Annotated in this window: 100 protein-coding genes (2 of these 100 only partly in view); 38 read left to right on the top strand and 62 right to left on the bottom strand. The window is 67.5% G+C overall.

The window, feature by feature from the left end; all coding sequences use genetic code 11:
- Both ACMGDH_RS00760 and ACMGDH_RS00755 read left to right on the top strand, forming a co-directional pair.
- Positions 1-1,419, top strand: the 3' portion of a protein-coding gene (locus ACMGDH_RS00760; RefSeq protein ID WP_436826012.1) for an alpha-amylase family glycosyl hydrolase. It extends 162 nt beyond the left edge of the window; the window shows 1,419 of its 1,581 coding nt (coding positions 163-1,581); the start codon falls outside the window, past its left edge; the stop codon is at positions 1,417-1,419.
- Complete coding sequence (locus ACMGDH_RS00755; RefSeq protein ID WP_436826011.1) at positions 1,416-2,471, top strand: glycosyltransferase family 4 protein; 1,056 nt, start codon at positions 1,416-1,418, stop codon at positions 2,469-2,471. The genes ACMGDH_RS00760 and ACMGDH_RS00755 overlap by 4 nt, the downstream gene beginning before the upstream one ends.
- On the opposite strand, the gene smc is transcribed toward ACMGDH_RS00755, so the two are convergent.
- Genes smc through ACMGDH_RS00735 form a run of 4 tightly spaced genes read right to left on the bottom strand, consistent with a single transcriptional unit; the run spans position 2,454 to position 7,899 of the window.
- Positions 2,454-5,867 (bottom strand): chromosome segregation protein SMC, encoded by a 3,414-nt coding sequence (gene smc, locus ACMGDH_RS00750; protein ID WP_436826010.1) that lies wholly within the window; start codon positions 5,865-5,867, stop codon positions 2,454-2,456. The two genes, ACMGDH_RS00755 and smc, sit on opposite strands and share 18 nt — an antisense overlap.
- A gap of 26 nt (positions 5,868-5,893) precedes the next feature.
- The gene (locus ACMGDH_RS00745) at positions 5,894-6,634 is read right to left on the bottom strand and encodes a DsbA family protein (protein WP_436826009.1); all 741 of its coding nucleotides are present in this window, start codon (positions 6,632-6,634) and stop codon (positions 5,894-5,896) included.
- A 27-nt stretch (positions 6,635-6,661) separates the two neighbouring features.
- Positions 6,662-7,360: a DsbA family protein gene (locus ACMGDH_RS00740; RefSeq protein ID WP_436826008.1), complete on the bottom strand. Its 699-nt coding sequence runs from the start codon at positions 7,358-7,360 to the stop codon at positions 6,662-6,664.
- Positions 7,360-7,899, bottom strand: coding sequence for a DUF721 domain-containing protein (locus ACMGDH_RS00735; RefSeq protein WP_436826007.1), 540 nt, complete (start codon positions 7,897-7,899; stop codon positions 7,360-7,362). The genes ACMGDH_RS00740 and ACMGDH_RS00735 overlap by 1 nt, the downstream gene beginning before the upstream one ends.
- 27 nt (positions 7,900-7,926) lie before the next feature.
- On the opposite strand from ACMGDH_RS00735, the gene ACMGDH_RS00730 reads away from it, so the two are divergent.
- The 4 genes from ACMGDH_RS00730 (at position 7,927) to ACMGDH_RS00715 (ending at position 14,598) form a co-directional block, all read left to right on the top strand.
- Positions 7,927-8,973 carry an A/G-specific adenine glycosylase gene (locus ACMGDH_RS00730; RefSeq protein WP_436826006.1) on the top strand — a complete coding sequence of 349 codons (1,047 nt, stop codon included), beginning with the start codon at positions 7,927-7,929 and terminating at the stop codon, positions 8,971-8,973.
- Positions 8,966-10,252, top strand: coding sequence for a serine hydrolase domain-containing protein (locus tag ACMGDH_RS00725; protein ID WP_436826005.1), 1,287 nt, complete (start codon positions 8,966-8,968; stop codon positions 10,250-10,252). Before ACMGDH_RS00730 ends, ACMGDH_RS00725 begins: the two co-directional genes overlap by 8 nt.
- A gap of 14 nt (positions 10,253-10,266) precedes the next feature.
- Complete coding sequence (gene nudC, locus ACMGDH_RS00720; RefSeq protein ID WP_436826004.1) at positions 10,267-11,136, top strand: NAD(+) diphosphatase; 870 nt, start codon at positions 10,267-10,269, stop codon at positions 11,134-11,136.
- 243 nt (positions 11,137-11,379) lie between these two features.
- Positions 11,380-14,598, top strand: coding sequence for an autotransporter domain-containing protein (locus tag ACMGDH_RS00715; RefSeq protein WP_436826003.1), 3,219 nt, complete (start codon positions 11,380-11,382; stop codon positions 14,596-14,598).
- Between the two features lie 44 nt (positions 14,599-14,642).
- On the opposite strand, the gene ACMGDH_RS00710 is transcribed toward ACMGDH_RS00715, so the two are convergent.
- The 4 genes from ACMGDH_RS00710 to hflK form a co-directional block, all read right to left on the bottom strand.
- Positions 14,643-16,238 (bottom strand): helicase HerA-like domain-containing protein, encoded by a 1,596-nt coding sequence (locus ACMGDH_RS00710; protein ID WP_436826002.1) that lies wholly within the window; start codon positions 16,236-16,238, stop codon positions 14,643-14,645.
- 71 nt (positions 16,239-16,309) lie between these two features.
- A complete protein-coding gene (locus ACMGDH_RS00705) occupies positions 16,310-17,815 on the bottom strand; it encodes a Do family serine endopeptidase (RefSeq protein WP_436826001.1) in 1,506 nt (501 codons plus the stop codon).
- A gap of 94 nt (positions 17,816-17,909) precedes the next feature.
- Positions 17,910-18,770, bottom strand: coding sequence for a protease modulator HflC (gene hflC, locus ACMGDH_RS00700; protein ID WP_436826000.1), 861 nt, complete (start codon positions 18,768-18,770; stop codon positions 17,910-17,912).
- A complete protein-coding gene (hflK, locus tag ACMGDH_RS00695) occupies positions 18,767-19,885 on the bottom strand; it encodes a protease modulator HflK (RefSeq protein ID WP_436825999.1) in 1,119 nt (372 codons plus the stop codon). Before hflK ends, hflC begins: the two co-directional genes overlap by 4 nt.
- Positions 19,886-19,955: 70 nt before the next feature.
- Here hflK and ACMGDH_RS00690 point away from each other — a divergent pair, with 70 nt between their 5' ends.
- Positions 19,956-20,921, top strand: coding sequence for an Mrp/NBP35 family ATP-binding protein (locus tag ACMGDH_RS00690; protein ID WP_436825998.1), 966 nt, complete (start codon positions 19,956-19,958; stop codon positions 20,919-20,921).
- Between the two features lie 3 nt (positions 20,922-20,924).
- On the top strand, positions 20,925-21,362 hold the full coding sequence (locus tag ACMGDH_RS00685; protein ID WP_436825997.1) for a CoA-binding protein: 438 nt from the start codon (positions 20,925-20,927) through the stop codon (positions 21,360-21,362).
- Positions 21,363-21,482: 120 nt separating this feature from the next.
- On the opposite strand, the gene ACMGDH_RS00680 is transcribed toward ACMGDH_RS00685, so the two are convergent.
- From ACMGDH_RS00680 to ACMGDH_RS00665, 4 genes are read right to left on the bottom strand one after another with little or no spacing between them, the layout of a single operon-like run.
- On the bottom strand, positions 21,483-22,589 hold the full coding sequence (locus tag ACMGDH_RS00680; protein ID WP_436825996.1) for an aminotransferase class V-fold PLP-dependent enzyme: 1,107 nt from the start codon (positions 22,587-22,589) through the stop codon (positions 21,483-21,485).
- A complete protein-coding gene (locus ACMGDH_RS00675; RefSeq protein WP_436825995.1) occupies positions 22,586-23,350 on the bottom strand; it encodes a tryptophan 2,3-dioxygenase in 765 nt (254 codons plus the stop codon). The genes ACMGDH_RS00680 and ACMGDH_RS00675 overlap by 4 nt, the downstream gene beginning before the upstream one ends.
- A 57-nt stretch (positions 23,351-23,407) precedes the next feature.
- Entirely contained in the window at positions 23,408-24,229 is an 822-nt protein-coding gene (gene dapD / locus ACMGDH_RS00670) for a 2,3,4,5-tetrahydropyridine-2,6-dicarboxylate N-succinyltransferase (RefSeq protein WP_436825994.1), read from the bottom strand.
- A 1-nt stretch (position 24,230) separates the two neighbouring features.
- Positions 24,231-24,893, bottom strand: a complete 663-nt coding sequence (locus tag ACMGDH_RS00665; RefSeq protein ID WP_436825993.1) for a pyrimidine 5'-nucleotidase — start codon at positions 24,891-24,893, stop codon at positions 24,231-24,233.
- A gap of 122 nt (positions 24,894-25,015) precedes the next feature.
- Here ACMGDH_RS00665 and ACMGDH_RS00660 point away from each other — a divergent pair, with 122 nt between their 5' ends.
- Positions 25,016-26,017, top strand: coding sequence for an LLM class flavin-dependent oxidoreductase (locus tag ACMGDH_RS00660; RefSeq protein WP_436825992.1), 1,002 nt, complete (start codon positions 25,016-25,018; stop codon positions 26,015-26,017).
- Positions 26,018-26,437: 420 nt separating this feature from the next.
- On the opposite strand, the gene ACMGDH_RS00655 is transcribed toward ACMGDH_RS00660, so the two are convergent.
- From ACMGDH_RS00655 to ACMGDH_RS00640, 4 genes are all read right to left on the bottom strand, one after another.
- Positions 26,438-26,848, bottom strand: coding sequence for a DoxX family protein (locus ACMGDH_RS00655; RefSeq protein WP_436825991.1), 411 nt, complete (start codon positions 26,846-26,848; stop codon positions 26,438-26,440).
- Between the two features lie 66 nt (positions 26,849-26,914).
- Positions 26,915-28,330 carry a sensor histidine kinase gene (locus tag ACMGDH_RS00650; protein WP_436825990.1) on the bottom strand — a complete coding sequence of 472 codons (1,416 nt, stop codon included), beginning with the start codon at positions 28,328-28,330 and terminating at the stop codon, positions 26,915-26,917.
- Between the two features lie 4 nt (positions 28,331-28,334).
- Complete coding sequence (locus tag ACMGDH_RS00645) at positions 28,335-29,006, bottom strand: response regulator transcription factor (protein ID WP_436825989.1); 672 nt, start codon at positions 29,004-29,006, stop codon at positions 28,335-28,337.
- Between the two features lie 34 nt (positions 29,007-29,040).
- Positions 29,041-29,382: a hypothetical protein gene (locus ACMGDH_RS00640; protein WP_436825988.1), complete on the bottom strand. Its 342-nt coding sequence runs from the start codon at positions 29,380-29,382 to the stop codon at positions 29,041-29,043.
- 119 nt (positions 29,383-29,501) lie between these two features.
- Here ACMGDH_RS00640 and ACMGDH_RS00635 point away from each other — a divergent pair, with 119 nt between their 5' ends.
- Positions 29,502-31,283 (top strand): ABC-F family ATP-binding cassette domain-containing protein, encoded by a 1,782-nt coding sequence (locus tag ACMGDH_RS00635; protein ID WP_436825987.1) that lies wholly within the window; start codon positions 29,502-29,504, stop codon positions 31,281-31,283.
- A gap of 36 nt (positions 31,284-31,319) precedes the next feature.
- Here ACMGDH_RS00635 and ACMGDH_RS00630 read toward each other — a convergent pair whose 3' ends face one another.
- Genes ACMGDH_RS00630 through prsK form a run of 3 tightly spaced genes read right to left on the bottom strand, consistent with a single transcriptional unit; the run spans position 31,320 to position 35,582 of the window.
- Positions 31,320-32,132, bottom strand: coding sequence for an ATP-binding protein (locus tag ACMGDH_RS00630; RefSeq protein ID WP_436825986.1), 813 nt, complete (start codon positions 32,130-32,132; stop codon positions 31,320-31,322).
- A gap of 34 nt (positions 32,133-32,166) precedes the next feature.
- Positions 32,167-33,519 (bottom strand): PEP-CTERM-box response regulator transcription factor, encoded by a 1,353-nt coding sequence (prsR, locus tag ACMGDH_RS00625; protein ID WP_436827194.1) that lies wholly within the window; start codon positions 33,517-33,519, stop codon positions 32,167-32,169.
- A gap of 5 nt (positions 33,520-33,524) precedes the next feature.
- On the bottom strand, positions 33,525-35,582 hold the full coding sequence (gene prsK, locus ACMGDH_RS00620) for an XrtA/PEP-CTERM system histidine kinase PrsK (protein WP_436825985.1): 2,058 nt from the start codon (positions 35,580-35,582) through the stop codon (positions 33,525-33,527).
- A 247-nt stretch (positions 35,583-35,829) separates the two neighbouring features.
- Between prsK and ACMGDH_RS00615 the strand changes: the two genes are divergently transcribed.
- Positions 35,830-36,885 (top strand): mannose-1-phosphate guanylyltransferase/mannose-6-phosphate isomerase, encoded by a 1,056-nt coding sequence (locus ACMGDH_RS00615; protein WP_436825984.1) that lies wholly within the window; start codon positions 35,830-35,832, stop codon positions 36,883-36,885.
- Positions 36,886-36,931: 46 nt separating this feature from the next.
- Here the strand turns inward: ACMGDH_RS00615 and pepF are convergent, their stop codons facing one another.
- The 4 genes from pepF to groES form a co-directional block, all read right to left on the bottom strand.
- Positions 36,932-38,794, bottom strand: a complete 1,863-nt coding sequence (gene pepF / locus ACMGDH_RS00610; RefSeq protein ID WP_436825983.1) for an oligoendopeptidase F — start codon at positions 38,792-38,794, stop codon at positions 36,932-36,934.
- 408 nt (positions 38,795-39,202) lie between these two features.
- Positions 39,203-40,678, bottom strand: coding sequence for a glycosyltransferase family protein (locus ACMGDH_RS00605; RefSeq protein ID WP_436827193.1), 1,476 nt, complete (start codon positions 40,676-40,678; stop codon positions 39,203-39,205).
- Between the two features lie 219 nt (positions 40,679-40,897).
- Positions 40,898-42,544 carry a chaperonin GroEL gene (gene groL / locus ACMGDH_RS00600; RefSeq protein ID WP_436825982.1) on the bottom strand — a complete coding sequence of 549 codons (1,647 nt, stop codon included), beginning with the start codon at positions 42,542-42,544 and terminating at the stop codon, positions 40,898-40,900.
- A 119-nt stretch (positions 42,545-42,663) separates the two neighbouring features.
- Complete coding sequence (groES, locus tag ACMGDH_RS00595; RefSeq protein WP_294059390.1) at positions 42,664-42,951, bottom strand: co-chaperone GroES; 288 nt, start codon at positions 42,949-42,951, stop codon at positions 42,664-42,666.
- 229 nt (positions 42,952-43,180) lie between these two features.
- Here groES and sppA point away from each other — a divergent pair, with 229 nt between their 5' ends.
- Positions 43,181-45,073 (top strand): signal peptide peptidase SppA, encoded by a 1,893-nt coding sequence (gene sppA / locus ACMGDH_RS00590; RefSeq protein WP_436825981.1) that lies wholly within the window; start codon positions 43,181-43,183, stop codon positions 45,071-45,073.
- Positions 45,070-45,630, top strand: a complete 561-nt coding sequence (locus ACMGDH_RS00585) for a GNAT family N-acetyltransferase (protein WP_436825980.1) — start codon at positions 45,070-45,072, stop codon at positions 45,628-45,630. Before sppA ends, ACMGDH_RS00585 begins: the two co-directional genes overlap by 4 nt.
- Before the next feature lie 28 nt (positions 45,631-45,658).
- On the opposite strand, the gene ACMGDH_RS00580 is transcribed toward ACMGDH_RS00585, so the two are convergent.
- Complete coding sequence (locus tag ACMGDH_RS00580; RefSeq protein ID WP_436825979.1) at positions 45,659-46,291, bottom strand: trimeric intracellular cation channel family protein; 633 nt, start codon at positions 46,289-46,291, stop codon at positions 45,659-45,661.
- Between the two features lie 78 nt (positions 46,292-46,369).
- Between ACMGDH_RS00580 and ACMGDH_RS00575 the strand changes: the two genes are divergently transcribed.
- Positions 46,370-47,038: a YoaK family protein gene (locus tag ACMGDH_RS00575; RefSeq protein WP_436825978.1), complete on the top strand. Its 669-nt coding sequence runs from the start codon at positions 46,370-46,372 to the stop codon at positions 47,036-47,038.
- Positions 47,039-47,089: 51 nt separating this feature from the next.
- On the opposite strand, the gene lpdA is transcribed toward ACMGDH_RS00575, so the two are convergent.
- The 10 genes from lpdA to ACMGDH_RS00525 form a co-directional block, all read right to left on the bottom strand.
- Positions 47,090-48,484 (bottom strand): dihydrolipoyl dehydrogenase, encoded by a 1,395-nt coding sequence (lpdA, locus tag ACMGDH_RS00570; protein ID WP_436825977.1) that lies wholly within the window; start codon positions 48,482-48,484, stop codon positions 47,090-47,092.
- A gap of 107 nt (positions 48,485-48,591) precedes the next feature.
- Positions 48,592-49,836, bottom strand: coding sequence for a 2-oxoglutarate dehydrogenase complex dihydrolipoyllysine-residue succinyltransferase (gene odhB, locus ACMGDH_RS00565; RefSeq protein WP_436825976.1), 1,245 nt, complete (start codon positions 49,834-49,836; stop codon positions 48,592-48,594).
- A gap of 1 nt (position 49,837) precedes the next feature.
- The gene (locus tag ACMGDH_RS00560) at positions 49,838-52,771 is read right to left on the bottom strand and encodes a 2-oxoglutarate dehydrogenase E1 component (RefSeq protein WP_436825975.1); all 2,934 of its coding nucleotides are present in this window, start codon (positions 52,769-52,771) and stop codon (positions 49,838-49,840) included.
- 60 nt (positions 52,772-52,831) lie between these two features.
- The gene (gene sucD / locus ACMGDH_RS00555; protein WP_436825974.1) at positions 52,832-53,716 is read right to left on the bottom strand and encodes a succinate--CoA ligase subunit alpha; all 885 of its coding nucleotides are present in this window, start codon (positions 53,714-53,716) and stop codon (positions 52,832-52,834) included.
- Positions 53,717-53,759: 43 nt separating this feature from the next.
- A complete protein-coding gene (gene mdh / locus ACMGDH_RS00550; protein ID WP_436825973.1) occupies positions 53,760-54,722 on the bottom strand; it encodes a malate dehydrogenase in 963 nt (320 codons plus the stop codon).
- 169 nt (positions 54,723-54,891) lie between these two features.
- On the bottom strand, positions 54,892-56,736 hold the full coding sequence (locus ACMGDH_RS00545; protein ID WP_436825972.1) for a glycoside hydrolase family 2 protein: 1,845 nt from the start codon (positions 56,734-56,736) through the stop codon (positions 54,892-54,894).
- Between the two features lie 24 nt (positions 56,737-56,760).
- The gene (zapE, locus tag ACMGDH_RS00540) at positions 56,761-57,873 is read right to left on the bottom strand and encodes a cell division protein ZapE (RefSeq protein ID WP_436825971.1); all 1,113 of its coding nucleotides are present in this window, start codon (positions 57,871-57,873) and stop codon (positions 56,761-56,763) included.
- 100 nt (positions 57,874-57,973) lie between these two features.
- Complete coding sequence (locus ACMGDH_RS00535; protein ID WP_436825970.1) at positions 57,974-58,432, bottom strand: PaaI family thioesterase; 459 nt, start codon at positions 58,430-58,432, stop codon at positions 57,974-57,976.
- Positions 58,429-59,211 carry a succinate dehydrogenase iron-sulfur subunit gene (locus ACMGDH_RS00530; protein ID WP_436825969.1) on the bottom strand — a complete coding sequence of 261 codons (783 nt, stop codon included), beginning with the start codon at positions 59,209-59,211 and terminating at the stop codon, positions 58,429-58,431. Before ACMGDH_RS00530 ends, ACMGDH_RS00535 begins: the two co-directional genes overlap by 4 nt.
- Positions 59,212-59,295: 84 nt before the next feature.
- Entirely contained in the window at positions 59,296-59,628 is a 333-nt protein-coding gene (locus tag ACMGDH_RS00525) for an ArsR/SmtB family transcription factor (protein ID WP_436825968.1), read from the bottom strand.
- A 101-nt stretch (positions 59,629-59,729) separates the two neighbouring features.
- On the opposite strand from ACMGDH_RS00525, the gene ACMGDH_RS00520 reads away from it, so the two are divergent.
- Complete coding sequence (locus ACMGDH_RS00520) at positions 59,730-60,473, top strand: SDR family NAD(P)-dependent oxidoreductase (protein WP_436825967.1); 744 nt, start codon at positions 59,730-59,732, stop codon at positions 60,471-60,473.
- Positions 60,474-60,498: 25 nt separating this feature from the next.
- Here the strand turns inward: ACMGDH_RS00520 and ACMGDH_RS00515 are convergent, their stop codons facing one another.
- The 6 genes from ACMGDH_RS00515 to sdhC form a co-directional block, all read right to left on the bottom strand.
- Positions 60,499-61,482 (bottom strand): C13 family peptidase, encoded by a 984-nt coding sequence (locus ACMGDH_RS00515; RefSeq protein ID WP_436825966.1) that lies wholly within the window; start codon positions 61,480-61,482, stop codon positions 60,499-60,501.
- 62 nt (positions 61,483-61,544) lie between these two features.
- Positions 61,545-62,417, bottom strand: coding sequence for a M90 metallopeptidase family protein (locus tag ACMGDH_RS00510; protein WP_436825965.1), 873 nt, complete (start codon positions 62,415-62,417; stop codon positions 61,545-61,547).
- A gap of 63 nt (positions 62,418-62,480) precedes the next feature.
- On the bottom strand, positions 62,481-62,933 hold the full coding sequence (locus ACMGDH_RS00505; protein ID WP_436825964.1) for a hypothetical protein: 453 nt from the start codon (positions 62,931-62,933) through the stop codon (positions 62,481-62,483).
- A 60-nt stretch (positions 62,934-62,993) separates the two neighbouring features.
- Positions 62,994-64,796 carry a succinate dehydrogenase flavoprotein subunit gene (gene sdhA / locus ACMGDH_RS00500; protein ID WP_436825963.1) on the bottom strand — a complete coding sequence of 601 codons (1,803 nt, stop codon included), beginning with the start codon at positions 64,794-64,796 and terminating at the stop codon, positions 62,994-62,996.
- Complete coding sequence (gene sdhD / locus ACMGDH_RS00495; protein ID WP_436825962.1) at positions 64,796-65,185, bottom strand: succinate dehydrogenase, hydrophobic membrane anchor protein; 390 nt, start codon at positions 65,183-65,185, stop codon at positions 64,796-64,798. The genes sdhA and sdhD overlap by 1 nt, the downstream gene beginning before the upstream one ends.
- On the bottom strand, positions 65,178-65,600 hold the full coding sequence (gene sdhC / locus ACMGDH_RS00490; protein WP_436825961.1) for a succinate dehydrogenase, cytochrome b556 subunit: 423 nt from the start codon (positions 65,598-65,600) through the stop codon (positions 65,178-65,180). The genes sdhD and sdhC overlap by 8 nt, the downstream gene beginning before the upstream one ends.
- Before the next feature lie 206 nt (positions 65,601-65,806).
- Between sdhC and ACMGDH_RS00485 the strand changes: the two genes are divergently transcribed.
- From ACMGDH_RS00485 to ACMGDH_RS00470, 4 genes are all read left to right on the top strand, one after another.
- Positions 65,807-67,132, top strand: a complete 1,326-nt coding sequence (locus tag ACMGDH_RS00485) for a methyl-accepting chemotaxis protein (protein ID WP_436827192.1) — start codon at positions 65,807-65,809, stop codon at positions 67,130-67,132.
- Positions 67,133-67,143: 11 nt separating this feature from the next.
- Entirely contained in the window at positions 67,144-68,511 is a 1,368-nt protein-coding gene (locus tag ACMGDH_RS00480; protein WP_436825960.1) for a methyl-accepting chemotaxis protein, read from the top strand.
- A 118-nt stretch (positions 68,512-68,629) separates the two neighbouring features.
- On the top strand, positions 68,630-69,334 hold the full coding sequence (locus ACMGDH_RS00475) for an SDR family NAD(P)-dependent oxidoreductase (protein ID WP_436825959.1): 705 nt from the start codon (positions 68,630-68,632) through the stop codon (positions 69,332-69,334).
- Positions 69,335-69,345: 11 nt separating this feature from the next.
- On the top strand, positions 69,346-70,320 hold the full coding sequence (locus tag ACMGDH_RS00470) for a 50S ribosomal protein L11 methyltransferase (protein ID WP_436825958.1): 975 nt from the start codon (positions 69,346-69,348) through the stop codon (positions 70,318-70,320).
- Between the two features lie 30 nt (positions 70,321-70,350).
- Here the strand turns inward: ACMGDH_RS00470 and phhA are convergent, their stop codons facing one another.
- Positions 70,351-71,217, bottom strand: a complete 867-nt coding sequence (phhA, locus tag ACMGDH_RS00465) for a phenylalanine 4-monooxygenase (RefSeq protein ID WP_436825957.1) — start codon at positions 71,215-71,217, stop codon at positions 70,351-70,353.
- Between the two features lie 47 nt (positions 71,218-71,264).
- Between phhA and ACMGDH_RS00460 the strand changes: the two genes are divergently transcribed.
- Both ACMGDH_RS00460 and ACMGDH_RS00455 read left to right on the top strand, forming a co-directional pair.
- Complete coding sequence (locus ACMGDH_RS00460; protein WP_436825956.1) at positions 71,265-71,912, top strand: TIGR02117 family protein; 648 nt, start codon at positions 71,265-71,267, stop codon at positions 71,910-71,912.
- Entirely contained in the window at positions 71,903-72,655 is a 753-nt protein-coding gene (locus tag ACMGDH_RS00455) for an esterase/lipase family protein (protein ID WP_436825955.1), read from the top strand. Before ACMGDH_RS00460 ends, ACMGDH_RS00455 begins: the two co-directional genes overlap by 10 nt.
- On the opposite strand, the gene ACMGDH_RS00450 is transcribed toward ACMGDH_RS00455, so the two are convergent.
- Together ACMGDH_RS00450 and ACMGDH_RS00445 are read right to left on the bottom strand one after the other, a co-directional pair.
- Positions 72,625-72,915, bottom strand: coding sequence for a hypothetical protein (locus ACMGDH_RS00450; RefSeq protein ID WP_436825954.1), 291 nt, complete (start codon positions 72,913-72,915; stop codon positions 72,625-72,627). The two genes, ACMGDH_RS00455 and ACMGDH_RS00450, sit on opposite strands and share 31 nt — an antisense overlap.
- An 11-nt stretch (positions 72,916-72,926) precedes the next feature.
- Complete coding sequence (locus ACMGDH_RS00445; protein WP_436825953.1) at positions 72,927-73,931, bottom strand: glycerophosphodiester phosphodiesterase; 1,005 nt, start codon at positions 73,929-73,931, stop codon at positions 72,927-72,929.
- A gap of 124 nt (positions 73,932-74,055) precedes the next feature.
- Here ACMGDH_RS00445 and ACMGDH_RS00440 point away from each other — a divergent pair, with 124 nt between their 5' ends.
- Together ACMGDH_RS00440 and ACMGDH_RS00435 are read left to right on the top strand one after the other, a co-directional pair.
- Positions 74,056-74,970, top strand: coding sequence for an XdhC family protein (locus tag ACMGDH_RS00440; protein WP_436825952.1), 915 nt, complete (start codon positions 74,056-74,058; stop codon positions 74,968-74,970).
- Entirely contained in the window at positions 74,957-75,553 is a 597-nt protein-coding gene (locus ACMGDH_RS00435; protein WP_436825951.1) for a nucleotidyltransferase family protein, read from the top strand. Before ACMGDH_RS00440 ends, ACMGDH_RS00435 begins: the two co-directional genes overlap by 14 nt.
- Before the next feature lie 42 nt (positions 75,554-75,595).
- On the opposite strand, the gene ACMGDH_RS00430 is transcribed toward ACMGDH_RS00435, so the two are convergent.
- A complete protein-coding gene (locus tag ACMGDH_RS00430; RefSeq protein WP_436825950.1) occupies positions 75,596-76,549 on the bottom strand; it encodes a hypothetical protein in 954 nt (317 codons plus the stop codon).
- Positions 76,550-76,807: 258 nt separating this feature from the next.
- On the opposite strand from ACMGDH_RS00430, the gene ACMGDH_RS00425 reads away from it, so the two are divergent.
- On the top strand, positions 76,808-77,968 hold the full coding sequence (locus tag ACMGDH_RS00425) for a Fic family protein (RefSeq protein ID WP_436825949.1): 1,161 nt from the start codon (positions 76,808-76,810) through the stop codon (positions 77,966-77,968).
- Between the two features lie 10 nt (positions 77,969-77,978).
- On the top strand, positions 77,979-78,134 hold the full coding sequence (locus tag ACMGDH_RS00420) for a hypothetical protein (RefSeq protein ID WP_436825948.1): 156 nt from the start codon (positions 77,979-77,981) through the stop codon (positions 78,132-78,134).
- A 125-nt stretch (positions 78,135-78,259) separates the two neighbouring features.
- On the opposite strand, the gene ACMGDH_RS00415 is transcribed toward ACMGDH_RS00420, so the two are convergent.
- Positions 78,260-78,853, bottom strand: a complete 594-nt coding sequence (locus tag ACMGDH_RS00415) for a DUF2199 domain-containing protein (RefSeq protein WP_436825947.1) — start codon at positions 78,851-78,853, stop codon at positions 78,260-78,262.
- A gap of 47 nt (positions 78,854-78,900) precedes the next feature.
- Positions 78,901-80,796, bottom strand: coding sequence for a phosphomethylpyrimidine synthase ThiC (thiC, locus tag ACMGDH_RS00410; protein WP_436825946.1), 1,896 nt, complete (start codon positions 80,794-80,796; stop codon positions 78,901-78,903).
- Between the two features lie 247 nt (positions 80,797-81,043).
- Between thiC and ACMGDH_RS00405 the strand changes: the two genes are divergently transcribed.
- Entirely contained in the window at positions 81,044-83,305 is a 2,262-nt protein-coding gene (locus ACMGDH_RS00405; protein ID WP_436825945.1) for a TonB-dependent receptor, read from the top strand.
- Between the two features lie 243 nt (positions 83,306-83,548).
- On the opposite strand, the gene ACMGDH_RS00400 is transcribed toward ACMGDH_RS00405, so the two are convergent.
- A complete protein-coding gene (locus ACMGDH_RS00400; protein WP_436825944.1) occupies positions 83,549-84,154 on the bottom strand; it encodes a TetR/AcrR family transcriptional regulator in 606 nt (201 codons plus the stop codon).
- A gap of 64 nt (positions 84,155-84,218) precedes the next feature.
- Here ACMGDH_RS00400 and ACMGDH_RS00395 point away from each other — a divergent pair, with 64 nt between their 5' ends.
- The 3 genes from ACMGDH_RS00395 (at position 84,219) to ACMGDH_RS00385 (ending at position 87,261) form a co-directional block, all read left to right on the top strand.
- Positions 84,219-84,833, top strand: coding sequence for a glutathione binding-like protein (locus ACMGDH_RS00395; protein WP_436825943.1), 615 nt, complete (start codon positions 84,219-84,221; stop codon positions 84,831-84,833).
- A gap of 371 nt (positions 84,834-85,204) precedes the next feature.
- On the top strand, positions 85,205-86,683 hold the full coding sequence (locus tag ACMGDH_RS00390; RefSeq protein WP_436825942.1) for a phytoene desaturase: 1,479 nt from the start codon (positions 85,205-85,207) through the stop codon (positions 86,681-86,683).
- Positions 86,680-87,261, top strand: a complete 582-nt coding sequence (locus ACMGDH_RS00385; RefSeq protein WP_436825941.1) for an LOG family protein — start codon at positions 86,680-86,682, stop codon at positions 87,259-87,261. Before ACMGDH_RS00390 ends, ACMGDH_RS00385 begins: the two co-directional genes overlap by 4 nt.
- Before the next feature lie 145 nt (positions 87,262-87,406).
- Here the strand turns inward: ACMGDH_RS00385 and ACMGDH_RS00380 are convergent, their stop codons facing one another.
- Complete coding sequence (locus ACMGDH_RS00380) at positions 87,407-87,643, bottom strand: hypothetical protein (RefSeq protein ID WP_436825940.1); 237 nt, start codon at positions 87,641-87,643, stop codon at positions 87,407-87,409.
- Between the two features lie 94 nt (positions 87,644-87,737).
- Here ACMGDH_RS00380 and ACMGDH_RS00375 point away from each other — a divergent pair, with 94 nt between their 5' ends.
- Positions 87,738-89,558: an ABCB family ABC transporter ATP-binding protein/permease gene (locus ACMGDH_RS00375; RefSeq protein ID WP_436825939.1), complete on the top strand. Its 1,821-nt coding sequence runs from the start codon at positions 87,738-87,740 to the stop codon at positions 89,556-89,558.
- A gap of 58 nt (positions 89,559-89,616) precedes the next feature.
- Here the strand turns inward: ACMGDH_RS00375 and ACMGDH_RS00370 are convergent, their stop codons facing one another.
- Entirely contained in the window at positions 89,617-89,856 is a 240-nt protein-coding gene (locus tag ACMGDH_RS00370; protein WP_436825938.1) for a DUF2061 domain-containing protein, read from the bottom strand.
- A gap of 99 nt (positions 89,857-89,955) precedes the next feature.
- Positions 89,956-90,228: a GNAT family N-acetyltransferase gene (locus tag ACMGDH_RS00365; RefSeq protein ID WP_436825937.1), complete on the bottom strand. Its 273-nt coding sequence runs from the start codon at positions 90,226-90,228 to the stop codon at positions 89,956-89,958.
- Between the two features lie 86 nt (positions 90,229-90,314).
- Between ACMGDH_RS00365 and ACMGDH_RS00360 the strand changes: the two genes are divergently transcribed.
- Complete coding sequence (locus ACMGDH_RS00360) at positions 90,315-91,238, top strand: alpha/beta fold hydrolase (RefSeq protein WP_436825936.1); 924 nt, start codon at positions 90,315-90,317, stop codon at positions 91,236-91,238.
- 125 nt (positions 91,239-91,363) lie between these two features.
- On the opposite strand, the gene ACMGDH_RS00355 is transcribed toward ACMGDH_RS00360, so the two are convergent.
- Together ACMGDH_RS00355 and ACMGDH_RS00350 are read right to left on the bottom strand one after the other, a co-directional pair.
- Positions 91,364-93,451, bottom strand: coding sequence for a RelA/SpoT family protein (locus tag ACMGDH_RS00355; RefSeq protein WP_436825935.1), 2,088 nt, complete (start codon positions 93,449-93,451; stop codon positions 91,364-91,366).
- 60 nt (positions 93,452-93,511) lie between these two features.
- Positions 93,512-93,823 carry a CC_3452 family protein gene (locus ACMGDH_RS00350; protein ID WP_436825934.1) on the bottom strand — a complete coding sequence of 104 codons (312 nt, stop codon included), beginning with the start codon at positions 93,821-93,823 and terminating at the stop codon, positions 93,512-93,514.
- 146 nt (positions 93,824-93,969) lie between these two features.
- Between ACMGDH_RS00350 and ACMGDH_RS00345 the strand changes: the two genes are divergently transcribed.
- Complete coding sequence (locus ACMGDH_RS00345; RefSeq protein WP_436825933.1) at positions 93,970-94,461, top strand: winged helix-turn-helix transcriptional regulator; 492 nt, start codon at positions 93,970-93,972, stop codon at positions 94,459-94,461.
- A 481-nt stretch (positions 94,462-94,942) separates the two neighbouring features.
- Here the strand turns inward: ACMGDH_RS00345 and ACMGDH_RS00340 are convergent, their stop codons facing one another.
- Entirely contained in the window at positions 94,943-95,377 is a 435-nt protein-coding gene (locus ACMGDH_RS00340; protein ID WP_436825932.1) for an acyl-CoA thioesterase, read from the bottom strand.
- 382 nt (positions 95,378-95,759) lie between these two features.
- Entirely contained in the window at positions 95,760-96,965 is a 1,206-nt protein-coding gene (locus ACMGDH_RS00335; protein ID WP_436825931.1) for an LL-diaminopimelate aminotransferase, read from the bottom strand.
- Between the two features lie 127 nt (positions 96,966-97,092).
- Between ACMGDH_RS00335 and ACMGDH_RS00330 the strand changes: the two genes are divergently transcribed.
- The 3 genes from ACMGDH_RS00330 (at position 97,093) to clpS (ending at position 100,212) form a co-directional block, all read left to right on the top strand.
- On the top strand, positions 97,093-98,826 hold the full coding sequence (locus tag ACMGDH_RS00330) for a PHA/PHB synthase family protein (protein WP_436825930.1): 1,734 nt from the start codon (positions 97,093-97,095) through the stop codon (positions 98,824-98,826).
- 116 nt (positions 98,827-98,942) lie between these two features.
- Complete coding sequence (locus tag ACMGDH_RS00325) at positions 98,943-99,704, top strand: phasin family protein (protein ID WP_436825929.1); 762 nt, start codon at positions 98,943-98,945, stop codon at positions 99,702-99,704.
- Between the two features lie 175 nt (positions 99,705-99,879).
- On the top strand, positions 99,880-100,212 hold the full coding sequence (clpS, locus tag ACMGDH_RS00320; RefSeq protein WP_436827191.1) for an ATP-dependent Clp protease adapter ClpS: 333 nt from the start codon (positions 99,880-99,882) through the stop codon (positions 100,210-100,212).
- Between the two features lie 169 nt (positions 100,213-100,381).
- Here clpS and ACMGDH_RS00315 read toward each other — a convergent pair whose 3' ends face one another.
- The gene (locus tag ACMGDH_RS00315; protein WP_436825928.1) at positions 100,382-101,092 is read right to left on the bottom strand and encodes a Crp/Fnr family transcriptional regulator; all 711 of its coding nucleotides are present in this window, start codon (positions 101,090-101,092) and stop codon (positions 100,382-100,384) included.
- Between the two features lie 86 nt (positions 101,093-101,178).
- Positions 101,179-101,310, bottom strand: coding sequence for a hypothetical protein (locus tag ACMGDH_RS00310; RefSeq protein WP_436825927.1), 132 nt, complete (start codon positions 101,308-101,310; stop codon positions 101,179-101,181).
- Here ACMGDH_RS00310 and murA point away from each other — a divergent pair.
- Positions 101,309-102,592: a UDP-N-acetylglucosamine 1-carboxyvinyltransferase gene (murA, locus tag ACMGDH_RS00305; protein WP_436825926.1), complete on the top strand. Its 1,284-nt coding sequence runs from the start codon at positions 101,309-101,311 to the stop codon at positions 102,590-102,592. The genes ACMGDH_RS00310 and murA overlap by 2 nt on opposite strands.
- A gap of 20 nt (positions 102,593-102,612) precedes the next feature.
- Here murA and ACMGDH_RS00300 read toward each other — a convergent pair whose 3' ends face one another.
- The gene (locus tag ACMGDH_RS00300; protein WP_436825925.1) at positions 102,613-105,144 is read right to left on the bottom strand and encodes a glycoside hydrolase family 9 protein; all 2,532 of its coding nucleotides are present in this window, start codon (positions 105,142-105,144) and stop codon (positions 102,613-102,615) included.
- Between the two features lie 94 nt (positions 105,145-105,238).
- Here ACMGDH_RS00300 and ACMGDH_RS00295 point away from each other — a divergent pair, with 94 nt between their 5' ends.
- Together ACMGDH_RS00295 and ACMGDH_RS00290 are read left to right on the top strand one after the other, a co-directional pair.
- Positions 105,239-106,816, top strand: a complete 1,578-nt coding sequence (locus ACMGDH_RS00295; protein WP_436825924.1) for an MFS transporter — start codon at positions 105,239-105,241, stop codon at positions 106,814-106,816.
- A gap of 74 nt (positions 106,817-106,890) precedes the next feature.
- Positions 106,891-108,645, top strand: coding sequence for a bifunctional metallophosphatase/5'-nucleotidase (locus ACMGDH_RS00290; protein ID WP_436825923.1), 1,755 nt, complete (start codon positions 106,891-106,893; stop codon positions 108,643-108,645).
- Positions 108,646-108,700: 55 nt separating this feature from the next.
- Here ACMGDH_RS00290 and ACMGDH_RS00285 read toward each other — a convergent pair whose 3' ends face one another.
- From ACMGDH_RS00285 to lgt, 5 genes are all read right to left on the bottom strand, one after another.
- Complete coding sequence (locus ACMGDH_RS00285; RefSeq protein WP_436825922.1) at positions 108,701-110,017, bottom strand: cystathionine gamma-synthase family protein; 1,317 nt, start codon at positions 110,015-110,017, stop codon at positions 108,701-108,703.
- Positions 110,018-110,379: 362 nt separating this feature from the next.
- Positions 110,380-111,141: a peptidoglycan editing factor PgeF gene (pgeF, locus tag ACMGDH_RS00280; RefSeq protein ID WP_436825921.1), complete on the bottom strand. Its 762-nt coding sequence runs from the start codon at positions 111,139-111,141 to the stop codon at positions 110,380-110,382.
- On the bottom strand, positions 111,138-111,752 hold the full coding sequence (locus ACMGDH_RS00275) for a GNAT family N-acetyltransferase (RefSeq protein ID WP_436825920.1): 615 nt from the start codon (positions 111,750-111,752) through the stop codon (positions 111,138-111,140). The genes pgeF and ACMGDH_RS00275 overlap by 4 nt, the downstream gene beginning before the upstream one ends.
- Positions 111,749-112,852, bottom strand: coding sequence for a class I SAM-dependent methyltransferase (locus ACMGDH_RS00270; RefSeq protein WP_436825919.1), 1,104 nt, complete (start codon positions 112,850-112,852; stop codon positions 111,749-111,751). Before ACMGDH_RS00270 ends, ACMGDH_RS00275 begins: the two co-directional genes overlap by 4 nt.
- A gap of 49 nt (positions 112,853-112,901) precedes the next feature.
- Positions 112,902-112,969, bottom strand: partial view of a prolipoprotein diacylglyceryl transferase gene (lgt, locus tag ACMGDH_RS00265; RefSeq protein ID WP_436825918.1) — the 3' end only. Its footprint extends 811 nt past the window's final position; only the last 68 of its 879 coding nucleotides appear in the window; the start codon falls outside the window, past its right edge; the stop codon is at positions 112,902-112,904.

The raw sequence follows: 112,969 nt of genomic DNA, 5'->3' as shown, positions 1-112,969 counted from the left end.
TATCCCTCGCCGATGGCCGATTTCGGCTATGACGTCGCCGATTACTGCAGCATCGATCCGCGCTTCGGGACGCTGGCGGACTTCGATTCGCTGCTCGCGGCTTGCCATGAGCGCGGGCTCAAGCTGCTGCTCGATTTCGTGCCCAACCACAGCTCGAGCGAGCACCTCTGGTTCAAGGAAAGCCGCTCCTCGCGCGACAATCCGAAGCGCGATTGGTACATCTGGCGCGATCCGGTGATCGGGCCGGATGGCGAGCGGCGCCCGCCCAACAACTGGATCAGTGACTTCGGCGGATCGGCCTGGGAGTGGGACGAAGCCACCGGCCAATATTATTACCACGCCTTCCTTAAGGACCAGCCCGACCTCAACTGGCGCAACCTGGAAGTGCGCCAGGCGATGATGGACGTGCTGCGCTTCTGGTTCGATCGCGGCGTCGATGGCTTTCGGATCGACGTGCTGTGGCACATGATCAAGCACGCCGACTTCCCCGACAATCCGCCCAACCCGGCCTACACTCCGGCGATGGGCGAGATGCACCAGCTGCTCCAACTCCATTCCACCGACCAGCCCGAAGTGCACGGCATCGCCACCGACATGCGCCGCGTCGCCGATTCCTATCCCGGCCGCGTGCTCGTGGGGGAGATCTACCTGCCGGTCGAGCGGCTGATGCATTATTACGGGCGGGGCGAGGCGGGGGTGCATTTGCCCTTCAACTTCCAGCTGATCGAAGCGCCGTGGGAAGCACGTGCGCTCGCGCAGCTCATCGCCGACTATGAGGCGGCGCTGCCTGCGGGCGGTTGGCCCAATTGGGTGCTGGGCAACCACGATCGCCCGCGCGCCGCGACGCGTTTCGGCCCCGCCCAGGCGCGTGTCGCGGCGATGCTGCTGCTCACGCTACGCGGCACGCCGACGATCTATTACGGCGACGAGATCGGGATGATGGACGTCGCGGTGCCGGCCGACCAGGTGCAGGACCCGCGCGAACTGAACGAGCCCGGGCTGGGGCTCGGCCGCGATCCGGTGCGCACCCCGATGGCATGGGACGCGAGCCCCGGCGCGGGTTTCACCGGCGGACGGCCGTGGCTGCCGCTCCACCCCGACTGGCAGGAGCGCAACGTCGCCGCGCAGCGCGAAGTACCGGGATCGATGTGGCGGCTCTACCGCGACCTGCTGGCGCTGCGGCGGTCGCGCCCGGCCCTGTCGATCGGCGACTGGCTGCCGGTCGAATGTTCGGACGGGCTGCTCGCCTATGAGCGGCGTCGCGGCAACGAGCGGTTGCTGGTGGTGCTAAACCTGACCGACCGGCCGCAGGCCTTCGCCATCCCCGAATGGGCTGAGGGGCTCTCGGTGCTGCTCGCCGCGCAGGGCGGGCGCGATCCCGCGGTCCTCGGGCCCGACGAAGGCTATATCCTCGGATGAAGATCGCAATGCTGGCGCCGATCGCGTGGCGCACGCCGCCCCGCCACTATGGCCCCTGGGAGCTGGTGACCAGCCTGCTCACCGAAGCGTTGGTCGCTCGCGGGATCGACGTGACCTTGTTCGCGACGCAGGATTCGATCACCGCGAGCAGGCTCGCAGGGGTGGTGCCGCGCGGATATGAGGAAGACGGCGCGATCGACGCCAAGGTGTGGGAATACGCCCATCTCGCGCATGTCTTCGAGCGCGCGGGCGAGTTCGACCTGATCCACAACCAGGCCGATTTTCCGGCGCATGCGTTCGCGAACCTGGTCGACACCCCGATAGTCACGACGATCCACGGCTTCTCGTCCGAGCGGATCCTGCCGATGTACAAGCCGTACGAGGACCGCATCCATTATGTTGCGATCTCGGATGCCGATCGGCATCCGAGCCTGCGTTACGCGGCGACGATCCACCACGGCATCCGGCTGGACGAATTCCCGTTCGATCCGCTGGGCGGCGAGGACCTGCTGTTCTTCGGCCGTATGCACCCCGACAAGGGTGCTGCCGAGGCGATCCAGGTGGCCAAGGCGACCGGCCGCGACTTGGATCTATACGGCATCATCCAGGATCAGGGCTATTTCGACCGCGAAGTGGCGCCGCACGTCGACGGGATGCAGATCCGCTACCACGGTCCGGTGGGCGGCGAGGCGCGGGTGCGTGCGCTGGGCGGCGCCAAGGCGCTGCTCCACCTGATCAACTTCGACGAGCCGTTCGGGCTGTCGGTGATCGAGGCCATGGCATGCGGCACGCCGGTGATCGCGATCAATCGCGGCTCGATGCCCGAGCTGATCGACCACGGACGCACGGGGTTCCTCGTCGGTTCGGTAGGCGAGGCAGTTACCGCACTCGCGCAGATCGAGGCGATCGACCGGGCTGCGTGCCGCGCTGCGGTCGAAGCACGGTTCTCGGTCGAGGCGATGGCGGAGAAGTATGTCGCGCTGTACGAGCGAGTGCTGGCCCTTCCCTCTCCCGGGGGGAGGGGGCGCCTGCGGCTACTCCGCCGCCAATAAGCTCTCTGCCCCGCCAAGATCGACCGACACCAGCCGGCTCACTCCGCGCTCGACCATCGTCACGCCGAACAGCCGGTGCATGCGGCTCATCGTCGCGGCGTTGTGCGTGACGATCAGGTAGCGCGTCGCCGTCTCGCGGGTCATCGCTTCGAGCAGGTCGCAGAAACGCTCGATGTTGGCGTCGTCGAGCGGGGCGTCGACTTCGTCGAGCACGCAGATCGGCGCGGGATTGGTGAGGAACAGCGCAAAGATCAGCGCGACTGCGGTCAGGGCCTGCTCGCCGCCCGAGAGCAGGGTCAGCGACTGGAGCTTCTTGCCGGGCGGCTGCGCCATGATCTCGAGCCCGGCCTCGAGCGGATCGTCCGAATCGATCAGCGCAAGATGCGCCTGTCCGCCGTTGAACAGCGTGGTGAAGAGCCGGCGGAAATGCTGGTCGACGGCTTCGAAGGCGGCGAGCAGCCGCTGGCGCCCCTCGCGATTGAGCGTGCCGATCGAGCCGCGTAGCCGGTTCACCGCCTGGGCGAGCTCGTCGCGCTCCCTGGCGTTGGTAGTGAAGGCGGCCTCCAGCTCGGCGAGCTCGGCTTCGGCGACGAGGTTGACCGGCCCGATCCGCTCGCGTTCGGCGCTGAGCCGCTCGTGCGCCGCGGACTCGTCCTGCGGGGTGCGCACCGTGTCCGAATCGAAGCCCGCTTTTTCGGGAAGCAGCGGCGGCGGGCATTCGAAGCGCTCGCCCGAGAGGTGCCCCATCTCGATCCGGCGCGCTTCCTGGTTCTCGGCGCGCGCAACCGCGCCGGCGCGGGTTTCGCGGGCCACTGCCAGCGCCTCGTTGGCCGTGCGGACATCGGCTTCGGTGGCGCGAAGCGCGCCCTCGGCCTGTTGCTCCGCGGCCATCGCCTCGGACGATTGAGCGCGCGCGCTCTCGGTGGCCGCTTCGGCTTCGGCAACCTGTGCATCGAGCTTCGCCGGACGTTCGGCGAGCGCGGCGCTTTCGTCGGCGAGCTGGACTGCGCGCTTGTCCATCTCGGCAGTGCGGCGCGCCGCCTCACCCGCGCGTGACTTCCAGCTGCGACTCTCGGCCTCGGCGGCGGCGAGCCGCTCGCGCGCGCTCGCGATCTCGCGCTCGAGCCCGCCGCGCTCGGCACGCACCGTGGCGGCGGCGGCGCGGCGGCGCTCGGCATCGCCCGAAAGCGCGGCGACCTTGGCGCGCGTGGCGCTGCCGTCGGGGAGCGCGGCCTTGGCGGCGTCGGCGCGCGCGAGCTCGGCGGCAGCTTCCTCCTGCTCGGCGGCGACGCGGCGGACGCGGCTTTCGAGATCGGCACGCTGCGATTCGAGCCGTTCGAGCTGCGCAGTGGCGCGGTCCTCGGCACGGCCCGCTTCGCGCCCGGCATTCTCGGCATGGTCGAGCAGGCGGCGGCTGTCGGCAGCGGCGCGGCGCGCCTCGGCGATCGCTTCGTCGATCCGCGCGAGCTCGGCGTCGGCGGCGTCGACGGTGCGCACCGCGGCCGGACGTTCCTTCTCGATCGCGGCGAGCCGGTTGACGCGTTCGAGCCGTTCGGCCGCGGCGGCGCCGCCCGAGCGCGCGACATAGCCGTCCCAGCGGCGGAGCACGCCGGCGAGCGTCACCAGCCGCTGGCCGGCCGCAAGCTGCTGGCCCGAATCCTTCTCGGCGACGAGCACCTGCGCGAGCCGGCGGGCGAGTGCGGCGGGTGCCGTGACGTGCTGCGCGAGCGGCGTGGTGCCAGCAGGCGCGGCGGGATCGCCGGGCTGGGGTTCGGCACCCGCCCAGTGGCGCTCGGCGGCCGCGTCGAGTCCGGCTTCGAGGTCGTCGCCCAGCGCCGCGGCAAGCGCGCGTTCGTAGCCGGCGTCGACGCGGAGCTTGTCGAGCAGCCTGTCCTTGTCGGAGGGGCGCGTCGCCTTGGCGAGGGCGGCAGCCTCGCTGTCGAGCTGGGTAAGTTCGGCGTGCGCGGCGGAGCGTGCGGCCTGGGCGCGGTCCCGGCTCTCGATCGCCGTGCGTTCGGCGGCATCGGCACGCGCAAGGCCGGCGCGCGCCGTCTCGGCCTGGCGGAGCGATTCGGCGCGGGCGTCGGCAGCACGCAGCTTCTCGGCCTTGAGTGGTTCGGGATCGGCGAGCGCGTGAAGCTCGGCATCGACGCGCGCCTTGTCGCGCGCGGCACGTTCGGCACGGGTGCGCGCGGCGGCCAGCGCTGCTTCAGCGACGCGCGCCTCCGCGGCTTCGCTTGCCTGGGCGGCGAGTGCCTGCGCCAGCGCCACTTCGGCATCGCGCGCGGCGCGCTCGGCATCGGCGAGCGCGGCGTCGAGCGTCGGCATGCGCGCGGTCGATTCGGCGATGCGCGCCTCGAGCGCCTTGGCCTCTCCGGCCAGCCGCGCGAGCGCGTCGGTGGCGTCGCGCGCGAGTGCACCTTCGCGCGAGCGGTCGTCGGTCAGGCGTGCCTCGGCGTCCTTGAGCTCGTTGATCCGGCGCTCGACCGCGGCGCGCTCGCTGCGCAGCGTCGCGAGCCGGTGCATCGCGTCGGTGGCGCGGTCGCGGACGGTGAGCGCCGCCGCGCGGGCGCCTGCCAGCGTTTCGGCCGCTGCCTGCTGCTTCGCGATCGCGGCCTCGTTCGCTGCGGTGCGCTCGGCGACGACCGCTTCGGCGGCCTGGGCCTCCTTCTTGGCGATGTCCGCAGCCTCGGCAGCCTCGCGCCAGCGCGAAAAGATCATCCGCGCCTCGGCAACGCGGATACGATCGGAGAGCTCGCGGTAGCGTTCGGCCTGGCGCGCCTGACGCTTGAGCTGCGCGGCGCGATTTTCCTGGTCGCCGATAACCTCGTCCAGCCGCGCGAGATTGGCCTCCGTCGCGCGCAGCTTCTGCTCGGCGTCCTTGCGGCGGACGTGGAGCCCGGCGATGCCCGCCGCTTCTTCCAGCATCGCGCGCCGTTCGCCGGGCTTGGCCTGGATGATCGCGCCGATCCGGCCCTGGCTGACCAGCGCAGGCGAGTGTGCACCGGTCGCCGAATCGGCGAAAACCAGCGCGACGTCCTTCGCCCGCACGTCGCGGCCGTTGATCCGGTAGGCGGAGCCAGCCCCGCGCTCGATCCGGCGGACGACTTCGAGCTCGCCGTCGTCGTCGCCCCCCGCCTGCTCGGCGAGGATCGAGACTTCGGCGAAGTCGCGCGCGGGTCGCGTCGCCGTGCCCGCGAAGATCACGTCCTCCATCCCCGCGCCACGCATCGATTTGGCGCTGTTCTCGCCCATCGCCCAGCGCAGCGCTTCGAGCAGGTTGGATTTGCCGCAGCCGTTGGGGCCGACGATGCCGGTGAGTCCCGGCTCGATGCGCAGGTCGGCCGGGTCGACGAAGCTCTTGAAGCCTGTCAGCCGCAGCCGCTTGATCTGCATCGCCGCCCCCCGCGGCCCCTAGGCGGTCATCGCGCGCCGGCCGCCCGAAGCGCCGGTTCGACCTGCGACCACATCGCCGCCTCGAGCTTTTCGCCGTTAATGAGGAACGTCGGGGTGCCGTTCACGCCCATTTCGTTGGTCGCCTTGGCCATGCCGTCGGCCATGCGCTGGATCGCCGCCTGATCGTTCAGGCACTCGCGCGCCTGCGCTTCGGGAAGCCCGCGCTGCTTGACGAAATCGACGATCCCCAGGCCGTCGGCCATCGCCACCGCAGCCTGCGGCGGAGTCATCGTCTGGAGCTGCTGGATCGCCGCCGGCGGAAGCTGTTGCTGCCGCTCGAGGAACTGCTGCTGGTTGGCGAACATCTGCTCGAGCATCGCGAAGAACGACGGCGTCGGCATGCACTGGTTGAGCAGACCCAGCGCGAGATCGGGTGCGCCGTGCAGCGGGAAGTCGCGCCACTCATAGCTCACCCGGCCAGTGGAGATGTATTTCTGCTTGAGCGGTTCCATCGCGTCGGTCGAGAAGCGGCCGCAAGTGGGGCAGGTACGCGAGCCATATTCGACCAGCTTGATCGGCGCGTTCGGATTGCCGAGTACCCAGCCTTCGGCGGTCTTGGTGACTGTATCGACCCAGTTGGTGCCAGCCGGCGGCGCGACCGTCGCGACCGGGCTTTCGGATGCGGCAGGCGTCGCATTATCACCACCGGCTCCACCGCCGCAGGCGGCGAGTGCGAGGAGCGGGATCAGGGTGAGGGCAGAGCGCATGTCTTGTGGTCTCCTGAGGGAAGAGGATCAGCTGTCGGCGGCGCGCAGCTCGGGCTGGAGCTGGTCCCAGCTATAGGCGCCCACGCGGCGCCCGTTGATGAAGAAGCTCGGCGTTCCGCGCACGCCATGGACGTTGACGGCGTCGGCGTTGGTCTTGGCGATACGCCCGATCGCCGCAGTGTCGGCTAGGCAGCGGCGCGCCTGCGCCGCGGGCACGCCCTGCTTCTGCATGAAGGCGATCATTCCCAGCGCCTCGGCGAACTTCGTCGCCGATTGCGCGGGCGGAAGCTGCTGCCAGCCCTGCACCTGCTGCGGCGACTTCTCTGTCAGCGCATGCGCGTCGAACGCCTTCTGGTTGGCGAATATCGCGTCGAGCACCGGGAAGAAGCGCTGCACCGGCACGCACTGGTTGAGCAGCGCGAGCGCGAGGTCGGGCGCGCCATGGACCAGATAGTCGCGGAATTCGTAGCTGAGCTTGCCGCTCGCGATCCACTCGCGGCGCAGCGGCTCCATACCATCGGCAGCGAAGCGGCCGCAGGCGGGGCAGGTGCGCGAGCCATATTCGATCAGCTTGATCGGAGCGTTGGGATTGCCCTGGCGATAGCCGCCCTCAGCCGTGCGCACGACGGTGTTCACCCAGTTGGCGGGCTTGCCCTGGCCCGCGACCGCGGGACCCAGGCCGATGAGCAGTAGCAGTGTCGCCGCGAGGAGCCGGAACGCGCGCATCAGTCGATCCGCCCCAGCTTGGGCATCTCTTCGTTTGCCACCACCCCCGCTGCGAGCGATTCGAGCACGGCCTTGAGCTCGGGATCGGCGATCCCGCGCAGGCTGTCCCCCATCGCCTCGGACAAGGGCTTGAGGCTCGGCGGCGGCGTGGCCCGCTCGGCGCGCTTGACCTCGCCGTGGCGGATCGCGAGCCGCGCGACCGCGGGATAGCCGAAGAAGCGGTTCACCCGCTCGACGATCTCGGGCGCGATATGCTGCATCATCGGGGCGTGCGCGCCGGAGACGACCAGGCTCAGCACGCCCTCTGCGCGCTTGCCCTGCGGGAAGCGGATCGATTCGGGAATCGAGACCCGCGCGTAGCGCTCGCCGACGATTTCGCCCCAGCGGCTCACCACGCTGTGCTGGACGAAGCCGAACTTGCGGAACGCCGCGCGTCCCACGTCGGGCAGCAGCTCGGAGACCGGGCGGGCACGGTTGGACCGTTGCGGCTCGAGCTTGGGCTGGCGCGTCGTGGCGCGTGGCTTGGGGGGCTTCGTCATTTCCGCCAACCCATGCCATAGGGGCCTGTGCCCGACAACGTCCCTCGCGCAATCGCCGCCGCGCTGCTCTCCTGGTACGACGCCCACGCCCGCGACTTGCCGTGGCGCGCGCGGCCGGGCGCCAACGCCCCCGAACCCTATCGCGTGTGGCTTTCCGAAGTGATGCTCCAGCAGACCCAGGTCGCGAGCGTCATCCCCTATTTCGAGAAGTTCACTGCGCGCTGGCCGAGCTTCGAGGCGCTGGCGGCAGCCGACGATGCCGAACTGATGGCCGCCTGGGCCGGGCTCGGCTATTATGCCCGGGCGCGCAATCTGCTCGCCTGCGCGCGCGAAGTCGCAGCGCGGGGCGGACTTCCCGACTCCGAAGAGGCGCTCCGCATGCTTCCCGGGATAGGCGGCTATACGGCGGCCGCGATCGCCGCGATCGCGTTCGGGCGGCGCGCCGTGGTGGTCGACGCCAATGTCGAGCGCGTCGTGGCACGCCTCTTCGCGCTGGCCGACCCGCTGCCGGGCGCCAGGCCGCGCATCCGCGAACTGACCGATTCGATCACGCCTGACGCACGCGCGGGCGATTTCGCCCAGGCGATGATGGACCTGGGCTCGGGCATCTGCACCGCGCGAAACCCCCGCTGCCTGCTCTGCCCGCTGCGCAGCGAATGCACAGGCTTCGCGACTGGCACGCCCGAAGCCTTTCCGGTCAAGGCGAAGAAGACTCCCAAGCCGCAGCGCTTCGGGACGATGTTCTGGGCCGAGCGTGACGGGCATGTGCTGCTCGTCCGTCGTCCGGGCAAGGGGCTGCTGGGGGGTATGCGCGCGCTCCCCACCGGGCCATGGGAAGCATCACCGCCGGGCCTGGAGGGCGCGCCTTTCGCGGCAGAATGGCGTCTGCTCGATGCGCGCGTCAGCCATGGCTTCACCCATTTCAACCTCGACGTCGCGCTTGCGGCTGCCACAATCCCGTCGCAAGCAGAGGGCAGCCAAGGCGAATGGTGGCCGGTCGAGGCGATCGAATCGGCGGGGCTGCCCACGGTTTTCGCCAAGGCGGCGCGGGTGTTCGGGAGGGAATATGCATAAGGCATTGGGACTGAGTTTCGCGGCCGCGCTGGCGCTGGCCACGCCGGGGGCTTTGGCGCAGCACGCGGGGCATCACGCCTCTGCCGCGGCGAGCCAGACGCAGGCGCTCGTCGACCGTTATGTCGCCGAAGGGCGCGTGCCCGGCGCCGTGGCGGTCTTCGCCAGGGGCGACGCCGCGCCCACCGTGATCGCCGCGGGCCGGATCGCCAACGAACCGAGCGCACCCAAGGCCGACATCGACAGCCTGTGGCGCGTCTATTCGATGACCAAGCCGATCACCGGCATCGCCGCGATGATCCTGGTCGAGGAAGGCAAGCTGCGGCTCGACCAGCCGATCAGCGACTTCATCCCGGCATTCAAGGACATGAAGGTGCTCGTCGATCCGGCGAAGGACCTCACCAGCCGCCCGGCGGCGCGGCCGATCACCGTGCGCCACTTGCTCACCCACACCGCCGGGCTCGGCTACAACATCATCACCAAGGGGCCGCTGCTCGACGAATACAACCGGCTGGGCATCAACCCCGCGCAGGTGAGCCAGGCGATGGAGCCGGGCATGCGCACCGCGCGGCCCAAGAGCCTCGCGGAATTCGCCAACCGCGTGGCGACACTGCCCCTGATCGCCGATCCGGGGGCGAAGTTCAGCTATTCGATTGGGCTCGACGTGCTCGGCCGCGTGATCGAAGTCGCGAGCGGCATGCCCTTCGACCAGTTCGTGAACACGCGCATCTTCGCGCCGCTCGGGATGACGTCGAGCTACTGGACCGTGCCCGCCGGCAAGGCAGGTATTCTGGCGACCAACTATGCCCAGATGGGCGCGAACCGTATCCCGATGGACCCGGGCGCGACCTCGGTGTGGCTCCAGCCGCCGAGTTTCGCCTATGGCGGCGCGGGGCTGGTGATGTCGGCGCGCGACTATGATCGGTTCCTCCACATGCTGGTCAACGGCGGCGAGCTTGGCGGCGCGCGTATCCTCAAGCCCGAAACGGTACGGCTGGCCATGTCCGATCTGCTGCCGGCTGGCGTGGACAAGTCGGCGCTGATGGAGATGGCCAAGGACAGCGGCGTGCCGATGGGGTTCGGCGCGGGCGGATCGGTCTATCTCGCGGACAGGCCCGGCGGACCCGGCAAGGGCACATTCGGCTGGGCGGGCGCGGCCGGGTCGATCGGCTGGGCGGACCCCGCCAATAAGGTGCGCGCTACCGGCATGATCAACTTGTTCGGCGACATTCCCTTCAAGCGCGAGCTTTCGCAGGCCGTCTACGCCGACATGGCGAAGTGATTCGGACAAAGTAAGTGATTGCACCCGGCTTTACCGGCGGCACGATCGACCGCGCCGACCGTGTCCGCCACGAGCCCGCGCTGCTCGTGGCGGCCGAGGCCGATCCGCGCGCGCGGCTGCTCGTGCTCGACGGGCTCGATCCGCAGCTCGACGAGGCAGGACGGCTGGTCTGGACGGCGCTCGACGCAGCACCGGGCGAGCGGCTGTTCCTGGGCTATGACGAAGGCGTGCCGCTGTTCGCCGCTGCGCCGCCGCACGGCCAGCCCTTGCCCGGCGGGCGCTCGCCCGCGCTGTTCGCGATGCTCGACCGGTTCCACGCCGCCGACGCGGCGCTCTATGCCGCTGCCCGCAGCCTGGTCGACTGGCACGGCAGGCACGGCTTCTGCGCGGTCTGCGGCACCGCGACCGAGGCATTTCGTGCGGGCTGGGCGCGCAAATGCCCGAGCTGCGCCGCCGAGCATTTCCCGCGCGTCGATCCGGTGGTGATCATGCTCGCCGAGCGCGGCGACAAGGTGCTGCTCGGCCGCCAGCCGCCCTGGCCGGCCGGCCGCTATTCGGCGCTGGCGGGCTTCCTCGAGGTCGGCGAATCGATCGAGGAAGCAGTCCGGCGCGAGATTGCCGAAGAAGCCGGCGTGCCGACCGGCGCAGTCCGCTATGTCGCTAGCCAGCCGTGGCCGTTCTCCTCCTCGCTGATGATTGCCTGCATCGCCGAGGCGCTCGACGAGCGGATCGCGATCGATGTCCACGAGCTGGAGGACGCACGCTGGTTCAGTCGCGACGAGGTTCGCCTCGCGCTGGCCCGCGATCCGGCGGCCACCTTCGGCGCACCCCCGCCCTATGCGATCGCCCACACGCTACTGACCGCCTGGGTGGAGGGGGCTTAGCTAAGCCAATCCTCTCCCGGGTGGGGAGAGGGTTTCTGGTAAACCCGAAATTGACTTTCTTTTCAGGTCAATACTCGATCCGTTGAGATTGTTTCGCTTCCATGACGCGCAACCGCTGATAGGCTGGTCGATGCGAGTCGCCGGGATTGTCGAATCCCGAGCGGGGGTTCGTCGGTCCCACTTCCCGGGAGCGGCGGCGGCTCGCGGATATGGGCGCCGCTCCCGAACAGGGGAGTCAAGGCCATGTTATCGACACCGGCTCGTACGGCGCTGCGGCGCATGCTCGCGGGATCCGCGGCACTTTCGGCAATCGTCTGGTCCGGCTCGGCATTCGCGCAGGATATCGTATCGGTGGCACCCACCGAGGAGCCGCAGATCGTGGTCCGCGACGATCTCAACCCCAACGCGCCTCCGCCCGGCGGCGTGCTCGATCCGGTCGACATCACCGGCGTTGGGCAGGTAGTGACGGATCAGGGCGGTGGCTTCGTCGGCCTTTGCACCGGCACGCTGATCAATCCGCGCACGGTGATCTTCGCAGCCCATTGCGTGAACGACGTTCCGGCCCAGAGCTATGGCTCGGCGAGCGGCGGCACGGCGATCAGCGTCGGTTTCAAAGCCGACAATCGCCCCCCGCTGATCCAATGGCTCAATTCCGGCTACGCCACCAATACCGCCAACGCGCTCTATAACGTCGAGCAGGTCTGGTACGACCAGCGATCACTCGCGCCGAGCTCCGAAGGATTTCTGGAGGCCGACATTGCGCTCGCGACGCTCGATACGCCCGCGACCGACATCCCGAGTTGGACCTTGCTCTTCTCGCCGTTGACCGAGCAGACCCACGCAGTCGTCACCGGCTATGGCAGCCGCGGGACCGGCACCAGCGGCGCGATCGGCATCGATTTCCGCCGCCGCGTGGCGGAGAACATGCTCTCAGTGCTCGGCTCGCTCGACGATCGCAACGACTGGCTGTTCGGCCCCGCACCGGCGGAGAATCCGCAGAGCCTCTACATGCTCGATCTCGACAGCCCGGCGGGCGAGGGGGCGTTCAACCCGGCGACCGGCCGCTATGACTTCGATATCTTCGACGGCGAAGCGCTTCCCCGCGAGGGCGGTACCGCGGGCGGGGATTCGGGCGGACCGCTGATCGTGGACGAGGCGTTCGACCGGCCGGTGGTCGCGGGCGTGCTCTCGGGCGGCTCGCGCTTCTTCACAGCGCAGCCCGATTCAAGCTACGGCACGCATAGTTTCTACCAGCCGCTGTTCCTGTTCTGGGATGCGATCGTCGCCAACAACAGCTACGTCTATGCCACCAATCGCGCCGGCATCCGCGACTGGACCGATCCGAAGCACTGGGTCCAGGCGATGGACCCCAATTATGCGATCGTCCGCGATGGCGAGCTGGTGAACGGGCTTCCCGACACGCCTGCGCTTGGTGTCTCGGGCAACACTCCCAAATTCGGTTCGGTGTGCTTCCTCGCCGATTGCATCGACCTGGCCGATGATCCCGAGGCGACGCCGGTGCCCGAGGGCGACGGCGCGCCGGTCTATGTTCCCGGCGGCCCGGGCACGCGCAACTTCGTGCCCGACAACGTAGTTGCCGATCCGGCTGCGGGTGTGCGGGCGCGATACTATGACGTGACGCTCGCCGCGCCGGGGATCACCAGCCTGGGCAGCGACGTGACGATCGATCGGCTGACGGTGGATGGCGCGACGGTGCTCGACGTGCGGACCGGCGGGCAGCTGGGCGTGCTCACCGATTTCACGCAGTGGTCCGGCTGGACCAACGTCGACGGGCTGCTCCGCACGCGCGAGGCGCTGGTGGCGACCGGCATCCTCTCCGGCTCGGGCACGCTCGATCCGACCTATCTCACCATCGGGCGCGCTCTGGTCGCGCCGGGCGGCAGCGGGATCGGAACGCTGACGGTGCAGGGTGATGTCATCCTTTCCTCGGGCGCGCTGCTCAGCATCGATCTGTCGCGCACGGCAACGGACAAGCTCGTCGTGGCCGGCGACGCGCTCAATCCGGGGATTGCCGCGCTCGACGGGACGGTGATCTTCAACCGCGGCAGCCCCTTCTCGACGCCGCGGCACGGGCAGAGCTTCACTTTCCTCACCGCCACGGGCGGCGTGGACGGCGAGTTCTCCCAGGTGCTGAGCACGCTGGGACTGCTCACGGCCAAGGTAACCTATGATCCCAATGCCGCGCATGTGACGCTGAAGGCTGGATCGATCTTCGACTATCTGGGCAATGCGAAGGGTCTGGCGGGCATCTTCGCACAGGCGCTCGATAGCCTGCGCGACGGCAGCTATTCGAACCTTTCGAACCTCTACGGATCGATAGACCTGATGGAGCCGGCCCGACTCTCCGCCACGCTCAACGGCCTCAACCCGAGCATCATCGGCGAATCACGATCGCTCCAGGAACGCCAGTCGACGGTGATGCTCAATGCCGTCACCGACCGTCTGTCGATGCTTGGCACCGGCAGGCTCGGCGGACGGCTGAGCATCGTCGGCACGCCCGGTGCGCTGACCGGGCTGGCGAGCCTCGACCGGGGTGAGTCGATCGCGCGGTCGAGCAATCTCAGGGGCATGCTGCCGAGCGAGGCGAGCGTGGGCGCGCTCCCTGAAAATGTCTCGGGCTTCGTCTCGGGCGGCTTCGTCAGCGGACGCAGCAGCTATGGTGTAGCGGGCCAGGCGAATGGCCAGCAGAGCTGGTACATGGGCATGGGGCTCGAGATGGAAGTGGCGCCGTTCACCACGCTGGGCACCGCGATGGGCTTCTCGCAGGGGACGAGCCGGCCCGGGCTCGACCAGGCGGAGGCGGATACGCGGGTGACCCAGCTCACCGTCTATGGTTCGCACCGGCTGGGCGGGGGCGTCTATGTCGCCGGGCTGGGCATGGCGGAGCGGACCGAGACCGGGCTGCGCCGCTACGCGAGCACGGGCGAGATGGGCTATGCGCTCGGCGCGAGCGCCAACGTCGATCACTATGCGGCGCGCGCGGAGCTGGGCGTGAACCTGCCGCTCGCGCAGGCGATCACGGCGACGCCCCGGGTCTCGATCGGCTATTCGGCCTATGCCTATCGGCCGTTCCGCGAGGGCGGGGGCGAAGTGGCGCTGCAGGTCGACCGGCTGAGCTCCTCGACGATCGAAGGGCGCGCCGGCATGCAGTTCGCCGGTTCGGCGCGCATAGGGGCGTGGACGCTCTTGCCCCAGTTCACCGCCGATTATGTGCAGGTGGTGGCGGGCGACCGCGGATCGATGCTGGTGCGCTTCGTCGCGGCGCCCGACGCAGCGATGCTGCTGCCGCTGGTCAACGGGGGCGCACAATGGGGCGAGCTGCGCGGAGGGGTGCGGCTGGCCAACGGTCCGGTGGACTTCGGGCTGGGCATCGAGCGGCGGATCGGCCGGGCCCTGTATCAGGACGATCGGGCGGTAGTGGACGCGCGGCTGCGGTTTTGAGGTGCTGACCCTCTCCCGCAAGCGGGAGAGGGTTTTTTGGGCACCTACCCCCGGAACAGCCCGCCGAGCACGCCCCGGACAAGCCCGCCGATCACGCCGCCGCCGCTCTTGCTGCCGAACACGGCCTTGGAGACTTCGCCGGCGACGGTACGGCCCACTGCCGAGCTCGCCGAGCGCGTCGCCGACTTGACGGCGCGGTTCCACGGCGAATTGGCTGCGGCGCGTTCGGCCTCGCGCTGGGCGCGAGCGGCTTCCTTGGCGAGCCGTGCATCTTCCTTGGCCTGGGCAGCGGCGGCCTTTTCGGCCTCGGTCGCGGCCTTGGCTTCGGCGGCGGCGGCGGCGGCCTCCTGCGCCTTGGCGCCGAGCAGCTCCTCGGCCGATTCGCGATCGATCGCTTCGTTATACTTGGCACCGATCGCGTCGGTCTCGATCAGCACCTTCCGTTCTTCGGGCGTAAGCGGGCCGACGCGCGAGGCGGCCGGCTTGATCAGCGTGCGCTGGACCGGGCTCGGCGCGCCGTCCTCCTGGAGCAGCGAAACCAGCGCCTCGCCGACCTTCAATTCGGTGATGACGGTTGCGACGTCGACCCCCGGATTGGCGCGGAACGTGTCGGCCGCCGCGCGGATCGCCTTCTCCTCGCGCGGGGTGAAGGCGCGGAGCGCGTGCTGGATGCGGTTCCCGAGCTGGCCGGCGACGTCCTCCGGGATGTCGATCGGGTTCTGCGTGACGAAATAGACGCCGACGCCCTTCGAGCGGATGAGGCGGACGACCTGTTCGATCTTGTCGAGCAGCGCCTTGGGCGCGTCCTCGAACAGCAGATGCGCTTCGTCGAAGAAGAAGACGAGCTTGGGCTTGTCGGGATCGCCGACCTCGGGGAGCGTCTCGAAAAGTTCCGAGAGCAGCCAGAGCAGGAAGCTGGCGTAGAGCCGCGGGCTGGCCATCAGCTTGTCGGCAGCTAGGACGTTGACCACGCCGCGGCCGCTGTCGTCGGTGCGGATGAAATCGGCGATGTCGAGCGCTGGCTCCCCGAAGAAATTGGCGGCTCCCTGCGAGCGGAGCTGGAGCAGTGAACGCTGGATTGCGCCGACGCTCTGCTTCGAGACATTGCCATAGGTGGCGGTAAGCTCGTCGGCACGGTCAGCGCAGTGCGTGAGCATCGACTGAAGGTCGTCGAGGTCGAGGAGCAGCAGCCCGTCCTTGTCGGCGACTGTGAAGGCGATCGTCAGCACGCCTTCCTGGACTTCGTTGAGCCCCATCAGCCGTGCGAGCAGCAGCGGGCCCATTTCGGAAACGGTGGTGCGGATCGGGTGACCCTGCTCGCCGAACAGGTCCCAGAGCTGCACCGGCGTCTCCGCATAGCGCCACTCGGTATCGCCGATCTCCTGCGCGCGGGCGGCGAAGCTCGCATGCACCTTGGCGGTGGGTGATCCGGCCATGCCGAGCCCGGCGAGATCGCCCTTCACATCGGCGACGAACACCGGGACGCCGCGCGCCGAAAAGCCCTCGGCCAGGCCCTGGAGCGTCACCGTCTTGCCCGTGCCGGTCGCGCCCGCGATCAGCCCGTGGCGGTTGGCGCGCCGAAGCACCAGTTCCTGGGGCTTGCCGCTAGCGGCGCCCACGAAAATGCCCGTCTCTCCCATCGTGCCTCCTCCCGTCGAGGGAAGGAGCTTAGGGGAGAAACGGGCATTTGGCAGCCCGAATCGGGCAGATTTTACTCGCCGATCTGGACGGCGACGAAATTGCCGATGTTGCGGCGCTGGACGTAGAGCAGCACCTGGTTGCGGCCCGCGCGCTTCGCCTCTGCGACGATGCGCGACACGTCCGCAGCGGTCGCGACCGGCGTGCGGTTGATATTGACGATCACGTCGCCGCGGCGGATGCCCTTGGCAGCGGCATCGCTGGTCGGGCTGGCGCCAAGCACGACCACGCCCTTGACCTGCGGATCGACGCCGATGCTGCGCGCGATCTGCGGGGTGAGCGGCGTGACTGCGATGCCGAGCGACGCCGAGGCCGGCGCGCTCTCTTCGCCGTCCTGCCCCGGGATGCCGTCCTCGGCCGCCTCGGGGTCGAAGCCGGCGAGCTGGTCCTCGGGCGGGCGCGTGCCGACGGTGACCGTCACCGTCTGGCGCTTGCCGTCGCGCATGAGCTCGATCGGAACGCGGGTGCCCGGCGGCACATTGGCGATCAGGAAGCTCAGCGTCTGATCGGGCGTCACTTCCTGATTGTTGACGCGGACGATCACGTCGCCCTGCCGGATGCCGGCCTTTTCAGCGGCTTCGCCCGGCTCGACGCGTGCAACCAGCGTGCCGCGGCCGCTGGGGATGCCGAGCGCCTCGGCGATGTCGCGAGTCACGTCCTGCATCTGGATGCCCAGATAGCCGCGCTGCACCGCGCCTCCCTTCATCAGCGTGTCGACGATCGGCTTGGCCTGCTCCGCAGGGATGGCGAAGCCGATGCCCACGTTGCCGCCAGTGGGCGAAAGGATCTGCGAATTGACGCCGATCACATTGCCCTGAAGATCGAACATCGGGCCGCCCGAATTGCCGCGGTTGATCGAAGCGTCGGTCTGGATGAAGCGGTCATAGGCGCCGCCCTGGCCGGTGACGCGGTGCGTCGCCGAGATGATGCCCGCGGTGACCGATCCGCCGAGCCCGAACGGGCTGCCGATCGCCACCACCCAATCGCCGACGCGCGCCTGGCGCGAATCGCCGAAGCGGACGAAGGGCAGGTTGCTGCCTTCGATCTTTAGCACGGCGAGGTCAGAGGCGACGTCGCGGCCGACCAGCCGCGCCTTGAACTCGCGACGATCAGAAAGCGTGACGTTGATCGATTCGACCACCGCGCCGCGGGTGCCCGCGGTCACGACGTGATTGTTGGTGACGATGTAGCCGTCGGCCGAGATGAGGAAGCCCGAGCCGAGCGATTCTGCCTGGCGGGTCACCGGCTGGCTGGGGCCGCCGAACATCTCGAACGGCGTGCCCGCGAACGGATTGGCGTTGCCGGTGATGCGCTGCGTGGTGGAGATGTTGACCACCGCGGGCTGCAGCTTGGCGACCATGTCGGCGAAGCTCATCGGCGCTCCGGAGCGAGGCACCTCCGCCTGGATCGCGCCCGGCTCGTTCTGCGCGGTCTGCGCACCGGCCGGGTGCTCGAGCGTCATCGCGATGGCGGCGCCGCTGAGGGCAAGGGCAGTAGTGAGAGCGTAAGCGTAACGCACGTGTGTGAGTCCTCTCAAAGGAAGGAGAAGCGTTCGGCGCAACTTCTTGCGCCGGATTGCTGAACGCCGTTTGAATATGAACGAAGTGACAGGCTCATCGTTGCCCCATGAACTCGCGCAGATAGGAGTTCTGCGGGGAAAGGATGATCTGCGTCTCGCCCTTGCCCTCGCCCTGAGCGAGGAAGGTATTCCGATACGACTGCATCGCGCGATAGAAATCGTAGAACGCCGGGTCCTTGTTGAACGCCTGCGCATAGATCTGCGCGGCCTGTGCCTGGGCGGTCGCGCGGATGATCTGGGCTTCCTTGAGACCCTGCGCCTTGATCGTCGCGGCTTCCTGGCGGCGCGCGGTCGCCATGCGGTCGAGCGCACTCTGCAGCGGCGAGCCCGAAGGCAGCTCGGTCTGCTTGATGCGGACATCGACGATCTCGACGCCGTACTGGCTCGCCAGCTTCTGGAGCGAGGATTGGATGTTCTCCATCACCTGCCCGCGCTCGGGGCTGAGCAGCACCGAAGCAGGCTGTTTGCCGAGCTCGTTGCGGAGCGACGAACCGAACAGCGGCTGGAGCTGGTCGCGGACGCGCTCCTCGTTGCCGACGGTCACCACCATACGGAGCGGATCGACGACGCGGAAGCGCGCATAGGCGTCGACTTCGAGCCGGAGCTGATCGGTCGAGAGCACCGGCTGGTTGGGCAGGTCGATGTCGAGCACGCGCTTGTCGACCCAGACGACGCGATCGATGAAGGGAATGCGGAAGATCACGCCGGCGCCGGTGCGGCCATATTGCTCGCCCGGCTGATAGGCGTTGATCGGATTGCCGCGCGGCTGCTCGAGCCGGAGGATTACTGCCTGCTTGGTCTCGGGGACGATCGTGATCGTGCTGAGCACGACGACGAGCGCGAGAACCGCAACGACAGCGATCGCGACGGGGCTGCGGAGCCAGTTGCGGGTCATCGTGCGGTGCCTCCCTTTGGCTGGGCCGCCTGCACTTCGTCCACGGCCGGGGGTCTGGAGCGTAGTGCCGGGAGCGGCAGATAGGGGGTGACGCCGGGTGCCTCGACCACGGTCTTGTCCGTGCGCGCGAGAATCTGTTCCATCGTCTCGTAATACATGCGGCGGCGAGTCACCTCGGGAGCGAGCTTGTACTGCTCGTAGATCTTGTCGAACTCGGCCGCCTCGCCCTGCGCCGCGGCGATAACCTGCTGGGCATAGGCGTTGGCGTTGTTCTTGTTGGCCTGCGCCTCCTGCTGCGCAGCGGTGACTTGCTTGAAGTCCTCGTCCACAGCCTGGGGCGCAGTGGCCTTCTGGATCGCGACGCCCTGGATGCGGATGCCCGAGCGATATTCGTCGAGGATCTGCTGCATCAGCGTCTGGACCTGGCCCTCGATCCGCGCACGGCCTTCGCCGATCGCTTCGTTGAGCGGGGTGGTGGCGACGACCGCGCGCATCGCGCTCTCCGCGGTCGCGCGCACCGTGTCCTCGGGCCGCGCGATCTGAAATTTATAGTCGACCGCGCTGCTGATGTCCCAGCGCACCGAATATGCGAGGTCGACGATGTTCTGGCCGCCGGTGAGCATCAGATTCTCACCGCTCGCGGGGAAATTCTCGGTGCGGATATTGGCGACGTCGACCACATCGACGAGCTGGATCGGCGCGGGCAAGGTGAACTGGAAGCTGCCGGGATTAAGCGTGCGCGAATATTTTCCCAGCGTGGTGACGACGCCGCGTTCGCGCGGGCCGATCGAATGGGTGCTGGTGTAGAGTATCCAGACCGCCAACAGCGCGCCCACGACCATCAGCCACATCCGGCCGCCGCTGGGAAAGCCGGGGATACCGCCTCCGCCTCCGCTGCGCGCGCGCTTGAGCAGCTCGTCGAGCGTGCTGCTGGTGCTGCCGCGCGGGCGCCGGCCCTCGGGGGGGAAGGACCAGGGATTGCGCGGGCCGCCGCCGTTGCCGCCATCGCCGGAGCCGCCGCCCTGGCCGCCGCTTCCGCCGCTGCCCCAGGGGCTCTTGGGAGCCTCGTTGTGAAAAATGCCGGCGCCTGCGAGCCAGCGAATGAGTTTTGCCATCCTGCCTTTATAAGTGCGCGCCCGCGGATTTACAGTGGCGGCGCGCGATTGTGCGCCTATGTGCCCCCGAATGAGCGATATCGAACAGCTGAAGGCGGCGCTTGCGCCCATCGCCGCCGGCCGCGCGACGACTCGGATCGAGGGCGGCCGCGCGAGCATCGTGCTCGACGTGACGGGACTCGGTGCGGCGGCGCGCGATGAACTCGAGGCCGACGTTCGTGCCGCGGCGGAGCGATTGCCCGGAGTCAGCGAAGTCCGCGTGCTCCAGACGAGCGAGCGGCGCCAGCGCCGGCTGATCGCAGTGGCGAGCGGCAAGGGCGGCGTGGGCAAGTCCACCGTCGCGGCCAACCTCGCGATCGCGCTGGCGAGGCGCGGACGCAAGGTGGGGCTGGTCGATGCCGACATCTACGGCCCCTCGCAGCCCAAGCTGCTCGGCGTAGAGGGCGTGCGGCCCGAGGCGCGCGAGAAGAAGCTGATCCCGGTCGAGACGCCTTACGGCGTGCCTCTGCTCTCGATGGGCGGGCTGGTCGCCGAGGGGCAGGCGATCGCGTGGCGCGGATCGATGGCCGGGCAGGCGCTCGGCCAGTTGATCGACGGCGACTGGGGCGAGGCCGAGGTGCTGATCCTCGACTTGCCGCCGGGCACCGGCGACCTCCAGCTCACCATGGTCCAGAAATACAAACCGGCAGGCGCGGTGATCGTCTCGACACCGCAGGACCTTGCGCTGATCGACGCTACGCGCGCGATCGATCTGTTCGGCAAGGTGGGCGTTCCGGTGGTGGGGCTGATCGAGAATATGGCCGGCTATGCCTGCCCGCATTGCGGCGAGATCTCGGATCCGTTCGGGCGCGGCGGCGCCGAGGCGGCAGCGGCACGGTTGGGGCTGCCTTTCCTCGGGCGCGTACCGCTCGAATTAGCGATCCGGACCGCTTCCGACGCAGGCGAACCGCCGGCGGCGGGGAACGGCCCCGCGGCGGAGACGTTCGCCGCTCTGGCGGCCGGTCTCGACGACTGGCTCGCCGCCAACGGAGGCTAGAACATGCCGCTCACGCGCGACGAAGACATAAGGGAATTGCTCGAGGAGACGCGGACGATCGCGATGATCGGCGCGTCGGACCGGCCCGACCGGCCGAGCTACCGCGTGATGGAGTATCTCCAGAGCCGCGGTTACCGCGTGATCCCGGTCAATCCGCAGATCACCGGCGAGCATGTCCACGGCGAATATGTGTTCCGCGAGCTTTCGCAGATCGGGGAGCCGATCGACATGGTCGATATCTTCCGCCGATCGATAGCGGCGGGCGAGGCGGTGGACGAGGCGATTGCCGCGGGTGCCAAATCGGTGTGGCTCCAGATCGGCGTGATCAACGAGGAAGCCGCGGCACGCGCCGAGGCGGCCGGGCTCAAGGTAGTGATGGACCGCTGTCCCGCGATCGAGATCCCGCGGCTCGGCGTGCCGCGGGTGGGCGGGGCGCATTGAGATACGCGCGCACTCTCTACAGTTCGCCCTGAGCCTGTCGAAGGGCGCTTTATTCGCGAGCGGATCGCCTGCGGCCGTGCTTCGACAGGCTCAGCACGAACGGTGGAGCGGTTGGACGCGTCAGAGCCGCTCCAACGCCTCCACCAGCCGATCGACGTCCCGCGTGTCCTGGTACAGCCCGAAGCCGATCCGCAGCACGTCGCCGCGCACGTCGACGATGACTTCCTCGGCTTCGAGCTCGGCTTTCCAGCGTTGCGCTTCCGGTGCGCGGAGCGCGACGAAACGGGCCGGTGACCTCGGGTTGAGCAGCTCGGCCTCGATCGGCAGATCGGCGAATAGTCGGCTCCGCAGGGCCGCGGCGTGCGCGGCCATCGTCGCGGTGGTGATCCCTTCGTCCGCGAGCATGTCTCGCACGGCAACGAAGCGGTAGAGGCCCGAGGGATCGAAGGTCGATCCGAGGAAGCGGCGCGCATCGGGAGCGTAACCGATGCTGCCGGATGGGAGCGAGAGATCGTCGAACTCCGCGTACCAGCCGGTGACCTCTGGCCGCGGGCCGAAGCCGGGCGGCGCGTGGAGGAAGGCGCAGCCTTCGCCTGCCATCGCATATTTGTACCCGCCGGCAAGGTAGAAGACGCGATCGGCGATGGCCGAAAGATCGGTCTCCAGCCCCATGAAGCCGTGGTAGCCATCGATCACCACCCAGGGGCCTTCCGGGCGGGCAAGCGCTGCAAGTTCTTCGAGTCCGGTGAGCACACGGCCGGTGCCGAACTGGACATGGCTGGCGAAGATCAGGTCGTGCGCGCCGCTTGCGGCGCGCTCCACCAGTCGCTCCAGCGGCACGCGCTCGACCACCGCGGCGCCCGATTCCTCCCAGCGCGCGCTCTGGCGGCGGAAGCTGTGGAACTCGCCGTCGGTCGTCAGGATGTGCAGCGGCCGACGGGGCAGCGCCGAGGCGATGCCGAGCAGCAGGGTATGGGTGTTGGGTGCGAAGACGATCGTGGCGGGGTCGGGAAGCCCCAGCTCGGCCGCCACATGCTGCTGCGCGGCGGGCCAGATCTCGCCCATCACCCGCTCCCATTTGCGATCGGCGAGCCGGGCGGCATCCTCCCAGGCGGCGAGCTGGCCGACATAGCTCGCGTCGGGCCACAAATGATGGCTGTGCGCGGCGAAATGCAGCCGCTCGGGCGCCGCGGCGAGCGCACGCTGGAACAGGCGCTTCCAGCTCATAGCTGGGTCCTGAGCGTCCACAGCTCGGGAAAGGCGCGCTTGGAAAGCGTCGAGGCGAGATAGGGCACGCCGGGAGTGCCGCCCGTGCCGGGTTTCATTCCGATGACGCGGCTGACGGTCAGCACATGCTTGTGCCGCCAGGTGGCGAGGGCGTCGTCGATGTCGACCAGCTTCTCGGCGAGCTGGTAGAGCTCCCACCAGCGGCCGGTGTCACGATAGACCTGGGCCCAGGCGTCCTCGACTTGCTTGCTCGGCGCATAGGGCTTCGGCCAGTCGCGCTTCAGCGCTTCGGGCGGCAGGTCGAAGCCGGCGCGGGCCAGCGCGGCGTTGGCTTCGTCCCACAGGCTCGGCAGCTTGCCGAATTCGTCGGTGAGCGGGCCCGGCACGCCGCCGCCGCGGACGCCGAGCAGCGTCTCGACCGCCCGGAACTGGTCCGACTGGAACCCCGAGCTGGTGCCGAGCACGTCGCGGAATCGCGAATAGTCGCTGGGCGTCATCGTGGTGAGCACTTCCCAGCTGAGCGTCATCACTGCCTGGATGCGACTGACGCGGGCCAGGCTCTTGTACGCCTCGACCGGCTTGTCGGCGCGGACCAGCTCGATCGCCAGACGGATCTCGGCGATCGCCTGCTTGAGCCAGAGCTCCTTGGTCTGGTGGATGATGATGAACAGCAGCTCGTCGTGGCGGTCCGACAGCGGATGCTGGGCGGTGAGGAGCTGGTCGAGCGCGAGATAGCGCCCGTAGGTCATGCCTTCGGTCATGCCGCGACCCTACGCCATCCCGTCGCCTCGGCGAAAGCCGTAACGGTGGAAACTATCTCAATCCCGCAACAGCTCGTTGATCCCGGTCTTGGAGCGAGTCTGCGCGTCCACCGTCTTCACGATCACGGCGCAATAGAGCGACGGGCCGCCCTTGGGATCGGGGAGCGATCCGGGCACCACCACGGCATAGGGCGGGACTTCGCCGCGGAACACCTGCCCGGTGGCGCGGTCGACGATCTTGGTCGAGGCGCCGAGGTAGACGCCCATCGAGAGCACCGCGCCTTCGCCGACGCGCACGCCCTCCGCGACTTCGGCACGGGCGCCGATGAAGGCGCCGTCGCCGATGATCACCGGATCGGCCTGGAGCGGCTCGAGCACCCCGCCGATCCCTGCGCCGCCGGAGAGGTGGACGTTGCGGCCGATCTGCGCGCAGCTGCCCACGGTCGCCCAGGTGTCGACCATCGTCCCTTCGCCGACATAGGCGCCGATGTTGACGAAGCTCGGCATCAGCACCGCGCCCTTGGCGACATGCGCGCCGTGGCGGACGACCGCGCCGGGCACTGCGCGAAAGCCCGCCTCGCGGAAGGCGGCCTCGCCCCAGTTCGCGAACTTGGACGGCACCTTGTCGAACCAGTTGGCGCCTCCGGGGCCGGGCATCACGACATTGTCGTTGAGCTTGAACGAGAGCAGCACCGCCTTCTTGAGCCACTGGTTGACCTGCCAGCCGCCCCCGGCGACCGGCTCCGCGACGCGCGCCTCGCCGCGATCGAGCAGGTTCAATGCCTCGGCCACCGCCTCGCGCACCGTGCCCTCGGTATGGAAGCCCAGGCTGGCGCGGTCTTCCCAGGCGGCGTCGATCGTCGAAGCGAGGTCGGTCATCTCAATCCTCCAAAATCTCGTGCAGCCAGCGCCCGAGGTCGCTGACGGTATAGTCGATGAAGCTGCGGTCCTGGTCCGGCGTCTGCTCGGAGCCGTTGTCGATCCACACCGTGGTCATGCCGATCGCCTTGGCGGGCTTGAGGTTCCGCGCCATGTCTTCGACGAACAATGACTCAGTGGGTTCCAGACCATAGGCGTCGCACAGCCCCTGATAGGCCGCCGGATCCGGCTTGGGGCGATAATCGGTCGCGTGGATGTCGTGGATCGCCTCAAAGGTCGCGCCGAGCCCCAGCCGGTCAAGCACCTTGGCGGCGTAGGGCGCGTCGCCATTGGTGAAGACGAGCTTGCGCCCGGGCAGCCGCGCCAGCGCCTCGATCAGCGCTTCGTTGGCCTCGAGCACGCTCATGTCCACGTCGTGGACGAAATCGAGATAGTGGCGCGGTTCGACGCCGTGCTCGGCCATCAGCCCGGACAGGGTGGTGCCATGCGCGTGGAAATAACCCTTCTGGATGCGGTGCGCTTCCTCGGCGTCGCACTGGAGCAGCTCGCGCACATATTCGCCGATCCGCGCGTCGATCAGCGCGAACAGGTTCGCGCTCACCGGATAGAGCGTATTGTCCAGATCGAAGATCCAGTTGCGGACGTGCGAGAGCTGCGGAAGCATCGCCCGGGCCTCTAGGGTCCGTGGGCGATATCCGCAATGGCCGCGGCGGATGCGGATTTGCTTTGCCGCCGCACAGCAAAGCTGGGGTAGCGGAGCGGGAGCGCACGCCCCATCTCCGCGCCATGACTGCTTATTCGCTGCTCGACCTCGTCCCCATCGTCCAGGGCGGGGATGCCCGCCAGGCGCTCGCCAACGCCGCCGATCTCGCCGCGCATGTCGAAGGTCTCGGTTACACTCGCTACTGGGTTGCCGAGCACCACGGCATGGAAGGGATCGCCAGCGCGGCGACTGCGGTGGTGATCGCGCATGTCGGCCATGCGACCAGCCGCATCCGGATCGGCGCGGGCGGGATCATGCTTCCCAACCATTCGCCGCTCCAGGTGGCCGAGGCGTTCGGGACGCTCGATGCGCTGTTCCCGGGGCGCATCGACCTGGGGCTCGGCCGCGCGCCGGGATCGGACCAGCGGGTCGCCCGGGCGCTGCGCCGGACGCTGGACAGCGATCCCAATGCCTTCCCCCAGGACGTGGCCGAGCTGCAGAGCTATTTCGCCGACGATGATCCGAACGGGGGCCGCACCGGCATCCAGGCGACGCCCGGCGCGGGCGCGGACGTGAAGCTGTGGATTCTGGGGTCGAGCCTGTTCGGCGCGCAGCTCGCGGCGATGCTGGGGCTGCCCTATGCCTTCGCCTCGCACTTCGCCCCGGCGATGCTCGACGAAGCGGCCGACGTCTATCGCCGCAACTTCCGGCCCTCGGCGGCGCTCGACAAGCCGTGGCTGATGCTGGGCTTCAACGTGTTCGCCGCGGACAGCGACGAGGAGGCGGAGCTGCTCGCCAGCTCGCAGCAGCAGGCCTTCGTCGCGATCCGCAGCACCGGGCGAGGCATCCAGCTCCCGCCGCCGGTGGCGGGGTATCGCGAGAGTCTGGGCGCGCAGGGTAATGCGGTGCTCGACCATGTCCTCTCGGCCTCGGCGATCGGCGGGCCTGAGAAGGTCCGCGAGCAGCTTGCCGCCTTCGTGGCGCGCACCGGAGCAGACGAACTGATGCTCACCAGCGCGATGTTCGACCATCAGGCGCGCAAGCGGAGCTTGGCGATCGCCGCCGAGGCGATGCGGGGGTTGTAGGCGGTATCGGCTTCCCCCTGAAACGAAGCGGTGCCCCTCTAATCCTCCCCCGCCAGGGGGAGGTGGCGCCAAAGGCGTCGGAGGGGGCGGATGCCCGAACACCGGCGGCGTGCTTCCTCCCCCTCCGTCAGGCTGCGCCTGCCACCTCCCCCTGGCGGGGGAGGATTAGAGGGGCACTCGCGCTCCGGTGGAGCGCGCAGTTTTGACTCTTTTCATGGAAACGCGATTCATCTCGTAATATTATTTCGCGAGGCGCGCGTATCTATCGATGTCAAAGAGCGCGTGGCGCGCGACGCCACGGGCCGAGCGAAGCAAACGAAATCCTACATTGCAAGCGTCCCGCGCTCGCATCCTGTTGGCCTCCCCTGTGTGGGCAGGCACCACCCCGACCCTCCCCCGAAGGGGAGGGGCTTTAGGGTTTCAGCCAGCGTTCGGTTTGCGGCGCGCAGCGTCGAGGCTGATCGGGCCTGGGCCGGCGAACACGAAATAGAGAAAGACGAAGCAGTAGAGGATCGCTGCGTCGCCCATGTTGTTGACCGGCCAGAAGTTCTGCGGTGCGTGGCCGAGGAAATAGGCGACCGCCATCGTGCCCGAGGCGAGGAAGGCGGCGGGGCGCGTGAACAGCCCGAGCGCGATCAGCGCGCCGCAGACCAGCTCGATAACCCCGGCATAGGCCCCGGGCCCCGCGAAGGTCCACCCGAAGCCGGCATGCTCGCCAGGCGGGAAGGAGAGGAACTTCTGCGTGCCGTGCGCCAGGAACAGCAGCCCCGACATGATCCTGAGAACGCTGTGTACCGTGGGCGCATAGGCGCCAAGCCGATCGGTGTTCATCGTCGTCTCCCCGCAATGGTGACGCGGCGAGCTTGACAGCACCGTTTCAGCTTCGCAACGGCTGAATCAGCCCGCGGCAGGCAACCGCAGCCGGACGAGCAACCCGCCGAGGTCCTCGCTTTCCTCGAGGCTGACCGTGCCGCCGTAGATCTCGGCTACGTCGCGCACGATCGCCAGGCCCAGCCCGGTGCCGGGCTTGCCGGTGTCGAGCCGCACGCCGCGATCGAAGATGCGGATGCGCTCGGACTCGGGGATGCCGCGGCCGTCGTCCTCCACCAGTATCTCGACGAACCCCGCCTCGGCGCGCGCGGTCACGAACACGCTCCCCCCGCCATATTTGGCGGCGTTCTCGACGAGATTGCCGAGGATCTCGTCCAGATCCTGCCGCTCGATGTGCGCGACCAGGTTCTTCGGCCCGTCGACGTCGATCCGCACCGCCGGATAGAGCCGCGCCACCGCGCGCTCGACGGCCTCGATCGAGGGCCAGATTTCGGCGCGGCTGTGTGCGCTGCCGCGGCGGCCGACCGCGCGAGCGCGGGCGAGGTGATGGTCGATCTGGCGGCGCATCGTCCGCGCTTCGCGGATCACGGTGGCAGGCAGGTCGGCCTGGCCCGCGGCGGCGGCGTTCATGATCACGCTGAGCGGAGTCTTGAGCGCATGGGCGAGGTTGCCGGCATGGCGGCGTGCCTCTTCGGCCTGACGGTCGTTGTGCTCGACCAGCGCGTTGAGCTCCTCGACCATCGGCGCGACTTCGGAGGGCATCGCGTCCTCGATCCGTGTCGACTGGCCCGCGCGCAGCCGCGCGATCTCCGATCGGACGCGGCGGAGCGGCATCAGCCCGAACCAGGTCTGCAGCGCCACCATCACGACCAGCCCGAGCCCGAGCAGCGCGAAGCTGCGGATCAGCGTGCGCCGGACCGCAGCGATCTCGGCATCGAGCGTGATCCGGCTCTGCGCGACCTGGAAGCGCCAGCGCACTGGCGATCCGGGGAGCTTCAGATCACGTTCGGCGATGCGCAGCGGCTCCTCGGGGAATTCGCGGCTGTCGTAGATGTGGAGGTCCATGTCGGCGTGGACCTGGTTGACGCGCAGCCGCCGGTCCCACAGCGAACGCGACGGGAAAGTCTCGAACCCCTGGCCGCTGATCTGCCAATAGGCGCCCGATGCGGGCTCGAGGAAGCGCTGGTCGGCGAGCTCCCGGTTGAGCATCACTTCGCCATTGGGGCCGAGCTCGGCCGAGACGATCATCGAATTGAGCAGATAATCGAGCTGATCGTCGAAATTGCGCGTCATCGCGTCGGTGAGCACGCGATCGAGCGCATAGCCGCCGCCCAGCAGCAGGATCATGATCCAGGCGGTGGCGATCAGGATCATGCGCCGGCTGACCGAGCCGGTCACGCGCACATAGGGGCGCGGACGCGGTTCGCCGGGAGCGGGCGGCGGAGCGGGGTCCTGAGTGCGTCGAGGGCCGAACGGCCACATGCGATCAGGCCGCCCCAGCGGGTTCCTCGAGGCTGTAGCCCAGGCCCCGGATGGTGGTGATCACGTCGGGCCCCAGCTTCTTGCGGATGCGGGTGACGAACACTTCGATCGTGTTCGAATCGCGATCGAAGTCCTGATCGTAGATGTGCTCGATCAGCTCGGTGCGGCTCACCACCTTGCCCTTGTGGTGGAGCAGATAGGAGAGGAGCTTGTATTCCTGCGCAGTGAGCTTCACCGGCTCGCCGGCCTTGGTGACCTTGCCCGAGCGGGTGTCGAGGCGGATGTCGCCTGCGATCAGCTCGGCCGAGGCATTGCCCGAAGCGCGGCGAATGAGCGCGCGCAGGCGGGCGATCAGCTCCTCGGTCTGGAAAGGCTTGGCGACATAATCGTCGGCGCCCGCATCGAGCCCGGCGACCTTGTCCGACCAGCTGTCGCGCGCAGTGAGCACCAGCACGGGGGTGGTCTTGCCTTCCTTGCGCCAGCGATCGAGCACGGTCAGTCCGTCGATCTCGGGAAGCCCGAGATCGAGGATGATCGCGTCATATTGCTCGGTCGAACCGAGGAAATGGCCTTCCTCGCCGTCCGTGGCGAGGTCGACGGCATAGCCGGCGCCTTCGAGCGCGCTCTTGAGCTGCTGGCCCAGGTTGGGCTCGTCCTCGACGATCAATAGTCGCATATTCGTCCCCGAATTTGGTGTGGGCCCCGCGCGCCTAGTTACCGGTCTTTCGAAGGATGCGGCCGGTGCGGCCGTCCACATCCAACCAGATCACCGATCCATTGCGCAGGAATTTGAGCGTGTAAATGTCCGACCCCGGATCGAAGTCGAAGCCGAGATACTGGGCACCGGGCATGCGCGGCACGACGCGCCGCTCGATTTCGCGAACCGGCAGGATCTGCCCGCGCTGGCGGCGCTGGCTGGCCGCGTCCTGCCCCGAATCCTGGTCGAGCACAGGGCGCGCTGCCGCAGGCTCGGCAAGCGTTGCCGCTGCCAGGCACGCGCACATTACGAGTTTCACCAGCATTCGCATCGGCATCGCATAGGGATGGGGCATTGAATAGCCCCTGAACATTCTTGTCAGCGGCGCGCAACTTGCAGGCAACAGTCGCGGCCCCTAGGTGGCGCAGATCGTTCGACGCGCGGCCCGGCCCGCCTCCCAGATCAAAAGGCATTATGGCAGCTCCCGTCCTCGCATATGAAAATCTCGGCGTGAACCAGGGCTCCGGCTGGCTGTTCCGCGGGCTCGATATCTATGTCGGCGAGCGCGACCGGCTGGCCCTGATCGGGCGCAACGGCGCGGGCAAGACCACCTTGCTCAAGCTCATCGCGGGCGCGATCGATGCTGACGAGGGGCGGCGCACGATCGTGCCCGGCACGCGCGTGGTGATGCTGGAGCAGGAGCCGCGGATGACCGGCTGCGCGACCCTGCTAGACTATGTCCTTTCGGGCGACGACGCGCCGGCGCAGTACGAGGCGGAGGCGATCGCCGACCAGCTCGGCATCGACCTGGCGCGCGACGCCAAGACCGCGAGCGGGGGCGAGCGCCGCCGCGCCGCGATCGCGCGCGCGCTGGCGCAAAATCCTGACGTGCTGCTGCTCGACGAGCCGACCAACCATCTCGATCTGGGCGCGATCGAATGGCTGGAGGAATGGCTCAATCGCTACAAGGGCGCGTTCATCGTCATCAGCCACGACCGCACCTTCCTCACCCGGCTGACGCGCCAGACCCTGTGGCTCGACCGCGGGACGATCCGCCGCGCCGAGATCGGCTTCGGCGGGTTCGAGGCGTGGACCGAGCAGGTCTATGCCGAGGAGGAGCGCAACGCCCAGCGGCTCGACGCCAAATTGAAGCTCGAGGAGCATTGGCTCCAGCGCGGCGTGACCGGGCGGCGGCGGCGCAACCAGGGGCGGCTCGAGAAGCTCAAGGAGATGCGCGCGACGCGGGCCGCGATGCTGGGCCCGCAGGGCGCGGCGAAGCTGGTGACCGCGGCCGACGACACCAACACCAAGGTGGTGATCGACGCCAAGCACGTCACCAAGCGGTTCGGAGACCGCACGATCATCAAGGATCTGACCTTCCGCGTCACCAAGGGCGACCGGATCGGCATCGTCGGCGCGAACGGCGCGGGCAAATCGACGCTGCTCAAGCTGCTCACCGGCGAGCTCGCGCCCGACGAGGGATCGGTGCGGCTCGCCAAGACGCTCGACGGAGTGATCATCGACCAGCAGCGCAGCCTGATGGCACCCGACAAGACGGTGCGCGACGTGCTCGCCGACGGCGGCGAATGGATCGAGGTGCTCGGCGCCAAGAAGCACATCCACGGCTATCTGAAGGAGTTCCTGTTCGATCCCAGCCTCGTCGATGCCAAGATCGGCTCGCTTTCGGGCGGCGAGCGCTCGCGGCTGCTGCTCGCGCGCGAGTTCGCGCGGCACAGCAACCTGCTGGTGCTCGACGAGCCGACCAACGACCTCGATCTAGAGACGCTCGACCTGCTGCAGGAAGTGATCGCCGACTATGAAGGCACGGTGCTGATCGTCAGCCACGATCGCGACTTCCTCGACCGCACGGTGACGGTGACGCTGGGGCTCGACGGTTCGGGCAGCGTGGACATCGTGGCGGGCGGCTATGCGGACTGGGAGGCCAGGCGCCGCCCGCGGGCGGAGGCGAGGAAGGCTGCTGTCGCCAAGCCTGCCGCGGCGCCGGAGGCCCCGAAGAAGCAGACCAAGCTCAGCTACAAGGACCAGCGTGACTATGATCTGCTCCCCAAGCGGATCGAGGAGATAGAGGCGCAGATCGCGAGGGACGAGGCGGCGCTCGCCGATCCTGAACTCTATGCGCGCGATCCGGGCAAGTTCGCGAAGCTGAGCGAGGGGATTGCGCAGCTGCGCGACGAGAAGGATGCGGCCGAGATGCGCTGGCTCGAGTTGGCCGAGCAGGTCGAGGCGCTGGGCTAGGGCGGCTGTATTCCGGATTGCCTTGCTGCGATGCGGCTAGAGCGTCACGCCCGAGCGTCCCGCCAGATCGACGACATATTGCCACGCGACGCGGCCCGAGCGGCTGCCGCGGCGGGTCGCCCAGTTGACGGCTTCGGCGGGGTCGAAGGTCAGGCCATGGGCTTCGGCATAGCCGCGGACGATGTCGACATAAGTATCCTGATCGATCGCGTGGAAGCCGAGGCTGAGCCCGAAGCGGTCGGCGAGCGCGAGATTGTCGTCGACCGAATCGCGCGGGTTGATCGCGCTCGACTGTTCGGCGATGTCGCGCGGCACCAGATGGCGGCGGTTCGAAGTGACGATCAGCCGGGCGTTGGCCGGGCGCGCCTCGGCGCCGCCTTCGAGCAGCGAGCGCAGCGCGCGCGCGTCTCCCGCGGCATCGAAGCCCAGATCGTCGAGGAAGATCGCGAAGGGACGCTCGGCCCGGGCGAGCAGCGCGAACAGCTCGGGGAGCGATTCGAGGTGCTGGGTGGCGGCTTCGACCAGCGCGAGCTTGCCGCCCTTGGCCTGAACCGCCGCGACTGCGCTCTTGACCAGCGCCGACTTGCCGGTGCCGCGCGCGCCCCAGAGCAGCGCGTCCTGCGCGGCATGGCCGTTCGCCAGCCGCTCGAAATTGGCGAGCAGCACGTCACGCTGCGCGTCCATTCCGCGGAGCATGTCGAGCGGAAGCGGAGCGAAGGCGCGCGCGGCGGCGAGGCTGTGCCCGCGCCACACATAGGCGGGATGGGCGAGCGGGTCGGCAGGCGGTGCCGGCGGGGGCGCCAGCCGCTCGAGCGCCTCGGCGATGCGGAGGAGAGGATCGGTGGTCATCGGCGCCGCTATAGAGGCAGGCGGCGCCGAGACGCTAGGGTTGCAGATCGTAGGATTTCATCAGGTCGTAGAGCGTCGGCCTGCTGATGCCGAGCAGCCGCGCGGTGCCCGAGATATTGCCCTCGGCACGGGCGAGCGCGTGACGGATGGCCTTGCGATCGGCGATCTCGCGCACTGCCTTGAGGTTGATCGGCGTCGAATCGGCGGCACCGTCGAGGTCGAGGTCGGCAGCGGTGACCGACTTGCCGTCGGCCATGATCACCGCGCGCTTCACGCGGTTCTCGAGCTCGCGGACGTTGCCGGGCCAGCCCCAGCCGTCGATCGCGGCGAGTGCGTCGGGGGCGAAGCTGCGCACCGCCGGGTTCATCGCGGCGGCATATTTCTTGAGGAAGTGCCGCGCGAGCAGCCCGGCGTCCCCCGGCCGTTCGGCGAGCGAGGGGATCCGCACCACGATCTCGGCGAGGCGATAATAGAGATCCTCGCGGAAGCGGCCGTCGGCCACCATCGCGTCGAGGTCCTGATGCGTGGCGCAGACTACCCGCGTGTCGACCGGAATCGGCTTCCGGCCGCCGATCCGCTCGATCACGCGCTCCTGAAGGAAGCGCAGCAGCTTGACCTGGAGCGGAAGCGGGATGTCGCCGACTTCGTCGAGGAAGAGCGTGCCGCCATGCGCGAGCTCGATCTTGCCCTCGGTAGTCTTGACCGCGCCGGTGAAGGCGCCCTTTTCATGGCCGAACAGCTCGCTTTCGAGCAATGTCTCGGGAATCGCGGCGCAGTTGATCGCAATGAAGGCGCCCTTGCGGCGCGGGCTCGCCTCGTGAAGGCCGCGCGCGAGCAGCTCCTTGCCGGTGCCGCTCGCGCCGAGCAGCATCACCGATACGTCGGCGCCGGCCACCCGCTCGATCGTGCGGGTGACCTTGAGCATCTCGGGCGCGCCGGTGATCATTCCGCCGAGCACCGCACCGGCCTCCGCGCGGTCGGCGAGGCGGCGGTTCTCGGCCTCCAGCGCATGGACGTGGAAGGCGCGCGCGACGATCAGCCCCAGCGCGTCGATGTCGATCGGCTTCTGGTAGAAGTCCCAGGCGCCGAGCGCGATCGCCCGGAGCATCGATTCGCGCGCGCCATGGCCCGAGGCGACGATCACCTTGGTGTCCGGGCGCAGCGTCAGGATCGTCTCGAGCGTGGCGAAGCCTTCGCTGGTGCCGTCGGGATCGGGCGGCAGGCCGAGATCGAGCGTCACCACCGCGGGCTCCTCGGCGCGTACCGCGGCAATCGCTTCCTCGCGGTTCGCGGCGGTGACTATCTCATAGCCGTCATAGGCCCAGCGCAGCTGGCGCTGAAGCCCGGCATCGTCCTCGACGATCAGCAGCTTGGGTTTGTCGTTCATATCGGTCATGCCGCTCTCCCCACGGCGAAATCGGCCGCATGCGCAGCCTTCAGGATAACCTGGAAGCGCGTGCCCTTGCCTTCGCGCGAATTGACTTCGATGCGCCCGCCCATCCCTTCGGCGAGCTGGCGCGCCTCGAAGGCGCCGATGCCGAACCCGTCGGGCTTGGACGAGACGAAGGGCTTGAACAGCCGGTCGCGGACGAAGGCGGGCGACATGCCGCAGCCGCGATCGACGATGTTGATCGTCACGCTGTCCGCTTCGACGCCCACTGCCAGCGTGACGGGTTCGTTGGGCGGGCTCGCCTCGATCGCGTTCTGAATCAGGTGATCGAGGAGCTGCTCGAGCGCGGTCGGATCGGCGAGCGCGACCGCGGTGGGCGCGCCGAGTGTGACGACCGGGTGCTGCACGCTGCGGCTGGCTGCCAGACGTTCGATCAGCGGCATCACTTCGATCGCGCGCGGGGCTTCGGCGCGGGAGCGGTGGTGCTGCGAAAGGCGCGCGAGCAGCGCGTTCATCCGCCCGGCCGAATCCTGGAGCGTCGCGATCATGTCGGCGCGGAATGCGGGATTGTCGGCATGGCGCTCGGCGTTGCGCGCGGTGAGCGTGAGCTGGCTCACCAGATTCTTGATGTCGTGGAGGATGAAGGCGAAGCGGCGGTTGAATTCGTCGAAACGCTGGGCTTCGGCGAGCGCCTCCTGCGCGCGCGCTTCGGCAAGGTACGAGGCGACCTGGCGGCCGGCGACCTTGAGCAGGTCGAAATCCTCCCAGTCGAGCGCGCGGTCGAGCGGCGGGCGCGCGAGCAGGATCGCGCCTGCGAGGGTATTCAGGTGCGGCATCGGCACCACTGCCCAAGCCTCGGGCAGATCGAGCATCCACTGCGGGACGGCGGACGCATCAGGGCTCGCGGCGCCATCGCGGCGGATCGCGTCGAGCTCGACGATCCGGCCGGTGGCTTCGAGATGGCCGGCGAGTTCCTGCGCGGGGACGGCTGGCAACGTGCTGCGGTCCCAGTTCCAGCTGGCGCCCGGCCCGAGGCCCGCGCCTTCGGGCACCAGCAGCACTGCGGCGGGCGACAGAGTCAGGTCCGCGATCGCCTTCAGGATGCGTTCGTCGAGCGGCCCGCCGCCTTCGGCCGCGCCGAGCGTGTCGGTGAACCGCATCCATTCGGCGCGATAGTCGTAGCGGTGGCGGAAGAAATGCTTGGCGAGCTTCACCTTCAGCCACGCGCGGAGCCAGCTGTTGGACACGAGCGTGAGGATCGCGACGGTCGAGCCGAATACGAACGCGGTCTGGAAGAGCCGCGTGTTGCTTCCGCCGATCGTGGCGATGGCGCTGGTGGCGAGCCCGAGCAGGGCAAAATAGGCGGCGATGGCGACCAGCGAGAGCGACTGGAAGGTCACCGTGCGCGAGACCTGCACCTTCCATTCGCCCTTGCGGTGCAGCCCCATGCCGATCGCGAGCGCGACTGCCATCATGGCCAGGCCGCGGATGACGGCTGACTCGGGCCGGTAATGCCCCTCGATATAGGCATCCGCCGAAAGCAGGAAGTCGGTCGCCCAGAACCCCGCGAGCGCGAATACCACCCAGCGGAGACCCCCGCCCACCGCGCGGGGAAAGCCAGAGTATAGTGCCTGCACCAGCACGAGCGTGGCCACCGCCAGCAGCATGTGGAGGAGCAGGGCGGTCTCCGCTGCGACTGCAGTGCCCGCCGATCGCGTGCCTCCGCTCAGATCGGCAACGAGCGAGGCAAGCGCGACCAGCACCACGACTCCGTAGACGGTGCCGAGCGCGAGCGGCGGGCGCGCGTTGCGATCGTTGCGCTGGAGCACGATCATGAAGCCGATCCAGGCGAGGTTGCGCAGGGCCTCTGCCAGCCGCGTGCCCGCGTCGGTCATGCCGAGCCCCGCGACCGCAAGCGCCCAGAATGCCGTGAGTGCGAGTGCTGCGGCGAGCGGGCGGCGCGGGACGCCGGGCTCTGCATTCCGGAGCGTCCGGAAGGCCAGCCCGCCGAACAGCAGCGCCGCGATCGCATGCGACCAGAGAAGGAGCGTCGAAACCATCAGCGCCCGCTTTCGAGCGGCCCGGAGCGCAGCGCGGCGTTCGGCACATCATGCTGGAGCGGGCGAGTCATGTCCCGACCGGATTAGCGGGAAAGTGTAAACAAATCCGACACAAGCGAAATCCGGGATGGCGTTGAAAACCCCCTGATCTTCGGAAACCGTTTCGCGTTCGCATAGTTGAACCCTATTGTGGGGCAGACACTTGCACCCAGTCTCGCCTCTTCCGATCAACAGGGAACCAGTTCGCATGCCGGATTCGAAGCCGATCATTCCTGTCATCCTGTCTGGCGGATCGGGGACGCGGCTCTGGCCGATGTCGCGGCCGGAAAAACCCAAGCAGCTGCTGTCGCTCACTGCAGAGCAGACGATGCTGCAGCTTACGGTGAAGCGGACGTCGGGTGAGGAGTTTGCGCCACCGATCGTCGTCGCCAATGCTTTCCACGCCGATCTGGTCGAAGAGCAGCTGGCGCTGGTGGGAGTGGTCCCGCAGGCGCTCGTGCTCGAACCGACGGGACGCAACACTGCGCCGGCGATCGCGCTGGCGGCGATTGCCGCGGGCGGCGGCTCCGACCCGATCCTGGTGATGCCGTCGGACCATGTCATCGCCGACGTCGACGCCTTTCACGCGGCGATCAAGGCCGCGCTGCCGCTGGTCGAGCAAGGCTGGCTGATCACCTTCGGGATTGCGCCCGAGACGCCTGAGACCGGCTATGGATGGATTCAGATCGGCGAAGCGCTGCAGCCCGGGGTGCATCGGGTCGAGCAGTTCGTGGAGAAGCCGCCGCGCGAGAAGGCCGAGGCGATGCTCTCGGCGGGCGATCATGTGTGGAACGGCGGCATCTTCCTCTTCCGGGCGGACATGTATCTGGGTGCGCTGAGCGTCCACGCGCCGGAGATGCTCGTTGCGGCGCGAAACGCGATGGACAAGGCGGTGCGCCAGGATAGGCGGATCTTCCCCGATGCCGATGCCTTCGCCGCCTCGCCGGCCGATTCGATCGACTATGCCGTGATGGAAAAAGCGCCGCGGGTTGCAGTCGTTCCTGTCTCGATGGGCTGGAGCGACGTGGGTAGCTGGGACGCGCTCCACGCGATCAGCGATCCCGATGCCGGCGGCAACGTCGTGCGCGGCCATGTGGTGACGATCGAGGCGAGCAATTGCCTCGTCCAGGCCGAGCCCGGGCGCCGGGTGGCGGTGGTGGGCGTCAGCGACCTGATCGTGGTTGCTGCAGGCGACGATGTGCTGGTGCTCCCGCGCGGACGCAGCCAGGAGGTCAAGAAGATCATGGAGGCGATGAACCGGTGACGTCGCGCGCGGCGCGAGGCCGCGCCCCATCACCGATAAGGAGGCCCTAAGCTAGCAGCACCTCGGCTTGGTCGAGCGTGTCCTTGAAGGTCGCGACCAGCGCCTGATAGGGAGCGGGACTGGCCATATCGAGGCCGGCGCGCTTCAGGATTTCGACCGGATAGTCCGATCCGCCGGCCTTCAGCACCGAGAGATAATTGTCGCGCTCCTTCGCGCCGCCCTTCTGGATCGCCTGGGCGAAGTAGGTCGCTGCCGCGATGCAGGTGGCGTACTGATAGACGTAGAAGCTGTTGTAGAAGTGCGGGATGAACGCCCATTCGTTCCCATATGCGGGATCGAGCCCCATCTTCGGACCATGATAGCGCCGCAGCAGGTCGAAATAGACGTCGGTGAACTTCTTGCCTGACAGGCCTTCGCCCGCTTCGGCCATGTCGTGCGCCTTGAGCTCGAATTCGGCGAACATGGTCTGGCGGAAGAAGGTGCCGCGGAAATTCTCCATCTGCTGGCCGAGGTAGAAGAGCTTCTCCTCTTTGGTCTTCGCCTGGCCGAGCATGCGCGCGACCAGCAGCTGCTCGTTGAGCGTCGAGGCGATCTCGGCGAGGAAGATCGAGTAATCGGCCTTCTCATAGGGCTGGGCCGAGTTGGCGAGCAGCGAATGGAGCGCATGGCCCCATTCGTGCGCATAGGTGCTCATCCCGTCGTATTTCTCGGAAAGGTTGAGCAGCAGATAGGGGTGCACGTCATAGGCGCCGGGCTGCATGTACGCGCCCGGGCGCTTGCCGGGGCGGGGCCAGGGATCCATCCATTTCGCCGCCGTCGCCTTGGCGATGCGCGCCTGATAGTCGGGACCCAGCGGCGTGACTGCTTCCAGCGTCAGGCGGCGCATCTCGTCGAGGCTGAAGTTGCGCTCGAGCAACACCAGCGGCGGATAGATGTCGTAATAATGGATGTCGGGAAGCCCGAGCATCCGGCGACGGAGTTCGAAATAGCGGTGGAGCTGGGGCAGGCCCTTGTTGGTCTCGGCGACCAGCGTGCGATAGACTGTCTCGGGCACGTTGGCACCGGACAGTGCCGCTGCCAGCGAAGTGGGATATTTGCGCGCCTTGGCGATGAAGATGTCGCTCTTGACCTGCGCGTTGTACGTGGCGCCGAACGAGTTCTGGAACTTGCCGTGCGCGCCCCAGAAGGCATCGAACACTGCCTTGCGATCGGCGCGGTTGGGCGCGTCGCGATTGAGCGTATAGCCCTGGCTGTCGAGCCGCACTTCCTTGCCGGTCGAAAGCTTGATCGTCGGCCACGGGATGTCCGACGAGCGGAGCTGGCCCGAGATGTCGTCGGGCGCCTGGAGCGGCGCGGAGGCGCTCGCCAGGATCGCCTCGCCTTCGGGGGAAAGCGTGTGCGCGGCCTGGCGGACGATGTTGGCGAGGTAGAAGTCGAAGCGCGAGCCGAGCGTGCGGTTGGCGGCGACGAAGCTGTCGATCTTCGGCTTCCCGATGGCAAGGATCTCGGGCGAGAACCACGCCGTCGCCTCGCCGAACGCGGTGTAGAGATCGATCGCCTGGGCCTGCCGCTCCTGCCACGTCGCGGCCCGGACGTCTTCGTCGGCCTTGAGGCTGGCATAGGTGTAGACCCGCGCGACGGTGCGGCCGAGATCGGACTGGAGGACCAGCGCTTCGGCGAGCACGTCGGCGCTCTCGCCGAGCCGGCCCTTGTATTTGGCGATGCCGCCGAGCGCCGCGAGCGCCTGCTTGCGCGCGGCATCCCAGGCGGAATCACTGGGATAGATTTCGGTGAGGTCCCAGAGTGCGCCGGTGCTGGCGGCAGCGCCTTGTGCCCAGGCGGGCGCGGCGGCCGCAAGGCTGGCGAGCGCGGCAGCGGCGAGCGCCTCGCGGCGGGACAATTCGGTCATTCTTCTGGCTTTCCCCGAAAGAGGCGCCGGTAGGCACAGCGCGCAGTTGAACCCGCAGTCTGTCGCGCCGCGGCGGGGAAGGAAAGCCTTTTGTGTGTTAGAGTGCCAATGCACTCCGGCGGTCAGGCGGTGGAGCGCTCGTCGCGATATTGCGCGCGGGAGATCACCACCCAATCGCGCTTCGCACGCCGCTTCATCGGCACCCCGCAGAAGCGGCACTTGCTCACGAAGCGATCCGATTCCGCACCCCGTTCGATGTGCTTTTCCGACCGCTCATGCTTACCCGAGAAACAACGCACACGACCGGCAATCCATTGAAACACTAGCGACCCTCCTATTTGGTCGATGCAGTTGAGAATTCATGCGACCAGGTCAACCCTGTCTTTGCTCTTCGCCACTTTTTCGGCTTCACCGGTCGTGCGCTTCCATCACCCGCTGCAACAATCTGGCGTCCGAAGCAGCGTCGCGCCGGCAACCGCCCGTGCGGATCGCAAGGCAGAGATGCTCGCGGCCTTCGCCTTGGCAATCGATACGCCGGAAGCCTTGCGGCGTCATGCGGTTTTCGGGCGCGATGATCGCATCATAGGCGTGCCGGGTCGCGGCGATCTCATTAGATTCAACGGCTGCATCTGCCGGGAAAATATAGTGAAGCGGAAGGCCGCCCAGATAGAGGTGCCCGCCGGTCGCCCAATAATTGTCGCCCATCAGAGCGACGCCGCACGCGCGATGCTCCGCTGCCTGCCGGGCGAGCCGGAACCCGCCTTCGAACCGGCGCCAGCCAGGATTGGATAGGTCCGAAAAGGCGAGGATACCCGAAGCCAGCGCCCACAAACCTACCGCGCCTGCCAGCATCAAGTTGCGGCCTGGCGCCCGGCCGCTCAGGTCGCGCCGTAGCCTGTCCACCAGATCGACCGAGCCGATCGCGGCGAGAAGGACAACGATCTCCACGGTCAGGAAGATGAAGCGATATTCCTTGTGCCCTATGGCAAGGTGCACGACCAGATTGACCAGAGCCGCGGCCGCCAGCGCCGGAAAGCGCCTTGCCGCCAGTGCTGCCAGCCACAGGATCGGTACGATCGCCACGCTCCAGTGCAGCCAGAGCATCTGTCCATAGGCTTCCGCGCCGAGGCGCCCGAACTCGGATGCCTTGTCGGCGATCACATTCTGGTGGAAGTTCTGATAGACCCAGGCGAACGGCCATTGCCCCATCGCAAGGTCCACGGCGCTGCTGATGAGCGCTGCGCCGAGTCCGCCAAGCGCAAGCCAAAGCCAATCGCGCCAGCGGAAGCCGAACGATATCAGCGCAAATGCCAAGATGGCGGGCGTATAGTGGAAGCGAATGATCGCGCTCAGCGCGAGCAAAGCGCCGCCGGCCACCAGACGGCGGCGTGATGCCCCGGGAGTGAGCACCGCAACGGCCGAAAGAAAGGCTGCGGCCGAGAGGATTTCGGTCAGGACATGGACCGAGAAATAGACGTTCTCGTACCAGATCGCGGCGACGAGCATCGCCATCAATCCATGCGCGGGCGAGATACGGCGGCCGACCCAATAAGCGGCCATTACCGCAGCGAAAGCGAAAATGGCGGCGGTGAGGCGTGCCAGAATCACATAGAGCAGCGAACCTGGTGCGATAGCGTCGCCCAGCCACATCGGCCCCGCGAGCAGCAACGGCACGAGCCAGCTCCGCATGCCAAGGCGGTATTCCCAGGGGACGAGCCCGGTTCCGGTCGTGAGCCGGTGTGCCTGCTCGAGATATTGCAGCGCCTCGTCGGGGTGATGAATTGCGTAAGGGGAGAGGGCGGCCACCCGCAGCACCACGGCGAGCAGCAGGATCAGCGCGATCAGCAGGTGATGGGCGCGCGCCGCGGTCATCAGTGGGGGCATATCGGGCAAGTGCTAAGCCATGGTAAATGCTGTGTTAGGTGCGCGCATGTCCAGAATAGCAGAAGGGCCGGGGATTGCTCCCCGGCCCTTCCTTTCTCTGTTCAGCGGGGCCGGCGCGAAGTGAATTCGCGCCGTCGGTCGGGTCGGCGGCTTGCCGCCGCCCGCCGTCCGGATCGGAACGAGTCCTGAATCAGCGAGGCTGGTTCAGGCCGTTCGCGATCAGAAGTCCATGCCGCCCATGCCGCCCATGCCGCCGGCGCCGCCCATCGGCATCGCAGGCTTGTCTTCCGGCAGCTCGCTCACCGCCGCTTCGGTGGTGATGAGCAGGCCGGCGACCGAGGCCGCGTCCTGGAGTGCAGTGCGGACGACCTTGGTCGGGTCGATCACGCCGGCCGCGACCAGGTTCTCATAGACCTCGGTCTGGGCGTTGAAGCCCAGATTGGGGTCGTTGCCGTCGAGCAGCTTGCCCGAGATCACCGCACCGTCGTGACCGGCGTTCTGCGCGATCTGGCGGACCGGCGCGTAGAGCGCCTTGCGGACGATATCGACACCGCGGGTCTGGTCGTCGTTGGCGCCCTTGAGGCCTTCGATCGCCTTGGTCGCATAGAGCAGCGCGGTGCCGCCGCCGGGGACGATGCCCTCTTCGACCGCAGCGCGGGTCGCGTGCAGCGCGTCGTCGACGCGGTCCTTGCGCTCCTTGACCTCGACTTCCGAAGCACCGCCGACCTTGATCACGGCAACGCCGCCGGCGAGCTTGGCGAGACGCTCCTGGAGCTTCTCACGGTCGTAGTCGCTGGTGGTGTTCTCGATCTGCTGACGGATCGCGTCGGTGCGGCCCTTGATCGCATCGGCTTCACCCGCACCGTCGACGATGGTGGTGTTGTCCTTGTCGATCGAGACGCGCTTGGCGGTGCCGAGCATGCCGAGCGTGACGCTCTCGAGCTTGATGCCGAGATCTTCCGAGATGACTTCGCCCTTGGTGAGGATCGCGATGTCCTCGAGCATCGCCTTGCGGCGATCGCCGAAGCCCGGCGCCTTGACGGCTGCGACCTTGAGGCCGCCGCGGAGCTTGTTGACGACGAGCGTGGCCAGAGCCTCGCCCTCGATGTCCTCGGCGATGATCAGCAGCGGACGGCCCGACTGGACGACGGCTTCCAGGATCGGGAGCATCGCCTGCAGGTTCGACAGCTTCTTCTCGTGGATCAGGATGTACGGATCGTTGAGCTCGACCGTCATCTTTTCCGGATTGGTGATGAAATAGGGCGACAGATAGCCGCGGTCGAACTGCATGCCCTCGACGACGTCGAGCTCGAACTCGAGACCCTTCGCCTCTTCGACGGTGATCACGCCTTCCTTGCCGACCTTGTCCATCGCCTCGGCGATCTTCTCGCCGACCACGGTGTCACCGTTGGCCGAAATGATGCCGACCTGGGCGATCTCGTTCGAACCGGCGACCGGCTTCGAGCGCGACTTGATGTCCTCGACGACCTTGGTAACTGCGAGATCGATGCCGCGCTTGAGATCCATCGGGTTCATGCCGGCCGCGACCGACTTCATGCCCTCGCGGACGATCGCCTGCGCCAGAACGGTGGCGGTGGTAGTGCCGTCACCAGCGAGGTCGTTCGTCTTCGACGCGACTTCGCGGATCATCTGGGCGCCCATGTTCTCGAACTTGTCCTTGAGTTCGATTTCCTTGGCGACGGTGACGCCGTCCTTGGTGATGCGCGGGGCACCGAACGACTTGTCGATCACGACGTTGCGGCCCTTCGGCCCCAGCGTGACCTTGACGGCATCGGCGAGGATGTCGACGCCGCGCAGGATGCGCTCGCGCGCGTCGCGGGAAAACTTAACGTCCTTGGCTGCCATTTGCTTGGCTCCTTTGATGGGATTTCCGTTCGGGCTGAGCTTGTCGAAGCCCAACCCTCCACCCGCGATACGCTCGCGGCAGCGCGCCCTTCGACAAGCTCAGGGCGAACGGGGAAAAGTTAGCCGACGATCCCGAGGATGTCGGATTCCTTCATGATGAGGAGGTCCTCACCATTGACCTTGACCTCGGTGCCCGACCATTTGCCGAACAGGATGCGGTCGCCGGCCTTGACGTCGAGCGGAGTCACCTTGCCATCTTCGGCCTTGGCGCCGCTGCCTACAGCGACGACTTCGCCTTCCTGCGGCTTTTCCTGGGCGGTATCGGGAATGATGATGCCGCCGGCGGTCTTTGCCTCGGCTTCGACGCGGCGGACGAGCACGCGGTCGTGCAACGGACGGAAGTTCATTGCGCCTGTTCCTCTTTAGGGTTGAACGTTTCTTAGCACTCAGTCCCCCCGAGTGCTAACGGGCTGGGATATGCGTAGCCGTCGGGGATTCGTCAACGGGTCCGGCTGCGATTTGTGCACCGTTTCGGCTGCATCGTTGCGGACCTGTATTGGTGAAATAAGACGGGGCGTTTACGCAGCCGTCCGCATTCGTTAGGCACGAGAGGCCGCATAGCGAAGGAGCGTGGCTGTGAAGCTGGTTCGGGGCGCCTGGAAGATTCTCGTCGGGATCAAGGACTTTCTCGTCCTGGTCTTCATGCTATTGTTCTTCGCGGGGCTGTTCGCCGCGCTTTCGTACAAGCCGAACGCGGCCGCCATCCGCGAGGGGGCGCTGGTGGTGGCGCTCGACGGGACGATCGTCGAGCAGCCCGAAGAGGCCGATCCCTTCGCCCAGTTCGGCGGCGGCGAGGTGATGAAGCAGCACCGCGTGCGCGACGTGGTGCGCGCTCTCGATTCGGCGCGGACCGACGGCCGGGTGAAGGCAGTGGTGCTCGATCTCGACCGGTTCCTGGGCGGCTATCCGGTGGCGGTGAGCGAAGTCGCCGCGGCGGTGGGCCGGGTACGCGCGAGCGGCAAGCCGGTGCTCGCCTATGCAACCGGCTATTCGGACGACGGCTATGCGATCGCGGCCAATGCCAGCGAAATCTGGGTCAACCCGCAGGGCGGCACGGTGTTCGCCGGTCCCGGCGGCACCCAGCTCTATTACAAGGGGCTGCTCGACAAGCTTGGGGTGACGACGCACGTCTACAAGGTCGGCAAGTTCAAGTCGGCGGTCGAGCCTTTCACGCGCAGCGACATGTCGCCCGAGGCGCGCGAGGCGAACGAGGCGCTCCAGGGTGCGCTGTTCGCCCAGTGGCGCGAGGCCGTGACCAAGGCGCGACCAAAGGCGCGGATCGCCGATTATCTCACCAAACCGGACGAAGTGATCGCTGCCTCGCGCGGTGACATCGCGGCCTCGAACCTGGCCTATGGGCTGGTCGACAAGACCGGCGGGCGGCTGGAATTCGGAAAGCGCGTCGCGGAGATTGCCGGCGCGCCTTCGGGCAAGCCCGCGGGCAACTTCAAGTCGATCAAGCTCGCCAACTGGATCGCCGCGCACCCGGCGCCGGGCACGGGCGACGCGATCGGCGTGATCACGGTCGCGGGCGAGATCGTCGACGGCAAGGCGGGCCCCGGCACCGCGGGCGGCGACACGGTGAGCAGCCTGCTGCTCAAGGGACTTGCCGAGAAGAACCTCAAGGCGCTGGTGGTGCGCGTCGATTCGCCGGGCGGATCGGCGATGGCATCCGAGCAGATCCGCCAGGCGATCCTGCAAGCCAAGGCGCAGGGGCTGCCGGTGGTGGTCTCGATGGGGAGCCTGGCCGCGAGCGGCGGATACTGGGTGTCGACTGCAGGCGACGCGATCTTCGCCGAGCCCAACACGATCACCGGATCGATCGGCATCTTCGGCGTGCTGCCAAGCTTCGAGAACAGCCTGGCCAAGATCGGCGTGACGACTGACGGCGTGCGTTCGACGCCGCTCTCGGGACAGCCCGATGTGCTGGGCGGGATCAACCCGGTGACCGACCGGATCCTGCAGTCGGCGATCGAGAACGGCTATAACCGCTTCATCGGCCTGGTGGCGCAATCGCGCAAGCTGACGCCGCAGCGCGTGGACGAGATCGGGCAGGGCCGCGTGTGGGTGGGCGGCCTCGCGCACCAGCTCAAGCTGGTCGACCGGTTCGGTGGGCTGCAGGCGGCGGTGGAGGAAGCGGCGCGGCGCGCCAAGCTCGATCCCGCCAAGGTCCGCCCAGTGTACCTCGAGAAGGAGCCCAGCGAATGGATCAAGTTCCTCGAGGGCTTCACCAAGGATGACGACAGCGAGGACGACTGGGCGGACCAGCCCGCGGGCGCGGATATCTGGGCCCGCATCGCTGCCGAGCGGCGCGCGCTGATGGCACAGGCGCTGGGCGACGCGCGCCGGCTGGCGACGGGCGGATCGTTGCAGGCGCGGTGCCTGGAATGCATGGGAATGGGGCCGGCGCTCGCGCGGCCGGAGGACAGGGCATTGCTGGAAATGGTGCTGGGGAGGATCGGACTTTGATCGCAATAAGGGCAGCCACGCCGGAGGACGCCGCGTCGATCGCCGCCATCTATGCGCCCCATGTGCTGACCGGCACCGCTTCGTTCGAGATCGAGCCGCCCGACACGCGCGCGATGCGCAGCCGGATGGCCGAGAGCGACGGGCTCTATCCCTGGCTGGTCGCGACCAACGGCGATCCCGACGGCGGGGTGATCGGCTATGCCTATGCCCGGCGGTTCCGCGAGCGGCCTGCCTATCGCTATGTGGTTGAGAGCGCGATCTACATGGCCGATGTTGCGCACGGCCAGGGCGCGGGACGGCTGCTCTACGACGCACTGATCGACACGCTGCGGGCGCAGGGCTTCGTCCATGCGATCGGCACGATCGCGCTGCCCAACGACGCATCGATCCGGCTGCACGAATCGGTGGGCTTCCGGCGGACGGGCGTGTTCCGCGAAGTCGGCTTCAAGCACGGCCAGTGGATGGACGTGGGCATCTGGCAATGCGAGCTCAACGAGCCGCGCGTGCCGCCAGTGGAGCCGAGGAAGTTCGCCGATGTGGGCGTGGTGCGGGACTAGGGGCGGCTTCGCGTGAGCCAATCTTGCGTCACTGCCGCCCCCGATACGCCGGCAGGCCGAGCTTCCACACGATCGCTGCGGCGCGCAGCCCGAAGCCCGAGGTGGCGGCGATGGCGCCGGCGGGGAAGGGAGCGAGGCCCGCGAGCGTGAGGCCGACGTAGAGCGACGAGGCGAGCGCGGCGGCGGTGACGTAGAGCTCGGGGCGCATCAGGATCGAAGGCTCGCCCGCGAGCACGTCGCGGATGATGCCGCCGACGCACGCCGTCATCACTCCCATCAGTGCCGCGGGCACCGGCGGGATGCCATAGCCCAGCGACTTGGCGGCACCGAACGCGGCATAGGCGGCGAGCCCGAAGGCATCGAGCCAGTCGAAGGTCCGGTCGTTCCACCAGCGCGCGGGCGTGATCCACACCAGCAGGGCGACGCCGAGGCACAGCGCGGCGAAACGCGAATCGTGGATCCAGAACACCGGGGCGCCGATCAGCAAGTCGCGCACCGTTCCGCCGCCGACCCCGGTGATCAGCGCGAAGAACACGGCCGTGACGAAGGTCTGCCGGTGGCGCGTGGCGGCGAGCGCACCGGTGGCGGCGAAGACGGCGATTCCGAACAAGTCGAGCCAGGGGAGGATGGGGCCAATCTGGGTGGCGACTTGAGCTTGCATCGCCGCTTTCTCTCCTTCCCGGCCGGCCGCGTCAAACTCGGGCTGGCGAGCGGCGCCCGGCTGCGGCATTAGGGGGCCATGCATCGCACCGAGTCACCGCTGATCGCGGTAGCCGTCTGTCTCGCCGCGCTTGCCGGTTTCGTAGACGCATTGGCCTTCACCAGCCTGGGCGGGTTCTTCGCCTCGTTCATGAGCGGCAATTCGACGCGGCTCGCCGTGGGGTTGGGCACCGGCGTCGCCGGAGACGCGGCCATGGCCGGCGCGCTGATCCTGAGCTTCTTGAGCGGCGTGATCCTGGCGAGCGTGATCGTTCGCGCGCGGGGAGAGGGGCACAAGCCGGTGGTGATGGGGGCGGTCACGGCGCTGCTGCTGCTCGCCGCCGGTCTCGCCAGCTTCGCGCCGGGGCCGCTCGTGCTGCTGCTGCTCGCGGCGGCGATGGGCACCGAGAACGGCGTGTTCAACCGCGAAGGCGAAGTGACGATCGGGCTGACCTACATGACCGGATCGCTGGTGCGGATCGGGCAGAAGCTCGCCGGCGCGCTGATGGGCGACCGTGACCGCTGGGGCTGGGTGCCCTATCTCGCGCTGTGGATCGGGTTCCTGGCCGGGGCAGTATCGGGCGCGGCGGCGCAGTTGCGCTGGGGCTGGGGCGCGCTGTGGCTCGCGGCGTTCGTGGCGGCGGTGCTGACTGCGGCGATTACGCGGCTGGGGCGGGTGAAAGTGCTGCCGGTGGGGGAAGCGGCGTGAGTTCCCCTCCCGATTGCGGGAGGGGAATGCAGGCTGAGAGGGTAGACGGCCTTAGACGTGGATCGGCTTGCCGAGGACGCCCATCGCGGCCTCCTTGATCGCCTCGCTGTGCGTCGGATGGGCGTGGCAGGTGTAGGCGATGTCCTCGCTGGTCGCGCCGAACTCCATCGCCTGCGCGGCCTGGGCGATCATCGTGCCGGCGACCGAAGTGACGATCCACACGCCGAGCACGCGATCGGTCTTGGCGTCGGCGATGACCTTCACGAAGCCGGTGGTGTCGTCGATCGCCTTGGCGCGGCTGTTACCGGCCATGGGGAACTTGCCGACCTTGACCTCGCCCTTCTCGCGCGCCGCCTCTTCGGTGAGACCGACGCCGGCGATCTCGGGATGGGTGTAGACCACGGAGGGGATCACGTCGTGGTTCACGATGCCGGCGAGGCCGGCGATGTTCTCGGCGACCGCGATGCCTTCGTCCTCGGCCTTGTGCGCGAGCATCGGGCCGGGGATGACGTCCCCGATCGCCCAGACGCCCTCGACGGCGGTGCGGAAGCTGTGGTCGGTCTCGATCTGGCCGCGCTGGTTGGTGGCGAGGCCGATCTTCTCGAGGCCCAGACCCTCGGTGTTGGGCCGGCGGCCGATCGAGACGAGCACGGCGTCAGCCTCGAGCGTTTCGGCAGCGCCGCCCGCGGCGGGCTCGATCGTCACGGTAGCCTTGCCGCCGTTCACCTGCACGCCGGTGACCTTGGTCGAGAGCTTGAGCTCCATGCCCTGCTTCTTGAAGATCTTGGCAGCTTCCTTGCGGACCTCGCCGTCCATGCCGGGGAGGAGCTGGTCGAGATATTCGACCACGGTGACCTTGGCGCCGAGGCGCTTCCACACCGAGCCGAGCTCGAGCCCGATCACGCCGCCGCCGATCACGACGAGGTGCTCAGGCACCTTCTCCAGCGCAATGGCGCCGGTCGAATCGACCACGACCTTCTGGTCGATCTCGATGCCCGGGAGCGGGGTGACCGACGAGCCGGTGGCGATGACGATGTTCTTCGCGGTGACGGTGCGGTCGCCGACCTTGACGGTGTGCGCGTCCTGGAAAGTGGCGAGGCCCTTCACCCACTCGATCTTGTTCTTCTTGAACAGGAACTCGATGCCGCCGGTCAGGCCCTTCACGGCCTTTTCCTTCTCGCCCATCATCGCGGGCAGGTCGAGGTCGACCGAGCCGAGCTTGACGCCGAACTTGGCGAGCACGCCCGATGCGGCTTCGTCGAACAGCTCGGAGGCGTGGAGCAGCGCCTTTGAGGGAATGCAGCCGACGTTGAGGCAGGTGCCGCCCAGCGTCTCGCGGCTCTCGGCGCAGGCGGTCTTGAGGCCCAGCTGCGCGGCGCGGATCGCCGCGACATAGCCGCCGGGGCCGGCACCGATCACGAGGACGTCGAAATCATACTCTGCCATCTTGCACTCCGTTCGCCCTGTGCTTGTCGCGGGGCGCTTTCCTCCGTCCGGGATTGCGGGCTTCGACAAGCTCAGCCCGAACGGATGTGGGGTTCCGTTCCGGTACCTTACAGGTCGATCAGCAGGCGGGTCGGGTCCTCGATCGCGTTCTTGAGCGCGACGAGGAACGTCACAGCCTCGCGGCCGTCGATCAGGCGGTGGTCGTAGCTGAGCGCCAGATACATCATCGGGCGGATGACAACCTGGCCGTCGCGGACCACGGGGCGGTCCTCGATGCGGTGGAGGCCCAGCACTGCCGACTGCGGCGGGTTGATGATCGGCGTCGACATCAGCGAGCCGAACACGCCGCCGTTGGAGATGGTGAAGGTGCCGCCCTTCATCTCCTCCATCTTGAGCGTGCCTTCCTTGGCGCGCTTGCCGAAGTCGCCGATCGTGCGCTCGATCGTGGCGACCGACATGTCCTGCGCGTCGCGGATCACCGGAACGACCAGGCCCTGCGGCGCGGAGACCGCCACCGAGATGTCGGCATAATCGTGATAGACGATCTCGTCGCCTTCGATCGAAGCGTTGACCGACGGGATGTCGCGCAGCGCCTGCACCGCGGCCTTCACGAAGAAGCCCATGAAGCCCAAGCGGACGCCGTGCTTCTTCTCGAACAGATCCTTGTACTTGGTCCGCGCGGCAATGACTTCGGTCATGTCGACGTCGTTGAACGTCGTGAGCATCGCGGCGGTGTTCTGAGCTTCCTTTAGGCGTTTCGCGACCGTCTGGCGCAGGCGCGTCATGCGGACGCGCTCTTCCTTGCGGCCCCCCGAGGTCGCCGGCGCGGCGGCCGGAGCGGGCGCGGGAGCAACCGCAGGTGCGGCGGCCGGCTTGCTGCTCGCGGCGGCGATCACGTCGTCCTTGGTCAGGCGGCCGTCCTTGCCGGTGCCCTGGACGGTCGAGGGATCGACGCCGGTTTCGAGCACGGCGCGGCGCACCGACGGCGAGAGCGCCGCGGCATCCACGTCACCGCTGCGCTCGCGGACCTGCTCGCCGGGGCCGGTCTGCGCGCCGGTGGCGACGGGCGCCGGGGCGGCAGGGGCCGATGCCGGAGCAGGAGCCGCGGCGGCTGCGCCGCCCTCACCGATCGTCGCGATCACTGCGCCGACCTCGACGGTGTCGCCCACCTTGGCGAGCTGCTCGCCCATCACGCCGGCGACAGGGCTGGGGACTTCGACCGAGACCTTGTCGGTCTCGAGGCTGGCAATGGGCTCGTCGAGCGCGACAGCGTCGCCCGGCTTCTTGAGCCACTCGCCAACGGTCGCTTCGGTGATCGATTCGCCCAGCACGGGCACCTTCACGTCGGTCATATCAAGCCTTCCGGGTACGACGGATTTCTTCGCGGACATTGTGGCCGAGCGCATCGGCGACGAGTGCCCCCTGTTCGGTGGTGTGGCGCTTCATCAGGCCGGTGGCGGGCGATGCCGCCGCGGCGCGGCCTGCGTAGCGCGGGCGCTGCGGCTTGATGCCGGCCTCGACCATGCACGCCTCGATGAAGGGTTCGACGAAGAACCAATAGCCGTTGTTCTTCGGCTCTTCCTGCGCCCAGACCACTTCCTCGACATTGGCCATGCGCTTGAGGCGCGCGGTGAGCGGCTCGCCCGGGAAGGGATAGAGCTGCTCGATCCGCACGATCGCGGTGTTCTTGTCGCCTGCCGCATCGCGTGCCTCGATCAGGTCATAGGCGACCTTGCCGGTGCACAGCACGAGACGCTTCACGTCGGCATCCGCGGGCGCGCCGGGATCCGAGAGGATCCGCATGAAGTGGCTTTCGCCCAGGAAATCCTCGGCCTTCGACACTGCCATCTTGTGGCGCAGCAGCGACTTGGGCGTCATCAGCACCAGCGGCTTGCGGAAGTTGCGGTGCATCTGGCGGCGCAGCAGGTGGAAATAGTTCGCCGGCGTAGTGACGTTGGCGACCTGCATATTGTCCTGCGCGCAGAGCTGGAGGAAACGCTCGGGGCGTGCCGAGCTGTGCTCGGGGCCCTGGCCTTCATAGCCGTGCGGCAGCAGCATCACCAGACCGTTGGCGCGCAGCCACTTGGCCTCGCCCGCGGCGATGAACTGGTCGATCATGATCTGCGCGCCATTGACGAAGTCGCCGAACTGCGCCTCCCAGAGCACCAGCGCCTTGGGATCGGCCAGCGCATAGCCATATTCGAAACCGAGCACGCCATATTCGGAGAGCGGCGAATCGAGCACTTCGAAATTGCCGTGCGGGATCGTCGACAGCGGCACGTACTTTGCCTCGGTCTTCTGGTCGACCCAGACGGCGTGGCGCTGCGAGAAGGTGCCGCGGCCTGAATCCTGGCCCGAGAGGCGAACGCCGAAGCCTTCGGAGAGCAGCGAGCCGAACGCCAGCGCCTCCCCGGTCGCCCAGTCGAAATTCGCGCCCGACTTGAACATCTCGCGCTTGGCGTCGAGCACGCGCGCGAGCGTCTTGTGGATCTCATGCCCCTCTGGAACCTCGGTCAGCGTGCGGCCGAGGCTGTCGAACAGCTTCTGTTCGATGCCGGTGTCGACGCTGCGCCGGGCAGTCTCCGCGTCGGCGGGGGCGGAGAGGCCCGACCAGCGACCGGCGAACCAGTCCGCCTTGTTGGGCAGATACGACTTGCCCGCCTCGAACTCGCCTTCGAGCAGCGTGGTGAACTGGCTGGTCTTCTCGCCGACGAATCCGTCGTCGATCACGCCCTCGGCCTTGAGCCGCGCGCCATAGACTTCGCTCACCGGCGGGTGCTGCTTGATCTTGGCGTACATCAGCGGCTGGGTGAACGAGGGCTCGTCGCCTTCGTTGTGGCCGAAGCGGCGATAGCACCACATGTCGATCACGACGTCGCGCTTGAACTTCTGACGGAACTCGATCGCGACCTTGCACGCGAAGGTCACCGCCTCGGGATCGTCGCCATTGACGTGGAGGATCGGCGCCTGGACACCCTTGGCGACGTCCGACGGATAGGGCGACGAGCGCGCGAACTGCGGGCTGGTCGTGAAGCCGATCTGGTTGTTGATGACGAAGTGGATGCAGCCGCCGGTATTGTAGCCGCGGATGCCCGAGAAGCCGAGGCATTCCCAGACGATGCCCTGGCCCGCGAAGGCGGCGTCGCCGTGGATGAGCACGGGTAGTGCCTGCTCATGCTCCGCGAGATCGCCGCGGATCGTCTGGAGCGCGCGGACCTTGCCGAGCACGACCGGATCGACGGCTTCGAGGTGCGAGGGGTTGGCGACCAGCGACATATGGACGCTGATCCCGTCGAACTCGCGGTCGGTGCTGGTGCCGAGGTGGTATTTCACGTCGCCCGAACCGCCGACATCCTCGGGGTTGGCGGTGCCGCCGGCGAACTCGTGGAAGATCACGCGGAACGGCTTGGCCATCACATTGGCGAGCACGTTGAGGCGGCCGCGGTGGGCCATGCCGTATACGATCTCGCGCACGCCCAACTGGCCGCCGTACTTGATCACCGCCTCGAGCGCGGGGATCATCGCCTCGCCGCCGTCCAGCCCGAAGCGCTTGGTGCCGACGTATTTCTTGCCGAGGAACTTTTCCCACTGCTCGGCTTCGATCACCTTGGAGAGGATCGCCTTCTTGCCGTCGGGCGTGAAGGTGATCGCCTTGTCCTTGCCCTCCATCCGCTCCTGGAGGAAGCGGCGCTCCTCGACATCGGCGATGTGCATATATTCGAGGCCGACGTTGCCGCAGTAATTGGCGCGCAGGATCTCGACGAGCTCGCGCACGCTCGCCTTCTCCAGCCCCAGCGTGCCGCCGAGATAGATCGGGCGATCGAGATCGGCGCCGGTGAAGCCGTGATATTCGGGCGTGAGGTCGGCGGGCAGCTCGTGACGCGAGAGGCCGAGCGGATCGAGGTTGGCGGCGAGGTGCCCGCGCACGCGGTAGGTGCGGATGAGCAGCATCGCGCGGATCGAATCGCCCGCGGCCTTGGCGATGTCCGCTTCGGACGCCGCCGGAGCCGCCGCCTTGGGAGCAGGTGCGCCGCCCTTGGCGGGCTTGGGCGCTGGCTCCATCTGCGTCGGGTCGAGCGCCGCGGTGAGCGCATCGGTCTCGGTCAGCGGCCAGCGCGGATTGGCCCAGCTCGGACCCGAGGCGCTGTTCTCCAGCCCCTCGAACCAAGTCCGCCAGCCCGGCTCGATCGAGCCGGGGTCGTTCTTGTAGCGGCGGTACAAAGTCTCGACGAAGGCGGGGCTCACGCCGCCGGCGATGTCGTCGAAGTCCAGGCTCTCATGGCCCATGATCAGTTCCGTTCCTGTTAGCGCTCCCATATTCCCATATAGGCGCGCGAACCCAGCAGATTACCCCTTGAGCACTTCGACGAGCGTCGAGCCGAGCTCGGACGGGCTCGCGGCGACCTTGATGCCCGCCGCTTCCATCGCCGCGATCTTGTCCTCGGCGCCGCCCTGGCCACCCGAGACGATCGCGCCGGCATGGCCCATGCGGCGGCCCGGAGGCGCGGTGCGGCCCGCGATGAAGCCGGCCATCGGCTTCTTGCGACCGCGCTTGGCCTCGTCCTTGAGGAACTGCGCCGCCTCTTCCTCGGCCGAACCGCCGATCTCGCCGATCATGATGATCGACTGGGTCGCCTCGTCCGCCAGGAACAGCTCGAGCACGTCGATGAAGTTGGTGCCGTTGACCGGATCGCCGCCGATGCCGACCGCAGTGGTCTGGCCGAGGCCCGCGTTGGTGGTCTGGAACACCGCCTCATAAGTGAGGGTGCCCGAACGCGACACGACACCGACCGAACCCTTGGAGAAGATCGAGCCCGGCATGATGCCGATCTTGCACTCGCCGGGAGTGAGCACACCGGGACAGTTCGGGCCGATCAGGCGAGTCTTGGAGCCCGAGAGCGCGCGCTTGACCTTGACCATGTCGAGCACCGGAATGCCCTCGGTGATGCACACCACCAGCGGGATCTCGGCGTCGATCGCCTCGAGGATCGAGTCGGCGGCGAAGGGCGGCGGCACGTAGATCACGCTCGCGTCGGCGCCGGTCTTCGACTTCGCTTCGGCGACGGTGTCGAACACGGGCAGGCCGATATGCTCGGTGCCGCCCTTGCCCGGCGTGACGCCGCCGACCATCTGCGTGCCATAGGCCAGCGCCTGCTGGGTATGGAACGTGCCGGTCTCGCCCGTCATGCCCTGAGTGATGACCTTGGTGTTCTTGTCGACGAGGATGCTCATGCGGGCACCTGCTCCTGTGTTGCGACGCGCGGGAAGCGCGGGATTAGTTCAGCGAAGAATCGATGCCCTTGCAGGCGACGAGCAGTTCCTTGACCGCGTCGACCGAGACCTGGAGGTTGGCCTTGGCCTCGTCGTCGAGCTCGATCTCGACGATCTGCTCGACGCCGCTCGCGCCGATGATCACCGGCACGCCGACGTACAGGTCGTCGACGCCATATTGGCCGGTCAGGTGCGCGGCGCAGGGCAGCAGGCGCTTCTGGTCGTAGAGATAGCTCTCGGCCATCGCGATCGCCGAGGTGGCGGGAGCATAGAAGGCCGAGCCGGTCTTGAGCAGACCGACGATCTCGCCGCCGCCCGAACGGGTGCGCTGGACGATCGCGTCGATGCGCTCCTTGGTCGAGCGCCCCTGCTTGATGAGGTCGGGGATCGGGATGCCGGCGACGGTCGAATACTGCACGACGGGGACCATCGTGTCGCCGTGGCCGCCGAGCACGAAGCTGTTCACTTCCTTGACCGAGACCTGGAACTCGTCGGCGAGGAAGTGGCTGAAGCGTGCCGAGTCGAGCACGCCGGCCATGCCGACGACCTTCTGGTGCGGTAGCCCCGAGAATTCGCGCAGTGCCCACACCATCGCGTCGAGCGGGTTGGTGATGCAGATCACGAACGCGTCGGGCGCGTTGGCGGCGATGCCTTCGCCGACTGCCTTCATCACCTTGAGGTTGATGCCGAGCAGGTCGTCGCGGCTCATGCCCGGCTTGCGGGCGACGCCGGCGGTGACGATGATCACATCGGCGCCCGCGATGTCGGCATAGTCGTTCGAGCCGGTGATCCTGGCATCGAAGCCCTCGACCGGGCCGCACTGGCTGAGGTCGAGTGCCTTGCCCTGGGGCACGCCTTCGACCACGTCGAACAGGACAATGTCGCCCAGGCCCTTGAGTGCTGCGAGGTGTGCGAGCGTGCCGCCGATGTTGCCGGCGCCGATCAGCGCGATCTTCTTGCGGGCCATGGAATCTCCTTAGCGTAGTCAAACCGCCGCAGACGCAGCTGTGGCGCCGTGAAATCCGGGGCGGCTTAGACCCATGATAGGAGGGTCGCAACCCGGGAATCGCTGTAGTCACACATTATCTTTGCAACTAATTCGCAACTGCAATAAGATATGCAGCGCCGCGGCCGCCTCACCTTTCGGGCGCAGCGCGGCGGCGATATTCCTCTGCCAGAACGAAGAACGCCTGCTTGCGCGCTCCGGTTTCGGAGATCAGCCCCTTGCGGTTCCACCCTTGCTGGAACACCGGGTGCTGGCGTCGCGGCGAGCGGAAGTCCTTGAGGACCCAAGGGGACATTCCCGCGAGGAAAGGCACCTTCGCAGCCATCGCCAGCGTCCGGCGATAATATTCGGCCTGATATTCCTCGCTGAACTTGTGCGGGTCGGCCACGGCGTCGCGATAGCCTGCCAGCGCGCCCGCGCCGAACTCGGAGAAGATCAGCGGCTTGGCGACCGGCGAGCGCCATTCGAGCGAGGGCAGGCTGGCGAGCGGATCGTCCGAATACCAGCCGCTATAGGTGTTCACGGCCATGACATCGAGGTCGATCACCAGCGGATCGTCGATCGTGTTGACCTTCCCCTTGCGCTTGCTGAGCAGCGCAGCGGTGACGAGGCGGCTGTCGTCGAGCGCGCGAACGTCTGCGATCAGCGTGCGCAGAAAGCTGTTGCGGGAGTCCGACACGGGAGTCTCGTTGGCGACGCTCCACAGGATGATCGACGCCCGGTTCCGATCGCGGACGATGTTCTCGCGCAGCATCTGGCGCGCCTGCATAAGCGTGGCGGGATTGTCCCAGGCGACACGCCAATAGACCGGCACTTCGCTCCACACGAGCAGGCCCAGTTCGTCGGCGAGCCGTGTGGTGACTTCGCTGTGGGGGTAGTGCGCCAGACGGACGAAATTGCCGTTCAGGCCGTACTTGACCTCGGTGAGCAGCGCGCGGGCGGCGGCGGGGGTGATCTTGCGGACCGGATTCTTGCCGATCTCTTCCTCGTGCATCGAGATGCCGCGCAGGAAGACGGGCTGACCGTTGAGCAGGATCTGCGTGCCCCGCACTTCGACGGTGCGGAAGCCGACCCGGTCGCGCAACACGTCGCTCCCCGCTTCGACGCGAATATCGTAGAGTGTCGGGCTCTCGGGCGACCAGCGTTCGAGCTCGTGCGTGGGTGCCATGCTGCCCCGCCAGATACCCTTGGCATCGGTGACGCCGTCGATATGACCGACGCCCTCGATCCGCACGCGCACGTCGCGGCCGGCGGCGTTGAGGCCGTCGAGCCGGACATCGGCATAGATACGGCCGTCCTTGCCGAGGCGGATCCAGGTGTCGTCGACGAAGGTCTCGGGAACGGTGACGAGCGTCACCGAGCGGGTGATCCCGCCATAGGTCTCCCAGTCCGTGACCGGCGGAGGCACATCGGCGTCGGTGCGCGCCGAATCGACACCGACGGTGATCTGATTGCTACCGGGGCGGAGCAGCTTGGTCACGTCGAAGGCGAAGGGTGTGAAGCCGCCCGTGTGGCGGCCGACGTGTTTGCCGTTGAGATAGACTTCGGCGGCATGGTCGGCGCTACCGAAGCGCAGGAAGACGCGCTTGCCCGCATCGGGAGCAGGGGTGAGGAAGGTCCGCTGGTACCAGACGAGGCCCTGATAATAGCGCATCTCCGGGGCATGGCCGATCCACGAGCCGGGCAGCTGGACCATCGGCGAACGCTGCATGTCGAACTCGAACAGCGCGCGCGGGTCCTTGGCTGCGACTTCGGCCTGGACGGTATCCTGCCAGCGCTGGGTGCTCGGGTTCGGCGGTCCGCCGTGGAAGCCGGAGACGCCGTCGCGGAAGGGGTCGACCGACCAGTGCCAGCCACCGTCGAGGCTCTGGTGGTCACGCAGGTCGGCGGCAGTGAGCACCGCCTGGGCGGCGGCGGGGGACGAAACGAGCAGCGCGAGCAATGCGAGCACCAGCCCGCGACATATCCGGATCATGGTCTCTCCCTCTTCAGCTCCAGCCTAACGTTCGCCGTGGCCCTCTGCCAGATACTCGTCGGAGGCCATTTCATGGAGGCGCGACACGGTGCGCTGGAACTCGAAGGCGCCGTCGCCGGCGGTGTAGAGCTCGTCCGGCACCGCGTCGGCGGCGGCGAGGAGCTTGACGCGGTTCTCGTAGAGCGCGTCGATCAGGGTCACGAAGCGCGCCGCCTCGTTGCGATTATCGGGGCCGAGGCGCGGGATGCCGACAAGGATCACCGTGTGGAAACGGTGCGCGATCGCCAGATAGTCGGAGGCGCCGCGGGCTTCGCCGCACAGCCGCTTGAACGAGAAGACCGCCACACCTTTGAGGCATTTGGGGACATGGACTTCTCGCCCGCCCTTGACGGGCAAGTCGCAAGAGGGGACCTTGGTGCGGTCCTCTACGGGATAGTCGGTGAGGCGGAAGAAGGCGGCGGAAAGCGCTGCGGTCGCCTCGGGCCCGTTGGGCACCAGCCAGGTATCCATGCTTCCCAGCCGGTCGAGCCGATAATCGACCGGGCCGTTGAGCGCGACCACGTCCATCCGCTCCTCGATCAGGGCGATGAAGGGGAGGAAGAGCTGGCGGTTGAGCCCGTCCTTGTAGAGGTCTTTCGGCGGGCGGTTCGAAGTGGCGACGACGGTGAGGCCGTGGCCCATCATCTCGGTGAACAGCCGCGAGAGGATCATGGCATCGGCGGGGTTGTTGACCACCATCTCGTCGAAGGCGAGCAGGCGAATATCCTCGACCATCGCCTCGGCGACGGCGACCACGGGATCGGCGGTGTCCTTCTGCCGCTCGACGTTCAGCCGCTCGTGCACTTCGAGCATGAACTCGTGGAAATGGACGCGGCGCTTGCGGCGGATGTCGACGCATTCGAACAGCAGGTCCATCAGCATCGACTTGCCGCGGCCGACGTCGCCCCAGAGATAGATGCCGCGCGGCGGCTCGGGAGCGCGGCCGAGTGCGCGCCAGAGGATGCTGCCCTTCCTGGGTACCACTTCGAGTTCGGCGGCGAGGCGGTCGAGCCGTTCGGCGGCGGCGCGCTGTTCTGCGTCCGGACGAAGCTCGCCCCCGGCGACCAGCGCCTCGTAACTGGCGAGGACCTTGCTCATCCCCCCCACCGTTTGTGCTGAGCTTGTCGAAGCACCCTGTCTGGCGACGCGATCGAGGGGAGGCGCCCTTCGACAGGCTCAGGGCGAACGGAAAGGGGCGTCATCTCGCGCCCGGTTTCCGCACCGTGCCCGCGAAGCTGGCAACCGTGCCGTGCGACTGGACGATCAGGCCGCGCAGGAACAGCATCCGCCCGGTCTCGCGCAGCAACTCGACCTTGGCCTCGAGCGGTTCGCCCAGGGCGCCGCCGGCGATGAACTGGACCGACAAATCGACGGTGGAGGCGGGCCCGGCGGTCAGCACGCCGAAGCCGCGCGCTGCGGCGAACAGGACCACGTCAATGAAGCCGAGCAGCGCGCCGCCATGGACCTGTTCGCGCAGGTTCGAGTGCCGCACCTCCGGCCCCATGCGGACCCGGACGATCTCGCCCTCGGGACGGACGCGGATCGGGCCGAGGAAGCCGTTGAAGCGGTGCGCGGCGTCCCTGAGCTCCCAGCGTTTCCAGCCCGGAAGCTCGGGGTCGTCCTCGTAACGGAAATGCGCCTCGGCCGGCTCGCTCAAAGCGTGCGCTCGGCTTCCATCTTCTTGATCTCGGCGATCGCCTTGGCGGGGTTGAGACCCTTGGGGCACACGTTCGCGCAGTTCATGATCGTGTGGCAGCGATAGAGGCGGAACGGATCTTCGAGCTGGTCGAGCCGCTCGCCAGTCATCTCGTCACGGCTGTCGGCGAGCCAGCGATAGGCTTGGAGCAGGATCGCCGGGCCGAGAAAGCGATCGGAGTTCCACCAGTAGCTCGGGCACGACGTCGAGCAGCAGGCGCACAGAATGCACTCGTAGAGGCCATCGAGCTTCTCGCGCTGCTCGGGGCTCTGCAGCCGTTCCTTGCCCGAGGGCGTGGTGGAGACGGTCTGGAGCCAAGGCTTGATCGACGAATATTGCGCGTAGAAGTGCGTGAAGTCGGGGACTAGGTCCTTGATCACGTCCATGTGCGGCAGCGGCGTGATGCGGATGTCGCCCTTGATGTCCTCGATCGCCGTGGTGCAGGCGAGGCCGTTGCGCCCGTCCATGTTCATCGAGCAGGAGCCGCAGATGCCCTCGCGGCATGAGCGGCGGAAGGTGAGCGTCGAATCCTGCTCGGACTTGATCTTGATCAGCGCGTCGAGGACCATCGGACCGCATTCGTCGAGATCGATCTCGAAGCTATCGTAGCGCGGGTTCTCGCCCGAATCCGGATCGTAGCGATAGATCTTGAACTTCTTGACGCGCGTGGCGCCCGGATCCGCCTTGTGTTCCTTGCCCTTGGTGATGCGGCTGTTCTTGGGCAGGCGAAATTCGGCCATTCCTGAGAGTCCTCGAGACACGGTGTTCGCTGCGCGGGCTATGCCTTTCGCAAACGCAGTGCAACCCCGTACGATGCGCAAGCGTCAGGCTTTGTTGGCGAGCACCGAATCGAGAAGACCGGGAAAGCGCGCGTCGAAATCGGCACGGCGGAGGCTATTGATACGCTCGCGCCCCTCCACGGAGGTTTCGACAAGCCCCGCGGCACGCAGCACGTTCAGATGGTTGGAGATCGTGCTCTTGGGGATGCCTTGCGCGCAGGCGGTGCTGGCGTTGAGGCACGGGCACTCGACCAAGCGCGCCACGATGTCGAGGCGCGCGGGATCGGCCAGCGCGTGCAGCGCCGCGGCCAGGCTCACGTCCTTCAGGTCCGGGTGCACCAATCGATCCATGGTACCGATATAAGAATAGTTCGCCATTTCCATAGTTCGGAAATCTTGAACTATCTTTGCGACCTCCCAGATCTGCGTTCGTCCCGGCAGCCGGCGAAGCGACCGGCTGGGGACCGGAGAATCGGAACATGTCAAAGAAATTGGCAGGCAAGCGTGCGCTGGTGACGGGTGGATCGCGCGGTATCGGCGCGGCGATCGCCCGGCGGCTGGCCGCAGACGGTGCCGATGTCGTCATTACCTATGCCGGCAATCACGACGGAGCGAAGGCCAGCGTCGCTGCGATCGAGGCGGAAGGCGTGAAGGGCCAGGCGATCCAGGCCGACGCGGCCGACCCTGCGGCCGTGAAAGCAGCGGTGGACCAGGCCGCGGCTGCGCTGGGCGGGATCGACATCCTCGTCCACAACGCCGGCGTTGCCGAACTCGCGCCGTTAGGACCCGAATCGCTCGAAAGCTATCGTCGCGTCTTCGGAGTCAATGTCGAAGGGGTGCTGGCGGGAACGGTCGCCGCGTTGCCGCATCTGAGCGACGGCGCGCGCGTGATCCTCGTCAGTTCGGTGAGCGGCTTCACGGCGGGCTTTGCCGGGAACAGCGTCTATGGCGCGAGCAAGGCCGCGGCGTCGATGTTCGCCAAGGCCTGGGCGCATGACCTGGCCCCGCGCGGCATCCTGGTGAATGCGATCCAGCCCGGGCCGGTCGGCACCGACATGAACCCCGACGATGGCGAGTTCGCCGACCAGATCCGGGCGCTGACCGTGCTGAAGCGCTATGGTCGCCCCGAAGAGATTGCCGGCGTCGCATCGTTCCTGGCGAGCGACGATGCGTCGTACATCACCGGCGCAACGATCGACGTTGGCGGCGGAATCTTCGTCTGACGCTCGGCATCGGCGCGCGTCCCGATCAGCGCTTGAGTGCGTCGGTAGCGGGCGCGCCCACCGGGGCCGTCGCCACTTTGGGGATGCGCGCTTCGAGCGGGGCGAGCCAGGTGGCGGCTTCGGCGCCGATCGCCAGCTGGGGGTTGGAGGGGGTGAGGCCGTTTTCCGTTTCCCAGCCGGTGATCCGGTCGCGCGCCTCGCTTGCTGCGGCTTCGAGCGGCTGGGGCTTGCGCAATGCGTGATTGATCAGCGCGTCGCCGAAGAAGGTCCAGTCGTTCTCGGCGCGGCAGCCGAACGAGGGGCGGTCGGACGCCGCGGCGGTGACCAATGCGGTGCGCGCGTCGGCGAGCACCGGCACGAAGACCCCCGAATAGCAGGCCGACAGGATCAGCAGCCGGTTGCGGATGCCGAGCTCGTCGAGGATCGCGGCGAGGCGCGCGGGCGAGAGCAGGCCATAGCCCTGATCGCCGTCGTGATAGGCGAGCCCCACCTGCGCGCCGTGGCTGGTGGCGTAGAGAACGAGCACATCCTGCTCACGGTCCATCCGCTCGGCGACGCGGGCGAGCGCGAGCGTGAGCGATTCGAGGCTGCCGTTGGCAAGCGGCGGTGCACCCCGGCCGGTGCTGCCGGCGAGGACCAGTGTGCGTCCTGTGGCATCGTAGCGGCGCGCGAGGATGTTACCCGCCTCGCGCGCTTCGCGGGCGAAGACAGGATCGCTGTCGAGCGCGACCGACACGACATAGGCATCGACCAGCTTGGCCCGCTGCGGCGCGATCGCATCGAGCGCGCGGGCGAGCCGCTGTCGATCGGCGAGCAGCCATCGGGCCGAGCGGCCCTGCTCGAGCTGAGGGCCGAGCGCGAGCGTCTCGGCGGCGCGCGGGTCGGCTTCGGCGAAGAGCCGGGGCCAGTCCTTGCTGTGCTGGGGAGCGGCGTCCGACTGGGCGGCGGCGGGCACTGCGAGCGCGAGCGCGACGCAGGTCGGGACGAACCAATGGAACGGAAAACGCATCGACTGCCCCCCGCTGTTCGCGGGCCAGTCTCAATGCTGCAGAAGCGAAGTCAAGCGCGACTTCAGCACACCTCGGCGGTGCTTTCCGGGAGCGGGCCGGGCGGCACGCGCGCGGGGTGGCGGTGGAACGCGTCGGCCTCGATGCGGTGGCGGTTGCCATGGACCCTGGCGAGCGCGGCGTAGAGCGCGGGATCATAAGCCGCGAGATCGGCGGCGGAGAGGATCGAGCGCCCGTCTACGCGGACCAGCACGCCGGTCTCGAACCAGAGCTGGGTACCGATCGCCCAGTACTCCTCCGCCGAGACCGCGGCATATTCGCCGCGCCAGCGCCCGGCGGCGAGCGCGTCGCGATACGCGCGCTCGACCTCTCCGAACAGCTCCGGATCGCGCTTCGCTGCCGCGCGGAGGATCGCATGCGCGAATTCATGGACGAGGACGTTCTGGCCGAAATAGCGCGTGCCGGGGATGCCGAGCAGATTCTCCGCGCCGACGCTGGTGAGCGTGCCTCCCATCCCGCGGGCGCGCGCGTTCCAATAGTCGCGGTCGCTGAGACGGCCGATGCGTTCGTCATAATGTTTGCGCTCGCAGGGCGAGAGCCGGGGATCGTCGCGCGCGGGCTTCTTCCAGTGGCGCTGCTCGGGCAGGTCGAGCGTGCCCTCGTCCTCGGCCATCACTGCGACGCGGGTGCCCTCGACGACGAGCTGGGCGCGGAGGTCGGGCCGATGCTCGAGCATCGCGTTCACGATGTCGCGCGCGCGGACCAGCGCGTCGGGCTGGACCCAGCGCGATGAGACGATCGGGATACCATCGGCGTCGAGATAGCGGGTATAGAAGGGGTCGAGGCGGAGCGCAGGCGGCGGTGGGGGCGCGGGCGGTGTCCGTAGCGGCACCGGGGTGCAGGCCTCGAGGGCAAGGAGCGCGAGTGCGAAACGCATGGTGCACCGTCTCTTCGATGGGAATGAAGTCAAGCGGGCGGCGAACCGACTTGAAGCGGCCGATTAACGACTCTCGGGAGCCCGGCGGCGCTCGTCGATGGCGGTCACCAACGTGTCGAAATCGTCGTGACTGGGCAGCATCGAGCGGTTGATTGTCAGTTTGCCGGCATTGTGACGGATAATCAGAAGTCGCTGCGATTTGATCTGCATGATTTGGAGATCGGTGATGGTCGACAGTGGCACAATGGAGAGTGCGTTGCCGAACGCGCTCTTTGGTGCGGTGATTGCGTGCGCGTCGAGCACCACCTCCTGCATTGCTCCGAACGCACGCACAAGACCGATCAGCGCGGCGAGCACGAACAGCCCCGAGATTCCGGTTAGAACCCAGTAGAAGGTAGTCGCATTATCAGGGCTTAACGTGATGACGCCGTTTAGGATAAGCCCGCGATCGTTGCCCGAAGCGGTGTTACCGAGCGTCGCTGCGCATCCGGCGAAAAACAGGCCTGCCAGCGCCATTACCCATGCCTTGGGTTTATACTCGTAGCGCAGTGTCCCCATATGCAGCCCCCCGGCAATTCAATACACCCGCTTCTTCGGCTTGATGTATTCGATCTCGTCGGTGAGCGTATAGTCGTGTACCGGGCGGTAGTCGATCGCCACGCCGCCGCCCTTGCCGCCCCAGCCATCGAAGGTGGCGACGGTGTGCTTCATCCAGTTGGCGTCGTCGCGCTCGGGGAAGTCCTCGTGCATGTGCGCGCCGCGGCTTTCCTTGCGGTTGGCGGCGCACTGGATCGTCACCACGGCCTGGCCGATCAGATTGTCGAGCTCGAGCGTCTCGACCAGATCGGTGTTCCAGATCAGCGAGCGATCGGTGATGCCGACGTCCTGGAAGCCCTGATAGACTGCGTCCATGTGCGTGACGCCCTCGGCGAGCAGCGCGCTGTCGCGGAACACGGCGCAGTGGCGCTGCATCGTCTTCTGCATGTCGGCGCGGATCTGCGCGGTGGGCCTTTCGCCCTTGGCGTTGCGGAAATGGTCGAGCCGGGTGAGCGCCTGCTCCTCCGATCCCTTGGGCAGCGCGTTGTGCGGCGTGCCTGGCTTGAGCAGCTCCTTGAGGCGCAGGCCGGTGGCGCGGCCGAACACGACGAGGTCGATGAGGCTATTGGAGCCGAGGCGGTTGGCGCCGTGGACCGAAACGCAGGCGGCCTCGCCGACCGCGAATAGGCCGGGGACGACGCTGTCCGGGTTGCCGTCCTTAATGTGGACGACTTCGCCGTGATAGTTCGTCGGGATACCGCCCATGTTGTAGTGCACGGTCGGGACCACCGGCAGCGGCTGGCGGGTCAGGTCGACGCCCGCGAAGATCTTGCCGGTCTCGGTGATGCCCGGAAGCCGCTCGTGCAGGATCTTGGGATCGATGTGGTTGAGGTGAAGGAAGATGTGATCCTTCTCCTTGCCCACGCCGCGTCCCTCGCGGATCTCCATCGCCATCGAGCGCGCGACGACGTCGCGGCTGGCGAGGTCCTTGGCCGAGGGGGCATAGCGCTCCATGAAGCGCTCGCCCTCGGAGTTGGTGAGATAGCCGCCTTCGCCGCGCGCACCTTCGGTGATCAGCACGCCGGCGCCATAGATGCCGGTCGGGTGGAACTGGACGAATTCCATGTCCTGCAGTGCGATTCCGGCTCGGAGTGCCATGCCGTTGCCGTCGCCGGTGCAGGTGTGCGCCGAAGTGGCGGACTGGTAGACGCGGCCGCCGCCGCCGGTGGCGAGCACCACGGCGTGGCTGCGGAAGCGGTGGATCGAGCCGTCTTCCATGCACAGCGCGATCACCCCGCGGCAAGCGCCGTTCTCCATGATCAGGTCGAGGGCGAAATATTCGACGTAGAAGTCGGCGTCGTACTTCAGGCTCTGCTGGTAGAGCGCGTGGAGCATCGCGTGACCGGTGCGGTCGGCCGCGGCGCAGGTGCGCTGCACGGGCGGGCCTTCGCCCATGTTCTGCATGTGGCCGCCGAACGGGCGCTGATAGATCGTGCCGTTCTCGTTGCGGCTGAACGGCACGCCGGCGTGCTCGAGCTCATAGACCGCCTGCGGTGCCTCACGCACCATATACTCGATCGCGTCCTGGTCGCCGAGCCAGTCCGATCCCTTGACGGTGTCGAACATGTGCCACGACCAATGGTCGGGGCTGTTGTTGCCCAGGCTCGCGGCGATGCCGCCCTGCGCGGCGACGGTGTGCGAGCGCGTCGGGAACACCTTGGTGATGCACGCGGTCTTGAGGCCGGCCTCGGCGCAGCCCATCGTTGCGCGCAGGCCCGATCCGCCGGCGCCGACGACGACGGCGTCGTAAGTGTGGTCGATGATCTTGTAGGCGGCAGGCATCAGGCGGCGGCTCCGGCCGTGAAGGCGATCTTGAGGATCGAGAAGATCGCGAACGTCGCGGCCGCGATCGTGAAATATTTGAGGAGGAGCACGAGCACGAAGCGCGTCTCGTCGTGCTGATAATCCTCGATCACGACCGTCAGGCCGTGATGGAAGTGGTAGAAGACGCTGACGACGAGCAGGATCAGCGGCACTGCGACCAGCGGCTGCTCGATCCAGCCGACCAGAGTCGCATGGTCATAGGCCGGCAGCAGCGCGAGCGAGAGCAGGAACCACAGGACGAGGATCAGGTTCGATCCCGCGCTGATCTTGTGGTGCCACCAGCCATGCGCGCCTTCGTGCGCCGAGCCGAGGCCGCGCACGCGGCCGATGCTGGTGCCTTCACCCATTGCTCTTCTCCAGAAGATAGACCCAGAAGGCCGCGGTGGCGACGACCGAGAAAAGGAAGGTCGTGAGCGCGGTGCGCTTGTTGCCGCGGAGCTCGAAGTTCGCGCCTGCATCCAGGAACAGGTGGCGCACGCCCGAGGCCATGTGCTGGAAGAAGCTGAGCGTGAGGCCCACACCGACGATCCAGCCGGCGATGTTGAGCGCGCCGGACTTGAGCGTGAACAGGTCGAGGAACGCTGTATAGGCGGCGGGGCCGGACGCCAGCGCCGAGAGCCACCAGACGAACAGGATGGTGCCGACGGTCGCCATGCCGCTGCCGGTGGCGCGGTGGACGATCGAGACCGTCATGGCGGGTCCCCATTTCCAGATCGAGAGATGCGGCGACAGCGGTCGCGCGGGGTTGCGGACGTTGGCCAAGAAACTTCCTTTCGGGTCGACGCCGCTTCCTTAGTCAGCGCGCCGCGGGATGCAAGCACAACGCGGAGTCTGCGCTGGCTAACCCCCCCTTAACCAGTTGCGCGCATAGGAAGTTGAGAAATGCCGCGTCTGATGCGCGGCGGCACAAGGGGGATTCCTTAGTGACGATTGTGGCTTCGACCAGGGACCTGCCGGCTGCGGGCGCGATGAGCGCGCGGATCGACGTGGCCGCACGGCTGCGGGTATTCGATTTCGACGGGACGCTACTTCGATCGAGCCGCGAGGTGTGGGCGGTGCTCGAGCCCGAGGCGCGCGCGGTTTCCGAAGCCTATTGGCAGCAGTGGCAGCGCTGCTTCTCGAACGAGCACAATTGGGCGCCCGAAGACACCGGCAAGATGATCGAGGTCGGGGTCGTATTCCTGCGCAACCGCTTCATGGACACCTCGGGGCGCGCCTGGATCGAATCGGTCGAGCGCTCGGTCGCGGCGGCCTATGCGGCAGATGTGCCGCCGATGGCGCTGCTGTCGATGATCAGCGCCAGCGACCGCGCGGCGCTGAAGGTGCTGACCAGCCGTGTCGAGCGCGACGATCCGCGGCTTACCGGACTGATCGACACGCTCATGCGGCTGTCGGCGCTCGAAGGCGATATCACGGTCGAGATATATGGCATGTACCGCGAGCACAGCGCCCAGGCGGCGCGCGACCGGCTCGCGGCCGACTTCCACGATTCGATCGGCGCGACGATCGAGCGCGCATCGCGCGAGGGCGACCAGCTACGCGTCCAGGCGGTCCACACCTCGGCTTCGGCGCGGGGGATGCTGGGCAAGGCGAGCGAAGTCGCGGCGGCGGCGGAGCAATCGGCAGTGGCGATGCGCGAGGCGGCGCAGACCGCGGCGGGGCTGATCCGGGCGATCGAGGAAGCGCGCACCGAGGTGGAGGCCGCGGCCGACATCGCGACGCGCGCGTCGAGCCAGGCAGGTGCGGCAGTGGGGATGAGCGAAATGCTCAGCGACCACGCCAAGTCGATCGAATCGATCCTGAGCCTGATCCGCGACATTGCCGGCCAGACCAATTTGCTGGCGCTCAACGCGACGATCGAGGCGGCGCGTGCAGGCGATGCCGGGCGCGGCTTCGCGGTGGTGGCGCAGGAAGTGAAGAGCCTGGCCAATCAGACCGCGCGGGCGACCGACGACATCGCGGCGCAGATCGCGGCGATCCAGTCGGCGACCAAGTCGACGGTGGAGACCAACGCCTCGATCCGCTCGACGGTGACTGAAGTGCAGGAAAGCGCCGACCGCATCCGCAGCGCGATGGAGGTCCAGGCGCAGACGGTGACGGCCATCACCGCGGCGGTGGACGAGACGGCGCTTGCAGCCGATTCGATGTCCGCCACGATCGGTGCGATCCGCGAGGATACCGAGACGGTGGCGAGCGAGATCGACCGCGTCGGCCAGGGTTTTGCGGCACTCGACAGTCAGCTCGGCGCGCTCAAGGGCAGCGCCGGCGACTTCATTGCCAAAGTGGCCGCATAGGAGAGGGGCAAATGGCATCCGACCGCGAACCGGGGCGCTGGACGGGGAACTCCCGTTCCTTCGCCGAGCATATCGCCGAATATGACTGGGACGGGCAGATCGGCCCGGCCTGTGCCGAGATCGCCGCGCTGATCGAGGGGCATCACGAGGCGATAGCCCGTGCCTTCTGGGATCATTATCTGACGCTCCCGGCGACCGAACGGCTGAAATCGCTGCTCGCCGACGCGCGCCAGTTCGCCGAGCAGCTCGCCAGCAGCGAGCGCTATGCGCGCGCCAAATACGCCGATCCGCTGGGCGAGGAATGGGTGCGCATGGCGTTCGAGCACGCCGCCAATGCCGATCGCGTCCACATCCCGCTGACCGCCACCTTCGCGGCGCTGGCGCATGCGCATTCGGCGACGACCCGGCTGCTCGCCGAGAAGCTGGCGGGCGACACGGCGCGGTTCGCGCGGCTCGCCGACGTGGTGCAGCGGCTGTCGATGATCGAGGCCGATCTGATGGCGACGCACCTCGGCGCGCGCGACCTGGCCGAGGCAGGCGCGGTGCGGCAGCAGCAATCGGTGCAGTTCCAGGCGAGCATCGCCCAGTCGATCCAGACCGCGACCGAAGCGGGCAATCGCATCCGCGTCCAGGCGCAGGGTGCGTCGAGCTCGGCGCGGGGGATGCTGGGCAAGGCGAGCGAAGTCGCGGCGGCGGCGGAGCAATCGGCAGTGGCGATGCGCGAGGCGGCGCAGACCGCGGCGGGGCTGATCCGGGCGATCGAGGAAGCGCGCACCGAGGTGGAGGCCGCGGCCGACATCGCGACGCGCGCGTCGAGCCAGGCAGGTGCGGCAGTGGGGATGAGCGAAATGCTCAGCGACCACGCCAAGTCGATCGAATCGATCCTGAGCCTGATCCGCGACATTGCCGGCCAGACCAATTTGCTGGCGCTCAACGCGACGATCGAGGCGGCGCGTGCAGGCGATGCCGGGCGCGGCTTCGCGGTGGTGGCGCAGGAAGTGAAGAGCCTGGCCAATCAGACCGCGCGGGCGACCGACGACATCGCGGCGCAGATCGCGGCGATCCAGTCGGCGACCAAGTCGACGGTGGAGACCAACGCCTCGATCCGCTCGACGGTGACTGAAGTGCAGGAAAGCGCCGACCGCATCCGCAGCGCGATGGAGGTCCAGGCGCAGACGGTGACGGCCATCACCGCGGCGGTGGACGAGACGGCGCTTGCAGCCGATTCGATGTCCGCCACGATCGGTGCGATCCGCGAGGATACCAAGATGGTGACGAGCGAGATCGACACGCTCCAGCGCGATGTTGCCGAGGTCGACGACCGGCTCCACCAGCTGCGCGAAGCGGCGGACAATTTCTCGGCTTCGGTGGCGGCCTGAGTTCCAGACGTCATCCCGGCGAAAGCCGGGATCTCGTTCCACGAGCCGTGCGCCGGCGTCCTGAGATCCCGGCTTTCGCCGGGATGACGAACTGCGCGGCTTGCCTTAGGGAGCGGGAATGAGCCAGACTCACATCCTCCTCACCGGCAGCAGCCGCGGGATCGGCGCGGCGATCGCGCGCGCGCTCGACCGGCCGGGAGTTCGGCTGGTCGGCCAGGCTACCCGCAGCGGCATCGCCGCCGATTTCACCGATCCGGCCGCACCCGCTCAACTGTGGGAGAAGGCGCTGGCTGCGCTCGACGGCCGCATCGACGTGCTGATCAACAATGCCGGCATCTTCGAAGCTGCGCCGCTCGACCTCGACCATGACGACTGGGTCGAGGCTTGGGAGCGCACGATGCGCGTCAATCTCACCGCATCCGCCGAGCTCTGCCGGCTCGCGGTGCGGCACTGGCAGGCGGAAGGGCGCCCGGGCCGCATCGTCAACGTCGCGAGCCGCGCCGCCTATCGCGGCGACAGCCCGGCGCACTGGCATTATGCCGCATCCAAGGCAGGCATGGTCGGCATGACCAAGAGCATCGGGCGCGGCTATGCGGCGCAGGGCATTCTCGCCTTCGCGATCTGCCCCGGCTTCACGATGACCGGGATGGCCGACGATTATCTGGCGAGCCGCGGCGGCGAGAAGCTGCTGGCGGACATCCCGCTCGGCCGCGTCGCCGATCCCGAGGAGGTCGCCGTCCTCGCCCGCTTCTGCGCACTCGAAGCGCCGCCATCGATGACCGGCGCGGTGCTCGACATCAACGGAGCCAGCTATGTCCGATAAGGGGGATTGAGATGGCGAGCTGGAAGCTGACTTTGCCGTGCACGCGCGCCGAGGCGGAGGCGATCGAAGCCGATGCGCTGGGGCTGCTGGGGATCGAGCCCACGCCCGTGCTGATGACGAGTGAGCGGATCGAGGACGATCCCGAGAGCTGGCAACTCGACGCCTATTTCGATTCGAAGCCCAACAGCGCGGCGCTCCAGGCGGTGGCGGAGCTGGTGCCGAGCGCGGCGGGGGCCAAGCTCGCGGCCGAGCGCATCCGCGACGCCGATTGGGTGACGCTGAGCCAGGCGGGGATCGAGCCGGTGCACGCCGGGCGCTTCTACGTCCATACCAGCACCAACAAGGGCGTGGTGCCCGCCGGGGCGAAAGCCTTCCAGATCGATGCCAGCGTGGCGTTCGGCACGGGCACGCACGAGACCACCTCGGGCTGCCTGCTAGCGCTCGACCGGCACAAGCAGGGCGGCGCAGTGGTGCGCAACCTGCTCGATCTGGGAACGGGCACCGGGCTGCTCGCCTTCGCGGCGCTCCATCTGTGGCCGCGCGCCTATGCGACTGCGTCGGACATCGATCCCCAGTCGATCGAAGTGACCGCTGCCAATGCGCAGGTGAACGGCGTGCCGCTGGGTGACGGCGCCGGCGAGCTGACGCTGGCGGTGGCGGCGGGGATGGATCATCCGCTGCTGCCCGGGCGCGGGCCCTATGACCTGATCATCGCCAACATCCTTGCCGGCCCGCTGATCGAACTGGCGCCGAGCGTGTGTGCGTCGCTCTCCGAGGGCGGGACGCTGATCCTCGCCGGCCTGCTGGAGGGGCAGGCCGAGGCGGTGCTGCGTGCCTATCGCCGGGAAGGCCTGCGCCCGGTGGCGCGCATCGACCGCGGCCACTGGCCGACGCTGACGCTGATCAAGCGCTATCGCTACGGCGCCCCGCGCGTCCGCCGGCCGAGCCGCGGGCGGGGCGAGGCGCCGGGGTTCGGAAGCTGGTAAATCCACTTCCCTCCCTGCAAGGGAGGGGAACTAGCCCTTGCTGTTGGCATATTCCTGCGTGCCGCGCGTGATCAGTTCGTCGTCCCGCAGGATCGCCGCCACGGGCACGTCGGGCAGCTGGAGCAGCTCCGCGTAGAGCGGCGCGAAATCGGTCTCGACCGTCACGCGCAGCAGTTCGTCGAAGCTGGGGATCACGAAATAATTCTGCTGGAAATCGTCGATCCGATATTCGGTGCGCATCACCCGCTTCATGTCGAAGGCAATGCGGTTCGGGCTGTCGCTCTCGAGCGCGAAGCGGCTCTCGGCCGAACTCGAGACGATGCCCGCGCCATAGATGCGCAGCCCCTCCGGCTCCTGCACCAGCCCGAACTCGACCGTGTACCAGTAGAGCCGGCCGAGCTGCTTCAACGCGCCCAGCTCCATAGCGCGCACTCCGCCGCGGCCATAGGCTTCGAGATAGTCTGCGAACACCGGATCGGCCAGCATCGGTACATGACCGAACACGTCGTGGAAGACGTCCGGCTCCTGGATATAGTCGAGCTGGTCGCGCCGGCGGATGAAGTTGCCCGCGACGAAGCGGCGATTGGCCATGTGATCGAAGAACACGTCGTCGGGGACCAGCCCCGGCACCGCCACCACCTGCCAGCCGGTGAGCTTCATCAGCCGCGCGCTCAGCTCCTCGAAATTGGGGATGCCCGATTCGGAGAGGCGCAGTGCATCGAGCCCCTTGAGATAGGCCTGCGACGCGCGGCCGGGGAGCAGCTTGGCCTGGCGCTCGAAGAGCAGATCCCAGGTGGCATGCTCCTCGGGCGTATAGGCGCTCCAGTTCTGCGGTATCGTCCAATCGGGTGCGGCGCCCTCCGGCGGACGCTCCAGCACATGCGTTTCCTGAGCCATGTTTATGGCATAGCATGATGCGCGATGGCCCGAAACGGGAGCAGGGATTGATCCGCTTTTTCAAGACGCTGGCGCTGTGGGCCATCGTGCTCGCCGGGCTCTGTGCGATCGCGGGAGCCGTGGGCAGCATGATTCCGGTCAACCGCGACTGGCGCCAGGCGCAGGCGGGGGTGCGCATCTATGTGATCGACAACGGCATCCACACCGATCTGGTGCTGCCGGTCTCCGCGGCAGGCAATTGGTGGGCGGATCTGGTACGGCCCGAGCATTTCGCCGATCCGGCCAGCGCAAGCGCTACGCACGTCGCCTTCGGCTGGGGCGACCGCGACTTCTACCTCAACACGCCGACCTGGTGGGACGTGAACCCGCTGCGCATCGGCAAGGCGGCGACCGGAGTGGGAGCGACGGTGATGCATGTCGAGCGAATCGCCGAGCCGCACCTGGGGCCGGACGTGCGCGCGATCGTGCTGCGTCCCGAGGAGTATCAGCGGCTGGCGACTTTCATCCGGGCGAGCTTCGGCACGGCGCGTGCGCCGGTGCGGGGCTATGGCAACGCCGATGTCTTCTACGACGGGCTGGGCCGCTACAGCCTGTTCAACACCTGCAACAACTGGACCGGCGCCGCGCTGCGCAGCGCGGGCGTGCGGATGGGTGCCTGGACACCTTTCCCGTCGGGAGTGATGCGATGGCTGTGAGGCTGCCGGTTCCCGCCTCGGCAGGTGATCCGCCGCCCCGGGGTGCGCTGCTCGCCGAATGGCCCCGGGCGGCATGGGGGCTGGCGCGGCTCGCGGCGGAGTGGCGGGGCCTGCCGCGTGCTCCAATGGGTGAGGGGCGGCCGGTGCTGCTGCTGCCCGGCCTGTTCAATTCGGATCGCTCGAACGTGGTGCTGCGCGCTTATCTGCGGCGGCTCGGCTATCGCACCTATGGCTGGGGGCTCGGGCGCAACTTCGGGGCGCGCGCGATCGGGAAGGAAGGCGAGCGGCTGATCGAGCGGATCGCCGAGATCCATGCCGAGACGCGCGAGAAGGTGACGCTGATCGGCGTATCGCTGGGCGGCATCATGGCGCGGATCGCCACGCACCGCCGCCCCGATCTGGTGCGCGAAGTGATCACGGTGAGTTCGCCCTTCGCGGGCCCGCCGACTGCCACCAACGTCTGGCGCCAGTTCGAATGGCTGACCGGCGAGAAGATCACCGACCCCGCGGTGGCGGCGCGGCTGGAGGAGGCGGCGCGGCCGCTACCGGTGCCGGCGACCGCGATCTGGAGCCGCAGCGACGGGCTGGTCAACGGGCTGATCTGCCGGGAAGCCGAGGGTTCGGCGTGCCGCGACATCGAGATCAGCAGCAGCCATTTGTTCGTGCAGATGAAGCCCGAGACGCTCCGCGCGGTGGCGGAGGTGCTGGGCGGTCAGCTCGGATCGGGATCGGAGGCCTTATAGCCGGTGTAGGGGCCGCAATTCTCGGGGTCCTTGCGGCACGCCTCCTCGTGCTTCTTGCGCTCCTCGCCCTCGCGCGCTTCCTTCTTGCGCATCTCGCGACCGTAGTTGCGGTCGGCCTCGTCCTGGCTGGTCGTGCTCCAGTCGACCGCCTGGCTGCCCGCCTTCACCGGGAGCGTCGCGACGTCCCACGCCGTCTTGGCGATGCAGCCGCCCGCGAGCAGCGGCAGCGCGGCGACGAACGGAATCAGCAGCTTGCGCATCGATAACACCTTCAGTCGGCGGGCGCGGGGGAAGCAGGGGCGCGCGCGGAGACAGCAATATAAGGAAAGTCGCTGAATACGCCATTTACGCCCAAGTCAATGAAGTAGCGAATTTCTTCGGCCAGACGGCCGTGTTCGGCCGGACTGGCGCCGCTCCGATAGGCAGGCGAGAGGAAGAAATTCTCGGCGCGGAAGGTCCAGGGGTGGACCGCGAGCCCCGCTGCATGCGCATCGGCGATCAGGCTGGTCGGCGTGCCTGATGCCGGGAGGATCATCGCCTTCTCGGGGCCGACGCCATGGGCATATTCCGCGACCGTCCTCAGCCCCTTGGGCGTCGCCATCGCCGCATAGCTGGGCGCCGCGCCGTCGGCGGGGCCACCCTTCGCGGCCATGAGCTGGATCAGCGGCACGCGCGTCATTCCCTTCAGCTTCCTGAGGTTCGCGACTTCGAACGACTGGATGAAGACAGGTGCGTCGGCGCGGTCCCAGCCTGCCTTCCTTAGTGCCGCGACCAACCGCTCCTCGATCGGCAGACCGATCGACGCGAAATAGCTCGGGTGCTTGGTCTCGGGATAGATCCCGATCGTGCGGCCGGTTTCCTTCGACGCGCGCTTGGCCAGTGCGATCACTTCTTCGAGCGTCGGAATCTCCGCCTGGCCGTCGTAGCGGGTGTTGCCGGGGCGGAACTGCGGCAGCCGCTCGCGGGCGCGCAGCGTCTTGAGCTCGGCAAGCGTGAAATCCTCGGTGAACCAGCCGGTGACTTTCTCGCCGTCGATCTTCTTGGTGGTCTTGCGATCCGCGAACTCAGGGTGCGCGGCGACGTCGGTGGTGCCCGAGATCTCGTTCTCGTGCCGCGCCACGAGCATGCCGTCCTTGGTGGGCACCAGATCGGGCTCGATGAAGTCGGCGCCCTGCTCGATCGCGAGGCTGTAGGCGAGCAAAGTGTGCTCGGGCCGCTCGCCGCTGGCGCCGCGGTGCGCGATGACGATCACGGGCGAGGAAGCGCTGGCAGGCATGGCGCGTTCTCGCACGGGCGCGCAGCCCTGCGCCAGCACCAGCACGGCAAACAGCAATGATCTTGTCGCAAAACCCGCCATGATGCAGGCGTCTATGCACCACATGTGACGGAAACGAGACGCGATGTCGGACAATGATGCAGTGTTGGTGGCGGCGCGCGCCTGGAAGGGGGCGCCGATGGCGCTCGCGACGGTGGTCTCGACCTGGGGCTCGGCGCCGCGGCCGCGCGGGAGCCATTTGCTCGTGCATCAGGACGGGCGGTTCGAGGGCTCGGTCTCGGGCGGCTGTGTCGAGACCGACATATTGGCGACCGCCGCCGAGGTGATCGCCGGCGCGCCCGCTGTGGTGAAGCGCTACGGCGTCGCCGATGCCGCCGCCTGGGAAGTCGGGCTGCCGTGCGGCGGGGAGATCGCCGTGCTCGTCCAGCCGGTCTCGGCCGAGGGCTTCCACCCGCAGCTGTTCGAAGCGATCGCCGCCGCGCGGGAGGCAGGCACGCCGTTCGACGTGGCGACCGATCTGGCGAGCGGGCGCAGCGCGCCGGGAAGCGAAGGCGATTTCGTCAACCGCTACGATCCGCCGCGCCGGCTGGTGATCGTGGGTGCGGTGCAGATCGCCCAGGCGCTGGCGGGGCTTGCGCGCGAGATGGGTATCCGCACCCATGTGGTCGACCCGCGCGGCCGTTTCCTCACCAAGGAACGCTTCCCCGATGTGGCGCTCGACGACCGCTGGCCCGACGAAGCAATCGGAGCGCTGCGACCCGATCGGGCGACCGCGGTGGTGACGCTCAGCCACGATCCCAAGATCGACGATCCCGCGCTGATCGCCGCGCTCGCGCACCCGACAGGCTATGTCGCGGCGCTCGGCTCGCGCCGGAGCCATGCCGCGCGGCTGGAGCGGCTTGCCGCGGCGGGCGTTTCAGCCGACGCGCTGGCGCGGATCGAGGGACCCGCCGGGCTCGACATCGGCGCGATCGGCCCTGCCGAGATCGCCCTGTCGATCGCAGCATCGATGGTGAGGAGCTTTCATGATCGAGCCTGAACGCGTTGCGCTGATCCTGCTGGCGGCAGGCCGCTCGCGCCGCTTCAACGACGGCGACAAGCTCGCCGAGCCGTTCCTGGACAAGCCGCTGGCGTTCCATGTCGTGACGGCGCTGGAGAAGATTCCTTTCCTCGCGCGGATCGCCGTCGTCTCCGATACCGCGCTCGACTTCGCTGCGCTCGGCTATGAGGTGGTGCGCAATCCGGACCCGTCGCTCGGCCAGGCACGGTCGCTCTGCTACGGCGTGGAAGCCGCGCGAGAACACGGCGCAGATGCCGTGCTGGTGGCCTTGGCAGACATGCCGCGAGTGACGGCGGCGCACATCTACCGGATGTTCGAGGCGGCGGACGGGGCGGCGGCGGTCGTGGCGTCGAGCAACGGCAAGCACCCGACTCCGCCTGCATTGTTCGGCCGCGGCCGCTTCGACGCACTGCTCGCCCTCGAAGGCGACGAAGGTGCACGTGCGCTGATCCTCGGCGGCAAGCATGTCGTCACCAGCCCGGCGGAACTAGTGGACGTGGACACGCAGGAGGACCTTGCCGAGCTGCGCGAGCTCTATGGGCTGGAGACCGACGGGAAATAGAGGAGGCGATGCCGGGCCAAAGTTGACACTGGCTTGACACTGTCACGTGCCTTGCCGGCGGCGGGTGCGCGGGCATGCGTTGCTCGCCGGATCGAGATGATAGCACAGGTCCGCGAACTCCTCCTCGGTCAGGTCGCCGCCGGCCTCCTGCTTCTTCAGCGCGGCGGCACCGCGCGCATCGCGCACCGCGGCTTCCTCCGCCGCGCGCTGGGCATCGGACCTGGGGGCACGCTGTTCGCCGAGAAAGCGCGGCAGGACGCCATCGGCCACATCGGCGAGAAGCAGCTCATGCGCCAGGGTCTCGGGATCGAGCAGCTGTTCGGGCGGCGCGGGCAGAGCGGGTTCCATCGCGCGGAGACGGTCTTCCAGAACAGGCGCGCCCGCCGGCTGGCGCTCGGCCGGCCCCTGCGGCCCGGCGCCGGGCGATCGGGCGCCGCCATAGCGTTCGGGCTTCAAGTGGCTGAGCAGCCATTTCAACAGGCCATTATCGTGGACCAGCCGGGTGGCGATCACGTCGCCCTCCGCGTTGAGCACTTCCTGCTCGGTGCCCTCGATCGCGCGTTCGAAGGTGAGATCCTCGATCAGGCCGCCGGCATGGTGGCGCGCCGCATCCCAGGCGCGCGCGAATGCCGCGCCATGCGGGCTGCGGCGCAGCTGATAGGCGCTCGCCCGCGACATACCGACCGTTCTCGCCGCGACATTGACCAAGCCGGTATCGGCGAGCGTCTCGATGAAGCGGCGCTGCTTCTCCTCGGTCCAGCCGTCGAGCCGCGGGCGGCGGCGGACCGGGACCCAGCGATAGTCGGCGGGATCATAGGGTTCGAGTGGCGCGCCGTCATCGCCGGGCGCGGGCGGCACCGCGAGCGCATTGGCGCTTTCGGGCGGCGGATCGGGCCGGGGCGCGCGATCGGGTGCGGGCGCCGGATCGGCAAGGGGGAAGGGATCGGCGGCACCAGCGGCGCGCGCGAAGGCTGCGGGGTCTGATCGCTTGCTCATCTACGAGCTTGGAGCAGACGAAATCCTACATTGGAAGGGGATTTGTACTTTGTTTGTTCTTTGATGATTCCGATTTGGCCCATCCGCGCATCGTGCCGTCCTCTTATTCAAGAGGGTCTTGAATTAGTCCACGAATGCGCCGTTAATTGAACTCAGAGTTGACTTAACCGCCACGCGGTCCTCTAACCAAAGCCAGCATTGCGTTAATGTGCGATGGGACGGCTAGTTCAGCTCAGCCTTAAGCGGATCAGACACGGCATGACCGAGAAAAGCCAGCGAGCAGGGCAATATGTGCGACAGCCGGCGCACTATGCCGCGTTTATCCCGGAACCGCTGCCGCCAGAGCCGCCGATCGTGTGGGACGATGAACTCCACACGCTCCTCTCCCGCGCGGACCGCGCCCTAGGACGGCTTGATGGATCGATCCAGACGCTGCCGGACGCCGATCTGTTCGTCTTCATGTATGTCCGCAAGGAAGCGGTGCTTTCGAGTCAGATCGAAGGCACCCAATCCTCGCTTAACGACGTGCTGGAAGCCGAGGCTGCAATCAACGACGCGCGCCATCCAAGCGATGTCGATGAGGTGCTGAACTATGTCGATGCGATGAACCATGGATTGGCGCGGCTTGGCGAACTGCCGGTGTCCGTGCGGCTGATCCGGGAAATTCACCACCGCCTGCTGAACGGCGTGCGCGGCAATCAGGCGAATCCGGGAGAGCTCCGGCGGAGCCAGAACTGGATCGGGCCGGGCGGTTCAACCCTGAACGAAGCGACCTTCGTCCCGCCGCCTCCGCAGGAGGTGGAACGACTGCTTTCCGACATGGAGAAATTCATCCATGCGGCCGACCGGATTCCGCCCCTGGTGAAGATCGGACTGATCCATGCGCAGTTCGAGACGATCCATCCGTTCCTGGACGGCAATGGGCGTGTCGGGCGGCTGCTGATCACCTTCCTGCTGTGCGAGGCGGAAATCCTGATCAAGCCGGTTCTCTATCTGTCCCATTATTTCAAGCTCCACCGCGCACGCTATTATGAGCTGCTGCAGGCCGTGCGCGACCGGGGCGAGTGGGAAGAATGGATCAAGTTCTTTCTGGAAGGCGTCGCGGCGGTGAGCCTGGAGGCCACCGAGACCGCGCGGGCGATCGTGGCGCGGCGGGAGCGAGACCGCAAGCTGATTACGGACGGCTTCGGGCGAAGCGCCGGCAGCGGATTGCGGATATTGGAATCGCTTTATCGGACACCGTTCATCAGCGTCACCCAGGCAGCTGAGCGGCTGGGAATTACCTTTCAAGCGGCCAGCAGTCTCATTCGCCGCTTCGTGGATGAAGACCTGCTGGTGGAGGTCACCGGGCAGGAGCGGTATCGGGTGTATCAATATGCGCCTTACGTGCGGCTGTTTTCCGACCCCGGGCGCGGATAGCGATGGTGTGATGAAGTGCCGGCTGATGCCGCGGATCATCGACCTGGCGTTCGAGCGACCGGTGCGCTCGATCACGGATTTCGCCGAGGTGCTGGGGGTAACCTGTGGCGCGGCGAACAATATCGCCGAGCTGGTCGCGCAGGGCGTGGCGGAGAGGGGGAGCTGACCTCTCAATCATGCTCACTACCCCCCGTCCCCATATACAGCTCGCTCCCCGTCTCCTTGAACACCTTGCTGATCTCTTCCATGCCTTTGAGCGCGGCGGCCTTGCTGGCGGCGGTTTCCGCGCCGTTATTCCACCGGAGCATGCCCGTAAAAGCGCAGGATTTCGATTAGGCGATCGATATCGATGCCTTCTTCCTGATCGATCGCCAGTGGATGGGCTTCGTCCATGATCCGGAGCGTGGGGCGCTGCCGATCCGGCTGGGGATAGACGTACACGCTCTGCGGCTCGGTGCCGATATAGGTCTCCAGTGTATTGCAGAGCCAGCCGGTCCACGGGCCCCAGTCGGGATAGGCGCCGTCGTCGAAGCCCTCGAGATATTTGTCGAAATTCTCTCGCGAGAGCGTGGACCAGCAACCGAAGCCGAACTTCTTGCTTAGGCCGTGGACCGGAATCTCCAGCACGGCGCGCACTAGGAAATGCTCGCTGCCGAGCACGCAGAAATCCTCGGATAGGAAATCGCCGTCAAGGCGGATGGCATCATTAGGCTCGCGCTCTTCGGCATGCGGCCAGGGATTTGGTGCGAATGCGGCAAGGTTCATGAGCCCGACATGGAGTTCGTCGCAAGTCGCGCAACGCCATGTGCCGGTCAGCCGCTCGGCGGGCGACTTCCGGCGCCGGAACCAGCTCACGCTGCCACCGACCGGGAAATCTCCCCGCACTTCTCATCAACCAACTGGCGCATCTGAACCACCCCCGGGATGATCGGTCAGTCGTGCTCCCTACCCCCAGCCCCCATATACAGCTCGCTCCCCGTTTCCTTGAACACCTTGCTCATCTCTTCCATGCCCTTGAGCGCGGCGGCCTTGCTGGCGGCGGCGGTTTCCGCGCCGGTGGGGCCGGTGGCTAGGAAGCCTTCCACCCCCTGATTTTGCTTCGACGCGAAGGCGCGGACTTCCTGGCTGATTTGCATCGAGCAGAATTTGGGGCCGCACATCGAGCAGAAATGGGCGGTCTTGGCGCCTTCCGCGGGGAGGGTCTGGTCGTGATATTCCTCGGCGGTGTCGGGATCGAGCGACAGGTTGAACTGGTCGCGCCAGCGGAACTCGAAACGCGCCTTTGACAGGGCGTTGTCGCGGACCTGCGCGGCGGGGTGCCCCTTGGCGAGATCGGCGGCGTGGGCGGCGAGCTTGTAGGTCACCACGCCGACCTTCACGTCGTCGCGATCCGGCAACCCAAGGTGCTCCTTGGGGGTGACGTAACAGAGCATCGCGGTGCCGTACCAGCCGATCATCGCGGCGCCGATGCCGCTGGTGATATGGTCGTAACCCGGCGCGATATCGGTGGTGAGCGGCCCCAATGTGTAGAAGGGCGCCTCGCCGCAGACCTCGAGCTGCTTGTCCATATTCTCCTTGATCTTGTGCATCGGCACATGGCCGGGGCCTTCGATCATCACCTGGACGTCCTGCTTCCACGCGCGGTGGGTGAGCTCGCCGAGCGTGTAGAGCTCGCTGAACTGGGCTTCGTCGTTTGCGTCGGCGATGCTGCCGGGGCGCAGGCCGTCGCCCAATGAATAGGCGATGTCGTAGGCCTTCATGATCTCGGTGATCTCGTCGAAGCGCTCGTAGAGGAAGCTCTCCTTGTGGTGGGCGAGGCACCATTTCGCCATGATCGATCCGCCGCGGCTGACGATGCCGGTGACGCGCTTCGCCGCCATCGGGATGTAGCCGAGGCGGACGCCGGCGTGGATGGTGAAATAGTCGACGCCCTGCTCGGCCTGCTCGATCAGCGTGTCGCGGAAGATCTCCCAGGTCAGGTCCTCGGCGACGCCGCCGACCTTTTCGAGCGCCTGATAGATGGGGACGGTGCCGATCGGGACGGGCGAGTTGCGCAGGATCCATTCGCGGGTGTCGTGGATGTTGCGGCCCGTCGAGAGGTCCATCACCGTGTCGGCGCCCCAGCGGATCGACCAGACGAGCTTGTCGACTTCCTGCGCGACGTTGGAAGCGACGGCGCTGTTGCCGATGTTGGCGTTGATCTTGACCAGGAAGTTGCGGCCGATCGCCATCGGCTCGGATTCGGGGTGGTTGATGTTGCTGGGGATGATCGCGCGGCCGCGGGCGACTTCATCACGGACGAATTCGGGCGTGACGTAATCGGGAATCGAGGCGCCGAAGGACTCGCCGTCGCGAACATACTCGGCGAGACGGGCGCGGCCGAGATTCTCGCGCTCGGCGACATATTCCATCTCGGGCGTGACGATGCCGCGGCGGGCATAGTGCATCTGGCTGACGTTGGCGCCGGGCCTGGCGCGGAGGACGCGCTTGCGGACGTTGGGGAAGGGCTGGACGCCGCCCGAACGGTCGGGCCCGAGCTGGCCGTTGTCCTCGGGGCGGACCTCGCGCTGGGCGACTTCCTCGACGTCGCCGCGGGCGCGAATCCAGGTCGAGCGGAGCTCGGGAAGGCCGGCCATGATGTCGATGCGGGCGTTGGGGTCGGTGTATGGGCCCGAGGTGTCGTAGACGCGGACCGGGGGCTCGCCCGAGGAGGGCTCGAGATCGATCTCGCGCATCGCGACCTTCAGCGGGCCGACGTGGATCTTGCGGCTGCCGCGGATCGGGCCGGTGGTGACCTGGAGTTCGGTTTTCGCAGGGATATCGGCCATTCGTCTCTACTCCTCATGCGGGAGCGGGGACGGTCCTTGGGTGTGGCCGCTCCACTCCCTACGCCGGTGTCAGCCGGATCAGGTTCGGCGGGTCGAGGGCTCCTGCCCTCCTCTCAAGCGCGGATCGGCGCTCCCCCGGGGATGGGCGAGTCTTAGGGCGTTGCGCGGCCGGTGGCAAATCATGCGTGAAGGCGATAAGCGCCGCGCTCGCGAACTGCCGGCGGGGGTCGGCCGAGGGAGGAATGACATGCGGGGCGCCGCGATGCTATCGGCCGGGGCGATGCTCTGGCTGCCCGCAGGGGCGACCGCGCAGACGGTTGGGACCGAGCCGGCGGAAACGGTGGAGCAGATCGTCGTCACCGCCGAGCGGCGGCCGAATGATCCGCAGCAGGTGCCGATCGCGCTGACTGCGATCTCGGGCGAGCGGCTGGCGCGCGACAATGCGCTCAACCTCGACCGGATCGGGCCGGGCGTTCCCAATCTGACGCTGACGCGCAACTTCGGGACGAGCTCGGGCGCGCTCGTGTTCCTGCGCGGGGTGGGCGAGGGGGATTCGATCTTCACCAACGATCCGCCGGTGGGAGTCTATGTCGACGACGTGCTGTTCGCGCGCTCGACCGGATCGATGTTCGACCTGCTCGACGTCGAGCGGATCGAAGTGCTGCGCGGGCCGCAGGGAACGCTCTACGGGCGGAACACCAGCGGCGGCGCGATCCGGCTGGTGACGCGCGATCCGGTGCTGGGCCGCGTCGAGGGCGCGGCGGACGCCACGGTCGGGAGCTACGGGCGCTTCGACGTGCGCGGGACGCTCAATGCGCCGCTGGGCGAGGATGTGGCGCTGCGCGTCTCGGCGCTCTCGCGCACCCAGGCCGGCTGGGGACGCAATCTAACCGACGGCGCGCGCGTCAACGACCAGGACGTGCAGGGCGGGCGCGCCAAGCTGCTGTGGCAGGCGGGCGCCGGGCTGCGGCTGCTCGCGACGATCGACTACAGCGACGAGGATTCGACGCCGCGCTTCCCGCAACGGTTCGCGCCCGATCCGGCGAACCCCGGGCGCTTCCTCAACCGCTTCGTCGAGCCGGAGGACGACATCGACAATTTCCGCTCGGCCGACACCGATCCGCTCAACGTCACGCGCAGCGGCGGGGCATCGCTGCGAGTCGACTATGACGCCGGGGGCGTGCAGCTCGCGTCGATCAGCGCCTATCGCGCGCTGCGATCGCGGATCGGCTTCGACCAGACCGCCAACCCGCCCGGCGAAGGCGCCAACGTGATCCTGCTCCAGGACCAGCGCCAGCACAGCTGGAGCCAGGAGGTGCAGGCGAGCGGGGACGCGCTTCGCGGACGGCTGGAGTTCGTGGCCGGCCTCTATCTGTTCGGTGAGCACAACGACCAGCTCACCGCGGTGAGCGGTGCGGTGCCTGCGGGGAGCCCCGAGGCGCGCTTCCGCACCGACGATTTCTTCGTGGCGCCGTCGCGCGCGGCTTCGGGGACGGGCAACTGGTCGCCCTATCTGCCGGCGCTCGACACGCGCAGCGTCTCGGCGTTCGGGACGCTGCGCTTCGCGGCGACGGACGCGCTTTCGCTCACCGCCGGGCTGCGCTGGACGCACGAGCGCAAAAGCTATTCGGTGCGCTTCCTGTCGGCGCCGGACGTCACTTACGTGTTGCCCGACGGGACCGTGGCGGCACGCACGATCGAGGCGAGCTGGGACGATCTCTCGCCGCGGATCGGCGCCGATTATCAGCTGGAGGGCGCGGGCTGGAGCGCGATGCTCTATGCCAGCCTCGCCAAGGGGTTCCGCAGCGGCAGCTTCGACGGGCGCGCGCGCAACGTGGATTTCGTGCTCAACCGCCAGGGGCCGATCGCGCCCGAGCGCGTGTGGAGCAGCGAGGCGGGCGTGAAGTCGGAATGGTTCGGGCGGCGGCTGCGCGTCAACGCGACCTATTTCGTCAACGACTATACCAACATCGCCTTCTCGGCCGCGCGCGCGAACACGACTCCGCCCGAGATCTTCCGCCAGAATGTCGGCGATGCGCGCATCCAGGGGCTCGAGCTGGAAGTGACGGCGCGGCCGCTGGCGGGCTTCGAGCTGGGCGGAACGCTGGGAACGCTCGACGACCGGCTGACGCGGCTGGCGGCGAGCCCGGGATGCACCGCATTCGTGCCCGACGAACGCGACCTCGACCTGCGCTTCACGCCCGATCTGCGCTATTCGGCGCGCGCCAGCCTGGAGCAGGGGCTGTTCGGCGGGCGGGTGCGGATCGGGGGCGAATGGAGCGGGGCCAGCCCCTATTTCATCGCGCTGTGCAACGAGCCGCAGCATCGGGTGGACAATGAGGAGGCAGTCAGCGCCGCGCTGGGGTTCGAGAGCGGGGACGGGGCCTGGGGGCTGACGCTATCGGCGACCAACCTCACCGACCGGCGCTACAACGGCGGCAGCGTGGGGACGATCGGCTATCCGGTCGCGCCGCGCCAGATCGACCTGACGCTGCGCCGGCGGTTCTGAGGGCGTGCCGGCGTTAGGCACCTGAAGCGAAGCTGGGCGCTCCTTAATCCTCCCCCCCGGGGGAGGTGGCGCCGAAGGTGCCGGAGGGGGAGGTAAGCGACATACCCCGCCGTCGTGATTCCTCCCCCTCCGTCAGGCTACGCCTGCCACCTCCCCCTGGCGGGGGAGGATTAGCCAAGTACCGCATCAGATCGCCTTTCCCGTTCGGAGAGTTGAATGGCGATCACATAATTCAGGCAGCCCTCACCGCGCGCCGACGATCAGTGCGGTCGTGTCCTTGGCGAGGCGGATCAGCGCGTCGCGGGGTTCGCCGGCGCGGGCGCGCACGCTGAGCGAATGGAGGAGCGAGGCGACGATCCGGGCGTGCGCGGCGGGGGCAGGGCTGCCGGCCTGGCGGAGGAGCGTCTCGACCTTTTCATCCTCCATCGCGAGGAAGCTTCGGAGCGCGGCCCGGATGTCGGGATCGGTGACGGCTTCGGTCGCGGCGGTGTTGATCATGATGCAGCCCGCGGGCCCGTCCTCGCCGGTGAGATAGCCTTCGATCGTATTGAGGAAGAGCGCCTTGAGCATCTGCTCGATCGGGTAATCCGCGGCGATCAGCGCGTCGAAGCGGCGTGCGGCCGCGTCGCGCGTGCGCGCCACCGCGGCGAGGTAGAGCGCCTTCTTGTCCCCGAAGGCGGCGTAGAGGCTGGGGCGGTTGACGCCGGTCGCCTCGGCCAGATCGTCGAGCGACGTGTTCGAGAAACCCTGGGTGCGGAAGCGCTCGAACGCTGCGCGCAGCACGGCGGCCTCGTCGAACTTGCGCGGGCGGCCGCGCGGACGCGGGGGTATTTTTGTGCGATCTTGCATAAAATTCCTTGACCGACTCATTTTTGTGCGGGATCGTAAGAAAATCAAGTGAGGGAGGTTCGTGATGAAGATCTATTTCCGGCCGCTCGCCTGCTCGCTCGCCGCGCGGATCGCGATCGAGGAAGCGGAGCTCGACGCCGAATATGTGCTGGTGCCCGACGACAAGCGGCTCGCCGACGGGCGGCATTTCACCGAGCTGAGCCCGATGGGCTATGTGCCCGCGCTCGAAACGCGCGGCGGACTGGTGCTGAGCGAAGGGCCCGCGGTGCTGAGCTACATCGCCGAGCTGGCGCCGGAGGATTCACTGTCCTTCACAGGCTTCTCCGACGCGCATTACCGGATGCTAGCGTGGCTCAACTTCACGAGCACCGAGCTGCACAAGGCCGTATTCGCGCCGCTGTTCAACCGCACGACCGGGCCGGAGGAGCGCGCCGCCGCGCTGGCGCGAGCGGCCAAGCCGTTCGGATTGCTGGAAGAGCATCTGAAGGACCGCGAGTTCCTGCAGGACCGCTTCACCGTCGCCGACGCCTATCTGCTCGCGGTGCTCAACTGGTGCGAGCACGTCGGCGTGCCGATCGCGGACTGGCCCGCGGTGCTCGGTTATCGCACCCGGCTGCGCCAGCGCCCATCGGTAGCGCGCGCGATGGCCGAGGAGATGCCGCTGCTCAAGGCGGCATAGGACCGACCTGAAGCCCCCCCTTTCAGGGGAGGGGTTTGGGGTGGGGACTGTCAATAAGGGCGCCGGTCTCGGTGAGAGACATGCCCCACCCCAACCCCTCCCCTGAAGGGGAGGGGCTTTCAAGCGAGATTTCCCGGGAGAAGGCCGCTTGCGGTCCTCTCCCACCACCCCTGCCCTCCCGCGGCGTGCGCTGCGGGAGGGTTTTTGTTGTATCGCAGCGAAGCGTTCCGCTAGGTCCGCTCCATGTCGGCCACGATCAACTGCGGCGCCGCCACCGCCGGCGGCAGGCTACACCGTTTCGATTACCGGCCGATCGAGTGCTTCCACACCGCATGCCCGACAACGGGCAGCGGGTCGCCAAGGGGGAAGAAGTGAAGCGCGCAGTAGTGATAGGCGCAGGGATGGGCGGGCTCGCGCTCGCGATCCGGCTGCAGTCGGCAGGGGTCGACACCACCATCATCGAGGCGCGCGACAAGCCCGGCGGCTGCGCCTATTTCTGGGAGCGCGACGGCTTCGTCTTCGACGGCGGGCCGACGATGATCACGGCTCCCGAGGCGTTCCGATCACTGTGGCGCATCTCCGGCCACGACATGGCCGAGGACGTGACGCTGCTGCCGGTGATGCCCTTCTATCGCCTCTCCTGGCTCGACGGGACACAGCTCGATTATTCGAACGACGACTTGGCGCTGGGCGCCGAGATCGCCCGGATCGATCCCGAGGACGTGGACGGCTATCACCGATTCCTCGCCTATTCGGAAGCGGCCTATCGCGAAGGCTATGAGAAGCTGGGCGCCGTCGTCATGCAGGACGCGGTGCAGATGTTGCGCGCCGCGCCGAGCCTGGCGCGGACCCGCGCCTGGCGATCGGTCTATTCGATCGTGTCGCGCTATGTGAAGAGCGACAAGCTGCGGCAGGCGCTGTCGTTCGGCACGCTGCTGGCGGGCGGCAATCCGATGCGGACGAGCGCGCTCTATGCGCTGATCCACAAGCTGGAGCGCGACAGCGGCATCTGGTTCCCCCAGGGCGGCGCCAACCGGCTGGTGGCGGGGATGGTGCGGCATTTCGAGCGGCTGGGCGGCGTGGTGCGGCTGGGCGATCCGGTCGCCGCGATCGACACGCTGGGCGATCGCGTGACCGGGGTACGGACCGAAGGCGGGTTCGCGCTCGAAGTCGACGCAGTGGCGAGCAACGCCGATGTAGTGCACAGCTATCGCACGCTGCTCAAGACCTCGCGCAGCGCGCAGCGCACCGCGACGCGGCTGGAGCACAAGCACTTCTCGCCGTCGGCCTTCCTGGTGCATTTCGGCGTGCGCGGGACCTTCCCCGACATCCCGCATCATTCGATGCTGTTCGGCCCGCGCTACGAGGGGCTGATCGAGGATATCTACGATCACGGCGTGCTGAGCGAGGACACGGCGATCTATCTCCATCATCCGAGCGCGACCGACCCTTCGGTGGCGCCGGAGGGGCATTCGACCTTCTACGCGCTCGCGCCGGTGCCGAACCTGAGCAAGTTCCCGGCCGACTGGACGCAGGTGGGGCCGGTGCTCGAGGAGCGGATCCTCTCCGAAGTCGCCCGGCGGCTGATTCCCGACCTCAAGGACCGTATCGTGACCAAATTCTCCTATGCGCCGCCCGATTTCGCACGCGACCTGCACGCCTATCAGGGCGCGTGCTTCAGCCTGGAGCCGACGCTGCCGCAGAGCGGCTGGTTCCGTGTGCGCAATTGCGACCGGGCGATCTCCAACCTGTTCTTCGTCGGGGCCGGAACCCATCCGGGCGCGGGCATCCCCGGCGTGGTGGCGGGCGCGCGGGCGACCGCGGCGCTGATGCTGGGGGAGACCCGGTGAAGCGCATCGCAGTCTATTGCGGATCGGCCTCGCCTGCCGATCCGGTGTATATCGAAGCTGCGCGCAACGTTGGCCGCGGGCTCGCCGAGCGCGGGATCGGGCTGGTCTATGGCGGCGGCCGGCTGGGGCTGATGGGCGCCGTCGCCGACAGCGCGCTCGCGGCGGGCGGCGAAGTGATCGGCGTGATCCCCCAGGCGCTGGTCAACGCCGAAGTGGCGCACCGCGACCTGACCGAGCTCCACGTCGTCGACACGATGCACGAGCGCAAGGCGCGCTTCACCGAACTCGCCGACGGCTTCCTCAACCTGCCCGGCGGCACCGGCACGATGGACGAGCTGTGGGAAGCGATGAGCTGGGCGCAGCTCGGCTATCACAGCGATCCGATCGGGCTGCTCAACGTGGCGGGCTATTACGACAAGCTCGTCGATTTCTGGGAGCATATGGGGACGGTGGGCTTCGTGCGGCCGCAGCACCGGAAGATGCTGCTGGTGGCGGATGACCTGGACGTGCTGCTGACGCTGATGGACGCGCATCAGCCCGCGGTGCCGATCATCCACATGAAGCGCGAGGATCTGTAAGGTGGCGATCCTCCCCCGCCAGGGGGAGGTGTCAGCCGCAGGCTGACGGAGGGGGCGGATGCCAGAACGTACCAGCCGGCGTGCTTCCGCCCCCTCCGTCGCGCTTCGCGCGCCACCTCCCCCTGGCGGGGGAGGATTGGGAAACCTATCCCTCGGTCCGCTTGTCCTTCGGCTCGACTTGCGCGGCTTGCTCGCCCTGGCGCTGGCAGGCGGCGCTGATCACGGGGAAGAGCAGGTCGGAATTGCGCTGGAGCGCGGACGGCATCGCCTGCTGGCACGCGGCGATCGAAGTGTAGCGGGGCGGTTCGAGCCGCGCCTGCTGGCACTGCGCGCCATCGTCGCTGCAGCCCATGATCGCGAGCACGTAGAGCACCTGGTCCATTATCCGTCCTTCCTCGAGAAAGAACGAACGGGCGCGGCCGCCGTTCCTGCCGAACGGTTGCATCCGCGCGCCCGGCGTACCAAATCGGGGCTTGATGCCTCCCGAAACTTCTGAGTCCTCCGCCGAGCGTCCGCTGCTCGGAACGATGAAACGGTTCCTGCCGTACCTCTGGCCGAAACATTCGCCGGGGCTGCGCGCGCGGATCGTGGTCGCGCTGGTCCTGGTGGTGATCTCGAAGCTGGTGCAGGTCTATGGTGCGCCCTTCGCGCTGCAGGGCGCGATCGACCGGATGGCGTCGGGCTCGCGCGACGCGGTGTGGCTCGTGGTGGCGCTGGTGACCGGCTATGCCGCGGCCCGGCTGGGCAGCGTGCTTTTCGACAATCTGCGCAACGCGGTGTTCGAGAAAGTGGGACAGGATGCGACGCGGCGGCTCGCTTCCGACGTGTTCCGCCACCTCCATCGGCTGAGCCTGCGCTTCCATCTGGAGCGCCGCACCGGGGCGATCACAAAGGTGGTCGAGCGCGGCACCAAGAGCATCGATACGATGCTCTATTTCCTGCTGTTCAACATCGCACCGACGATCCTGGAGCTGGCGCTGGTGCTGGGGATCTTCTGGACGCGCTACGGCGCCTGGCTGGTCGCGGGCACGCTAGTGATGGTGGTGGCGTACATCGCCTTCACGCGCTGGGTGACCGACTGGCGATCGAAGCTGCGCGAGCGGATGAACGACCTCGACACCGGCGCGGTGGCGCATGCGGTCGATTCGCTGCTCAACTTCGAGACGGTGAAATATTTCAACGCCGAGGCGCGCGAGAGCGAGCGCTACGATCGAGCGATGTCGTCCTATATGAAGGCGGCGGTGACCAGCGAGAATTCGCTCGCCTGGCTCAACATCGGCCAGGCGGTGATCACCAACGTCATGCTCGGCGCGGGCATGGCGCTGGTGGTGTTCGGCTGGTCGACCGGGCGCTTCTCGGCCGGCGACGTGGTGCTGGTCTCGACTCTGCTCAGCCAGCTGTTCCGCCCGCTCGACATGCTCGGCTGGGTCTATCGCACGATCCGTCAGGGCGTGATCGACATGGGCAGCATGTTCGACCTGCTCGACACCAATGCCGAAGTGAAGGACGCGCCCGACGCCCGCCCGCTCGAAGTCGCGCGCGGCCGCGTCCGCTTCGAGGGCGTGCACTTCGGCTACGACCCGGGCCGCGAGATATTGAAGGGGATCGACCTCGACATTCCGGCGGGCGCCACCGTGGCGGTGGTAGGGCCCTCGGGCGCGGGCAAGTCGACGCTCGCGCGGCTGATCTACCGCTTCTACGATGTCACCGGCGGACGGATCACGATCGACGGACAGGACATCCGCGAAGTGACCCAGGCGAGCCTGCGAGCGAGCATCGGGATCGTCCCGCAGGACACGGTGCTGTTCAACGACACGATCGGCTACAACATCGCCTATGGCCGCGAGGGCGCGACGCAGGACGAGATCGCCAACGCGGCGCGCGGCGCGGCGATCGCGGGGTTCATCCAGTCGCTGCCCGAGGGTTTCGACACGCGGGTGGGCGAGCGCGGCCTGAAGCTCTCGGGCGGCGAGAAGCAGCGCGTGGCGATCGCGCGGACCCTGGTCAAGAACCCGCCGATCCTGATCCTCGACGAAGCGACCAGCGCGCTCGACAGCCGCACGGAGGCCGACATCCAGGCTACGCTGGAGGCGATCGAGCAGGGGCGGACGACGATCGTGATCGCGCACCGGCTCTCCACGGTGGTGCACGCGGACCGGATCGTGGTGCTGGAGGCCGGGCGCGTCGCCGAGCAGGGCACGCATGCCGAGCTGCTGCGGAAGAACGGGCTCTACGCCGAGATGTGGATGCGCCAGGCGCAGGAGCGCGAGGAAGGCGAGGAAGTCGCGGCGGAGTAGGGCCGCCAGCGGAGGCCGCATTCCTTCGTTCGGTCGAGATCTCTTCGAGAAATCCCTTCTAGACGTGCGCTACGCCGCCGCGGACGAAGCTCTCCGCGTCCATCGGGGCTGCCGCGCGCCGGTCGACGCGCTTCCACGCCTGTTCGTGGAAGAAGAACGCGACGGCGTTGATGCACGGCTCGATCAGCGCGATTCCGCCCGCGAGAGTCAGGGATCCCGTGAAGGCATAGGCGACCGTGAAGCCCACCGTCAGGTGGATCGCGAGGTAGGTGAGGGTCTTCATCAGGTCGCGGGGCATCGGGGCTTCTCTCGCAGTCGAACGATCAGCCCGCGATATAAGCGAAGGCAAAATCGATCTGTAACGGCGAGTTGCGGCCTCAGTGATCGACAGCGCCGATCAGGCGAGCAGATCCTTCCACTCCAGGTGCCGGGCGATATAGGCCGCGACGAACGGGCATTGCGGGATCACCCGTAGCCCGCGGGCGCGAACCTGTTCCAGCGCGCCGGCGACGAGGCGGCTGCCGACGCCGTTGCCCTGCATCGACGATGGCACGACCGTGTGGGTGAAGGTGATCACATCGCCCTCCAGTTCATAGGCTGCGAAGGCGATGTGGCCCTGCTCCTCCAGCTCGAAGCGATGGCGTTCGATATTGTCGCGGATTTCGCTCATCGGGACTCCGGTGTTGCGGCGGCGCCGCGGTTGGCAAGCGCGGCGAACGCTATAAGCTCCGGCGCGGGTTGAGAAGGGAGGGGGCGATGCTGATCGCAGTGATGCTGGTAGCCGTGATCGCCGTGGGGCTGGCGGGCTGGTCCGCCTATATCGGGCGCAAGGCCGAGGAGATGGTGCCGTTCGACGGCCAATGCGCCGACCTGCCGGGTGCGCGGATCCATTATCTCGACATGGGGCCCGCGGACGCGCCGGCGATCGTGATGGTCCACGGGCTGATGGGCCAGATGCGCAACTTCTCGCATTCGCTGGCGGAGCGGCTGGCGACGGACCACCGGGTGATCCTCGTCGACCGGCCCGGCTGGGGCCATTCGGCGCTCTCGGGTCCGCGGCCTGGGATCGCCGCGCAGGGGGCGATCATCGCTGCGCTGATCGAGCGGCTCGAGCTGCAGAAGCCGCTGCTCGTCGGCCATTCGATGGGCGGTGCGGTGTCGCTGGCGCTGGGGCTCGACCGGCCCGAGCTGGTGCGCGGGCTCGCGCTGATCGCCCCGCTCAGCCAGGTGGTGACCCAAGTGCCAAGGCCCTTCGCCGGGCTGGTGGCGCCGCCGCTGCTCCGGCCACTGATCGCCTGGCTGCTCGCGGTGCCGCTCGGGATGGCCAGGGCAAAGGAGACCGCGGTGGCGGTGTTCGCACCCGATCCGGTGCCCGCCGACTTCCCGACGCGCGGCGGCGGCGCGCTCGCGCTTAGGCCCAAGAGTTATCTGGCGGGGTCGTTCGAGCTCGAGCATGCGCCGGGCGACTTGACGAAGCTCGTGGCGCGATATGGCGAGGTGCGGCTTCCGGTGGCGATCCTCTACGGACGGCAGGACAATGTGCTCGATCCCGAGCTCAACGGGACGAAGACCGCGGCCGAGATCCCGGGCGCGACGCTGGAGCTGATCGAGGGCGGGCACATGCTGCCTGTGACGCACGCCGAGGCAGTGGAGGCGTGGCTGCGGAGAGTGATGGGATAGGTTCTCAAACCCGTTTGCCCTGAGCTTGTCGAAGGGTGTTTTTCCACTTGCCGTTCGCTCGTGGAAGGTCGCCCTTCGACAAGCTCAGGGCGAACGAGTCTGAGGAGAACGGGCCTGGGAAGAAGTCACATCCGCTCGGCGGAGCTCACTGCATCGGCGGCGCGGAGCGCGGCGAGGAGGCGCATCAGGTGCGCGGCGTTGCGTACCTCAAGGTCGATCGTGTTGGTGTGGAAGGTGGTGTCGCGGTTGTCGAGGCGCAGGCCGAGGATGTTGGCCTTGTGCTGGCCGATCAGCGTCGCGATCGCGCCGAGCGCGCCGGGCTCGTTCTTCAGGGTAACCGCGATGCGGGCGATGCCGCCCTCGGCCTTGTCACCCCAGGTGAGGTCCACCCAGTCGTCCTCGTCGGTGTAGGCGAGCCCGGCGCAGTCAATGCGGTGGACGACGATCGGCTCGCCGGCGCGGCGCAGCCCGACGATCCGGTCGCCGGGAACCGGGCGGCAATCCTCGGCGAAGTCGAACGCGACGCCGGGGGTGAGCCCCTTGATGTCGATCGCCTGGCTCTGGGTGGGCGGCGCGCTTTCGGCGCCCTCGGCCGAGCCCGGCATCACCGCTTCCATCACCTGAACGTCGGTGAGCTTGCGGCGCGCGATCGCTTCCATCAGCGCTTCCTCGTCGGCGAGCTTGAGGCGCTTGAGCGCATCCTCCAGCGCGCTCTCGCCCGCGGGCGTGGGCAGGCGCTGGAGGATGTCGTCATAGAGCTTGCGGCCGAGCCGGACGGTCTCGTCGCGCTCCTTGTGGCGGATGTGGCGGCGGATCGCCGCGCGCGCCTTGCCGGTGATCGCGAAGTTGAGCCAGTTGGCCTGCGGCTCCTGCGCCTTGGAGCGCAGAATCTGGACCTGATCGCCCTGGGTGATCTCGGTACGAAGCGGCACGACGCGGCCGTTGATCTTGGCGCCCACCGCCTGATCGCCGAGATCGGTGTGGACCGCATAGGCGAAGTCGACCGGGGTCGCACCCTTGGGAAGCTGGATCAGCTCGCCTTTCGGCGTGAAGGCGAAGATCCGGTCCTGGTACATCGCCATCCGGGTATGCTCGAGCAGCTCCTCGGGGCTTTCGGCGTGTTCGAGGATCTCGATCAGGTCGCGGATCCAGCTCACCTGGGTGTCGGGCCGGACCGCATCCTGCTTGTAGGCCCAGTGCGCGGCGAGGCCGAATTCGGCCTGGGCGTGCATGTCGCGGGTGCGAATCTGCACTTCGATGCGCATGTTCTCGGCGTGGATCACGCTGGTGTGGAGCGAGCGATAGCCGTTGCGCTTGGGCGTGGAGATGTAATCCTTGAACCGCCCCGGCACCATCGGCCAGCGGCGGTGGATCACGCCTAGCGCACGATAGCATTCCTCTTCGGTATCGACGATCGCGCGGAAGGCCATCAGGTCCGAGAGCTGCTCGAGGCTCACATGGCGCTCGGACATCTTCTTCCAGATCGAATAGGGGTGCTTCTCGCGCCCGGTCACTTCTGCTTCGATGCCGTTGCGCCCGAGCAGCAGCTTGAGCCCCGATGCGATCTTGGCGATGCGGTCCTCACCCTCGATCTTGAGCGCGTCGAGCCGCTTGGTGATCGATTCATAGGCTTCGGGCTCGAGCTCGCGGAAGGCGAGCGTCTGCATCTCCTTCATGAACTCGTACATGCCGATCCGCTCGGCGAGCGGGGCATAGATGTCCATCGTCTCGCGCGCGATGCGGCGGCGCTTCTCCTCGTTCTTGATGTGGTGGAGCGTGCGCATGTTGTGCAGCCGGTCCGCGAGCTTGACCAGCAGCACGCGGATGTCGTCGGACATCGCCAGCAGGAATTTCCGCAGGTTCTCGGCGGCGCGCTCGCTCTCGGTCTGCGCCTCGATCTTGGAGAGCTTGGTGACGCCGTCGACCATCCGCGCGACATTATCGCCGAACAGCCGCTGGATCTCCTCGGGCGTGGCGACGGTATCCTCGATCGTGTCGTGGAGGATCGCCGTGGCGATCGTCTCCGCATCGAGATGCAGGTCGGTCAGGATGCCCGCGACTTCGATCGGATGGCTGAAATAGGGATCGCCCGAGGCGCGCTTCTGGGTGCCATGCGCATTGACCGAGAAGACATAGGCGCGGTTGAGCAGGGCCTCGTCGGCCTGGGGGTCGTAGGAAAGGACCCGGTCTACAAGTTCATATTGTCGCAGCACGGAGCTAAGATGGGGCTCCGTGCTGCTGCAATGCAATGATTTTCAGTAGTTGTGCGAAGATCATCGCGCCTTGGTGTTGCACTTGGCGAGCGCTTCGGCATCGAACTCGCTGCCGTTGGCACGGAAGGCGGAGAGCTGACCCAGTTCGCGGGCGACGAGCTCGCACATGATGTTGTCGCGCGCGTTCGCCTTGCTGGCGACGCACACGCCCTCGCCGCATTTCCAGATCGTCGAGCGCGTGACGAGGCTGGCCTTCTCGGGCGCAGTCACCGGTGTGGCGGAGTAATAGCCGCGGGCGGTCTGGGCAAAGCCCGCGGGGGCGAGCGCAACCGTTGCCGCGGCCGCTGCCGCGACGGCAAGAAATCGAGTCATGACATCCTCCTGGGGAGCTTTACGGCGCAAACAAGTTGCGAATAGCTACTTAAATTAGTACAAGATCAGTTGCAAGAGGAAACTATTGCTGCGGCGCAAGATGTTATGACGTTCCGCTTGTACCGGAAATGCGATAAGGAGGCTGGATGGGCGCAGGACTTAGGGAATCGCTTCGTGAGCTGGCCGAATGCAGCCTGCCCGCGGCGCTGGAGGCGATGGGCGAGCGCTGGTCGTTCCTGATCCTGCGCGGCTCGTTCAACGGCCTCCATCATTTCGAGGAATTCCAGTCCGAGCTGGGCATCGCCCGCAACATTCTGGCGAACCGGCTCGCGCGGCTGGTCGAGCATGGCATCCTCGCGCGCCAGCCGTGCCCCGGCGACCGCCGCAAGATCGAATACCGCCTCACCGACAAAGGCTATGCGCTGCTCCCGACGATGGTGGCGCTGCGCCAATGGGGCGAGCGCTGGGAGACGGGCGTGCGCGCGACGCCGGTGCTGGTCGACGCGCGCGACCGCAAGCCGATCGCGCCGGTGACGGTCCAGTCGCACGACGGCCGCGTGCTGGGGAAGGGCGACCTGCTGTGGGCGCTGCCCGAGGACATCGCCGAGGACGAGCCCGAGGCGAAGGCGGCGGAATAGGCTGGTCGGGCCGCGAGGTGGCTGCTGGTGGTGGAAAGCGGTCGATGGCTCGTTCGTGCTCGAAACCAGGATAGCGCAGTACCCAACACCTTGGGGTTCCTGCTCCCGCAGGAGCACGCCATTAACGCTTATGGGCTGTTAGCGGAAATTCGCGTGAGTATCAGTCCGACCAGATGATAAGCTGAAGTCCGCGCTCTCTAGCCCATTTTTCCAAGCAGCTGCGCCCTTCAGGTTGTTGATTGCTCCTCAATAAGAGCATTCGCCCATCGTTGACCAGCTTGGCAGCGTATCCAGCCTCAGCGCGCCCACCATACCGACGATCAATGCCGCAGGCAGCAGCCTGCCGTTCAAAGTCAACTTGCGTGACACGATTGGTCACCGTCTCCTGGACCGCGGAAGCCAACAGTAAAACGGCGAAAAACATGTTGTACGATAACAAACTCAGCCACTGTCCGCTACTGCGCCGAAAACGAACAGACCTTCAGACAGCCGGGTCGGTCCTGAGCGCTTCCAGCCGCGCGCGGACGTTCTCCGGAATCGGCTTCGACTTGCGCGTCTCCAGGTCGACATGGACGCTCACCATCTCGACCACGGCGTGGAGCTCGCCGGTCTCGGCGTGGCAGAGCTCGATGCGGTGCGTCATGCTCGACGTGCCGATCCGCTCGATCCGCGCGAACCCCTCGACCATGTCGTCGAGGCGGAAAGGCTGCTTGTAGTCGATCGTCGCGCGGACATAGTTGAATTCGGCGTCCTGCCAGTCCGGCCCGACGTCGTCGAGCGCGGCCCAGCGCCAGAACTCGCTGAGCGTGACGTCGGCATATTCGAGATAGCGCGAGTTGAAGACGATCTTCTGCCCGTCGATCTCGGAATAGCGGACGCGGAAGCGGGTGGAGAAGGGGAAGTCGAGGCGAGTCATGTGCGTCCTATGCGCAAAGCGCCGGTTTCGGACAATCTGCTCCATTTCGGACCATGCACGACGGCGCCGGCATGGCAGCACGTGTGCGCCTCCCTAGGCTGACGGCGGCGGCAATCCCGCCGTCGTACTAAGAGGAGTGCACTATGACCTTTGCAAATCTGTGCATCTTGCTTGGCGTGCTGTTTGCTTTCGCCACCTTGATTCTCAAGGTGATCGAAGTGGCGCGCCACAAGTAGCACGACGGGAGGGGGACGCGTTGCAGCGCGTTCCCCAAACGAAGAAGCCCCCGCCGTTGCAGCAGCGGGGGCTGTCGTACCATAGGAGAACCTATGACCTTTGCGCGCTCTACATAGGCGAGCAGGGCCGAAAAATCAATCTGTGCTCACCCCGCCTTGGCGCCGGTGTTAACGCCCATCGACTGGAGATAGCGCTTCACGTTGCGTGCGGCCTGGCGGAGGCGCTGTTCGTTCTCGACCATCGCGATGCGCACGAAGCCCTCGCCGTTCTCGCCATAGCCAACGCCTGGCGCGACTGCGACCTTGGCGTGGCTCAGCAGCTGCTTGGAGAATTCGAGGCTGCCGAGATGCGCGAGCGCAGGCGGCAGCGGTGCCCAGGCGAACATCGACGCACGCGGGCTCGGGATGTCCCAGCCGGCGCGGGCGAAGCTCTCCACCAGCACGTCGCGGCGCTTGTGATAGAGCTCGCGGTTTTTCTCGACGATGTCCTGGGGGCCGTTGAGCGCGGCGCAGGCGGCGGCCTGAACCGGCGTGAAGGCGCCATAATCGAGGTAGGATTTGACCCGCGTCATCGCAGCGATGAGCTGCTTGTTGCCCACCGCGAAGCCGATCCGCCAGCCCGCCATCGAGAAGGTCTTGCTGAGCGAAGTGAACTCGACGGCAACGTCCTTCGCGCCCTTGACCTGAAGGATCGAAGGCGTCGGCTTGCCGTCGTAATAGAGCTCCGAATAGGCGAGGTCGGAGATGATCCAGACCTTGTTCTCCTTCGCCCAGGCGACCAGCCGTTCGTAGAAGGCGAGGTCCACCGTCTCGGCCGTGGGGTTCGACGGATAGTTGACGACGAGCACCGAGGGGCGCGGCACGGTGAAGTTCACTGCGCGCTCGAGGCTCTCGAAATAGGCTTCGTCGGGCGCGGTCGGCACCGCACGGATCGTCGCCCCGGCGATGATGAAGCCGAAGGTGTGGATCGGATAGCTGGGGTTGGGGGCGAGGATCACGTCGCCCGGCGCAGTGATCGCAGTGGCGAGGCTGGCGAGCCCTTCCTTGGAGCCCATGGTCACGACCACCTCGGTCTCGGGATCGAGATCGACGCCGAAGCGGCGGCCGTAATAGTTCGCCTGGGCGCGGCGCAGGCCGGGGATGCCCTTCGACTGCGAATAGCCGTGCGCGTCGGGCTTCTGCGCGACTTCGCACAGCTTTTCGATCACGTGCGGCGGCGGCGGCAGATCGGGGTTGCCCATGCCGAGATCGATGATGTCCTCGCCCGCCGCACGCGCCGCTGCCCGCATCGCGTTCACTTCGGCGATGACATAGGGAGGCAGGCGCTTGATGCGGTAGAACTCTTCGGACATTCCGGTTCTCGCTTGATGGTTGGAAGGCGGCACCCGATGTGCCGTGTATAGAGTTGTACGCCATATGCGCGGCTGCGGAAATGCGGCAATGCACATGAAGCGGTAAAGCGCTGCTTGGAGGGCACCAATGGCCGAGACCACGACCCCGCTTCCCAGCCTGGAGGACCTCCAGCACTGGACCTGGGTGCTCGGGCGCGCGCAGCAGATGATGCTCGAGCACGGCTTCGACCTGATGGAGCACCTGCCCGCCGCATCGCCGTTCGGCGGGATGTTCGATCCGACCGCGGCGGCGCGCGCGGGCGCCGGCTTTTGGGCGGATACGATGCAGCTGTGGCAGCGCTTCCTGGACCCGGAGCACGCCCGCCCCTTCGAGGAAACCCCCGAGCAGGCGAAGGACAAGCGCTTCAAGGCGCCGCAGTGGCGCGAGGAGCCGGTGTTCGATTTCCTGCGCCAGAGCTATTTCGTGATCGCCGACCATCTGCTGAAGGGAGTCGACGCGATCGAAGGCGTCGATCCGCGGCAGAAGGAGCAGATCCGCTTCGCCACCAAGGGCTTCATCGACGCGGTGAGCCCCACCAATTTCCCCGCGACCAACCCCCAGGTGATCGAGAAGATCGTCGAGACCAAGGGCGAGAGCCTGCTCAAGGGGCTCCAGAACATGCTGGGCGATCTCGCCAAGGGACAGATCACCCAGGCCGATCCCGCTGCCTTCGAAGTCGGGCGCAACATGGCGACGACGCCCGGAAAGGTGGTCAAGCGGACGCCGCTCTACGAGCTGATCCAGTATTCGCCTGTCACCGAGGAAGTGTACGAGACGCCGCTCGTGATCTTCCCGCCGTGGATCAACCGCTTCTACATCCTCGACCTCAACCCCGAGAAAAGCTTCATCCGCTGGGCGGTGGAGCAGGGGCTGACGGTGTTCGTCGTCTCGTGGCGCTCGGCCGACGCGACGATGAAGGACGTGGTGTGGGACGATTATGTCGAGCGCGGCCAGATCGACGCGATCGACACGATCCGCGAGCTGCTGGACGTAACGAGCGTCCATGCGATCGGCTATTGCGTGGCCGGCACCACGCTGGCGGCGACGCTGGCGGTGCTCGCCGCGCGAGGCGAATCGGAGAAGGTGAAGAGCGCCACCTTCTTCACGGCGCAGGTCGATTTCAGCGAAGCGGGCGACCTGAGCATGTTCGTCGACGACGACCAGCTCGCGCTGATCCGCTCGCTGGGTGCCGAGGGCTTCCTCGACGGGCGCTACATGGCGGCGACCTTCAACCTGCTGCGCGGGCGCGACCTGATCTGGAACTATGTGACCAACAATTATCTGATGGGGCAGGACTATGCGCCGTTCGACCTGCTCCACTGGAACTCGGACGTCACCAACCTGCCGGCCGCGTGGCACCTGAGCTACCTGACCGACCTGTATCGCGACAACAAGCTGGTGGTGCCCGCCGCGCTTTCGATCGCCGGGACGCCGGTCGACCTCACCAGGGTGACGACGCCCGCCTATGTCCAGGCCGGCCGCGAGGACCATATCGCCCCGGCGCAGAGCGTGTGGAAGATCACCCAGTATTTCACGGGACCGCTCCGCTTCGTGCTCGCGGGATCGGGGCATATCGCGGGGGTGGTGAACCCGCCGTCCGCAGGCAAATACCAATATTGGACCAACGAGGCGAAGGCGGAGACGCTCGCCGAGTTCGTTGCCGGCGCCAGGGAGACCAAGGGCAGCTGGTGGCCCGACTGGATCGGCTGGATCGAGGGCGTGGATGCGGCCAAGGTGCCCGCCAAAGGCGCGCGCATTCCCGGGAAAGGCAAGCTCGAGCCGCTGTGCGACGCCCCGGGCACTTATGTGAAGATGCGCTGAAAGCGACGGTTCCGTAGCGTGCATCTGCTTTGCTGCGCTGCACAATCGAAGCTTGAAAATGCGCGCCGAATCCCTTAAATGTTGCAATGCAGCAATTAGCTAGGGGATCGACTCAAATGGCCACCAAGGGACCGAAGACCGGAACGGCCAAGCCCGTCACCGCTCGCAAGCCCGCGGCGCGCGCCACGAAGCAGGCCGCGCCCAAGGCTGGAGTTGTTGCCGCAGCGGCTGAGAAGCCCGCGCCGGTTGCCGAAGCCGCGACGATCGTCCCGGCTCCTGTGCCCGAGCCGGTCCCGGCCGTCGAAGCAGCGTCGCAGGAAGTCACGCATTTTGCCGAGACCGTGGCAGAGCCGGCCGAAGCCGCCGCGGACATCATCAACGAAGCCGTCGCGGCCGCAGAGCCAGTCGCCGCGAAGGCCCTCGTCAAGGAAGTCAGCACCATGGATACCACGATCGAGAACAACACCGCCAAGGCCCAGGCCTTCTTCGCCGACATCAACGAGCGCACCAAGGCTGCGGTCGAGAAGTCGACCAAGCTGGTCGAGGAAGCCAATGAGTTCGCCAAGGGCAATCTGGAAGCGGTCGTCGAGTCGAGCCGCATCACTGCCAAGGGCCTCGAGGCGCTCGGCCAGGAAGCCGCCGAATACAGCCGCAAGTCGTTCGAGAACGCGACTGCCACGCTGAAGACGCTCGCTGCGGTCAAGTCGCCGACCGAGTTCTTCAAGCTGCAGAGCGACTATGTCCGCACTGCGTTCGACTCATATGTCGCCGAGGCATCGAAGACCACCGAAGCGGTGCTCAAGCTCGCCGGCGACGCCGCGCAGCCGCTGTCGAACCGCCTCGCGGTTGCAGCCGAAAAGGTGAAGGTCGTCGCCTGAGGCGCCTTCGCGCAGTAGATAGCGTAATTTGGGGCGGCTGCCTTCGGGCGGCCGCCCTTTTCGTTTCGAACGGGGCACCTCCGCGCCGTTTTGCGCGTTCCTGGCCTTGCCCTGTCAGGGTCTAAGCCATATTTTCCGGACTGCGATGCAAGAGCTCACGCGTTACGACATCCGAATGGCCGAGGACGGCGACGACGACACCGGCGGGCGCGACCCCTCCGTGGGTCTGGCGACGCGCACCCGCACGCGCACCAAGAAGCCGACGCCGTATCGCGTGCTGATGCTCAACGACGATTACACGCCGATGGAATTCGTCGTGCTGGTGCTCCAGCGTTTCTTCCGAATGAGCATGGAGGAGGCGACGCAGGTGATGCTCCACGTCCACCAGCGCGGCGTGGGCGTGTGCGGCGTGTTCAGCTACGAAGTGGCCGAGACCAAGGTCGCGCAGGTGATCGACTTCGCACGGCAGAACCAGCACCCGCTCCAGTGCACGCTAGAGAAGGCGTGAGCGCAAAGGCGCGGTCCCGGGCTTGAGCATCTATCCTCCCCCCGCCAGGGGGAGGTGACACGCGAGAGCGTGACGGAGGGGGAGGAACCCCTTCCGGCGTTCTGGCATCCTCCCCCTCCACCAGCTTCGCTGGTCCCCCTCCCCCTGGCGGGGGAGGATAAAGGGGTGATCAGCGCGTCGGCGGGGGAAGCCAGCTCAGATCGAGCCCCTCGTAGCGATTGACGTAATTGGCCACCCGGGCGAGCGCGGGCTCGTCGCGCAGTGTCACCTTGCCTGCCTCGCGTGCGATCAGGCCATCCTCTTCGAGCTGGCGGAGCATCCGGTTGACGTGCACCGCGGTGAGGCCGGTCGCGTCGCCGATCTCCTCCTGGGTGAGGCCGAGGGCGAAAACCTTGGCGACTTCCTTGTCTGTAGCGCGCAGCCGATTGCGCAGCTCGAGCAGCAGCGCGGCGATGCGGGCCTTGGCGCTGGTACGGCCGAGCGCGGCGAGCCGATCGGTGAGCGCCACGCGCTCGATCTGCGAATAGACCAGGATCATCGCCGCGAGCCGGGGATGCGCGATCATGATCTTGGACAGCGCTCCGCGGTCGAACGGGCAGACGACGCAGTCGGAAAGCGCCGCCAGCGTCTCGGGGGCCTCGCGGTAGATCGCGCTCGATATGCCCAGCATGTCGCCGGGGAAGAGGAAGCGCAGGATTTGGCGGCTGCCGTCGTCGAGCAGCACATAGCTCATCATCAGGCCCTTGCGCAGGATGAAGAGCTCGCCGGCTTGCTCGTTCTCGCGCTGGAGCACCGCCCCGCGGCGCACGTGCCGCTGGCGCTCCTCGAGCTTCTCCAGGGCGCCGCACTCGCCCGGAGTCAGATCGATCAGCTCATTCAACAGGTCAGCGAAACAACTGGCAGACACGCTCATCCCCCCACGTGTCCATGCAAAGCAGTGCTGTAGAATCAATGCATTAAAATCGATCAAGCCGGTGTGTCGGTCTGGCGCGCATGCATGCGGCGCGGACCGGTGTATCGTGCGGGCGGCACGACATAGTCGTTCATGCTGCTCGGGCCATTGCGGGCAGCGAGCACGGACCCTAGAAGCCCTGCCATGGATCGCATACTCATCCGCGGCGGCAATCGCCTGGCGGGCAAAATCACCATTTCGGGCGCGAAGAATTCGGCGCTGACGCTGATGCCCTGCGCGCTGCTGACCGACGAGCCGCTGACGCTCCGGAACCTGCCGCGCCTCGCCGACGTCGACGGGTTCGGCCATCTGCTCAACGAACTCGGCGCCTCGACTTCGATCGAGGGCACGCGGCCGCAGGATTTCGGGCGGGTGATGACGGTGCGCGCCGGCCGGCTGACTTCGACGGTCGCGCCCTATGACATCGTGCGGAAAATGCGGGCATCGATCCTGGTGCTGGGGCCGGTGCTCGGCCGCGCGGGCGAAGCGACCGTGTCGCTCCCCGGCGGCTGCGCGATCGGCAATCGCCCGATCGACCTGCACCTGAAGGCGCTCGAGGCGATGGGCGCCGAGATCGAAGTCACCGCCGGCTATGTGAAGGCGAGCGCTCCAGGCGGACGGCTGCCGGGCGGGCGCTTCCGCTTCCCCGTGGTATCGGTCGGCGCAACCGAGAATGCGCTGATGGCGGCGGTCACGGCCAAGGGCAGCACGATCCTCCACAACGCCGCGCGCGAGCCCGAGATCGTCGACCTGTGCAGGCTGCTCGTCGCGATGGGCGCATCGATCGACGGCATCGGCACCGAGACACTAGAGATCGAAGGCCGCGACCGGCTGCACGGCGCGACCTATTCGGTGATGCCCGATAGGATCGAAGCGGGCAGCTATGCCTGTGCCGCGGCGATCACCGGCGGCGACTTGGAGCTGGTCGGCGCCGCCGCGGGCGACATGCGCGCCACGCTCGATGCGCTGGCCGAGGCAGGCGTGACGATCGAGGAGAAGCGCGATTCGATCCGCGTCGCAGCCGACAACGGCCTGAAGCCGCTCACGCTCTCGACCGCGCCGTTCCCGGGCTTCGCCACCGACATGCAGGCGCAGTTCATGGCGATGCTGTGCAAGGCCGACGGCGCGAGCGTGCTCACCGAGACGATCTTCGAGAACCGCTACATGCACGTGCCCGAGCTCACGCGGATGGGCGCCGACATCCAGGTGCGCGGCCGCACCGCGGTGGTGAAGGGCCCGGCGAAGCTGGTGGGCGCGCCAGTGATGGCGACCGACCTGCGCGCTTCGATGAGCCTGATCCTCGCAGGGCTTGCCGCCGAGGGCGAGACGCAGGTCAACCGCGTCTACCACCTCGATCGCGGCTATGAGCGGCTGGAAGAGAAGCTCCAGGCGGTGGGCGCCGACATCGAGCGCGTCGGCGACGGCTGAGCGCCGCCGACGCGGCCCCACTAACGTTTCGCCCTCGTCAGCTCGATCGCGGCCTGGACGAGCGCGATGTAGCTGGGACTCATGTTCACGACATATTCGTTCTGGCCCCAGAAGAAGGGCCAGTCCTCCTTGTTCTCGGGGAAGTCGGGCTTGAGCACGAGCACCCCGGGCACCACGCCGCCGGCGATGAACGAGAAGTCGGCGCGATTCATGCCGTAAGCGACTTCCTTCGATCGCGTGCCGACGCCCGATACGAACGACAGGTTCGATCCCGGATGGGTGCCGTGGAGATAGTCCAGCGCGCGGAACACCGCCTGTCCGTCGCTCAGCGCCGGGAAGGCCTTGTGAATCGCGTAATCGGTGAGCCCGGTCTGGAGCACCGCGCCATTGCCGGCCCAGCCGCCGGTGGTGATCGGCACGCCATAGGGATTGGGGCCGGTGAAGGGCGCGGCATTGGCCTTGAGCGCGCGCGCCGCAGCCTCGACCTTGCTGCGATACGGGGCATCCATGAAGGGCAGCGCCTGGATCGCAGTCTCGGCATATTGCGGGAAGCGCTGGGCGATCTCGGGCCATAAAGCCTCGATCCGATCGGCGTATTGCCTGTCCTTTGTGCTGGCGAGCAGCTCGACGGCGGCGGTGAACTCCTCGCCGGGCAGCCAGCCACCGGTGGTGTTGCCGTGGCTGAAGGTGTTGGGGGCGTGGCTGTGCTCCTCGGCCCAGACCTTCTTCGCGATGCCGAGCGCCTTGGTGGCGAGCGCGTCGTCATAGCCCTTGAGCGCGCGGCTGGCGGCGGCGAGCGCCGCGGCCGAGCCATAGTTGAGCGCGCTCGACTTGCTGGTGAACACCCAGCGGTCGTCGGGCGTGCCGCTGCGGCCGCCCTTGCGCTCGCCGCGCTTCAGGCTCGGATCGTAGACGAGCCCGTCGGTCTTGGACGCTGCATCGCCGAGATGGGTGTATTGCGCGACATCGGGCTCGACCACGCCGTGCACCGCATAGCCGAGCGCATCGTACATCGAGGCAAGATAGCGCACGCCGTGCTCTATCTGCTGGAGCAGGTCGGGCTTGCCGTCAGGGACGTGCATCTCGACGTGGCGGAGCTGCTGGTCGACCAAGGTCTGGTCGCGCGCCGGCTTGTGGTCCTCCCAGATGCCGACGAGCGTGCGGACCACGGCATATTGGGTCTGGGTGCGGATATCGAAATCGCCCGCATCGAGCCAGCCGCCGACGTCGAGCCCCGGAACGTGCTCGCCGGGTTGGAAGCGCGTGTCGGTGGTCGGGCCTTGGCGATAGAGGTCGACATGCTCGTGGTTGACCGGCGCCTGGCGCGCATCGTCGCGGTGGCTGTCGCCGTGCCAGACGCGATAAGCCTCGTTGACGCTCATATGGTCCATCTGGACGGGCAAGTAGATGTCGAGGCTGGGGTGCCACGCCCGGTCGTACACATCGGCGCCAATCCGGAAGGTGGCGGTGCGCTGGCCGGCATAGTCGAGCTGGTAGAGCCCGGGCTCGCGGACCTGGCTGAAATCGAAGGTGGCGTAATTGTAGCGCAGATATTTGCCCCATGGCCTGGCCGCGCCGGCTGCGGCCTGAGCCACTTCGCCGCGTTCGTTCACGCGGAGCAGCCGCACCTCGCCCTTGGGCGTGTCGTTGGCGTCGAGCTCGAGCACTGCCACCTTGGCCTGCTGCGGCGCATAGCCGAGCTGCGAATGGCCGATCACCGGCGCGCGCAGCCAGCCGGGGACGCTGTTGGGCGCGAGCGTCCATTCGATCACTCGCCCGGTCTTGCCGGCGGGGATCAGGCTGCGCACGACGAACCAGCCGTTCTGCGCCTGGTCGCGCCCGTCATAGAGACCGAGTTCGCCCCCCGCCGTCTCGATCCGGACGCGGCGCGCGGGATCCTCGGGCGCAAGGACCAACGTCTTGCCTTTCGCAAGCGGCAGCGGCTCGGCGCCGGCACCGATGTCGCGCCCGCTGGCAGCGTTGCGCTCGCCGCCCGCGACCATATCGCTCGACGGATAGAGCGGGAAGGCGCCGCCCTTGCCGTCGGCGAGGAAGCTCTTGCGGAAATAGGCCGAGGGCAGAAACTCGAGGTTGAACCCGGCCTTGCCCGCGAGCGCGGCGGGAAGCGGCTGATCGAGGACGATCGCCAGCTTCACTGCTTCCCCCGCGCGCTCGGCGCGGATGCGGTAGCGGAACTTGTGCTCGGGATATTCGAGCAGCGCCTCGATCGTGCCGGTGGCGGGATCGACCGTGCAATCGACCAGCCGGCCGATCGGGTCCCATTGGCCGGGGGTGGGGGACAAGCGGACATCGCCGTTGGTGGCGATGCGCTCGCCCTGCTGGATCAGCTCGACGCCGCTATGCTTGGCGTCGGCGAACAGCCCATCGTACCAGTTGGAGAAGACGAGGACGTTGACGCCCCGCGCTTCGAAATACCCGGCTTCCCCGAGTGCGATCTGCCGCTGCTCTTCCTGCGCCGCCGCGGGCGCTCCCAACATTGCAGTCGTCAGCATCGATGCGCCCAGCAGGCGCCGCGCCATTTTGCCCTTCACATCGCTCTCCCTTGTGGCAGGTTGCTCCTGCGCTTACGGAAGTTAGCGCTAACACAAGCAAATGGGGCTGGGGAAGCCCAATGGGGGATCCATCGTGAATCAGAGCAGCGTGCTGGCGGGACGGCAGGCGATCTGGGCCTTCGTGCTGGGCTGCGCGGCGGTGACCGCGGGGGTGCTGATGCACATCCCGATGTTCATGATGGGCGAGCACATGCACTTCATGCTCGCGGGCATGGAGATGGGCTGGGACATGGTCGCCGGCATGGGGCTGATCGTCGCCGGTGTCGGCGTCGCCGCCTATGGGCTGCTGCCGCGCGGCGTGGGCGCACACCGCACCGTCACTGCGGGGATCGAGATCGCCGCCCCCGAGGACGCGCATCTGAGCTGGGCGCACTGGCGGCTGATGATCGTGCTCGTGATCGCGCTGGTGATCGACGTGATGAAGCCCGCTTCGCTGGGTTTCACCGTGCCGGGCATGGTGACGGAATATGGAGTGGACAAGGCGACGGTCTCGCTGGTCCCCTTCTTCGCGCTGATCGGCACCGTGGTAGGATCGGTGCTCTGGGGCGTGATCGCCGACATTTATGGGCGCAAGGCATCGATCCTGCTTTCGGCAGTGATGTTCGTGGGCACTTCGATCTGCGGCGCGATGCCCAGCCTCGCCTGGAACATCGGCATGTGCTTCATGATGGGCGCAGCCGCCGGGGGCATGCTGCCGGTCACCTATGCGCTGCTTGCCGAGATGATGCCGAGCAAGCACCGGGGCTGGAGCCTGGTGCTGGTCGGCGGGCTGGGCGCGGTGGGGGGCTATTTCGCCGCGAGCGGTTTTTCGGCGCTGCTCCAGCCCGAATATGGCTGGCGGATCCTGTGGCTGCTCAACCTGCCCTCCGGGCTGATGCTGGTGCTGCTCGGCGCCTTCATCCCCGAATCGGCCAAGTTCCTGCTCGCGCGCGGACGGCGTGAGGAAGCGGCGCGGGTGATGGCGGCGTTCGGATCGAGCGTGAAGCGCATCGGGGCGCCCGTCCTGGCCGCCGCGCGCCCCGCGCATGTGCCGCTCACGGGAGCGAAGCTGATCGGCAAGCTTGCCGCGCTGTCGACCGCTGCGATCGCGTGGGGACTGATCAACTTCGGGCTGCTTTTGTGGCTGCCGGCCGATCTGGTGAGCAAGGGCTATTCGGTCGAGGTTTCGAGCAAGCTGCTCGCGGCTTCGGCGCTGATCGCCTTTCCCACCGTGTTCCTGGCGGCGTTTCTCTACAGCCGGTGGAGCACCAAATGGTCGCTGGTCGCGATGATCGGTGTGACCCTGCTCGGACTGATCGGCGTGATGTGGCTGGAGCTGAGCGGCAGCGGCAGCCCGGTGCTGCCGGTGGCGCTGCTGATCGTCGGCTCGAACGGGATCATCGCGATGGTGCTTCCCTATGCCGCCGAGAGCTTCCCGCTGAAGGTCCGCGGGCGCGCGACGGGGTTCGTCGCGGCGTGCACCAAGGGCGGCGGCGTGCTCGCCCAGGCGCTGTCGATCATGGCGCTGGTGCCGCCGATGGGGATCGCCGCCGCGATCATCCTGATGCCGACGGTGGCAGCGCTGGGGCTGGTCGCGTGGTTCGGGCGGGAGACGCGCGGCGGCGACCTGCGTCAGCTCGACGAGGCTATGGACGAGCCGCTGGTCGGCTGACGCGATCTCCGGGCTTGAGGCGGGCGCACCTGCCCGCGTAAAGCCCTGGCATTCCAAATGCGGGGGACTCGGCGATGCGGACGATGTTGGCTGCGGTGGCGGGGCTTGCCCTGCTTTCGGGATGCGCCCGCACGCCGGACGCCGAAACTGTTGCGCCCGCTGCCGCGCCGGTGCGGGTCAAGATCATCGCCTTCAACGATTTCCACGGCAACCTCGAACCGCCCAGGATCGCGGTTCCGGCGCCGGGCGCGGACGGAAAGGACGTGCAGGTGCCCGCGGGCGGCGCGGCCTGGTTCGCCGCTGCGATCGGCAAGCTGCGCGGGGCGAGCCCCAATACGGTAGTCGTCTCGGCAGGCGACATGACCAGCGCGAGCCCGCTCGTCTCCTCGCTGTTTCTCGACGAGCCGACGATCGCGACGATGAACCTTGCAGGTGTCGACTTCAATGCCGTCGGCAACCACGAGTTCGATCGCGGCTGGCGCGAGCTGCAGCGGCTGCAGAACGGCGGGTGCGAGAAACTTGCGCAGCGCGATCCGTGCGCGCTCGACAAGTTTGAAGGTGCGAAGTTCCGCTATCTCGCCGCCAATGTGGCGAAGGCGGGCGGCGGCACGCTGTTTCCGGCGTATGGCATCCGCAGCTTCGGCAGCGGCGCGAACGCGGTGCGCGTCGCCTTCATCGGCATGACGCTGAAGGGAACGCCCAGCCTGGTGATGGCATCGGGGATCGCAGGGCTGCGCTTCGAGGACGAAGCCGATACCGTCAACGCGCTGGTGCCCAGGCTCAAGGCGGAAGGTGCCGACGCGATCGTGGTGCTGGTCCACCAGGGCGGCGAGACCGATGTGGGCTACAACGACAAGACGTGCGGGGGGCTGCGCGGCCCGATCGTGCCGATCCTCGAGCGGCTGGATCCGCGCGTCGACCTCGTCGTCTCGGGGCATACGCACCGGGCCTATGTCTGCGACTTCGGCAAGGTGGACGCGGGGCGGCCGTTCCTCCTCACCAGCGCCGGCTATGGCGGGACGATGCTCACCGACATCACGCTCGACATCGATCCGCGCGCGGGGCGCGTGATCGCCAAGCGTGCGGACAATGTCATCGTCCAGAGTGACGGCTTCACCACGCCGCGGGTCACTGCCGAGGCGACCGATCTCTATCCGCGTTTCGCACCCGAGCCCACGGTGGCGGCGCTGGTGGCGCGCTATTCGGCGGCGGCGAAGCACTATGCCGAGCGGCCGGTGGGGCGGCTGGCCGGCCCGGCGCCGCGCGGCCCCAATGGTATGCGCGAGCAGGTGCTGGGCAATCTGATTGCGGATGCCCAGCTTGCAGCTGCGCGTGTCGATGGCGCCGAGATCGCATTCATGAATCCGGGCGGCGTGCGCGCCGATCTCAACCCGCGGCCCGACGGCAGCGTGACCTTCGGCGACATCTACGCCGTCCAGCCCTTCGGCAATGTGCTCACCGTGATGCGCTTCACCGGGCGGCAGCTGCGCGCGATCCTCGAGCAGCAGTTCGACGAGAGCAAGGTAGGCGGGCGGACGCTGCTGCTCGTCTCGCGGGGCTTTTCCTATGGTTTCGACCTGGGACGGCCGGTGGGGCAGCGGGTGATCGACCCGCGGCTGAACGGCGCGGCGATCGAGGACGACCGTGTCTATCGCGTGAGCGTGAGCAACTTCCTGGCGAACGGTGGCGACGGGTTCACCAGCTTCGCTGCGGGGAGCGATCCGGTGACGGGCGTGACGGACCTCGAAGCGCTCGAAGCCTATCTCGCGAGGCCGGAGGCGGTGGTGCCACCGAAGACGGATCGGGTGCGGGATCTGACGCTGCGGTAGGCTTTCCCCTCCCGCAAGCGGGAGGGGAGCGCAGAGAGGGGAGCGCGGACCACGCCTACACCGCTTTCAGCGCTTCCTCGAAGTCGGCGATCAGATCGTCGGCGTCCTCGACTCCAATCGAGATGCGGACGAGATTGTCGGTGATGCCGAGCGCCGCTTTGCGCGCGTCGGGGACCGAGAGGTGCGTCATGCCGGCGGGATGGCTCGCCAGCGTCTCGGTGCCGCCGAGCGACACCGCGAGCTTGGCGATCTTGAGGCTGTCGAGAAAGGCGAACGCCTCCTTCTCGCCGCCCTTGAGGTAGAGCGAGAAGGTCGATCCCGCCCCGGTGCAGTGGCGGCGGTAGATGTCGGCCTGGCGCTTGTCCTCGCCGCGTTCGAGGAAGCCGAGATAACCGACTTTCTCGACCTTCTCATGGCTCGCGAGGAATTCGCACACCTTGGCGGCATTCTCGCCCGCGCGGCTCATGCGCAGTTCGAGCGTTTCCAGCGAGCGCAGCAGCATCCAGGCGGTGTTGGGATCGCAGATCGTACCGATCGTGTTGCGCATCAGCCGGATCGTGTTGATGTGCTCCTTCGAGCCGAGCACACCGCCCGCGACGAGATCCGAATGACCGCCGGCGTATTTGGTGAGGCTGTAGACGACGATGTCGGCGCCCTGCTTGAGCGGCTTGGCCCAGAGCGGACCGAGAAAGGTGTTGTCGATCGCGATCGGCGGCTTGTTGGCCCCGGTGAAGATCGCGTCGCGGCTGGCGGCGACGGCTTCGACGTCGACCAGAGCGTTGGTCGGGTTGGCGGGAGATTCGAGGTAGATCAGCGCGACGTTTCCGCTCGCGGCTTTCGACAGCACCGCATCGATTTCCTCGCGCGTCGCACCCGCGGGGAAATCGAGCCAATGGACGCCGAAGCGGCCGAGGATGCGCGCGATCAGCGTCTCGGTCGCGGCATAGAGCGGGCCCGAATGGACGATCGTGTCGCCCGGCTTGACCATCGAGAGGAACAGCGTGGCGATCGCCGACATGCCGCTCGAGAAGGCGAGCGCGTCCTCGGCCTCTTCCCAGACGCTCAGCCGGTCTTCGAGGATTTCCTGATTGGGGCCGTTGAAGCGCGAATAGACCAGCCCCTCGGCGCCGCCGGGGCGCTTGCCGGTAACGCCTTCGAAATGGCGCTTGCCCGCCGCGGCATTGGGAAAGACGAAGGTCGAGGTGAGGAAGATCGGCGGCTTGAGCGAGCCTTCGGACAGCACCGGATCATAGCCGTGCCCCATCATCAGCGTGCTCGGCTTGAGCTTGCGCCCGCCGACCTTGTCGATCGCGGGCTTGGGGCGCCGCCGCGGGGTGCCGCCGGTCAGCTCGGCTTCGGTCTCGTCGGTCATTCGGGCTCTCTCCATGCGTCAGTTGGTAACGTCTGTAACGAACTGCGCGGGCCGATGCATCCCCGACGCGGGCCGAAGTTGACACGAAGTTGACACTGTCGCGCGGGTCGGAGGCCCCTTACCCAGCGAGGTGGCGAGGAGGCCGTCTCGCAGGATGCGAGCTAAGCAGACGAAACCCTACATTGGAAGGGGCGCGTTGGGCCGCGGCCGCCCCATTCAACGTCACCCCGGACCTGTTCCGGGGTGCACCGGGGAACGAGGGTTGGCCAAGAGGCTCTATGGTAGCCGGTGAGGCTGCGTGGACCCCGGAGCGAGTCGGAGTGACGGTGGGTTGTTGGGAGGCGCGGCCGGACCCGTGCGCCCTAAAGCCCGATGATGCTGATCTGCCGGCCGTAATCGGGCTCGCCGCGGTGCGTTGCGCGGCGGAAGCTGAAGAAACGGTCGGGCTGCGAATAGGTGTCCTGCCCCAGCATCTCGATCGTCCGCACGCCGGCCGCGGCGAGCCGGTGTGCGACATAGGCTTCGAGGTCGAACTGGTGGTGGCCGGCGCGGCCGTCGGCGAAGAAGCGCTCGTTGGCGGGATCGGCTTCGGCGAATCGGCGGAAGAAGCTGTCGTCGACTTCGTAGCTCGCGCGGGCGATGCAGGGCCCCACCGCGGCGGCGATGCGCTCGCGGCGGGCGCCGAGCGTCTCCATTGCGGCGATCGTCGAATCGGTGACGCCGCCGATCGCGCCCTTCCAGCCGGCATGCGCTGCGCCGACTACGCCGGCTTCGCGGTCCGCCAGCAGCACAGGCGCGCAATCGGCAGTGAGGATGCCGAGCGCGAGTCCGGGCCGATCGGTGACGAGCGCATCGGCGTGCGGGCGCAGCGCCTCGTCATAGGGCTCGATCACCGTAACGGCATCGGGCGAATGGACCTGGTAGACGGTGACGAGCCGCGCGTCGGGCAGCACCACCTCGACCGCGAGGCGGCGGTTCTCGGCGATCAGCGCGGGATCGTCGGCCGATCCGGTGCCGGTGTTGAGCCCCGCGACAACCCCGGTCGAGACGCCGCCGCGGCGGCCGAGGAAGCCGTGCGGCACGCCTTCGAGCGCGCGGGCGCGCAGCGCTTCGACGTCGCTCACAGCGCGAGCCGCATCAGCCGGTCCTCGTCCTCATGATCGCCCACCATGAAGAGATAGGGGCCGCGATCCTCGAAACCATAGCGTTCGTAGAAGCGCTTGGCGCGGTGGTTGTCGATATAGACCGTGAGCCAGAGCTCGGCGGCGCCGCGCCCGCGGGCAACGGCTATCGCCCATTCCATCAGCGCCTGTGCCGCGCCAGTCCCCTTGCCGCGTTCGAGGAGGTAGAGCTGGCGCAGCTCCATCGCCGGGCCTTCGGGAGTGGCGGGAAGCGCGAGCGGGCCGACCTTGCAATAGCCGAACGGCCCCTGGTCGTCCTCTGCGACGCGGAAGGCCAATCCTTCGGCCGCGAACTCGGCTGCCCATGCCTCGGGCGTGAAGCGCGCTAGGAAGGTTTCGAGATCGGCGGGCGCGTAGAGATGGCCGAACGTCGCGACGAAGCTCTCGCGGAAGATTGCGTCGATCGCGGGCAGATCGGCGGCGGTGGCGGGGCGGGTCTGATCACCCTCACCCTTCCCACCGCCTTCGGCGGCGGGCCCCTTCCCTCTCCCATCGGGAGAGGGAGGGAAGCGCGAAGCGCCGGAAGGGTGAGGGTGATCGGAGTCAATGGTCATGGCTGAAATCCTGCGGGCACCGGCCAGCCGGGGGCGGTGAGAGCGATCACCTTGAAGAGATCGCCCATCTGCTCGGCGGAGACGAGCCGGTCGCGATCGATAGCGAGCTGGCCCGCGCGCTCGGGCGCGGCGAGCGACAGGCTCGCGGTGCGCTCGGCGATGCCGAGGCGGGTCAGAAACTCGCCCTGCGTCACCGGGCCGTGGACGGCGAGCCCTTCGGCTTCGGCTGCCTCCCTGAGCGTGGCGAAATCGACGTGCGCGGTGAGGTCCGCCTCACCCGGCGTATCGAACGGATTGGCATATTGGTGGCCGCGCACCGCCTGGAGCGTGTCGCCGATCGCAGGACCTGCATAGCCATAGTCGACGATCAGCGCGGCACCGCCCTGGGCGAGCAGCCGCGCCGCGAGCGCGCGCAGCACCGCGACGCTGGCGGGCGAAGTCTCGATGATCGATCCGGGCGGCGCGTCCTTCAGGTGCGGTGGAATGATCATGTCGAAGCTGCGGTCTCCCGCGATCGGCAGGAACAAGGTGTCCTGGCAGGCGACGAGGCGCTCGCGCCAGCCGCCGGCCGTGGCGACGAGTTGGCGGATCGGCAGCGCGTCGAAGAACTCGTTGGCGACGACGAGTAGGGGCGCGTCGTCGGGCAAGCCGACGAGGTCGAGGTGCCATTCGGCCCGGCGCACGCGCTCGGCCTGGGCGGCGCGAAGCGTGGGGCTGGTCTCAACCAGGTCGACGGGGGGCGCGAACCCGGCCTTGGCCATGGCGCGCAGCGCATCGGCGGCGAGCGTGCCGCGGCCCGGGCCGAGCTCGACGTACCGTGCGGCGGGGCGCCCGGCTCGGTCCCACAGGTCGGCGAGCCACAAGCCGATCAACTCGCCGAACATCTGGCTGATCTCGGGCGCGGTGGTGAAGTCGCCGCGGGCGCCCAGCGGATCGCGCGTGGCGTAATAATGCGTGTTGGCGGCGCCCATGAACTGCGAGAGCGGAATCGGCCCGGCAAGCGTGATCGCGCGGGCGAGACGCTCGGCGAGCAGGGGTTCGGCGGCGTTTTCGCTGCGCTGCCCGGGCGTGGCGGCAAGAGGATTGTCGGCGTCGGTCATTTCATTCTCGCATGAGATCCCGGCTTTCGCCGGGATGACAGCTATGCCGTCACGCCACGCTCTCCGAACCTGCGATCGGCTCGACGCGCTGGCGGCGGCCCTTGGCGGTGACGATCA

This window comes from Sphingomonas radicis (genome assembly GCF_051400635.1).
Taxonomy (GTDB): domain Bacteria; phylum Pseudomonadota; class Alphaproteobacteria; order Sphingomonadales; family Sphingomonadaceae; genus Sphingomonas.
Note: the sequence above shows the minus strand (reverse complement) of the source record. Positions and strands in the feature narration are given on the sequence as shown.

Excerpts from the sequence above, each read along its gene's own strand:
- thiC (WP_436825946.1), bottom strand. The coding sequence starts at position 80,796 with ATGGCCGATATCCCTGCGAAAACCGAACTCCAGGTCACCACCGGCCCG.
- ACMGDH_RS00350 (WP_436825934.1), bottom strand. The coding sequence starts at position 93,823 with ATGACTCGATTTCTTGCCGTCGCGGCAGCGGCCGCGGCAACGGTTGCG.
- ACMGDH_RS00645 (WP_436825989.1), bottom strand. The coding sequence starts at position 29,006 with ATGCGACTATTGATCGTCGAGGACGAGCCCAACCTGGGCCAGCAGCTC.
- ACMGDH_RS00665 (WP_436825993.1), bottom strand. The coding sequence starts at position 24,893 with ATGCTTCCGCAGCTCTCGCACGTCCGCAACTGGATCTTCGATCTGGAC.
- ACMGDH_RS00635 (WP_436825987.1), top strand. The coding sequence starts at position 29,502 with ATGGCAGCTCCCGTCCTCGCATATGAAAATCTCGGCGTGAACCAGGGC.
- ACMGDH_RS00615 (WP_436825984.1), top strand. The coding sequence starts at position 35,830 with ATGCCGGATTCGAAGCCGATCATTCCTGTCATCCTGTCTGGCGGATCG.
- ACMGDH_RS00375 (WP_436825939.1), top strand. The coding sequence starts at position 87,738 with ATGCCTCCCGAAACTTCTGAGTCCTCCGCCGAGCGTCCGCTGCTCGGA.
- ACMGDH_RS00370 (WP_436825938.1), bottom strand. The coding sequence starts at position 89,856 with ATGCCCCGCGACCTGATGAAGACCCTCACCTACCTCGCGATCCACCTG.
- ACMGDH_RS00395 (WP_436825943.1), top strand. The coding sequence starts at position 84,219 with ATGAAGATCTATTTCCGGCCGCTCGCCTGCTCGCTCGCCGCGCGGATC.
- ACMGDH_RS00660 (WP_436825992.1), top strand. The coding sequence starts at position 25,016 with ATGACTGCTTATTCGCTGCTCGACCTCGTCCCCATCGTCCAGGGCGGG.
- hflK (WP_436825999.1), bottom strand. The coding sequence starts at position 19,885 with ATGGCAAAACTCATTCGCTGGCTCGCAGGCGCCGGCATTTTTCACAAC.
- ACMGDH_RS00435 (WP_436825951.1), top strand. The coding sequence starts at position 74,957 with ATGATCGAGCCTGAACGCGTTGCGCTGATCCTGCTGGCGGCAGGCCGC.
- ACMGDH_RS00400 (WP_436825944.1), bottom strand. The coding sequence starts at position 84,154 with ATGCAAGATCGCACAAAAATACCCCCGCGTCCGCGCGGCCGCCCGCGC.
- ACMGDH_RS00745 (WP_436826009.1), bottom strand. The coding sequence starts at position 6,634 with ATGCGCTCTGCCCTCACCCTGATCCCGCTCCTCGCACTCGCCGCCTGC.
- sdhD (WP_436825962.1), bottom strand. The coding sequence starts at position 65,185 with ATGGGTGAAGGCACCAGCATCGGCCGCGTGCGCGGCCTCGGCTCGGCG.
- mdh (WP_436825973.1), bottom strand. The coding sequence starts at position 54,722 with ATGGCCCGCAAGAAGATCGCGCTGATCGGCGCCGGCAACATCGGCGGC.
- zapE (WP_436825971.1), bottom strand. The coding sequence starts at position 57,873 with ATGAGCAAGGTCCTCGCCAGTTACGAGGCGCTGGTCGCCGGGGGCGAG.
- ACMGDH_RS00515 (WP_436825966.1), bottom strand. The coding sequence starts at position 61,482 with ATGCGTTTTCCGTTCCATTGGTTCGTCCCGACCTGCGTCGCGCTCGCG.
- smc (WP_436826010.1), bottom strand. The coding sequence starts at position 5,867 with ATGCAGATCAAGCGGCTGCGGCTGACAGGCTTCAAGAGCTTCGTCGAC.
- ACMGDH_RS00630 (WP_436825986.1), bottom strand. The coding sequence starts at position 32,132 with ATGACCACCGATCCTCTCCTCCGCATCGCCGAGGCGCTCGAGCGGCTG.
- dapD (WP_436825994.1), bottom strand. The coding sequence starts at position 24,229 with ATGACCGACCTCGCTTCGACGATCGACGCCGCCTGGGAAGACCGCGCC.
- ACMGDH_RS00650 (WP_436825990.1), bottom strand. The coding sequence starts at position 28,330 with ATGTGGCCGTTCGGCCCTCGACGCACTCAGGACCCCGCTCCGCCGCCC.
- ACMGDH_RS00455 (WP_436825955.1), top strand. The coding sequence starts at position 71,903 with ATGGCTGTGAGGCTGCCGGTTCCCGCCTCGGCAGGTGATCCGCCGCCC.
- ACMGDH_RS00690 (WP_436825998.1), top strand. The coding sequence starts at position 19,956 with ATGAGCGATATCGAACAGCTGAAGGCGGCGCTTGCGCCCATCGCCGCC.
- prsK (WP_436825985.1), bottom strand. The coding sequence starts at position 35,582 with ATGGTTTCGACGCTCCTTCTCTGGTCGCATGCGATCGCGGCGCTGCTG.
- ACMGDH_RS00445 (WP_436825953.1), bottom strand. The coding sequence starts at position 73,931 with ATGCCTGCCAGCGCTTCCTCGCCCGTGATCGTCATCGCGCACCGCGGC.
- ACMGDH_RS00675 (WP_436825995.1), bottom strand. The coding sequence starts at position 23,350 with ATGACCGAAGGCATGACCTACGGGCGCTATCTCGCGCTCGACCAGCTC.
- ACMGDH_RS00430 (WP_436825950.1), bottom strand. The coding sequence starts at position 76,549 with ATGAGCAAGCGATCAGACCCCGCAGCCTTCGCGCGCGCCGCTGGTGCC.
- phhA (WP_436825957.1), bottom strand. The coding sequence starts at position 71,217 with ATGGCTCAGGAAACGCATGTGCTGGAGCGTCCGCCGGAGGGCGCCGCA.
- odhB (WP_436825976.1), bottom strand. The coding sequence starts at position 49,836 with ATGACCGACGTGAAGGTGCCCGTGCTGGGCGAATCGATCACCGAAGCG.
- ACMGDH_RS00425 (WP_436825949.1), top strand. The coding sequence starts at position 76,808 with ATGACCGAGAAAAGCCAGCGAGCAGGGCAATATGTGCGACAGCCGGCG.
- ACMGDH_RS00680 (WP_436825996.1), bottom strand. The coding sequence starts at position 22,589 with ATGAGCTGGAAGCGCCTGTTCCAGCGTGCGCTCGCCGCGGCGCCCGAG.
- ACMGDH_RS00605 (WP_436827193.1), bottom strand. The coding sequence starts at position 40,678 with ATGCCCCCACTGATGACCGCGGCGCGCGCCCATCACCTGCTGATCGCG.
- ACMGDH_RS00575 (WP_436825978.1), top strand. The coding sequence starts at position 46,370 with ATGCATCGCACCGAGTCACCGCTGATCGCGGTAGCCGTCTGTCTCGCC.
- ACMGDH_RS00715 (WP_436826003.1), top strand. The coding sequence starts at position 11,380 with ATGTTATCGACACCGGCTCGTACGGCGCTGCGGCGCATGCTCGCGGGA.
- ACMGDH_RS00365 (WP_436825937.1), bottom strand. The coding sequence starts at position 90,228 with ATGAGCGAAATCCGCGACAATATCGAACGCCATCGCTTCGAGCTGGAG.
- ACMGDH_RS00380 (WP_436825940.1), bottom strand. The coding sequence starts at position 87,643 with ATGGACCAGGTGCTCTACGTGCTCGCGATCATGGGCTGCAGCGACGAT.
- ACMGDH_RS00340 (WP_436825932.1), bottom strand. The coding sequence starts at position 95,377 with ATGACTCGCCTCGACTTCCCCTTCTCCACCCGCTTCCGCGTCCGCTAT.
- ACMGDH_RS00545 (WP_436825972.1), bottom strand. The coding sequence starts at position 56,736 with ATGATCCGGATATGTCGCGGGCTGGTGCTCGCATTGCTCGCGCTGCTC.
- ACMGDH_RS00450 (WP_436825954.1), bottom strand. The coding sequence starts at position 72,915 with ATGCGCAAGCTGCTGATTCCGTTCGTCGCCGCGCTGCCGCTGCTCGCG.
- hflC (WP_436826000.1), bottom strand. The coding sequence starts at position 18,770 with ATGACCCGCAACTGGCTCCGCAGCCCCGTCGCGATCGCTGTCGTTGCG.
- ACMGDH_RS00270 (WP_436825919.1), bottom strand. The coding sequence starts at position 112,852 with ATGACCGACGCCGACAATCCTCTTGCCGCCACGCCCGGGCAGCGCAGC.
- ACMGDH_RS00755 (WP_436826011.1), top strand. The coding sequence starts at position 1,416 with ATGAAGATCGCAATGCTGGCGCCGATCGCGTGGCGCACGCCGCCCCGC.
- groL (WP_436825982.1), bottom strand. The coding sequence starts at position 42,544 with ATGGCAGCCAAGGACGTTAAGTTTTCCCGCGACGCGCGCGAGCGCATC.
- ACMGDH_RS00360 (WP_436825936.1), top strand. The coding sequence starts at position 90,315 with ATGCTGATCGCAGTGATGCTGGTAGCCGTGATCGCCGTGGGGCTGGCG.
- ACMGDH_RS00405 (WP_436825945.1), top strand. The coding sequence starts at position 81,044 with ATGCGGGGCGCCGCGATGCTATCGGCCGGGGCGATGCTCTGGCTGCCC.
- ACMGDH_RS00310 (WP_436825927.1), bottom strand. The coding sequence starts at position 101,310 with ATGGCAGGGCTTCTAGGGTCCGTGCTCGCTGCCCGCAATGGCCCGAGC.
- ACMGDH_RS00330 (WP_436825930.1), top strand. The coding sequence starts at position 97,093 with ATGGCCGAGACCACGACCCCGCTTCCCAGCCTGGAGGACCTCCAGCAC.
- ACMGDH_RS00560 (WP_436825975.1), bottom strand. The coding sequence starts at position 52,771 with ATGGGCCATGAGAGCCTGGACTTCGACGACATCGCCGGCGGCGTGAGC.
- ACMGDH_RS00275 (WP_436825920.1), bottom strand. The coding sequence starts at position 111,752 with ATGACCATTGACTCCGATCACCCTCACCCTTCCGGCGCTTCGCGCTTC.
- ACMGDH_RS00325 (WP_436825929.1), top strand. The coding sequence starts at position 98,943 with ATGGCCACCAAGGGACCGAAGACCGGAACGGCCAAGCCCGTCACCGCT.
- murA (WP_436825926.1), top strand. The coding sequence starts at position 101,309 with ATGGATCGCATACTCATCCGCGGCGGCAATCGCCTGGCGGGCAAAATC.
- ACMGDH_RS00440 (WP_436825952.1), top strand. The coding sequence starts at position 74,056 with ATGTCGGACAATGATGCAGTGTTGGTGGCGGCGCGCGCCTGGAAGGGG.
- ACMGDH_RS00475 (WP_436825959.1), top strand. The coding sequence starts at position 68,630 with ATGAGCCAGACTCACATCCTCCTCACCGGCAGCAGCCGCGGGATCGGC.
- ACMGDH_RS00580 (WP_436825979.1), bottom strand. The coding sequence starts at position 46,291 with ATGCAAGCTCAAGTCGCCACCCAGATTGGCCCCATCCTCCCCTGGCTC.
- prsR (WP_436827194.1), bottom strand. The coding sequence starts at position 33,519 with ATGAACGACAAACCCAAGCTGCTGATCGTCGAGGACGATGCCGGGCTT.
- ACMGDH_RS00510 (WP_436825965.1), bottom strand. The coding sequence starts at position 62,417 with ATGCGTTTCGCACTCGCGCTCCTTGCCCTCGAGGCCTGCACCCCGGTG.
- ACMGDH_RS00420 (WP_436825948.1), top strand. The coding sequence starts at position 77,979 with ATGAAGTGCCGGCTGATGCCGCGGATCATCGACCTGGCGTTCGAGCGA.
- ACMGDH_RS00520 (WP_436825967.1), top strand. The coding sequence starts at position 59,730 with ATGTCAAAGAAATTGGCAGGCAAGCGTGCGCTGGTGACGGGTGGATCG.
- groES (WP_294059390.1), bottom strand. The coding sequence starts at position 42,951 with ATGAACTTCCGTCCGTTGCACGACCGCGTGCTCGTCCGCCGCGTCGAA.
- ACMGDH_RS00740 (WP_436826008.1), bottom strand. The coding sequence starts at position 7,360 with ATGCGCGCGTTCCGGCTCCTCGCGGCGACACTGCTACTGCTCATCGGC.
- ACMGDH_RS00470 (WP_436825958.1), top strand. The coding sequence starts at position 69,346 with ATGGCGAGCTGGAAGCTGACTTTGCCGTGCACGCGCGCCGAGGCGGAG.
- sucD (WP_436825974.1), bottom strand. The coding sequence starts at position 53,716 with ATGAGCATCCTCGTCGACAAGAACACCAAGGTCATCACTCAGGGCATG.
- sdhA (WP_436825963.1), bottom strand. The coding sequence starts at position 64,796 with ATGCCTGCCGCCTACAAGATCATCGACCACACTTACGACGCCGTCGTC.
- ACMGDH_RS00710 (WP_436826002.1), bottom strand. The coding sequence starts at position 16,238 with ATGGGAGAGACGGGCATTTTCGTGGGCGCCGCTAGCGGCAAGCCCCAG.
- ACMGDH_RS00335 (WP_436825931.1), bottom strand. The coding sequence starts at position 96,965 with ATGTCCGAAGAGTTCTACCGCATCAAGCGCCTGCCTCCCTATGTCATC.
- ACMGDH_RS00735 (WP_436826007.1), bottom strand. The coding sequence starts at position 7,899 with ATGACGAAGCCCCCCAAGCCACGCGCCACGACGCGCCAGCCCAAGCTC.
- ACMGDH_RS00285 (WP_436825922.1), bottom strand. The coding sequence starts at position 110,017 with ATGACCGACGAGACCGAAGCCGAGCTGACCGGCGGCACCCCGCGGCGG.
- ACMGDH_RS00685 (WP_436825997.1), top strand. The coding sequence starts at position 20,925 with ATGCCGCTCACGCGCGACGAAGACATAAGGGAATTGCTCGAGGAGACG.
- ACMGDH_RS00655 (WP_436825991.1), bottom strand. The coding sequence starts at position 26,848 with ATGAACACCGATCGGCTTGGCGCCTATGCGCCCACGGTACACAGCGTT.
- ACMGDH_RS00480 (WP_436825960.1), top strand. The coding sequence starts at position 67,144 with ATGGCATCCGACCGCGAACCGGGGCGCTGGACGGGGAACTCCCGTTCC.
- ACMGDH_RS00640 (WP_436825988.1), bottom strand. The coding sequence starts at position 29,382 with ATGCCCCATCCCTATGCGATGCCGATGCGAATGCTGGTGAAACTCGTA.
- pepF (WP_436825983.1), bottom strand. The coding sequence starts at position 38,794 with ATGACCGAATTGTCCCGCCGCGAGGCGCTCGCCGCTGCCGCGCTCGCC.
- ACMGDH_RS00530 (WP_436825969.1), bottom strand. The coding sequence starts at position 59,211 with ATGGCCGAATTTCGCCTGCCCAAGAACAGCCGCATCACCAAGGGCAAG.
- ACMGDH_RS00485 (WP_436827192.1), top strand. The coding sequence starts at position 65,807 with ATGAGCGCGCGGATCGACGTGGCCGCACGGCTGCGGGTATTCGATTTC.
- ACMGDH_RS00345 (WP_436825933.1), top strand. The coding sequence starts at position 93,970 with ATGGGCGCAGGACTTAGGGAATCGCTTCGTGAGCTGGCCGAATGCAGC.
- clpS (WP_436827191.1), top strand. The coding sequence starts at position 99,880 with ATGGCCGAGGACGGCGACGACGACACCGGCGGGCGCGACCCCTCCGTG.
- ACMGDH_RS00290 (WP_436825923.1), top strand. The coding sequence starts at position 106,891 with ATGCGGACGATGTTGGCTGCGGTGGCGGGGCTTGCCCTGCTTTCGGGA.
- ACMGDH_RS00505 (WP_436825964.1), bottom strand. The coding sequence starts at position 62,933 with ATGGCGCTGGCAGGCCTGTTTTTCGCCGGATGCGCAGCGACGCTCGGT.
- ACMGDH_RS00725 (WP_436826005.1), top strand. The coding sequence starts at position 8,966 with ATGCATAAGGCATTGGGACTGAGTTTCGCGGCCGCGCTGGCGCTGGCC.
- lpdA (WP_436825977.1), bottom strand. The coding sequence starts at position 48,484 with ATGGCAGAGTATGATTTCGACGTCCTCGTGATCGGTGCCGGCCCCGGC.
- ACMGDH_RS00525 (WP_436825968.1), bottom strand. The coding sequence starts at position 59,628 with ATGGCGAACTATTCTTATATCGGTACCATGGATCGATTGGTGCACCCG.